Source organism: Microbacterium oxydans, assembly GCF_000956405.1.
Taxonomy (GTDB): Bacteria; Actinomycetota; Actinomycetes; order Actinomycetales; family Microbacteriaceae; genus Microbacterium; species Microbacterium oxydans_C.
In genome coordinates this window covers 342161-454746 of the sequence record NZ_JYIV01000030.1, presented here as the reverse complement: position 1 = coordinate 454746, position 112586 = coordinate 342161, and the positions used below count along the sequence as shown (strand labels likewise).

Here is a 112586-nt window from a genome sequence, read left to right as displayed (position 1 = left end):
TGCACGACGCACGCAGGCAGGAGAGGCGAGAGGTCGCCCTCGAACCGTTCGAGATCGGCGTGTTCCCGGTGACGGAGGAACAACTTGCCGAGGTGCTGGGCGTTCCTGCGCGGCACCCTCGCCGCCCCGCCGCGGATCTCAGCTGGTTGCGAGCGGTGCATTTCTGCAATGCCGCGTCGGAGTGGGAGGGGCTGGAGCGGAGCTACTCGTTCGACGGCGAGGTCGTCACGTGGGATACGACGGCGGACGGATACCGACTGCCCACGGAGGCGGAGTGGGAGTTCGCCTGTCGTGCCGGCTCGACAGGCCCTCACTACGCGCCGCTCGCCGACGCGGCGTGGACAGCGGCGGACGGAGTCTCCTCGTTCGACGGCGAGGTCGTCACGTGGGATACGACGGCGGACGGATACCGACTGCCCACGGAGGCGGAGTGGGAGTTCGCCTGTCGTGCCGGCTCGACAGGCCCTCACTACGCGCCGCTCGCCGACGCGGCGTGGACAGCGGCGGACGGAGTCTCCTCGCCACAGGACGTCGGCGGCAAGCTCCCGAACCTCAACGGCCTCTTCGATACGCTCGGCAATGTCTGGGAATGGTGCTGGGACCTGCTCGACCCCGCCCGCTACGACGACTACCGTGTGTTCCGCGGAGGCGGTTTCGCCGACGATGCCTGGAGCGTGCGGGCATCCGTGCGCCGTGGGGGAGCCCCGCGCATGCACCACCAGGACGTGGGGTTGAGGCTCGCTCGAGGTGCCTTCGACACCCCGGGACGCGCGCAGGGCTGGTCGGAGCGAGCGGATCGAGAGCGTGCTGTCCAGGACGGACCTCTGCCATCGGGATGGACCCCGCGCCGCGGCTGACTCAGACGAATTCTCCGTGCCGGCTCTCCGGGAGATCGGCGCATTTGTCCCTCTGGCCGTGCGGATGCCAGGCTGAAGGACATGTCATCCTCCTATTCGCTCATCGTCTCTCAGGGCCGGGTGGCCGACCGCACCGACGGCGCCTTGGTCGGCGCACGCCGAGTGGGCGAGGCCGTGTCGTCCCTGCTGTCGATCGAGGCACAGACCATCGGCACGCCGACCCCGAGTGTTGTCGACGACTGGACGAAGGCGTTGCCGGAGGCGGAGCAGACGCTTCAGGGGATCCGGGCTGCGTTGCAGGACGCCCTTGCCGCGGGGACGACACCCCTGCTGATCACCAACACCTGCGCCGTCAGCCTCGGGACTCTTCCCACGGTTGCCGAGCATCATCCGGGGGCGGTGCTGCTGTGGATCGACGCGCACGGCGACTTCAACACCCCAGACACCACGGAGTCCGGTTATCTCGGTGGCATGGTGCTCGCCGCGGCGTGCGGGCTCTGGGACAGCGGCCACGGTGCAGGCATCGACCCGAAGCAGGTGATCGTCGTCGGCGGGCGGGACATCGACCCCGCTGAGGGCGACCTGCTCGCGGAGGCGGGTGTCACCGTGCTCCCGCCGGCGGAGAGCACACCTGAGCGCATCGTGGACATCGTGGCTGGACGCCCGGTGTGGATTCACGTCGACTGGGACGTGCTCGAGCCCGGATACATCCCCGCGGCGTATCGCATCGGGGGAGGCCTTCTGCCGCATCAGATCGCCGGGATCTTTGCCGCACTGCCCCAAGGTTCTGTGCGTGGCGTCGAACTCGCGGAGTTCGAGGCAGGCGACGCCGATGTGCCCGAGCACCTCAGCGTGGAGCTCGTGCTCGAGACACTGCAGCACCTGCTGCGCTGAACCGCGGACGCTGCCCGGGGGACTGCCGTCAGCGGCGACGTTCCGGGTCGAGCCCCATGCGGATGCGTGTCCGCTTGCGCTCGACGAGGATGAAGATCGTGCCGATGATCCAGAGCGGAATCGGCATGAGGAATGCGATGCGGAACGCTTCCAGCGAGTAGGTCTCCGGCGTGCCGGCGCCCTGCAGATCGAGGGCGAGGCCGATGAGGAAGATTGCGATGAGCGCGGCGATGAACCCTCCGGCGTTCGTGACGCCCGTGGCAGTGCTGAGGCGGTGGGAGGGGTTGTGCGTTCTGGCGTGGTCGAATGCGATCATCGATGCGGGGCCTCCGGTGGCGAGAGCGATCGCCAGCACATAGAGGAGCCAGAGCGGTGCGGCCTCGGGGACGGCGATGACAGAGATCCACGCTGCCATCTGAACTCCGACGGCCGGGAGCACGAGTGCGAGGGACCGGTGGTTCGGCATCCGGCGGGAGAGGTCCCCGATGATGGGGCCAAAGAACATTCCTGCAACGACATATACGGAGATGATGCCGGCCGCGTGCGCGGTGTCTAACCCCTCGGCCGCTGTGAGGAAGGGCATGCCCCAGAGCAGCACGAATGCGGTTCCCGCGAACGGTGTGGTGAAGTGCGACCAGAAGGCGAGGCGAGTCCCTGGATGCGCCCAGGCCGCACGTATGCCGACACCGGTATCTATCGCGGAGGTGACCACACGGACGACACCTGTGTCGGTGTTCACTGTGACGTCGGCCCCGCGCTCGATCGGGTGATTCCGGATGACGAGTGCCACGAGGATCGTGAACAGCACGCCGAGTCCTGCGATGCTGCCGAAGGTGATCGTCCAGGTGGTGGCATGCAGGAGGGCGGCGACGGGGACCAGGGCGATGAGCTGCCCTGCCTGACCGATGATGCCCGTGAACTGCACCATCAGAGGTCCGCGTTGGGCTGGGAACCACGTGGCCACGAGGCGCAGCACGGCGGGGAAGATGGCGGCATCTCCTGCACCGAGCAGTACGCGTGCGAAGATCGCGATGCCGATGCTGGGGGAGAGGGCCATCGTCAGCTGGCCAGCGGCCATGAGCAGCATCCCGATCGTCATGATCGGCCGCGATCCGAAACGGTCGAGGAGGATTCCCACGGGGATCTGCATTCCGCCGTAGACCGCGAGCTGGACGACGGCGAACAGGGCCAGCGTCGAGGCGTCGGCGTGGAAACGATCGGCTGCCTGGACGCCGACGGCTCCGAGAGAGGTGCGGTTCGTGATGGCGAGCACATAGGCCGCGACGCCGACCGACCAGATGATCCAGGCCCGCCATCCCGGTGTCGAGACGGGGGAGTGGGAGACCTGCGGCACCCCTCAACGCTACTCCTCCGCGATGTCGGAGGTGGGAGCTATCCTGACGCCATGACCAGCACACCTCTGCATCACTCACTCGACTACGTCGAACTCGTCGTCACCGACCTCGACGCCTCGAAGCGCTTCTTCGCCGAGGCGTTCGGCTGGAGCTTCAACGACTATGGCCCCGGCTATGCGGGGATCGTGTCTCCTCGCAGTGACGGGAACGAAGCCGGGGGTCTGCTGCTCGCCGACGAGGCGCGTCCCGCTGGTGGCCCGCTGGTGCTGCTCTACTCCGACGAACTCGACGCCACGAAGGATGCCATCGTGGCGGCCGGGGGCACAATCCTCCAGGAGCCGTATGAGTTCCCCGGCGGGCGCCGGCTGCACTTCGCGGATCCGTCTGGCACTCAACTCGGGGTGTGGTCCGCGCACTAGCGCCCGGTTCGCGGCGACGGACCTTTCGAGCGTGCGACGATTGCCCGTATGACGGACATCATCGCGGGAACAGCCGAGGACATCGCGAGATGTGTCGACCTCTGGGTGCAGGCGCTTCGACACCGCGATGGAGAGCTCGACGCGGACGCAGTCGCCTCCCGCATGCGCACGCTGTTCGATGGGCCGCTCATCCGGTTCGCGCTGGCAGGGGAGCCCCTTGCAGGCTTCGCGCTGACGGCACCCAAGTCCGGTGATGAGACTGCGGCAGTGCTGGAGCGAATCGCGGTGATCCCTGCGTCTTCCGGCAAGGGGATCGGAAGAGCTCTGCTCAAGGACGCGATGTTGGCGTCGAAGGACGCCGGGTACTCCACGGTCGAGCTCGCTGTGCGGCGAGGAAACCCCGCCATCCGGCTCTATGAACAGCAGGGATTCCGGCCGATGTCCGGTCCGGTGCCTCATCCGCTCGGCGGCGAGCCCATGATCACGTTCAGCGTCGGCCTCTGAGGGGAGCGGCGGGTGATGGCGGAATCGACAGAGTTGACCGTCCCACGGATGTCTGCTCATGGCATCGTCCTTCGTCCGTTCGCGGCCGGTGATGCCGATGCGGTGCGGGAGGCGTCATCGGATCCGGCGATCACGGATGTCACGACCGTTCCCGCCGCGGCCGATCACGGACTCGCCGAGGACTGGCTGATGCGTCAGCACGAACGTGCCGCTACCGGCGTCGGGTACTCCTTCGCGATCGAGGTCGGCGGAGAATGCGTGGGGCAGATCGGGCTGTGGCTTCGAGAGCGGGACCAGGGTCGGGCGACCATCGGCTACTGGATCAGACGGTCGCGCCGCCGCCGCGGGCACGCGCTGAGCGCGCTGCAGACCATCACGGAGTGGGCATGGAGTGTGCCGGAGATACACCGGCTGCAGCTGCACATCGATCCGGTCAACGTTGGCTCGCTTCGGACGGCGGAACGGGCGGGATACACGGGGGAAGGGCTGCTTCGCTCCTGGCAGAGGATCGTCCACGAGCGCAGGGATATGTTCGTGTACAGCCGTCTTCGCAGCGAGCCTATGACGGCCCAGGGGAGGGGAGTGCCGGGCCCCTGAGATCCTCCACGATGATCGATACCAGCTCATCGGTACCGATCTCGGGGCCGATCCGTCGTTCATCGAACCAGGGGAGTGGCTGCCACCCATCGTGCCATTCGCGGAGCTTGTCCTCCCCGAATTCCTTGGCGAGTTGCCGGCCCGCGTGGCGGCGGATCGTCTCCTCGAGGCCGACATCGAACTGGTAGATGCGTGTGGACCCGAGGTGGTCGCGGTACAACCGTTCGAACGCTTCCGAGTAGTCGCGCAGATTGAACACGCCGTCGAGGATCACGTCATACCCGAGGTCGAGCGCCTGGCGGGCGGTGGTGATGATGAGGACGCTGGCGTCGCGGGAGAGCTTTCGCCGATCCGGCTCATGGAGGAGCTCGCGGCGGAAGTGATCCTGAGAGATCAGCGCGGTGCGCGCGCCCAGCGCTGTGCGCAACGATGTTGCCGTGGTCGTCTTCCCCGATGCCGCATCGCCGCGAAGGATGACGAGACGGGTGGAGCCGCTGCCTGTGAGAGCCATCGGGCCATTCTCGCAACGTTCCCAGGCCTGACGGACGTCAGGTGAGCTGGAACGGCAGGCCGAGGGTTGTCCTGGTCGTCCGTGGAACAATGAGGACATGCTCGCTCGGGTCGTCGCGGTTCATTCCAGTGCATCTCACACATTCAGCAAGGAGGCGCGGGAATCCATCTCTCTCCTCGAGGGTCTGGGCGTCGACGGCGATGCGCACTGTGGAGCGACTGTCAAGCACCGATCGCGGGTGGCTGCCGATCCGTCGCAACCGAATCTCCGGCAGGTGCACCTGATCCACAGCGAGCTCTTCGAGACACTGAAGGAGAGTGGCCATCTCGTGGCTCCAGGGGACCTCGGCGAGAACATCACGACGCGAGGCATCGATCTGCTCGCGCTGCCTGTCGGAGCACGACTGCGAATCGGAGAGGCTGTGGTCACGATCACCGGGCTTCGTAATCCGTGCCAGCAGATCAACGGATTCCAGTCCGGGCTGCTCAAGCAGGTGGTGCGGAACGCCGGTGACGGCAAGGTCGTCCGCCTCGCCGGCGTGATGGGCATCGTGTCGCGGGGTGGGCGCGTGGCTGCGGGAGATCCGATCGATGTCACGTTCCCGCCGTACCCGCATCTCCCGCTCACGCGAGTCTGAGGGGGACAGGGCTGTTTTCCGCTAGCTGACATAATGTGCATTATCGGATAATACTCTGAGCTCGAGAGTGGTGCGAGGTAGTGCGTCTCTGCGTCTGAGCGATCCTCATGCTCCGGGGGTTGCGGCACGGGCAGCGATGTCGCGAATCCATCCGTTCGCCGCTGACGGGTACAGCGGTGCAGACACATCGTCGTCGCGGAACGGTCGCCACAGGATCGGCACGATTGATCCGTCGGACTCCGTGAGCGTGCCGCCCTCCAGTGCAGGCTCTGGGTGCAGTCTGCCGGCGTACAGTGCCACGATCTCATGACCGAGCTCGCCGTCGTACCCAAAGATGCTCTCGACCACGCCCAGGAATGTCAGGTCGACCACGTCTGCCTGGAGCTCTTCTCGGACTTCGCGGAGTATTGCCTGCTCATGGGTTTCGCCGAGCTCGACACCGCCGCCGATCAGCCGGTGAAAGCCCAGCGGGTTCTCTACCGTCGCATCGTGCTGGCTCACAAGGTGCCGAGCGCCGTCGCTGTGGGTGGCCACAAGCATGGCTTTGACGCGAATGTGAGAGCGGTCGACTGGCATGTCCCTACGCTCCGACGTAAGCGGCGAGGTGCTCCCCCGTCAGCGTGGATTTTTGGGATACCAAATCTGCTGGTGTTCCCTCGAACACGATCTTGCCGCCGTCATGGCCGGCGCCGGGCCCGATGTCGATGATCCAGTCCGCATGGGCCATCACCGCCTGATGGTGTTCGATGACGATCACCGTCTTCCCGGCGTCGACGAGCCGATCGAGCAGCCCGAGGATCTTGTCGACATCGGCGAGGTGCAGGCCCGTCGTGGGCTCGTCGAGCACGTAGACGTCGCCCTTCTCCCCCATCTGGATCGCGAGCTTGATCCGCTGTCGCTCACCGCCCGACAGCGTCGACAGCGGCTGCCCGAGCGACAGGTAGCCGAGGCCCACGTCCTCCATTCGGCCGAGGATCGCGGAAGCTGCCGGAAGCTTCGCCTCACCCTCGCCGAAGAACACCCGCGCTTCCGACACAGGCAGATCGAGTACCTCGGTGATGTCCTTGCCGGCGAGCTTGTACTCGAGAACAGCTGCCTGGAACCGCTTGCCGCCGCAGTCCTCGCAGGGCGTCTCGATCGTGTCCATGAAGCCGAGCTCGGTGATGATCACCCCGGCGCCCTTGCACGACGGGCAGGCGCCTTCTGAGTTCGCGCTGAACAGAGCCGGTTTCACGCCGTTGGCCTTGGCGAACGCCTTGCGGATCGGCTCCAGGAGGCCTGTGTACGTCGCGGGGTTGCTTCGTCGCGAGCCCTTGATCGCGGCCTGATCGATCGCCACGACACCGTCGCGCTTCGAGACCGACCCGTGGATGAGGGAACTCTTGCCCGAGCCCGCGACGCCCGTGATAACGGTGAGCACGCCCGTCGGGATGTCGACCTCGACATCGTGCAGGTTGTTGACCGTCGCGCCTCTGACTTCGATCGCGCCGGTGCCGGTGCGTACCGATTCCTTCAACTGCGCCCGGTCCTCGAGGTGATCGCCGGTCTTGGTGCCACTGGCCTTGAGACCCTCGACCGTTCCCTCGTAGCAGATCTGTCCGCCGGCGCTGCCCGCACCGGGCCCCAGGTCGACGACATGGTCGCCGATCATGATGGTCTCGGGCTTGTGCTCGACCACGAGCACCGTGTTCCCCTTGTCGCGCAGCTGCAGCAGGAGCCCGTTCATGCGCTGAATATCGTGCGGATGCAACCCGATGGTCGGCTCGTCGAATACGTAGGTGATATCCGTGAGCGAGGACCCGAGGTGGCGAAGCATCTTGATGCGCTGGGCCTCTCCCCCGGACAGCGTCCCGGACGGCCGTTCGAGGCTGAGGTAGCCGAGCCCGAGAGTGACGAAGGCGTCGAGATTCGCACTGAGCGCCTGGAGCAGTGGGCCCGCGCCGGGAAGGTTGAGGCCCCTGACCCAGTCCGCGAGGTCGGTCACCTGCATGCGGCAGGCATCGGCGATGCTCACCCCCTCGATCTTCGACGACCGTGCGCCCTCGGTGAGTCGCGTGCCGTCGCACTCCGGGCACACCGCGAAAGTGGCGACGCGTTCGACGAAGGCACGGATGTGGGGCTGCAACGCATCGAGGTCCTTCGACAGCATCGACTTGGTGATCTTCGGGATCAGGCCCTCGTAGGTCATGTTGATCCCGGAGATCTTGACCTTCGTCACCTCTCCGTAGAGGAAGAGCTGACGCTGCTTGTCGGTGAACTGCGAGATCGGCTTGTCGGCAGGATAGAACCCCGACTGGGAGAAGCCCTTCACCATCCAGCCGTCCGCCGTGTAGCCGGGAACCATGATGGCCCCTTCGTCGAGCGAGCGCGACTCGTCGACGATCTGGGCGAGATCGAGGTCGGACACCGCTCCCCTGCCTTCGCAACGAGGGCACATGCCACCGAGATAGATCGCGTCCTTGACGATCTTCTTCTCGCCGCCAGGGCCCGTCATCACCCCGCTGGCTCTCTGCGTCGGGATGTTGAACGAGAAGGCGGTGGGTCCGCCGATGTACGGCTGTCCGAGCTTGCTGAACAGGATTCGCAGCATCGCGTTGGCGTCGGTCACCGTGCCGACGGTCGAACGCGGGTTCGCGCCGAGCCGCTCCTGGTCGACGATGATCGCGGTGGTCAGGCCCTCGAGGACATCGACATCGGGCCTCGGCACCGACGGCATGAAGCCCTGCACGAACGCGCTGTAGGTCTCATCGATCATGCGGCGCGACTCGGCGGCGATCGTATCGAAGACCAGAGAGCTCTTGCCCGACCCGGACACTCCCGTGAAGACGGTCAATCGACGCTTCGGGATGTCGACGCTGACCTCTTTGAGGTTGTTCTCGCGCGCGCCCTGGACGCGGATGAGGTCGTGGGTGTCGGCAGGGTGCGCTTCGGTGCTCATCGGCGTCCTTCGGGTCGGTGTGGAGAGATCAGATGCCGTGGTCTAGGCGGTCTGGTTGATACGGAGCAGGTTCCCCGCCGGATCGCGGAAAGCACAGTCGCGCACGCCGTAGGGCTGGTCCATCGGCTCCTGCACGACATCGGCGCCGTGCTCGACGAGGCTCTCGAAGAGCGCGTCGACGTCATCGCTCGCGAGGGTGAGTGCGGCGTAGCTGCCCTTGGCGATCAGCTCGAGGATCGTCTGCCGCTCCGAATCGGTGATGCCGGGATCTGTTGCTGGCGGGTGGAGCACGACCGACGTCTCCGGCTGTCCGACGGGGCCCACGGTGAGCCAGCGCAAGCCGTCGTAGCCGACGTCGTTGCGCACCTCGAATCCGAGAGCGTCGCGATAGAAAGCGAGAGCGGCCTCCGCATCGGTGTGCGGAAGGAATGCGTAGTGGATGCTGATTCTCATGGCTCTCACGTTAGGTGGGCGTCGGGGCGTGGCGCTTCTCGATTCCTGATCGGTCTCGTGACCTGCTTCGCCTGGAAGGACGGTATTCCTTCGACGGTGGCGGCGCGTTCACGGTACACGCTGGGTGAGACACCGACCAGTTCCGAGAACCTCGTGCTGAAGGTGCCGAGGGAAGAGCATCCGACTTCGAAGCACACCTCCGTCACCGTCAGGTCGCCGCGCCGCAGCAGCGCCATGGCCCGCTCGATCCGCCTCGTCATCAGGTAGGAGTACGGGGACTCGCCGTAGGCTTCGCGGAACTGCCGGCTCAGATGCCCGGCTGACATGTGCACTCCACGGGCGAGCGCCTCGACATCCAGAGGTCGGGCGTACTCCCGATCGATGCGATCGCGGACCCGTCGCATCACCGCGAGTTCGCGCAGCCGCGTGTGGTCGAGCTCCGTCACCAGATGATCTTGCCATGTCGGAGATCGTGTCGGGGAGTTTCCCGACGTGACGAAGAGAAACGCGGGCGGGCGCTTCTCCCCCGCTCCTGTCCTCATGGGCGCTACCCTGAGGGGCATCCTCACAGGATCTTCTCAGAAAGGGGTCCCCACCATGTCTGAACCACTCGCAGAGGCGAAGTCGCTGTTCAAGTCGATCCGCGTCACGCTGGCCGTCGCCGGTGTTCTCGCGCTGATCGCGGGTATCGTCCTCCTCGTCTGGCCGGTCAAGTCCGCGGTCATCGTCACGGCGATCTTCGCCTCGTACCTGATCATCGCCGGTCTCGTCTATGTCGGCCTCGGCATCTTCTCGAGCGCCAAGGGCGGGTGGGCGCGCGTCGGCCACATCGTCCTCGGGCTGCTCTACATCGCTGCCGGTGTGATCGCGTTCTTCAACCTGAACGTGGCCGCGGCCACACTCGCCTTCGTCGTCGTGATCTTCATCGGAGTCAGCTGGATCGTCGACGGCATCGTCGCTCTGTCCCTGCTGGGCAGCGACGGATCGCGCGTCTGGACCGTCCTGTACGCGATCCTGAGCATCGTCGCGGGAATCATCGTGCTGTTCTCGCCGCTGATCGCCGGTTTCGCGTTCTGGCTGCTGCTGGGCATCTCGCTGGTCGTGCTCGGAATCATCCAGATCGTGCGTGCCATCACGCTCGGCCGCGACGCCAAGGAGTATGTCTCCGGCGTCCAGGGCGGAGCGACGAGCTGACGCTCTCCGTCTGGAACGAGAGCGGCCCCGTCTTGCGATATGCAAGGCGGGGCCGCTTTTCTCGTGCCGCTACTCGGCTGCGAATGCGCTGACGTCGCCGACGAGGCGCGTGTTGTCCGCGGGCACCGGGTCGACGGCCGCCTTGGCGACCTCCGCCGCGAACTCGGAGACGTTGTAGAGCTTGCCGGCCGATTCGCGGCGCTCGGCGATGGCGCCCGGGTTCGCGCGCTCCAACAGCGTCGCGGTGATGGTGCCCTCGATCATGTCGCCGGAGACGACCGTGAAGCCGATGCCCTTCTCCGCGAGCCCCGGGATGCGCTCCCGGAGGGCGTCCTCCCCCGCCCGCTTGGAGAGGGCGACCGGCTCGTACTCCGGCATGGTCGGCGTGGTCCGGATGAAGTGCGCCTGGTGGCTGGTGACGAACACGACGCGCGCTCCATCGGCGAGCAGCGGCGTCGCGGCGTCGAGCACGTTGAGCTGTGCGTCGCGATTCAGAGTGAGCGCGTAGTCCGCTGCCATGCCCGACTCCATGCCCCCGGATGCGTTGAGCACGAGCACGTCCAGACGGCCGTACTCCGCCCGGATCGTCTCGAACATGGCCGCGACGGACTCCGGATCGGTGAGGTCGGCACCCACGACGAGTGCGCGGCGACCGAGCTCCCGAAGCTGCGCGGCGAGCTTCTCGGCGCGCGGAGCCTTGTTGCGGAAGTTGATGACGACGTCCGCGCCGGCTTCGGCCAGGTAGCGGACGGTGTCGGCGCCGATCCCCCGCGACGAACCGGTGACAAGGGCGACCTTGCCGTCGAGGGATCCTGCGGGAAGAACGTCGGTCACGGTGACTCCTCATGATGCGCGAAAAAAGCCGTGATAGCACGGCCTTCACACCCTACCAAGCACGCGCTGCAGCGCCCTGATCCGCCGCTCTGCGCGTGATACGTTGACCCCTAAGGAGGCCGCATGGACAACATCGTGACGTTCGTCACGTTCATCGAGCAGTGGGCGTGGATCGGTTGGCTGGTTCTCATCGCCGTCTTCCTCGTCATCGAGATGCTCTCGCTAGACTTCACCTTCCTGATGCTCAGCTTCGGCGGAGTCGTCGGTCTCGTCACGGATCTGGTCGGCGTCCCCGTCTGGCTGCAGGTGATCATCGCCGCCGCTGCCGCCGCGCTGTTCATCCTGTTCTTGCGCCCACCTCTCCTCAAACGTCTGCATCGTGGCGAGGACCCGACCAGGTCCAACGTTGATGCCCTGATCGACCTTCGCGGGATCGCGTTGAACGACATCACGCAGATCTCCGGTCAGGTGAAGCTCGCGAACGGCGACACCTGGACCGCACGCACCGTCACCCCCGTTCCCATCCCCCAGGGTGCCCCGGTCGCCGTGAGCGCGATCAACGGCGCCACGGCCATCGTCCGTCCCGTGAACGACTAGGAGAACCCCGTGAACGACGCATCGTTCATCCCCACCGCGATCCTGTGGATCCTCGTGATCGCGGTGATCATCTTCGTGGTGGTCACCGTCGCACGAGCTATCCGCATCATCCCGCAGGCCACAGCAGGGGTCGTCGAGCGTCTCGGGCGCTATCACAAGACGCTGACGCCGGGTCTCAACCTGCTCGTACCCTTCATCGACAGGCTTCGTCCTCTGATCGACATGCGCGAGCAGGTCGTCTCCTTCCCACCGCAGCCGGTGATCACCGAGGACAACCTCGTGGTCTCGATCGACACGGTCGTCTACTTCCAGGTGACCGATGCGCGCGCGGCGACGTACGAGATCGCGAACTACCTCGGCGCCGTCGAGCAGCTGACGACCACCACGCTTCGAAACGTGGTCGGTGGCCTCAACCTGGAGGAAGCGCTCACCAGTCGTGACAACATCAACGGTCAGCTGCGCGTGGTGCTCGACGAGGCGACCGGCAAGTGGGGCATCCGCGTCGGACGTGTCGAGCTGAAGGCGATCGACCCGCCCATCTCGATCCAGGACTCGATGGAGAAGCAGATGCGCGCCGAGCGCGACCGCCGTGCCGCGATCCTGACCGCAGAGGGAACCAAGCAGTCCGCGATCCTCGAAGCCGAGGGTGCGCGGCAGGCGGAGATCCTCCGCGCAGAAGGCGACAAGCAGGCCGCTGTGCTTCGTGCGCAGGGTGAGGCTGAGGCGATCCAGAACGTGTTCAGCGCCATCCACCAGGGTGAACCGGACGACAAGCTCCTCGCCTACCAGTACCTGCAGATGCTGCCGAAGATCAGCGAGGGGCAGTCGAACAAGCTCTGGATCATCCCGAGCGAGCTCACCGAAGCTCTCAAGGGCATCGGCAGCGCGTTCACCCCGAAGCCGGGCCAGGGCCCGACGAACACACTCCCCGGCGCGTGACGCACCCCTACTTCTCGAAGACGCGGAAGCCCCGAGTCCTCGCCCACCGCGGTCTGATCACCGCGGCGGGCGAGGGCTCGGGCGTCTGGGAGAACTCCGCAGCGGCTTTCGCCGCCGCGCATGCGGCCGGCGTCGAGTACATCGAGACCGATTGTCAGGTGACCGCCGACGGTGACGTCGTGCTCTTTCACGACACGAGCCTCACTCGACTCACCGGCGACCCGCGGCGGGTGCGCGAGGTGGGCACGCGTGAGCTGCGGTCGCTGTTCGAGGACCATGGCGGCCTGCTGACCGTGGCGGAGGCGCTCGATTCCTTCCCTGACGTGCGATTCAACATCGACGTGAAGACTTCGGCGGCAGTCGAACCGCTGGGCGTGATCCTGGCCGATCACACCCACCGCGTGCTCGTGACGAGCTTCTCCGACGCCAATCGGCGTGGGACCGTGGCGTCCGTGTTGCGGGCGGGGGCGGCCATTCGACCGGCCACCTCCGGTGGCAGCGCGACGATCGCCTCGCTGCGGGTGCTCTCGGCGCTGCACCTCTCCCCCGCCCGCACCCTGCGCGAGATCGATGCTCTGCAGATTCCGGAGCGACACGGCGCGCTCACGGTACTGACTCCCGCACTTCTGCGCGCGTCGCATCGGCATGGTGTGGAGGTGCACGTCTGGACCGTCAATGAGGCCGGCGACATGCGTCGTCTGATCGACCTCGGTGTCGACGGCATCGTGTCGGACCGTTCCGACGTGGCCCTCAAGACGCTCGGCCCGCGTTAGCCGCGACCGGCTCATAACCTCCGCCGCTGGGATTAACCTGTGAGTTCTGCCGAGAACTCGCCCGCGTGGATGAAGCCCACAGGCTGGAGCGTTATACCTGACAGCGACGAGAGGACCACACAATGGCAGATCGCAGCCTGCGCGGCATCCGACTCGGCGCCCAGAGCCTACAGAGCGAAGAGGGCGTCGTTTTCATGGAGCGCCGTGAGACCACCTACACCTGTGACACATGCGGCCACGTCACGAACCTGATGTTCGCGGCGGACGCTGAGCCGCCTCAGACCTGGGAGTGCCGCGCCTGCGGTGCGGAGGCTCGGCTGAACGTCGACGGCCAGGCCGTCACGCTCGAGGCGAGCGATGAGAAGGCCGCACGTACCCACTGGGACATGCTGCTGGAGCGCCGTACGCGCGCCGAGCTCGAGGAACTGCTGGAAGAGCGCCTCGCCTTCATCCGGGCCCGCCGCGGTGCCGGCGAAGACCCGACCCGCGAGAAGATCGGCGCCTAACGCCGCCTGGCGCGCCACCATCCGACGAGGAGCGCGCCGATCCCGCCCCACAGCAGCACCGCCTGGATCCAGGGGCCCAGCACCACACCAGCCGTGAGGCCGGAGCGCAGCTCGACATCCTCGAGCATCGCTCCGGCCTCATCTGCGTCCAAGCTCGTGACCGTGGAGCCGTCAGCGCGGATGACCTGGCTTGTGCCGACTGTCGAGACGTTCACCACGCTCCGGCCGGTCTCGATCGCCCTCATCCGCGCGAAGGCGAGCTGCTGCAGGTTCTCGTCGGTGCCGCGGAAGTCGGCGTTGTTCGTCTGGAACACCAGCACCTCTGCCCCCGCGTTCAGTCCCTGCCAGATCACATCGTCGTAGATCACGTCGAAACAGATGGCGAGACCGACGAGAGTGCCATCGACGTCGACGATCGGAGGATTGGAACCCGATGTGTACTCCCGCTGGATGAGACCGATGAGATTCGGCGCGAGCGCGTTGAAGAACGGGCGATCGGGCACATACTCGCCGAAAGGGACGGGGTGACGCTTGTCGTGCAGCTGCGTCGCGGTGCCGTCGAGATTCCACAGCATCGAGGTGTTGAAGAAGCGCTCGCCCCGACCGGTCGCGGCGTTGGCGAGGAGCGGCGCCTCGATGCGATTCGCGATGAGGGTCATCCGCCGCGCCAGCGCATCGTTCTGGAAGGGATCGCCGTCCAGTGAGCCCTCCGGCCAGACCAGCAGATCGACGTCCTCCCCGTAGAGGGGAGCCGTAGCTTCCGTCTGCGCCTGGATGACCGCGAACGGCTCACGATCGTCGAAGTACCCCGTCGGACCGTTCCCCTGCACGGCGGCGATCCTCATCGAGCCGCTCGGCGATGTCGGGAAGAGAGGGGTGAACAGCAGCACCACCACGAGAGCTGCCGGTGCGATCAGCCGGAGCGGACGGCGCCATGCGCCCAGCCGGACCGCTTCGATCAGCATCGCCACGACCAGGACCATGAGGAAGCTGAGCCCGCTCACGCCGACCCAGGACGAAACGGATGCGAGAGGACTGTCTGCCTGACTCATGCCGATACGCGCCCAGGGGAAGCCACCGTAGGGCCAGGAGCCCACGAACAGTTCGCGGCCGACCCAGAGAGCCGCGACGGTCGCGGGCAGCCCCAGAAGACGCCCTGCAGTCCCGGGGAACGCCCTTGGGAGCCACCGATAGGCGAGCGCTATCGGGATCAGGGCGAACGCCGTTAACACGCCTTCGACCACGCTGAGAGCGGCCCACGGGACCGGACCGAGGTATCGCGACGTCCAGGAGACCAGCAGCCCGAAGAAGAGGATGCCGTAGACGAGCCCGACGAGCAGCGCACCCCCGAACCGTCGTCCGATCAGCGCGAGCAGCAGAAGCGCGGTCGCGGGGAAAGCGAGGATCCAGATGGCGGCTTCCGGATACGCCAGATCCATCAGCACGGCGGCCGCTGCGGAGGCGAGCACAGCGGCCCAGAGCGGCAGGAGGGCGCGCTGTGGCGCTCGGGTCGAGGTCATTCCATCCATCTCACATCGATGAGTAGGCGACGATGCCACGGCGCACGCCGTCGAGCGCGGCACGCGCCGTTCGCGCGAGAGCGTCGTCTTCCGCGACGATCGAGAGCTGGTCGAGCAGGTCGATCGTCTGCTTCGCCCACCGCACGAAATCTCCCGCAGCCATGTCGGCATCGATCAGCACCCGGTCGAGCATGCCGCCGCGGGCCCAGGAGTGCATCGCCCCGGCCAGCCCCGCCGCCAGCGGTTCGCTCCCGGGCAGGTGGTGATCCTGCTCCAGATCGTCGAGCTCGGCCCACAGCGTCGTCGTCTTCTCGTACGCGGCGCGGAAAGCGCCTCGAGGCAGACCGCGCTCCCCCGAGTTGGCCTCGTCACGGCGAGGCTCGTACACGAGGCAGCACGCCATCGCGGCGAGCGAAGGCGCATCGAGGCCCGCCCACAGACCCTGTCGGAGCGACTCCGCGACGAGCAGATCACGCTCCCCGTATATGCGACGCATGGTGCGTCCCGCTTCGGTCAGCTCGGTCTGCCCATCGGCGTCGGTGAGGTATTCGAGCGTCTCCAGGACCTCGACGACACGATCGAAGACGCGTGCGACTGTGCCGGTGCGTGTCTCGATCTGCCGGCGAGTCCGATCGGTCTGCCGCTTGAGCTTCCAGTACCGCTCCGCCCAGCGCGCGTGAGCTTCGCGATCGGGACAGCGATGACAGGGGTGGCGCTGCATCTGCGTGCGCAACGACTGGATGCGCTTCATGCGCTTGTCGCGTGCGGCGCGAGGAGCGTTCGAGTCCTGTCGGTTCTTCTTCTCGAGGTCGCTCAGCTCTCGCCGGATGGCAGCGTATTCGGGGTAGTCCCCGTGCTCACAGGCCATCGCGCTCTGGTAGCCGGCCAACGACTCCTCGGCCTCGCGCACCTGGCGCGCCAATCCGACGACAGCGCGGTCCGCTTGGAACTGGGCGAACGACGACTCCAGGATCTGACGCGCCCTGGTCTTGCCGAACATGTCGATCAGGTTCACGGCCATGTTGTACGTGGGGCGGAAGCTGGAGTTCAACGGATACGTGCGCCGGGACGCGAGTGCCGCGACCGCCTGCGGGTCCATCCCCTCGGTCCACTGCACGACGGCATGGCCTTCGACATCGATTCCGCGTCGCCCTGCACGCCCGGTGAGCTGTGTGTACTCCCCTGAGGTGATGGCGACGCGCGCCTCGCCGTTGAACTTCTCCATCTTCTCGAGAACGACCGTGCGCGCCGGCATGTTGATCCCGAGGGCGAGCGTCTCGGTGGCGAAGACCACCTTCACGAGCTTGCGCTGATAGAGCTCCTCGACGACCTCCTTGAATGCGGGCAGCAACCCCGCGTGGTGGGAGGCGACTCCGCGCTCGAGGTTGTCGAGCCATTCCCAGTAGCCGAGCACGCTGAGGTCTTCATCCTGGAGTGTGCGTGTGCGCTCCTCGACGATGGCGCGGATCTCTGCACGCTCCTCGTTCGAGGTGAGCCTGATGCCGGAGCGCCGCACCTGTTGCACCGCGGCATCGCACCCCACGCGGCTGAAGATGAAGAAGATCGCAGGAAGCAGGTTCGCCCGCTCGAGCAGACGCACGACGTCGGGGCGGTCCATCCGTTCGATGCGGCGTGCATTGGCGGCACGCACCGGGCGTCGTCCCCCGCGCGGCGGGCGCTTGGCCTGGCGTCCGGCGTGGCGGTCGCTGCGGTACGACTGCGCCTGCCGGTTGTTCTCGTACGTCGTGCCTGTGGAGGAGCGGATCCGCATGAGCTCCTGGTTGACCTGTGCCGTGGCCAGACCCGCCCGATCGCCGAAAAGCGGCAGGAGGTCGTCACGGACGAGGACGTGCTGCTCGAGCGGCACGGGACGGATCTCCGAGACGATGACCTCGGTATCGCCGCGCACGGTGTCCAGCCAGTCTCCGAACTCCTCTGCGTTCGAGACCGTGGCGCTCAACGACACCAGCCGCACACGCGCGGGCAGGTGGATGATGACCTCTTCCCAGACTGCTCCACGGAATCGATCTGCGAGGTAGTGCACCTCGTCCATCACCACATAGCGCAGGTCACGCAGTGCCGAGGAATCGGCGTAGATCATGTTGCGCAGGACCTCGGTCGTCATCACGACGATCCGCGCATTGCCGTTGATGTTGGTGTCGCCGGTGAGCAGTCCGACCTGGTCGGCCCCGTAGACGTCGACCAACTCACGGAACTTCTGGTTCGACAGTGCCTTCATCGGCGTCGTGTAGAAGGCCTTGTCGCTCGATGTCTGCATCGCGAGATGGATCGCGAACTCGCCGACGATCGTCTTGCCTGCACCTGTCGGAGCAGCGACCAACACGCTTCGTCCGCCCTCGAGTGCATGACAGCCGGCGACCTGGAACGGGTCGAGCTCGAACTTCTGCAGCGCCGCGAACGCCGTCGACTGCGGATGCTCCCCCGCTTCCCGCGCGCGGGCGTACTTCTCGGAAGGTGAACTCATGCCGGATCCGGCAGAAGCCCTGATGCCTCGTCACGCTTGCGCTTGCGCCGATCGAAGATGAGCGAAAGACCGGCAGCGGCGAAGAACAGCACGATGAGGATGCCGGCCAGCATCAGCATGCTGACGACGTCTGCCGCGGGCGTCGCGAGGGCGGCGAAGACCGTGGCGATGATGATCGCGACGCGCCATCCTTTGAGGATCGCCCGTCCGGACATCACGCCCGCGAGGTTGAGCGCGACCAGGAATACCGGCAGCACGAAGGAGATGCCGATCACGATCATCAGCTTGAAGATGAAGTCGTAGTACTCCTGCGCCGAGTACAGGTTCGTCGCGCCTGCCGGGGTGAAGCTCCACATCAGCTCGATGATGTGCGGCATGATCATGACGCCGAGGTAGCAGCCGGCGAAGAACAGGGGAACGGCGGCGACCACGAAGCCGACGGTGTACCTGACCTCTTTGCGCGTGAGTCCGGGCATGATGAACGCCCAGATCTGCCACAGCCACACGGGCGCGGACAGGAAGATGCCGATCGAGAACGCGATGCGCATGCGCATGTCGAATGCGGCTGTCACGGTGCCGAAGTTGAGCGCACTGAAATCGTCTCCGCGCTTCTCGGCGATGATGCGGACCGGCTCGGTGATGAAGTTGATGATCGGATCGGCGATGAGGAAGGCGATCACCATTCCGACGAGCAGAGCGAGCGCAGCGAACATCAGGCGCTTGCGCAGTTCGACGAGATGTGCGCCGAGCGACATCCGCCGATCCCGATCCGCCTTCGGCATCACGGTCGGTTCGATGGCTGCCACGGCCGGTCAGGCGCGGGGCGGAGTCTCAGGTTCGATGCCCGAGTCCTTCACCGTAGGCGGCTCGGTGGCTGCGGAATCGGTGCGGGCGGCGTCGTCGTCCTTCATGGCCTTCATCTCGCCCTTGAACACGCGAGCCGACTGGCCCATGCTCTTCGCGAGAGCCGGCAGCTTGGCCGCACCGAACAGGAGGAGGATCACGGCCAGCACAATCAGCAGGTGCCAGCCTTGCATTCCAGCGAACATGTCAGGTTTCCCGTCGTCGGTGAGCGTTCGATCCAGTCTACAGATCAAACCTCTGCATCGGGTTGGTGGTAGAGGGCGAGTCCCGCGGCGGCCCACTCGCGGGTGGCTGAGCGGGCGATCCCCGGTTCCAGCACCTCCATCGCTCCCCCGAAGCGCGCAGCGAGCCGCTTGATGCCCCGCGGGTCCGCGAGGTGTAGCTGTGCGGTGACCGCACCGTCCACCGCGTCGGTGGTTCCGGTGGGCACGAATCCGCCGAGCAGCGGTGCCAGTCGCTCCGGCACCCGCACTGACACGGTCCGCTCTTCCTCGAGCCCTGCGAAAGCTTCGGGAACGTGATCGCCCTGATGCGTGATCGGGATTTCCGTGAGCGTGGGGGCGCTGACCCGGTCGAGGTGGAAGGTGCGCATGGCTTGCCGAAGATGGCACCAGCCCTGGAGGTACCACTGGCCGTTGGTGATGAGGATCTGCATCGGGTCGACGGTGCGCGTGGTCGGCGCGGAGTCGGGAGCCTGATACGTGAACGCGATCGCGACGCCCTCGTGCAGACCACGGGCCACCGCCTCGCGGACCTCGTCGACAGCGCTGGGGGCGACGACGACGTCGGCTGGCGCATCGGCTGCGCCTCGGGAGAGCTTCGAGATCAACCCGGCCACGAGTCCCGAGTCCGAGACGGCAGGGACAGCCGCGACCATCTGGAGCCCCGCCAGCAGAGCCGCAGCCTCACGGGCGGTGAAACGCGGGACGCGGCGCAGAGCCACATCGTTGGTGATCTCGATCACGTCTTCCAGATCGAGCAGATCCCAGTTGATGTCGAACATCTCCTGCGGCTGCTGCCAGTACCCCGCTTCTCCGGGGAGTCCGATCACGGTGAGCTTCTCCACCATCCCGCGCATCTCCTGCGGCGTGACGGCGAACTCTGCAGCCGCCTCGTCGAGAGAAACCTGTCCGTGTTCCAGGAGATACGGGACCAGGGTCAGATACAGACGCACGCGATCGGCCGCGAGCAGGGGCTTCGAGGGCGCGCTCACTTCGTCTCCTCCGCATCGGCGTGGGCGTCGACGACAGCACGCAGCCGAGAGATCACGGCCTCACGCAGTGGGGCCGGCTCGACCACACGCACCTCCGGTCCGTAGGACGCGAGCTCGTCGGCGAGGATGTGCAGGTCCACGAAAGGCACGTTGATGCCCTGCGTGGCGGGCGAGGCGCGTCGGCCCAGGCGCAGCGCCGCCTCCGTGCCTGGCGTGACCTCGAGCAGAGCGGAGTTCTCGGCGGCGACACGCTCCAGTCCCGCGAGTGCGCGATCCCCGGCGCCGTCGCGCAGCGCCGGGTCGAAGCTCTGCGGGGTCATGCGAACGTCTCCGACGATCCTGCTGAGCAGGAAGGTGCGGTCCTCTTCCACGTCGACGTCGACACCGAAGACATGCCACCGCGCCTCATAGTCGACCAGAGCCAGAGGGCGGATGCGGCGGCGACGCGGTGTGTCCTCACCGGGCTTCAAGTAGTCGAAGGTGACCACCCTGCACCGCTCGATCGCGTCCTGCAAGGGCGAGAACGCGGCATCGCGCGCCGTGATGCGAGGTGCGAATCCGATGATCGGCTCGTCGCCGTCGATGCCGAGTGCCCGGATCTTGCGAACACCGGACTGCGCATCTCCGGAAAGCGACTCGGAGCTCCAGACGCTCCCGGCGAGCTGCAGCACTGCGAGCTCGGCAGGCGAGAACTCGATGTCGCTGGGAAGGTCGTATTCGGCCTGAGGGATGCGATACCGCGCCTCACGGAGATCGTTGGGGTCAGCGGCGTCCCCGATGGTCTCGATGGGCACACCGAGCGAGCGCAGCTCGTCCTTGTCGCGCTCGAACATCTTCTCGAGCGCGTCCGATCGAGTGCCGGCTTCGGCGCGTTGCCGATAGCCGGAGACGTTGTCGAGGATCTGCTGCTTGGTCAACCCGATCTCCGTGGCCATCAGCGCCACGACGAGATTCGTCAGACGCTCCTCCGCGGGGATCCGGGCTGCCATCACGGCGTGGGCGCCGTCACTGCGCCCAGGATGTCGACCACGACCGCGGTGGCCGGGGAGTTCTCGGAGGCGGGGAAAACGACGAGGAGCTGGGACCCGACAGTGGCGCCGACGAGCTGTTCGGCGGCCACGCTGACGCTGGCGTCGGCGCCCCACGAGCTCGTGGTGACCTTCTTGTCGTCCCAGCCGACACCCATGATGTTGGTGACGACGATGTCGTCCTTCTTCACCTTGGGGCCATCGCCCTTGATCAGCGTCTGCGTGGTGATCTTCTTCGGTGCAGGAACATCCGGGATGATGACTCCCGGCGTGCCGTCGGGGGCGCGGACCACGGTCGGAAGGCCGCGCGCGTCGTTGAACTGGAGCGCACCGGACGCCTTGGCCGGCATCACATCGAGCACATCGATGACGGCCACGATGTTCTCGCCCTTGTCGAGTCCGAACGCCTGCACGTTCTGCTCACCGAAGTCCTCCGGGGTCAGCACGGCGAGGACGCGGCTGCCCTCGGTCGCGCATTCCAGCACGTCGGACAGGCCGGCGGAACGCTGTGCCCAGTAGTCGATGCTGTGCACGCGGCTCTGGTCGCCGTTGAACTCGGACTGGTAGAGCTTCTTGCCGCTGTCGCCGCCGTAGAACGCGATGTCGAGCACGACGGGCTGGAACTTCGAACCCAACGCGAGTCCGTCGCCGACGGTGACATCGGCGAAGGACGTCTTGTCGGACTTGACCGGACCGAAGACCTCGACGTCTGGGAGAGAACCGATGTCCCCGCTCACGTCGGCGACGTTCAGGATCTTGTCGTTGCCGCCGCGATCACAGGCGGCGACACCGTCGGATGCTGTCGCGGTGCAGCCCGTCAGGGCGAGGACGGCGAGGCTGAGGGAGGCCAGAACGGCGGACGTTTTACGCACGCGCTCCAGTCTATTCCGTCACGTGCCCGGAATCGCGCGATGCGGCGGCAAGGCGCGCCCCTTCCGCTGCCTTCTCCGCCTCCCGTGCACGCTTGCGCAGATTCTTGTCGCTGATCTCGCGGTCGCCGACGGCACCGGGAGTCCACGCCTCCACGTCTTCGTCGCCGTAGCTGCTCTTGGACGCGCGTCGCTTCACCGAGGGCGCGACGGCACCCGGCGCGAGCCTGCGCGCCGTGAGCAGGAAACCGGTATGAGCCACCATGCGGTGATCGGGCCGCACGGCGAGGCCCTCCACGTGCCAGCCGCGAACCATCGTCTCGGAGGCGTCGGGATCGGTGAAGAGACCGGTGGCGCGGATGTACTCCGCCACGCGGGAGAGCTGAGTCGCCGTCGCGACGTAGCAGAGCACGACGCCCCCGGGGGTCAGCGCGTCGGCGACGGCGTCCATGCACTCCCACGGTGCGAGCATGTCGAGGACCACGCGGTCGACGGAGGCGGGCGCCACCTCGTTCGGGAGGGATTCCACGAGATCGCCGACCACGACACGCCAGGTGTCCGGGCGTTCTCCGAAGAAGGTCTCCACGTTGCCCCGTGCCACGTCGGCGAAGTCCTCGCGGCGTTCGAAGGAGATCAGGGTTCCCGCCGGCCCCACGGCGCGCAGCAGCGAGAGCGAGAGGGCTCCGGAGCCGACGCCCGCCTCGACCACCACGGCACCGGGGAAGATGTCGGCCTGCATGACGATCTGGGCCGCGTCCTTCGGGTACACGATGGCCGCTCCACGCGGCATCGACATCGCGAAGTCGCGCAGCAGGGGCCGCAGCGCCAGGTAGTCGTGCCCGGAGCTGTTCGCCACGACCGAGCCGTCGGGCAGCCCGATGAGGTCGCGGTGACGCAGCACCCCCTGATGCGTGTGCAGCTCGCCGTCCTCGCGGAGCGTCACGGTGTGCAGGCGGCCCTTGGGGCCGGTGAGCTGCACGCGGTCGCCCGCGCGGAAGGGGCCGCTCGGCCGGTTCGGGCGGGGTTCGGTCATCGGACGGCTCCTGTTGCGGTGGTGCGGCTGTCGAAGAGATCGGCGAGGTCGATGGCGCCACGGCCGTCCAGGGTGGCCCACAGTTCGTGAGCCCCGAGGTGATCGAGAGGCACGATGTGCGGGACGGCGAGGGTGAAGGCACCCGAGGCGAGGCCAGCCCGCACGCCGGTCGGCGAGTCCTCGATGACGATCACCTCGGCGATGTCGACGTCGAGAAGAGCAGCCGCCTGAAGGTACGGCTCGGGATGGGGCTTGGGGTTGTCGACGTCGTCTCCCGCGACGACGATGTCGAAGGCTTCGAACTCGATCAGGTCGACCACGTTGAGGGCCATGCGACGCAACGACATCGTCACGAGTCCGGTGGGGATCCCCGCGTCGCGGAGGTCGCGGAGCAGCTCGCGCGCGCCGGGACGGAACGGAACGCCCTGGGTGCGCAGCGACTGCTGCACGACATCGGTCAGATGCGAGACGATCGCCTCTGCGTCCATGGCGACGCCTGCGTTCTGCAGGATCACGGCGCTGTCGATCAGGCCGCTCCCCACGAGCTGCAGTGCATCCTCGTGGGTCCAGGAGCCGCCGAACGACTGGACGAGCGCCGTCTCGGCCGCCATCCAATACGGTTCGGTGTCGACGAGTGTTCCGTCCATGTCCCACAGGACCGCGCTGGGCTTTCTGCTCACTGAACCCATGCTAGCCGTGGTGCCGCCCGCATCCCGCCTCCGCGGACTAGCCTGGAAGGATCACGACCGCCATCTCGAAGGGAGCCTCGATGGATGTTCTCGGTCCGCGCATCGTCATCGCCGCCTTCGACGGCTGGAACGATGCGGGTGAAGCAGCGAGCGGCGCCATCGAGGCACTGCGGAAGTCCTCGGAGTACGACCTCGTGCACTCCGTCGACCCCGAGCTCTACTTCGACTACCAGTACACGCGCCCGTCGACGCGGATGGACGCGGAGGGGCGACGCCAGTTGACCTGGCCGGAGGCAGGTCTGTGGCGTCCGCGCGATCCCGGCCCAGGACCCGAGTTCTGGCTGCTCACCGGCGCCGAGCCTGCGCGTACCTGGCAGGCGTTCGCGTCCGAGTTCATCGACGTCGCGCTGCGCGACGACATCACGGGGTTGGTGACTCTCGGCGCGATGCTCTCCGACGTGCCGCACACCCGACCGATCTCGATCTTCGCCTCCAGCCAGAACGAGCAAGTACGAGAGGCGCACGCCCTGGAACGCTCGATGTACGAGGGGCCGGTCGGAATCCTCACGGTCTTCGAGCACTTCGCCGAGAACGCGGGAATCCCCACCGCGAGCCTCTGGGCGAGTGTGCCGCACTACGTCGCTTCGGCGACGCCCTCGCCGAAGGTGACCCTCGCGCTGCTGGATCGCCTTGAGGAGCTCACCGGCGTGGACGTCGACCGTCAGGCGCTGCGGACGGAGGCTGCCGCCTGGGAGGCGTCCATCGATGCCGCCGCGTCCGAAGACGAGGACATGGCGGAGTACATCCGACAGCTGGAGCGCACGCGCGACACGTGGGACTCCCCCGAGGCGTCCGGAGATGCGATCGCCCAGGCCTTCGAGCGCTACCTCCGGCGTCGCGACGACGGCCCCGGCGACCGCAAGCGCTGACGCTGAGTTCCGGTCAGGCCGCGATCACACCGGTGCCGAGCAGTACGAGCAGAACCGTGCCCAGCAAGATCCGGTAGATCACGAACGGCAGGAAGCTGCGCTTCGAGATCCAGTTCATGAAGAATGCGATCACGCCGAGCGCGACCACGAAGGCGATGCCGGTCGCGGCGAGGGTGTCGCCGAACGAGAAGAACGAGGGCTCGCCCCAGCTCTTGAACACCTGGTAGAAACCACTGCCGAAGACGGCGGGGATCGCCAGGAGGAACGCGTAGCGCGCGGCGGCGGCACGCTCGTAGCCCAGGAACAGTCCCATGGTGATGGTTCCGCCCGAACGGGAGACTCCGGGAATCAGGGCCAGTGCCTGCGCGAACCCGAAGGCGATGCCGTGCGGGTAGGTGAGGTCGTCGAGCTTGCGCCGCTTCGCGCCTACGTAGTCGGCCACACCGAGCAGGATTCCGAAGACGATCAGCATGACCGCGACGATCCACATCGAGCGGAACACGGTCTCGATCTGGTCCTGGAAGAGCAGTCCGAGCACCACGATCGGGATGCTGCCGATGATGATCAGCCACCCCATCCTCGCGTCCGGATCGTTGCGAGGGGCCTTCCCCACGAGGGAGCGGAACCACTGCGTCACGATCCGTACGATGTCGCGCCAGAAGAAGACCACCACGGCGGCCTCTGTGCCGATCTGGGTGATCGCGGTGAACGCTGCGCCCGGGTCCTCCCCCGAGGGGAGGAACGTTCCGAGAATGCGCAGATGGGCGCTGGAGGAGATCGGGAGGAACTCGGTGAGTCCCTGGACGATGCCGAGGATCAGTGCTTCGAGCAGGTGCATGGAGGGCTTTCAGTTCAATGGAGGCACGGAGCGCGCGGCGCTCAGTAGGTGCGCAGCAGATCGGTCAGCACCTGCTGGCCGAAGACAAGCGATTCTACGGGCACTCGCTCATCGACTCCGTGGAACATGCCTGTGAAGTCGAGGTCTGCCGGGAGCTTCAACGGTGCGAAGCCGTAACCGGTGATGCCGAGCGAGGCGAGCGCCTTGTTGTCGGTGCCGGCACCGAGCAGGTACGGGATGACCGGGACGCCGGGGTCGTGACGTCCGATGCTGGCGACCATGGCCTCCACGAGTTCGCCTTCGAACGGGGTCTCCATCCCGATGTCCCGCACGACCGTCTCGATCACGATCTCCTCGCCGACGATCTCCTGGAGCTCAGCCAGGACCTCGTCCTCGGTGCCGGGGATGACGCGCACGTCGATGAGTGCCTCCGCGCGCTCGGGGATCACGTTGTGCTTGTATCCCGCGGTCAGCGCCGTCGGGTTCGTGGTGGTGCGGAACGAGGAGCGCAGGAACGCCTCGGCGGGTCCTGCGGCCGCGGCGAGGGCATCCGGGTCTTGGGCGCTGCGACCCGACAACGTGCTCAGCCCCTCCAGGAGCGCTCTCGTCGTCGAAGTCAGTCGGATCGGCCACCGGGTGCGCCCGATCGCCGCGACGGCCTCAGCGAGCTTCGTGACCGCGTTGTCGTCGTGCAGACGGCTGCCGTGCCCTGCTCGCCCCTTCGCCACCAGGCGGATCCAGATCAGGGCCTTCTCCCCCACCTGCAGCAGATAGGCGCGGCGGTCGTCGACCGTGATCGAGTAGCCACCGACCTCGCTGATGGCGGCAGTGGCGCCCTCGAACCAGTCAGGGCGATTCTGCACGACGAGCGCCGATCCCTCGACTCCGCCGTTCTCCTCGTCGGCGAAGAACGCGAGCACCAGGTCGCGCTCGGGCCGGTCGCCCGCCCGCAGGATCTCGGCCACCGAGGCGAGGATCATCGCGTTCATGTTCTTCATGTCCACGGCGCCACGGCCCCAGAGCATCCCGTCCTGAACGAGACCGGCAAACGGGTCGACGCTCCAGTCCTCTGCCATGGCGGGGACCACGTCGAGGTGCCCGTGGACGACGAGCGCGGGCTTCTCCCTGTCGCGTCCCGCCACACGCGCCATGACGTTCGTGCGGCGCGGGATCGGCTCGTAGTACTCGACCTCGAGTCCGAGCTCCTCCAGGTACGCCCCGACGTACTCCGCGGCTTCGCGCTCGCCCTTCGCGTTGCCGCCGCCGAAATTGGAGGTATCGAATCGGATCAGGTCGCTCGCGATGCGGACGACCTCCGGGAGGGACTGCTCAGTCATGGGTCCAGGCTATCGAAACCGCGCGCCACGCCCGGGCGTGCGCCTCGGTTCGAGAGGCCGCAGAGGACGTGGTAATGTCATTCTTCGGTCGGCAACGATCATCCAAAACCTGCGCGGGTGGCGGAATGGTAGACGCGCTACGTTGAGGTCGTAGTGCCCGTAAGGGCGTGGGGGTTCAAGTCCCCCTCCGCGCACAGGAAGAAGAAGGCCCCGGATCCCTGGATCCGGGGCCTTCTTCTTTTGCCGCGATCCGGTTCGTGTTCCGAGTGTCCCTCGATCTTCCGCGATCCGGCCGGGCGCCCATGCACCCGGCCGGATCGCGATCGCTCAGACCGCCCCGACCCCGAACAGCAGGCCGAGCGCGTAGGTGATCGCCGCGGCTCCGAACCCGATCGCGAGCTGGCGCAGCGCTCGGCGAAGGGGCGGCCCCCCGGACAGCACGCCCACCATCGCGCCGGTACTCAGCAGGGCGATGCCGACGAGCACGAGGGCGACGATGATCGCCGTGGTGCCCTGGAGCCCGAAGATCCACGGCAGCACGGGGATGATCGCGCCAGAAGCGAACAGCAGGAAGCTGGAGATCGCCGCCGTCCAGTCGCTGCCGACGATCTCGTGGTCGTCGCCGCGCTGGATGTCCACGGGACCGGTCGCAGCCTGACGCACGCCGGCCTGGGCGGCCTTCACGATGCGGCGAGCCCGCGCGAGGGATTCCTCCTGCTCCATGCCGCGGGCACGGTAGACCAGGGCGAGCTCGTTCTCGTCGATGTCGAGATCCCCCGCCGAAGCGTGGGCATCCTCGTTCGCCTCCGTCGCCGCGAGCAGCTCGCGTTGAGAGCGCACCGAGACGAACTCTCCCGCCCCCATCGACAACGCCCCGGCCAGGAGACCGGCGATCCCGCTGAAGAGCACGAAGCCGGAGCTCACACCCGTGGCGCCGATCCCGAGCACCAGCGCGAGGTTGCTCACCAGACCGTCGTTGGCACCGAAGACCGCCGCGCGGAACGAACCGGACAGACGTCTGCGACCGCGCGCGGCAAGCCCCCGGACCACCTCGTAGTGCACCTTCTCGTCGGCCCTCATAGCCGGCGTGGCGTACTGCTCAGAGTCGTAGGGCGACCGTGCCTCAGCGCTCTGTGCGAGGGCCAGTACGAAGATCGATCCGAAACGACCGGCCATCCATCCGAGGAGGCGCGAGCGGACGCCGGCTCGAGGCAGACGCCTGGGTTCCTCACCGAGGAGATCGAGCCAGTGCTGCTCGTGGCGACGTTCCGCGTCGGCGAGGCTCAGCAGGATGTCGCGCTCCTCGCCTTCTCTGCGTGCGGCGAGCTTCTGATAGACGGCGCCCTCGGCGCGCTCCTCGACCAGATAGCGCGCCCAGCGCCGACGATCGGCGGGGGTCGGGGTGGCGGCAGCAGGGGCTGTCATGGATCCTCCAGAGATGACGGTGCCCCGGGGCGTGGGCAACCGTTCAACGCTATCCGCGCGTGCTCGTCGTCACCTCGCTCAGACCCGGATTGACAGCATTTCGGGGTTCCGAAGCAGAGCCTGTCACGACGATGGGGCGCAGGTCACGTCAGGAGCGCACACGCTTCCGGAGAACCTCGATGCGAGACTGCAGCTGCGTCACGGTGGCCTGCGCGACCGCGGGCCCCCCGCAGATGCGGCGGAGCTCAGCATGCACAGCGCCGTGCGGCTCGCCCTTCTGGCGCGCGTAGAGGCCGACGAGGCTGTTCAGCAGCTGCCGCTGCTCCTTGAGCGTGCGGTGCAGGGGCGGGGGCAGCGTCGTCGACTCGTCGGGCGGTGTGGAGGCCTCTCGCGCCTCGCGCAGGCGCGACTGGCGGGACTGGCGCTGCATGAGGAGCTCGTGCACGTGCTCGGGTTCGAGGAGGCCGGGGAAGCCGATGAACTCCTCTTCCTCGGGAGTGCCCGGCTCAGCCAGCTGTCCGAACTCCTGGCCCTCGAACACCACCCGGTCGAAGTGGGCCACGGACGAGAGCGCCTGATAGGTGAACTCCTGCGTCAGCGCGTCGGAGGTCTCCTCCTCGCGGTTGGCGCTCTCGAGCAGGGAATCCTCGAGACCGTCGTCTTCCTTCGACTGACGATCGAGCGCATGGTCGCGCTGCTTGTCCATCTCGTTCGCGAGTCCCATGAGCACAGGGACCTGCGGAAGGAACACGCTCGCGGCCTCGCCACGTCGTCTCGCGCGCACGAACCGGCCGATGGCCTGCGCGAAGAACAGCGGAGTCGATGACGACGTCGCATAGACCCCGACCGCGAGGCGAGGCACGTCGACACCCTCCGACACCATGCGCACGGCCACCATCCAGCGCGAGTCGTTGGCGCTGAACTTCTCGATCCGCTCGGAGGCGGTCGCATCATCAGAGAGCACCACCGTGGCCTGCTGGCCCGTGATGCTGTGCAGGATCTTCGCGTAGGCGCGCGCCACCGTCTGGTCGGTCGCCAGCACGAGACCACCGGCGTCGGGGACGTGATGGCGGATCTCCGTGAGCCGTCGGTCTGCGGCCGACAGGACGGCGGGCATCCACTCGCCCTCGGGGTCGAGCGCCGTGCGCCAGGCCTGCGAGGTCACGTCCTTGGTGTTGTCCTGGCCGAGATGGGTCTCGAGCTCGTCGCCGGTGGTGGTGCGCCAGCGCATCTTGCCCGCGTACATGTGGAAGAGCACCGGTCGGACGACACCGTCGGCCAGCGCACGGCCGTAGCCGTAGTTGTAGTCGGTGCGAGAGATGCGGGCGCCGGACTCGTCGGGGTGGTACTCGACGAACGGGATGGGTGCCGTGTCGCTGCGGAACGGCGTGCCGGACAGCAGCAGGCGCCTCTTCGCGGGCCCGTACGCGTCTCGGATGGCGTCGCCCCAGCTCAGCGCATCGCCGCCGTGATGGACCTCGTCGAGGATCACGAGGGTCTTGGCGTCTTCCGTGAGGTGCCGGTGCACCGATGACTTCGCGGCGACCTGCGCGTAGGTCACGACGGCACCGTGATAGTGCCGTGCCGGCGCCCAGTCGCTATTGCGGAAACGCGGGTCGAGGCGGATGTGCACGCGTGCCGCGGCATCGGCCCACTGGGTCTTGAGATGCTCGGTCGGCGCGACCACGATGATGCGGTTGACCTCGCCCATGCGCATGAGCTCGACGGCGAGGGTGAGCGCGAACGTGGTCTTGCCTGCGCCCGGGGTGGCGGCGACGAGGAAGTCGCGCTGATCCGCCGCGAAGTACTGTTCGAGGGCCTCCTGCTGCCAGGCGCGCAGCTTGTTCGCGGTTCCCCATGGGGCACGCTGAGGAAAGGACGGAGAGAGCATCGATTCCACGATAATCGCTGCCGGGGACACCGGATCACTCGCCGCGATTCCCGCGCGTGCCCTCCCCCGTGCCGGGGCCTGCGGGTAGGCTCGGTCACTGCGTCGCGGTCATCACCGTGTCGCCGATCGTTCGCGAAGGAGAGCTGGATGACCGACCAGGATTCGACTCGGACCCCGTACATCCCGAACGAGACCGCACACCCGTGGCGGCGATTCGTCGCGATCGGTGACTCGTTCACCGAGGGCATCGGCGACCCGGATCCGGCGAATCCGGGGAGCCACCGCGGGTGGGCGGACCGCGTCGCCGAGGTGCTCGCCGCGCAGGTCGATGACTTCGCCTACGCGAACCTCGCCGTCCGCGGAAAGCTGATCTCCCAGATCGTCGCCGACCAGATCGAGCCGGCTGTCGCGCTGCGCCCTGACCTGGTCTCCATCTGTGCAGGCGGCAACGACGTGATCCGCCCGGGAACCGATCCCGATGCGATCGCGAGCCAGCTCGATGACGCCGTCGCCCGACTGTCCTCCACCGGCGCCGCCGTGCTGCTGTTCACCGGCATCGACACCGCCTTCACGCCGGTGTTCCGGGCGTTCCGCGGCAAGGTCGCGATCTACAACGAGAACGTGCGCACCATCGCCGAGCGGTACGACTGCATCGTGGCCGACCAGTGGGCGCTCAAGGTCGTGCAGGACATGCGCTTCTTCGACGACGACAGACTGCACTACAACGCGCTCGGCCATCACGAGGTCGCCCGCATGGCGCTGCGCGCGCTGAACGTGCCGAACGATCTCGAGGCCATGCAGCCCGAGCCGTTCCCGCTGCGCACCTGGCGAGAGGCCCGCTCCGAAGACCTGGGCTGGGCCAGGGAGCATCTCGTCCCCTGGGTGCTCAGACGACTCCGGCACCAGTCGTCCGGCGACAACCTTGCGGCGAAGCGGCCGGAGCCCTCCCCCGTGTTCCTCCCGGAGAAGGACTGAGCGCGTCAGGCCTTCATCGCCCAGAGCGCGACCGCTGCCGCTGATGCCACATTGAGGGAGTCGACCCCACCGGACATCGGGATCGTGACCACGGTGTCTGCCCCCTCCATAGCCTCGCGGGAGAGTCCGTCGCCCTCCGACCCCATCACGAGCGCGACGCGTGCGGGACGATCGGCTGCGTAGGAGTCGAGGGTCACCGCGTCGTCGCGCAGTGCGAGCGCGGCGATGTCGAAGCCGTCGCCGTGGAGATCCGCGATCGCGGACTCCCAGTCCGTGATGCGGGTCCACGGCACCTGGAAGACGGTGCCCATGCTGACTCGGACGCTCCGCCGGTACAGCGGATCGGCTCCGCCCGGAGACACCAGCACGGCGTCCGCACCGAGACCGGCTGCGGCGCGGAAGGCGGCTCCGACGTTCGTGTGATCGCCGATGTTCTCCAGGACCAGCACGAGCGAGGCGCCGTCGATCACCTCGCGCACGGAGGGCAGCTCTGGTCGGTGCATCGACGCGATGGTGCCGCGATGCACGGCGAAACCCGTCACCGCCTCCGCCACCTCGTCGGGGACGACGTACACCGGTACGTCGAGGTCGCCGACGATGGCGCGGATGTCGTCCACCCGGCGTTCCTGGACCAGCAGCGAACGAGGCCGGTGACCGGACGCGACGGCGCGCGCGATCACCTTCGTCGACTCGGCGATGTACAGCCCGCCGGACGGCTCCGACAGCGCTCGCAAAGCGGTATCGGTGAGTCCGCGGTAGTCGTCGAGACGTCGGTCGGTGACATCGGTCACAGGCAGCAGTTCCACGGTGTCCACTCTGCCACCGTCCGGACGTGGCGATTCACCGGATGCCAGGGCGTCGACGGCCCTTGTGGAGGCCTCGGTCGGGCTCGGCACCGTAGACTCGCTCGAGGAGGTCTTGTGAGCGTGTCCAGTCCCGCCGAGCTGTCGGCCACCATCGCCCACGCCGCCGAGCTGCTGCGCGAGAAGCGCATCGCACTCCTCACCGGCGCCGGGATATCCACCGACTCCGGCATCCCCGCCTACCGTGGCGAAGGAGCCAGGACGCGCAGCGATCCCATGACCATCCAGACCTATCTCGGAGACGAGGCCGCGCGCAGGCGCTACTGGGTGGGCGGGCATCTGGGGTGGCGTGCCTTCGCCAGAGCCGAACCGAACGCGGGTCATATCGCCCTGGCCCAGCTCGAAGCCGCAGGCACGGTGTCGGGTGTCATCACCCAGAACGTCGACGGACTGCATCTGCGGGCCGGCAGCTCACACGTCATCGAGGTCCACGGGACCATGCGTCGCGTGCTGTGTCTGCAGTGCGGCCAGGTGTTCGACCGCCGCGACATCGCCGTGCAGATCGAGGAGCTCAACCCGTGGATCACGGTGCCAGAGAACGTCGCGCTCGCCCCTGACGGCGACGTCCTCCCCGAGAGCACGGAGGGCTTCGTCATCCCCGTGTGCACCGTCTGCGCAGGCATGCTCAAGCCCGATGTGGTGTTCTTCGGCGAGTACGTGCCACAGGATCGTTTCCGTGCAGCGGAGTCGCTGTTGCGCTCCAGCTCCGCACTCATCGTCGCCGGCTCCTCGCTCGTGGTGAACTCCGGTGTCCGTCTCGTCGAGCGCGCCCGTCGCCGCAACATCCCCCTGATCATCGTCAACCGTGAGCCGACGCGCGCGGATGCCTGGGCGCATGTGACCATCGCCGCAGGCACCAGCGACGTGCTCCCCGCCCTCCAGGAACTCCTCTCGTGACCCACCTCACCCTCGTCCGCCACGGTCAGACCGACTGGAACCTCGCGCGCCGCATCCAGGGCTCCACCGACATCCCCCTGAACGAGAAGGGACGCGAAGACGCCCGATGGGCTGCGGAGAAGCTCGCGGCTGGAACCCACCACGCCGTCTACACGAGCCCGTTGCTGCGCGCCAAGGAGACCGCTGAGATCATCGCGGAGCGTCTGGGGCTGGAGGTCGTCGGCGTGGTCCCCGACATCCGCGAGCGCGAGTTCGGCGACGGCGAGGGGATGCTCGTCCCCGACTACATCGCCACCTACGGGGACTGGCACGCGGAGGTTCCGGGCGCGGAGACCCTCCACGAGGTCGGGGAACGCGCCATCGCGGCCCTGCACCAGATCGCGCGTGAAGCGCGGCGTCGCTCCTCCCCACGCGCGGAGTCGGTGATCGTCGTCGCTCATGGTGGCGTGATCCGCGCCGTGATCGACCACGTCTCCGGCGGCACTCTCCCGCGCGACGGCCAGGTGCTGCAGAACGGCTCGGCACACCGGTTCGTCGCCGCACCGGGCTATCTCCGTCTGCTGGAGGAGTCGCCCGTCCTCTGATCAGACGGCGCGGGAGACGACCGAACGCGCATGACGGAGCACCGGCTCGTCGATCATCCGCCCGTCGAACCGGAAAACGCCGCGCTGCGTCTCGGACGCGGTGAGCACGGCGCGCGCCCAGGTGAGGAGCGCGTCGTCCGGACGGTACGCCGCACGGATCGTCGCCACCTGGTTGGGATGGATGCACGCCGTCGCGCGGAACCCCGAAGCGGCGGCGTCGATCGCCTCCTCCTCGAGTCCAGCGAGGTCGTCGAGGTCGATGTGCACGGCATCGATGGCTGCCTTGCCGTGCGCACCGGCTTCGAGGAGGACGCGCGCTCTGGCATAGCGGGCAATGTCGCGATACGTCCCGTGCGCGTTCCGCGACGACGTGCCTCCGAGGGACGCGACGAGATCCTCGGCACCCCACATCAACGCGGACACCTGAGGGTGCGCGGCGATGCTGTCGGCTGCCTGCACGCCTCGGGCGGTCTCGCACAGCGCGATGAGCGAGTACCTCTCGTCGAACACCGACAGGCTGTCCGCACGTTCGGTCTTCGCGACCATCACGGTCCGGAAATCGGTCTGCTCCAATGCCGCGAGGTCTGCAGCGAACGCCTCGGTGTCGGGGGCGTTCACGCGGACGATGACGCGGGCCGGGTCGACATCGGCGGCGATCACGTTGCGGCGGGCGTCGTCCTTCGCCTCCGGCAGGACGGCATCTTCGAGGTCGAGGATGATCGCATCAGCCCGCTCTGCAGCTTTTCGGAAGCGCTCCGGCCGATCGGCAGGGCAGAACAACAGCGCCGGACCGAGGTTGAACGTCATGCGGGGGATCCTTCCGGAAGGCAGTGGACGAGGACCGAGCGGACGGCCGTGGCGACGATCGTCCCGTCCTGGTTGCGGCCGGTGTGGGCGATCTTCACGATGCCCTGCCCCGGCCGGGAGGAGGAGAGCCGCTTCTCCACGACCGTGCTCTCGGTGTAGAGGGTGTCCCCCGCGAACAGAGGATGCGGGAATGTGACATCACCGAAGCCGAGCTGTGCGACGAGAGTCCCCTGCGTCAGCTGCGCGACGGATGAACCCACCATCGTGGACAGCGTCCACATCGAGTTCATCAGTCGCGCGCGGAACGGCTCCTGACGTTCGGCGAAAGCGGTATCGAGGTGCAGCGCCTGCGTGTTCATGGTGAGAGTGGTGAACAGCACGTTGTCGGCTTCGGTCGCGGTGCGTCCTGGACGATGCAGGTAGCGGGCGTCGGCCTCGAACTCCTCGTAGTACAGACCCCGCTGGAGGACGTCGTGCGTGCTCATGCTGCCACGCTACCCGGCGAGGCCGAGGCCACGGGCGATGACGAGCAGCTGCACTTCCGTCGTGCCCTCGCCGATCTCGAGGATCTTGGAGTCGCGGTAGTGCCGTGCCACGGGGAACTCGTTCATGAAGCCGTTCCCGCCGAAGATCTGCGTCGCGTCCCGCGCATTGTCCATCGCCGCCTCGCCTGCCACCAGCTTGGCGATGGCCGCGGCTTCGGCGAACGGCTTCCCCGCGTCTCGGAGTCGTGCCGCGTGATGCCAGGCGAGCCGTGCCGTGTGCACCCGTGCGCGCATACGAGCAAGCGTGAACTGCGCATTCTGCCGCGTGCTCAGGGCGGCCCCGAAGATCGTACGGCTCTTGGCGTATTCGACAGCTGCCTCCAGGCATCCCTCTGCGGCGCCCGTCGAGAGGGCCGCGATCGCGATGCGGCCTTCGTCGAGGATGCTGAGGAAGCTCCGGAAGCCGCTCCCCCGCGTGCCCAACAGGTTGGAGGCGGGAACCCGTGCGCCATCGAACGTGAGGGGATGCGTGTCCGACGCGTTCCACCCGACCTTGTCGTACGGCGCTTCCACCGTGAACCCCGGTGTCCCGTTCGGCACGATGATGGTGGAGATCTCCTTGCGCCCATCCTCGTTCCCGGTCACCGCCGTGACCGTGACGAACCGAGTGATGGGAGTCCCGGAGTTCGTGATGAACTGCTTCGACCCGTCGATCACCCACTCATCGCCGTCGAGACGCGCCGTGGTCCTGGTCGCACCGGCGTCACTGCCGGCCTCCGGCTCCGTGAGGCCGAAGCCCGCCAGGGCTCGCCCGGCGAGCAGGTCCGGCAGCAGCTCCTGGCGCTGCTCCTCCGAGCCGAAGCGGAAGATCGGCATCGCGCCGAGGCTGACCCCTGCTTCGAGCGTGATCGCGATGGACTGGTCGACGCGCGCGAGCGCCTCGATCGCGATGCCGAGCGCCATGTAGTCGCCGCCCTGTCCGCCGTACTCCTCGGGGAACGGCAGGCCGAACAGTCCGAGGTCGCCCATCTGGCCCACGACGTCCATCGACAGCGTGTGCGTGCGATCCGCCTCGTAGGCCTGCGGCGCGACGACCGTATCGGCGAACTCGCGCACCATGGAGCCGAGCTCGCGCTCCTCGTCGGTCAGGTCTTCCATGTTCAGCTCTCCTCCGTCGTCACGCGGGCGACCGGCTGGTCACGCCGCACCTGGTCGCCCACCGCGACCAGAAGGTGCACCACACCGTCATGCGGTGCGAGCACCGGGTGCTCCATCTTCATCGCCTCGATCGAGACGAGCGCCTGCCCTGCGGAGACCGTGTCCCCGTCGGCCACGTGCACCGCCACGACACTCCCCGGCATGGGGGCGCGTCCCTCCGGCTCAGTCGCTGCCGATCCCGCGTCTCGCGCGGACAGCCGACGCTGCATTCGCTGTCGCCTGTCGAGCGGGCGCAGGCGTACCGTGCGACCGTCCTCCGCGACCCAGACCGCCCCGTCGGTGTCGACAGCGGCGAGCACACCCGCTCTGGAGGGGGAAGAAGACGCTTCATCGAGCTCGAGCTCGTCACCGTCGTCCGTGAGCGCGACGAACGGGGCGCGCGGCGAGTCCTGGGCGCCCAGTCGCCACCCGGGAAGCTCACGCCACAGCGGACTGCTACGCACCGGCGTGGTGTGATCCGCAACGGCGTCCCGCGCCGCAGCCAACTGGGCGGCTGAGGGCTTCACGGTCTCGAGGGGCAGCAGGGTCTCGATGAGACCGGTATCGAGATCGCCTTCGACGACCCGGGCGTCCTGGCACAGCATGCGCAGGAACGCGATGTTGGTCTCGACGCCCAGCACGACGGTGCGCGCGAGTGCCTGGTCGAGCCGCGCCAGCGCCGTGGGGCGGTCGTCCGCGAAAGCGATCACCTTCGCGATCATCGGGTCGTAGAAGCCGGTGACCTCGCTCCCGCTCTCGATGGCCGCGTCGACTCGAACTCCCGAGGGTGGGTCGAAGAGGAGCACCCGCCCCGTGGAAGGAAGGAAACCGCGCTCGGGGGCCTCCGCGTACACTCGCGCCTCCACGGCGTGACCGCGCAGTCTCGGCGTGATCTCCAGGGGAAGCCCGGCGGCCGCTCGGAGCTGAAGGGCGACCAGATCGAGTCCGGTGACCTCCTCGGTCACCGGGTGCTCCACCTGGAGGCGCGTGTTCATCTCGATGAAGAAGACATCGTCCGGCGCATCGGCATCCACGAGGAACTCGACCGTGCCGGCGCCCACGTAGTTGACGCTCTCGGCGGCGAGCACCGCTGCCGAGAGCAGCCGTTCGCGAGTGTGCGCCGGGATGCCCGCCGACGGGGCCTCCTCGATGACCTTCTGATGCCGTCGTTGCAGGGTGCACTCGCGTTCCCCGAGGGCGAGGACGGTGCCGTGCGCGTCGCCGAACACCTGCACCTCGATGTGTCGCGGCCGTCTGATCAACCGTTCGAGGATGAGCGCGTCGTCGCCGAAGGCGGCGGAGGCGACCCGACGGGCGGAGGCGAGAGCCACGGGCAGGTCCGCCGCATCGGCGACGACCTCCATGCCCTTTCCGCCTCCCCCTGCGCTGGGCTTGACCAGCAGCGGATACCCGACGGCCTCGGCTTCTTCGGCGATCTCGGCGTGGGACAGACCGTTGGCGTCGAAGCCGGGGACGACGGGAACGCCGTACCGCTGCACGTGATCGCGGGCGCGAGCCTTGTCTCCCATGATCTGCAGGGCCTCGACCGAGGGGCCGATGAAGACGATCCCGCTCTCCTCACAGGACTCGGCGAGTCCGACGCTCTCCGAGAGGAATCCGTATCCGGGGTGGATGGCCTGCGCACCGGTGCTGCGCGCTGCGGCGATGACGGCGTCGATGTCGAGGTAAGACTCTGCAGCGGGCGCCGGACCGATCCGCACGGCGAGGTCCGCCTCGCGCACGTGGGGACTCGTCGCATCGGCGTCGCTGTAGACCGCGACGCTGCGGATGCCGAGCGTGCGCAGCGTGCGGATCACCCTGCGGGCGATCTCACCGCGGTTGGCGACGAGGACGGTGTGGAACGGGACGCCGGACGGCGTCGATGTCTGGTTCATGGACAAGGCACTCACATCCGGAAGACGCCAAAGCGCGGTTCGGGCAGCGGGCTGCGGGAGACGACATCGAGGGCGAGGCCCAGGAGGTCGCGGGTCTGGGCGGGGTCGACGATGCCGTCGTCCCACAGTCGCGCGGTCGCGTAGTACGGCTCGCCCTGGTGCTCGTACTGTTCCCGGACCGGGGCCTCGAACGCCGCCCGCTCCTCCGACGTCCAGGGCTCGCCGCGTGCGGAGAGCTGGTCCTCCTTGACGGTCGCGAGCACCGACGCGGCCTGGGCACCCCCCATCACGGAGATGCGGCTGGCCGGCCAGGTCCACAGGAATCTCGGCGAGTACGCGCGCCCGCACATCGAGTAGTTCCCGGCGCCGAAGGACCCCCCGATGATGACGGTGAGCTTCGGCACACGGGTGCTCGCGACGGCCGTGACCATCTTCGCGCCGTCCTTGGCGATACCGCCGGCCTCTGCGTCGGAACCGACCATGAAACCCGTGATGTTCTGGAGGAAGAGCAGGGGGATCCCCCGCTGATCGCAGAGCTCGATGAAGTGGGCGCCTTTGAGCGCGGACTCGCTGAAGAGGACGCCGTTATTGGCCACGATACCGACGGGGTGGCCGTGCAGGCGGGCGAAACCCGTGACCAGGGTCGTGCCGTACTCGGGCTTGAACTCGAGGAACGAGTCGCCGTCGACCAACCGCGAGATGACCTCGTGCACGTCGTACGCGGCGTTGACATCGACAGGGACGGCGTCGTAGAGGCTGGACGGCTCGGACGGAGCGCGGCTGCCGATCACCTCCCAGGCGGGGGCAGCAGGCGGAGGCAGCGTGGCCACGATGTCCCGGAGGATCTCGAGCGCATGTTCATCGTCCTCGGCGAGATGGTCGACCACTCCGCTGCGTCGCGCATGCAGCTCTCCGCCGCCGAGTTCCTCCGCGGTCACGATCTCGCCGATGGCCGCCTTCACGAGCGGGGGTCCGCCGAGGAAGATCGTCCCCTGGCCACGCACGATGACGGTTTCGTCGCTCATCGCCGGGACGTAAGCGCCACCGGCAGTGCACGAGCCGAGCACAGCCGCGAGTTGAGGTATGCCCTCCGCGGACATGCGCGCCTGGTTGAAGAAGATCCGCCCGAAGTGCTCGCGGTCGGGGAAGACCTCGTCCTGTTTGGGGAGGAACGCACCGCCGGAGTCGACCAGGTAGAGACAGGGAAGGCGATTCTCGAGGGCGATCTCCTGCGCGCGCAGATGCTTCTTGACCGTGAGAGGGAAGTACGTGCCGCCCTTGACCGTCGCATCGTTGCAGACCACCATGACGTGCCGCCCGTGCACGAGGCCGATACCGGCGATCACACCTGCACCGGGTGCCTCTCCCCCGTACAGGCCGTCCGCTGCGAGGGGTGCGACCTCGAGGAAGGGACTGCCCTCGTCGAGCACGCGGGTGACGCGATCGCGAGGAAGCAGTTTCCCGCGCGCCAGGTGGCGGGCTCGAGAAGCCTCCGGTCCGCCCTGGGCGGCGGTGGCGAGTCGCTCTCGCAACTCGTGCGCGAGCGACTCCTGGGTTGTCTGCATCGTGATGTCCTCCTCGACCCACGTCTGCGCGAGGTCGAGCCCTGGCGCAGTGCATGCACTTTCGGTTAGTGTTCACTAACCCGTTGATTCAAGTTAGCGAGGATTAACTGAGATGACAACCCCGGTCACCGCCCGAGACCGCGCCAAGGCCGAAAGATCCGATGCGATCTTGCACGCCGCAGCGCGACTCTTCGCTGCGCGTGGATACAGCGGTGTGAGCCTGGAGGACATCGGGGCCGCGGTCGGCGTATCCGGGCCGGCCGTCTATCGCCACTTCGCGGGCAAGCAGGCTCTGCTGGGGGCCGTACTCGTCAAGGTCAGTGAGGACCTCATCCACGGCGGACGCCGCGTCGCCGACGAGGCCCCGACTGCCGACGAGCGGATGCGTGCGCTGATCGCCTTCCACGTGGAGTTCGCCCTGGGCAACGCGGAGGTCATCCAGGTGCAGGACCGCGACGTCGCGTTCCTGTCAGAGGCCGACCGTGCCGAGGTGCGGCGCCTCCAACGCGCCTACATCGAACTCTGGATGGCAGCTCTGGCACCGGTGCACCCCCGAGGCGCAGAGGGTGCCGACCAGGACGAGCTGCGTCTGCGCGTGCAGGCCTGCTTCGGACTCATCAACTCGACGCCGCACAGCACGCGTGCTGCGGCCAGACGCCACTCCGCCACTGCGACCGTGCTGATCGCGATGGCGGATGCCGCTGTGCGCGCGTCTACCTGAGCAGCATCGCGCGCCCGGGCTCCTCGAGCACGTCGGCCACGTCCTTCAGGAAGCGCGCACCCTCCGCGCCATCGACGATGCGGTGGTCGAACGAGAGGCTGAGGGTCATCAGCTCCCGCAACGCGATCTCGCCACGATGCTCCCACGGCTGTCGACGTACCGCGCCGACGGCCAGGATCCCGGACTGACCGGGGGGAAGGATCGGCGTGCCCGCATCGACGCCGAAGACGCCGATGTTGGAGATGGAGAAGGTGCCGCCTGCGAGCTCCGCCGGTGAGGTCTTCCCCGAGCGGGCGACCTCGGCGAGGGACCTCACGGCGTCTGCGAGTTCGATCAGCGTCAGCCGCTCCGCGTCCCTGATGATCGGGACGATGAGTCCTCGCTCCGTCGCTGCCGCGATCCCGAGATCGACGTAGTTGTGCTGGACGATCTCGCCGGCAGCCTCGTCCCAGCGGGAGTTGAGGCCGGGGGCCCGTCCGAGAGCGAGGCACACGGCCTTCGCCACCACCGCGAGGGGCCCGATCCGGTGCGCGCTCAGCGACCGATCGTCACGGAGGCTCGACACAAGCTCCATCGCCGCGGTCACGTCGACGGTGTGGAAGACGGTGACATGCGGGGCCGTGAAGGCGCTCTGGACCATCGCGGCAGCCGTGTGCCTGCGCACTCCGCGGATGGGGATACGGGTCTCACGCGCGTCGTCCCCAGGAGCCGCAAGGCTGGCCGGGGGCGCCGCGTACGACGGGGACGCGCCTCCGTCGCCGGTGCGACCGTGAGCGCCGACGCGCTCCGCATAGGCGTCGACATCGTTGCGGGTGATGACGCGGTCGCCCACCTCGGCAGCGACCAGCACCAGATCGATCCCGAGTCTCTTCGCGTGGGCGCGCACCGGGGGCGTCGAGCGCGGTCTTTCGATCACGGCGTCGACGGCTGCTGACGGAGCAGCGTCATGCGGTGCCGCTTCGAGAACGGCGGTGTCGATGGCGGCCGGAGTGGATGCGCCGATCCTCCGTGCCCGCCGCGCCGGGCGGCCTGAGCTCGTCGGCGCGGCGCCGTACCCCACCAGGTTCGGCTCGGCCTTCTCGCCCGGTTCAGACGACGGCGATGGCGCCGTCTGTTCCTCCCCGGCGACGTCGAAGGCGATCAGGGGTGCACCGACGGCGATGGTCTGCCCGGCCTCGGCGTGCAGTGTCGACACGATGCCCTCGTAGGGCGACGGCAGCTCGACGATCGCCTTCGCGGTCTCGACCTCGGCGAGCGTCTGGTTGAGGGCGACGCTGTCACCGGGCGCCACGAGCCAGGACACGACCTCGGCTTCCGTCAGCCCCTCTCCGAGGTCGGGAAGTCGGAACTCCGCGATCATGCTTCTGCTCCCGTCAAGCTGTTCGGCCGGTCCAGCACCCGGTCGACGGCGTCGAGCAGGCGATCCAAGTCCGGGAGGTGGTACTTCTCGAGCTTCGCGGGCGGATAGGGGATGTCGTGACCGGTGACGCGCAGCGGTGCGGACTCGAGGTACTCGAAGCAGCGCTCCGTGATGCTCGCGATCACCTCCGCGGCCACCCCTGCTTCCCGAGAGGCTTCGTGAGCGACCACGACGCGACCGGTCTTGCGCACCGAAGCGGCGACCGAGTCGTAGTCGACGGGTGAGAGCGAGCGGAGGTCGATGACCTCCAGCGACGTTCCTTCGTCCGCCGCGGCGTCCGCAGCCTGCAGCGCGGTCGACACCATCGCGCCGTACGTGATCAGGGTGGCATCCGTGCCGGTTCGCACGACGCGGGCGAGACCCATCGGCGGCGCGTCGGCCAGAGGCGCTTCGAGGTCGACCTCGCCCTTGTGGTGGTACAGCCTCTTCGGTTCGAAGAAGATCACGGGGTCATCGGAGGCGATGGCCTGTCGGAGACTGCGGTACGCGTCCTCCGGGTTCGAGACCGCGATCACCCGCAGGCCCGCCGTGTGCACGAAGTAGGCCTCGGGAGACTCCGAGTGGTGCTCGGCCGCTCCGATACCGCCCGCCCAGGGGATCCGGATGGTGATGGGCATCTTCACGCGGCCCTGTGTGCGGTAATGCAGCTTCGCGACCTGAGCCACGATCTGGTCGAAGGCGGGGTACACGAATCCGTCGAACTGGATCTCGACGACGGGCCGATACCCGCGGAATGCGAGCCCGACCGCGGTGCCGACGATTCCGGACTCGGCCAGCGGGGTGTCGATCACGCGTGCCGCGCCGAACTCGTCGAGGAGTCCGTCGGTGATGCGGAAGACGCCACCCAGCTTGCCGATGTCCTCTCCCAGCAGCACGACCTTGTCGTCGTCGCGCATCGCCTGGCGGAGGCCCGCTCCGAGGGCTTTCCCGAGTGTCAGCTCGGTCATGGTCAGACCTCGCTCTCGAAGGTTGCGACGTAGGCGCCGTACTCGTCACGCTGCCGCGCGAGTCCGGTGTGCGGCTCCGCATAGACTCCGTCGAACACGGCGAGGGGCGGCCGTGTCACCATGCCGAGGCACGCCGCACGCATCTCCTTCGCGACCAGATCGGCAGCGGCCTGGGTCTCGGCGGCGTGCTCTTCGGTGAGTTCCCCGCCGGCGCGCAGGTGCGCCTCCAGCCGTGCGATCGGATCGCGGCGGCGCCAGGACTCGAGCTCTTCCTGGTCGCGGTACCGGGTCGGGTCATCCGCTGTGGTGTGCGGTCCCATGCGATACGTGACCGCTTCGATGTACGCGGGGCCCTCGCCCGACCGTGCGTGGTCGAGAGCCCAGCGCATGGTCGCCATGCACGCGAGCACGTCGTTGCCGTCGACGCGGACGCTGGGGATGCCGAATCCGGGTGCCCGACCGGCGATGGGGTACTGGGACTGCACCGCAACGGGCTCGGAGATCGCCCAGTGGTTGTTCTGGCACACGAAGACGACCGGCGCCTGGTAAGACGCGGCGAAGATCATTGCCTCGTTCACGTCGCCCTGGCTGGTCGCTCCGTCGCCGAAGTAGGTCACTGCGACCTCGTCGGCTCCGTCGTGCTGGATGCCGAGCGCGTAGCCGACCGCGTGCAGCGTCTGAGCGCCGATGATGATCTGCAGCGGCGCGACACCGAGGTCGGCCGGGTCGTAGGCTGCACCCTCTTCACCGCGCCACATGCGCACGTAGTCGCCGGGCTGGGCACCCCGCGCGTAGATCACACCGGTCTCGCGGTAGCTCGGGAACACGTAGTCCTCGGGGGTGAGGGCTCGGGCGGTGCCGATCTGCGTCGCTTCCTGTCCCTGGCAGGGCGCCCAGAGCCCGAGCTGTCCCTGTCGTTGGAGTGCGACGCCTTCGGCATCGATGCGGCGCAGGATGACCATGTCGCGGAGCAGGGAACGCAACTGATCGGCATCGACGTCGGCGACGAACGGGTCGAGTCGGGGGTTTGGGATGCGGCTTCCGTCCGGATTCAGGATGCGCTCCGAGAGCTCCAGATCCTGTGCCGTGTCTGCGATGGGCGTGGCCTGCGGTGACATCGTCGTCCTCCTCGTCCTCGGCGGCCCTCGTGAGGCTCCGCGCACTGATGCCGGCGTCATCACCGGCATGGTCTGAGAGTACGTCCGGTCAACACCTCGCTCAAGCATTCGAAGAGCGCTTGAGCATGTTGCTCAATTTCGCGCAGGAGCGTGCTGCTAGGGTTTGGCACTATGCCAGGACTGGACCGCATCGATCTCGAGCTTCTCGCCGCACTCGCCGACGACCCGAGGACGACGATCGTCGCTCTCGCGGAGAACCTGGGGCTCTCGCGCAACACGATCCAGGCGCGGATGGCACGGTTGGAGCAGAGCGGGATCTTCCTGTCCTACGAGCGATCCTTCTCGCCCGACGTGCTCGGATTCCCCCTGCAGGCGTTCGTCAGCATCGGGGTCCGTCAGACGGAGCTCCCGCGCATCATCAACGAGCTGTCCCGCATCCCCGAGGTCGTGCAGGCGCACGGCCTGAGCGGATCGATCGACCTGCTCGCGCGGGTGGCCTGTCGCGATGCGCGGCACCTGTTCGACACCGACGCGCGCATCCTGTCCATCGAGGGCGTCGAACGCACTGAGACGTCGTTGGCGATGGGCGAGGTCATCCCGTTCCGGGTCGCCGGGCTCATCGGCCTCGCGCGACGGGAATCCTGAGGAAGCGGCGAACCGCCCCCGCGGCTTCGGCGGGGGTCTCGTAGTGGATCAGGTGCCCGACGTGCGCGATCTCCACCAGACGGGCATCGGGGAAGAGCGTCGCCAGTCTCCGCTCCGCCTCGATGGGCGTGATGTCGTCGCTCTCAGCGGCGACGAGCAGTGTCGGGACGTCGATCTGGGGCGCGAATTCGCGGACGTCGTGCGAGACGCTCGTGACGAACGCGTCTCGGAGCACATCGCGATCCGAGAATCGAGAGAAATAGGTGTCGTGCTGGTCGTGGATGAATCGGCGGAGCTCCGGGTCCTTCGTCTTCGCCATCGTGATGCTCATCACCCTGACGATGATCCGGTTGCGCAACAAGGCCGTTCCGACCTTCTCGGGGAGTCGGGCGCCGAGGGCGTAGTAGAAGACCGCGAGGCGGGTCATCACGCCCTTGGGGCCCTCGAGCGCGGGCGCGCCGATGGGGTTCAACAGGATCAGACGCGGGGTCGACAGTCCGCGGGCGACGGCAGCGGAGGCCACGATCGAACCGAAGGAGTGGCCCAGGATCACGGCGCCGGGAGCGACCTCAGTGACGAAGTCGGTGAGCCAGCCTGCGTACTCGTCGAGGTCGTGGGTGCGCCCCGGCAAGGGGCCGGTCTCGCCGAAACCCGGGAGGTCCGGCGCGATCACGCGCACCTCGGGCAGGAACGCGAGCACCGGTTCCAGGCCATGGTGCTCGCCGCGGAACCCGTGCACGGCGACGACAGTGGTGTCGGCATCCTCGGGGCCGTACACCCAGTACGCCGTGGTGCCGCCGTGCACCTCGACCTCGCGACGTTGCACGGGGAGGCGACCGAGACGGTCGGCATACGGGGAAGGCACGCTCATGCTCTCGAGTCTACGAGTGGAGTCGACGGTTCTGCTGGATCCGAGAGGCTCGTGCGGCGGAGGTTCAGGTGTTGTGGGATACGCTCCCCACTGTGCGCGTTCGAGTGGGATCGACGCGCGTAGCACGAGGAGTAGCCCATGCAGTTCACGTCCACCGATCTGGCCCAGGTGGAGTCCACATGGCAGCAGTACGTTCCTTCGTCGTCGCTGCAGGATGCGGATCCGCGCAGCTTCCGTTTCGACTGGCGATCCGAGGAACTCGACACCGCGTCCCTGATCGATTACCGACTCACCGCCAAGGTGCACTCCCGGGCAGAACCTCAGGAGCAGCTGCTCGTCTGTCGGGTCGACGCTCCCGATGCGCGTGTCTGGTCGGGGCGCGAGTCCCTGGATGCGGGCTCGGCCTGGATGTCCGACGGTACCGAGGTCGAGGCCAGATGGGACAGGTCGGCGCGCGTGCGGGCGTTCGTGTTCGATCATCGTGCCGCCCAGGCGCGTGCCAGGCAGATCACGGGTGATGACCGACGGGAGTTGCGCACGACGGGGTTCGCGCCGCACTCCCCTGCGGATGCTCAGCGCTGGGAGCGGATGTTCCAGTACGTGGATCGGTCCTTGAGCGCGGGGCCGACCGATCATCTGCTCCTCGCCGAACTCGAGCGGCATGCCCTGGCGATGACGCTGTCGGCGTTCCCGACCACATTCACCGACTCCCTCCGGCGTCCGGCACAGCGAGCTGGAGCGCCCGCCTCAGTCCGTCGTGCGCTCGCCTACATCGACGCCAATGCGCATCTGGCCATCACGATCGACGACATCGCCGCCGCGTCGTACATCTCCACCAGAGGGCTGCAGTACGCATTCCGGCGCGCGCTCGACATGACCCCCGCGGACGCGCTGCGGAGGGCACGCCTCGACGGCGCGCACCGCGATCTCCGCAGCGGCGCCGGGCGATCTATCGCCGAGATCGCACGCCGCTGGGGCTTCAGCAACTCGTCTCGTTTCGCAGCGGCCTACCGCGAGGCGTACGGGGCGGCACCGGTTCTGGCTCCGTCTCTTTGACACTGCGCGAACAGTTTGTTTCGCAAAGGACGCCACAGGGCCTCGTCGGGGAGGTCAGTGGCCGTTTTGTTGGTTAGAGTTCGAATTCCCGGACCGCTTCTCGGTCCTTCGAGCACGCCATCGAGGAGAACCATGGCCCGCCCCCTGACCTTCGTGTCGCCCCGCTGCTGCTGATGGGTAGCTTGTACTACGGCGACACCTCGACGCCCATCCACATCGATGATCGTGCATTGGCACACCTGAAGGTCGTCATCGCCACCAAGCTCCGCCGAAACGAGAGCTTCACACTGTCGTGGCGGCACCCTGAGGGCGAGGCGCCCGGGCGTTCGACTCTCTGGCTGCACCCGTCGATCCCTCTGAGGTTCGTCTTCCAGGAACCGGAGTCGCCCGAACTGAGTCGGAGGTGGATCGAGGAACTCGCTCACTCCGCCAGCTCGAGCGGCGGAATCACCCTCGTCGAGGAGCACCTCGAGACCATCGCGCCGGATTGACCATCACGTCGCACTGACGGCGTCGGACACCATGCTGCCCGACGCCGTCAGTGCGTTTACTCGGAGGCGCTGTCGCTCACAGGGCGTCGTCGCCGCTGGAGCTCACCGAACGCCGCGTGGTCGGCTCCCCTGTCGCCGGGTCGACGTACGTGCGCGAGACCGTCTCGGTGCGCCGACGACGTGCGAGGAGCACGATGCCGATCAGGAAGATGACGACTCCGGCTCCCATCAGGATGTAGCCGACCATGTCGAGGTCGACCCAGGGAACGTCGACGTTGACCGCGAAGACGAGGATCGCCCCGATCACGAAAAGCACGATTCCGCTGCCGATGCTCATTGTTCCTCCCGTTTCTGCGGCTCGATGCCGCACTCCGGAAGCATGGCGTGGGGTTGCGACGCCGAGGAGGGGCTTGACATCCGCCGAAACCCTCCTTCTCCTCCTCCTCGGCGCTCCGAGCGTCAGGCAGCGGCCGGCTGGTGTCGCCAGAGGTCGGGACCGAAGACTTCGTATGCGATCCGCTCCGCCGGGATGCCGCGTTCGATCAGGGTCGCCCTCGCCGAACGCATGAACTCGAGTGGCCCGCACATGAAGACGACCGCATCGTCGGGCAGCTCGACGTCGGAGAGGTCCATCCTGCCGGGGAGTGCGGGGTGGATGGTCGGGGCGACCTCGGCATCGGTCGCGTACCAGTTCTGGGCCTTGGCATCCTTCATCGCGAGCACCTGGCGACGCAGCGATGGATACAGCACGTGCGCGTCATGGGCACGGTCGGCATGGAACAGACGCACGGTGCGATCGGGGGACCGTCGAGACAGATCCTCGACGATCGCCGCTATCGGCGTGATGCCGATGCCCGCAGACACGAGCACGAGCGGATGATCGGTGTCGTCGAGCACGACGTCGCCCGCGGGTTGGGAGACGTCGAGCACAGTGCCGGGGTGGGCGTGCTCGTGCAACCACGTCGATACCTGACCGTCCGGGGTGCCCACACCGCCACGGACGCGCTTGACGGTGACGCGCAGCGCATCGCCTCGCGGACCCGAGGAGATCGTGTACTGGCGAGGCTGTCTGGACCCATCGGGCAAGTCGACCGCGATGGCCACGTACTGCCCTGTCCGATGGGACGCGACGACGCCGTCGACGGGGGCGAGGAGGAGCGAGATGACGTCATCGGACTCGACGATGCGCTCTACCACACGGTGCTTTCGCCACGGCCGGTCGGGGTCGGTCCCGCCCTGCGCGTACAGCTTCGCCTCTTCGGCGATGAGGGAGCATCCGAAGAGCCAGTAGACCTCGTCCCAGGCTGCCCTGACCTCGGTCGTCACGGCATCGCCGAGCACCGTCCGCACAGCATCGAGCAGGTAGCGGCCGACGATCGTGTACTGGCGTGCCTGGACGCCCAATGAGACATGTTTGTGGGCGATCCGGCTTATGATCGGTGTGAAGTCGGGGGCGTCCGGATCGATGAGATGGACGGCGAACGCGACGACCGATGCGGCCAGGGCTTTGGGCTGCTCGCCGATCGCCTGGTTCGCCCGATTGAAGACCCGGAGCAGTTCCGGGTGCGCGGCGAACATCTCGCGGTAGAACAGCGTCGTGATCTCGTCCGCGTGCGCGGCGACGACTCCTGCGGTCGCACGCACGACCGCCTCGGACTCCGATGAGAGCTTCATGACTTCCCTTCTCTTCAGCGTCATGGTCCTCCCACCCTCGCCGGAGCACATCGAGTGCGCGCGTCCTTTCACCGGGTTATTTCCGGCAGAAACGCGTCCTCTCTCCCGCCGGCGTGCTTATCCTCGCCCCATGCCCCGTCGTGCCCATGACTTTCGAGGTCTGACCCAGCCGCAGCGTCTTCGCCTGCTCCGCGCTATCCAGCAGACGCCCGGCCGGGACGCCGGCGCGCTCGCGCAGGAAAGCGGGATGCCGCTGAACACCGCACGCGACCACCTGCGGGTGCTCGAGGACGAGGGGTTGATCCGCAGCGAGCCCGTCAACACCGGTCGTCGTGGTCGTCCGCCTCTCGTCTTCCACCCTGTGCGTGAGACGTCGTCGAGTCCGCGGGCACGAGCGCGAGTCGAAGGCGCCGACGTGCGAGGCCGCATGCTCCGAGCTGTCACCTCTGAGAGTCCGCGCCTCGGGGACGAGGCGCTGCGCCAGGTGGACGTCCTGTACGAGCACCTCGACGATGCCGGCCTTAACCCCGTCGTCGACGAAGAAGCGCTCCGGTTCGATCTCGCTCCCTGCCGCTACCGCGGCGTGCTCGCAGTGGATCAGGCACTCGTGTGCGCCGTGCACGAGCAACTCGTGCGTGATGTTCTCCGACTCGCTGACGGTCCCCTCGAGATGCGGCGACTCGACCCGTTCGTGACACCGCATCGCTGTCAGCTGCTGCTGTCGCCGAACGAGAGCGGGAGCAGCGACGCTCATGAGGAGAGCTGACCGTAGCTGAACCGACGATCGCCGGGTGTCTGGGCGGTCCTCGGAGGCGGACGCCGTAAAGTTCACTGGTGATCCTGTTGCTCACCAGTCCCCGTTCGTCACCGCGTCTGGCACCGCCGGCGCGGGACATCGGTTACGCTGTCGCCCTGCTGATCGCGAGTGTGGTGTTCGTGTGGCTCGGCGGCACATCGACGATGCTTCTGCGCACATGGCCGTGGGGCGTGGTGGCCATCATCCAGTGCGTCGCCGTCGCCTTCCGTGTGCACAGGCCCGCGTGGGCCCTGGCCATCGTGTGGTGCGGCGTGGCATTGCAGCTGAGCCTGACCCAGGAGATCGGCCCGCAGAACGCGTCCGTCCTGATCGTGCTGTACGCAGCAGGGCGTTACGGCAACGTCGCCACCCGGTGGGCCGGCCTCGCGTCGGCCGCTGTCGGAGGCGGGCTGGCAGGCTGGTACCTGGCCGTCGTCCTCCCCGACGGGATGGGGCACGACAGAGGTTCCGTGCTGTTCCTCACGGTCGCCGCCACGGCGATGCTCACTCTCGCCTGGATCACCGGGTTCCTGCTCGCCGTGCTCCGCCGCGCAGAGAAGGATCGCATCGCCGCAGCGCTCGCCGCCGAGCGCGCGACTCACCTCGTGGCTGTGGAGGAAGAGCGCAGCCGCGTAGCGCGCGACATGCACGATGTGGTGGCTCACTCGCTCACGGTGATGATCGCCCAGGCCGAGGGGGCGCGTCTGATCGCCGAGACCAACGGCGGTGCCTCTCCCCCTGCCCTCATGGCTATCGCCGAGGCGGGTCGGACCGCGCTGACGGACGTCCGAGGCGTCCTCGCTGATCTCAGGGCGGGCTCCCGGGAGAATGCCCACCCCTCGCTCTCACGGCTCGATCGGCTCATCGCAGAGATGCGCACGGCTGGACTGTCGATCGCGCTCCGCGTCGAGGGAACGCCGCGGACGCTGCCGGCCGCTGTCGACATGACCGCCTTTCGCGTCATCCAGGAGGCGCTCACCAACGCGCTCCGCCACGGAGATGCTTCGGCCAGCGCCGACGCGCTTCTGCGTTGGAACGACCAAGAACTGCAGATCACGGTGACCAATCAGACTCGACTCCACGCCGCCGACGCAGGCCGCGGACACGGACTCATCGGTATGTCCGAGCGTGTCCAGCTGACGGGGGGAACCATGACGGCGGAGCGCACCGATGACCGCCTCTTCCGTGTGCACGCGAGCCTCCCTTACGACGGCGGTCGTGGACGATGACGCTCCGCATCGCGATCGTGGACGACCAAGAGTTGTTCCGCGCCGGTCTCGGCATGATCATCGGCACGCAGGACGACATGGTCCTCGCCGCACAGGCGGCTGACGGCCGGAGCGCGTTGGACATCGCCCGTTCCGGCGAGGTCGACGTCATGTTGATGGATCTGAACATGCCGTCCATGGACGGCATCGAAGCGACATCCATCATCACATCGTCGCCGAATTCTCCGTCTGTGATCGTGCTGACGACGTTCGACGAGGATGAGAACGTCGTCCGCGCGATAGAGGCGGGGGCAGGTGGATACCTTCTGAAGGACGCCAGGCCGGAGTTGCTGCTGTCAGCCATCCGTGCAGTCGGCGAAGGAACGTCACTGGTCGCCACAGCGACGACGCTGCGACTTGTCCGAGAACGCGTCGTCGGAAGCGCACCTGTCCCTTCGTCGTTCACGGCCCTGACCCAGCGGGAGCAGGATGTCTTCCGAGGGGCGGCGCGCGGGCTGAACAACGCCGAGATCGCCGAGCACATGGGGCTGAGCGAGACGACGGTGAAGTCGTACCTGTCGCGCACCCTCACCAAATTGGGCCTGCGGGATCGAGTGCAGCTCGTGCTCTTCGCGTTTCGGCACGGACTCGCTCCGTGACCTGATCGGAAGTTGCAGACGGCGTGCAACTTCCGATGACGAGAACCCTCCTCAGACGGACGATGCGGGGTCATCTGCTCTCCTAGCCTGGCTGCTCACCGACTGAAAGAGCAGCCATGTTCACTTCCCTGTCCCCTGCCGTCAAGGCTTGGATCTTCGTCCTCGGCGTCCTCGCGACGTCCTGGGCGACCGCGAGCATCGCCGGTGGCCTTGTACTCGCGATCTCGCCACTGCTCATGACGCTGCTGATGATGTTCGTCATCACCCGCGACGGATACTCGCGACGCGGATGGCAGCAGATGGGATTCCTGCGGCTCGGTTTCCGCTGGTGGCCGGTCACTCTGCTCGTGACCGCCGGGGTCAGCGCCCTCAGTTACGCCGTCGCGGTCGCCGTGGGAGCAGCCTCACTCGACGGCCTCGCCCCCACTGCCGGTCCAGACCTCCTGAGCTTGAGCATCTCCGGACCCATCCTCGCCTTCGCGGAAGAGATCGGCTGGCGTGGATACCTTCAATCGCACCTGCGAGAGAAGACAGGACAGTTCTGGTCATGGATCATCGTCGGCGCTATCTGGGTCACCTGGCACCTCTCGTACATCCTGCTGACGCCCTTCTACCACGCTGATGGCGACCGGACCCTGGTGCTCTCGCTGTTCACTGCGAACGTCCTCGCTTTCTCTGTGCTCTTCGGGGTCCTCCGCGACGTGTCCGGCAGCATGTGGGTCGCCGTACTCGCCCACTTCGCCCACAACGCCGCATTCGCATGGATCGGCGCGAACGTCATCACCGCCGAGGACCCGATCGTCGTGAACGAATATGTCGCCGGAGACACCGGAGCCATGGTGCTCTTGGGAACCACCGTGAGCGCGGTGGCCCTGATTCTGTACTCGCGTCTCCGGAGACGTGCCACACTCACCACGGCTCCGCGCAGCGGGAAGTGATACGCCGATGAAGTGGCATGGGTACTCGGGTGGAGCGACGGCCGAGCGCTTCTCGTGGACCTTGCGTCGTATTGGTAGGGCGGGTCGGACTTGAACCGACGATCGTTGGGTTATGAGCCCACTGCCTTAACCAGCTTGGCCACCGCCCCGTACGGGTCCCAGCCTAGCGGCCGGGCGCTCAGACCCGCGTCGCCGCGGAGTGCGTCTGTGAGTGTCCGAGATAGATGTCGGCGTTGCCCAGGAGGCCCGCCCGCTCCTCATCGCTGAGAGCTCGACGTACTTTGGCCGGAACGCCGGCGACGAGCGAGCCCGCGGGGATCTCCGTCCCGCCGAGGACGACAGCTCCTCCCGCGATGAGGCATCCTTCGCCGATGACGGCGCCGCTGAGGATCACCGACCCCATGCCCACGAGGCTTCCGTCGCCGATCGTGCAGCCGTGCACGACCGCGTTGTGTCCGACCGAGACCTTCGCGCCGATCACGACGGGGTGCCCTGCATCGACGTGGACGGAGACGTTGTCCTGGAGGTTGGAGCCAGGGCCGATGACGATCCGCGCCGAGTCTGCGCGGAGGACGGCGTTGTACCAGACGCTGGCACCCGCAGCGAGGGTGACATCGCCGACGATGCGAGCACCGTCTGCGACGAACGCGGTCGCGTCGATAGACGGCGTGCCGTTCGGCAGGGCGAGGACGGAGGCTCCAGGCGCGATGCTCATGAGGCGAGACTACCCTCACTTCCCCGGAATAACGCGGAAGTGAGCCGAGCCTCAGCTTGCTTGCGGAATGTCTGACGCTGAGTAGCGTTGTCTTCATCAGATACGAGAACCCGTTCCGGAGGAGCACAAGATGAGCAAGGCGCAGACAGTTTCCACCACCGCCATCGACCCGACCGTGGCTGCAGGGGCGGCCCAGTTCCTCTCCCCTGTCGTCCTCGGTCTCCAGGCACTGACCGTCAACGGCAAGCAGGCCCACTGGCACGTCCGCGGCGCGAACTTCGTCGGCGTGCACGAGCTGCTCGACACGATCGTCGCCCACGCCGGCGACTTCGCCGACACCGCTGCGGAGCGCATCGTCGCCCTCGGCCTGCCGATCGACGCGCGCGTGAGCGCCGTCGCGGAGAAGGCGGGTTCCACCTCCGTCGCCGCCGGCTTCGCACAGTCCGACGAGCTGATCCGCGCCGTCATCTCCGACATCGACGCGATCCTCGTCGACGTCAAAGCAGCTGTGGAGGGCCTCGACGAAGTCGACCTGACCAGCCAGGACGTCGCGATCGAGATCCAGCGTGGCCTCGAGAACGACCGTTGGTTCCTGGTATCGCACATCGCGGCCTGATCGCCGACACCATCTGAACGTAGAGAAGGGCGGCCCTCGGTTCTCCGAGGGCCGCCCTTCTCTACGTACGTGAGCGGTCAGACCGCGTGCGTGACGTATCCACCCAGAAGCGTGGAGAGCACCCTCATGGAACGCAGAGCCTCCCCCGCCGACGCACGTGGATCAGCCGCACACAGGACGATATCGGCAGGTTCGCCCGGCCTCAGCGACGTGCGCACGCTCGCTTCCAGCGCCTGGTCGAGCGTGATCCGCTCCTCCGGATGCCAGGCCCCTCGCTCGTCGGCCGTCCGTGACACTGCAGCTGAGATGGCCTGCCACGGATCGAGCGGCGCCACCGGAGCGTCAGATCCGAAGCGCAGCTGTGCCCCTGCTGCACGCAGAGACTCGAGGGGATAGCCGATCGAGGTCTGCTCCGACCAGTGCCGGTCCACCAGATCGCGATCATCGACCGCATGCTGCGGCTGAACGCTCGCGATCACGCCCAGGCGGGCGAACCGCGCCAGGTCGGTGTGTCGCACGAGCTGAACGTGCTCTATCGATCCGGCCGCGCCCGTGGTGGTGAAGGCGTCCAGCGCGGAGGTGATGGCCCTGTCACCGATCGCGTGCACGGCGACCCCCAACCCCGCACCGGTCGCACGCGTGAGGAGGTCCACCAACTCGTCGGCAGGGACCGTGAGCACGCCGAAGTTCTCCGGGTCACCGGGATACGCGTGAGAACAGGCGGCCGTCCGCGTGCCCAGCGAGCCGTCGGTGATGATCTTCAACGGCCCGACGTGCACGAGCCCGCGCCCAGCGGCCGGGACCCCGCTCTCTTCACGGAGTTCGCCCGTGCGGAGCCCGGCCCCGATGGCGCGTTCGAGATCGAACGGGTACACCGCGAACTCGACGCGATGAGAGGCGAAGCCGGCCTGAACCCGTCGTGGCCACGCCTCGGCGCTCCAGGCCATATCGAAGTCGACGAGGCCGGTGACCCCTCGTGCAGCGGCCTGCTCGCCCGCGCGCATCATCGCACGATCGCCATGGGCAGCGTCGACGGCGTTGAGGCGCCGAGAGATCTCGAATGCATCGGTCTCGCGGAGCACACCGTCCTCGCTGCGGAACGCTTCGCGAGCAAGCGCTGCACTGTTCAACCACACACTATGGACGTCGGCGTTGATGAGGTATGTGGGGACACCACCGGTAGCAGCGTCGAGGAGGTCCAGCGAAGGACGATCCGGCCACAGTGCGTCTCGGAACCCGGTCCCGACCCGTCGACCATCCGTCAACGGGGCGACACCGCTCATCGCGCCGGCAGCGGCAGCGGCAGAGTCTGCGTGTCCGAGCGGCGCGCGCTCCGATGTCAGCGCCCACTGGACGGTGTGGACGTGGTTGTCCCAGAGGCCCGGAATCGCCCACGCGCCTTCGGCGGCGAGGACCCGGCCACGCGCAGCCAGAGCACCGGCCGGCGCGATGTCGACGATGTGCCCGTCCTCGATGAAGATGTCCACCGGCTCGTCGTCCATCAGGAACTCGCGTCCTGGACCCGCGATCCGCACGGCCGTGATGGTGTCGATGGCGGCGCCGCGTTCGGTCACTGCTGAACTCCTCCTCGGCGTGCATCCTGCGCACGCCGCATCTCCGCGGCGAGAGCCGGGTTCGCGTACGGTCCGTCGGTGGAGAGCGCCGCGATCACCGTCTCGATCGTCTCCGACGGCTTGTTCTGACTGAGTTTCCTCTTGGCGACCACGCGCGTCGGCGTCAACCGGAAGCCGACGGTTCCTGCAGCGAGTCGCTCGACGTAAGCCGGGTCGTTCGGACGCTCCCACATGCGTCGCGGCTCCGGCATCCTGGTCTCGAAGTGCGCCACGAGTCGGTCGAGCACGAGGAGGTTCTCCTCGGGTGTCAGGATCTCCGGGACGCCCGCCAGATGAACGGCGGTGTAGTTCCAGGTGGGCACCGCCGGTACGTCCCCGTACCACCCCGGCGAGATGTAGCCGTGCGGCCCCTGGAAGACGATGAGCAGTTCACGGTCCTCGGCGATCCCGAGGATCAGATCGTCGGGACGACCCACGTGACCCACCACGGTGAGGTCGTCGTGCGAGTCGTCGAGCAGCACCGCGTAGTGCGAGGCCACGAGCCCGTCGCCGCCCGAGCTCATGATCGTCGCCCAGGGGTTCGCCTCGATCACGCGGCGGATCTCGGTCACATCGGCCAGCGTGAAGCTGGGATTCTGTCGCATCCGATCAGCCTAGATCCGCGGGTCGCGGTCTGGACGGGTCATGCCTGGCAACGCGGGCACCAGTAGAGCTTCCGAGCGCCGATCTCCTCCAGCGCGATCTCGGTCCCGCAGATACGGCAGGGCAGACCAGCCCGGTGATAGACCCAGTGACGATCGTCCCGGTTGGCCATGGCAGCGCGGTAGTCCGCTCCGGTGAGACCGTCCATCGTCATCATCTGGCCCGTCTCCACGCCGATGGCGAGAAGCCGCACCCAGTCATGCCAGAGTGCACGGACGATGTCTTCGGGAACATCCCGACCCGGCGTGTGCGGGTTCAGCCTCTGCCGGAACAGCATCTCTGCGCGGTACACGTTCCCGATGCCGCTCACGACCGACTGATCCATGAGCAGGAGCGCGATGACCGTCGGCTTCTTCCTGACAGCGCGGACGAAACGCTCCTCGTTCTCGACCGGATCGCCGACCAGGGGGTCGGGGCCCAGCTTGCCGACGGTCGCGAGCATCTCCTCCGGAGTCTGCAGGACGCAGGCCGTCGGTCCTCGGAGATCGGCGGCGGTGATGTCGGTCATCAGACGCAGTCGGACCTGACCGACCGCGGGCGGGGGCCACTCCATGTCCTCGTCGGCGAGCCCCTTCGTCTGCTCGGACATGCGCACGTGCACTCGAGTGCGTCGGGGCGCGCCGATCGAGGACAACGAGTTCTCTCCCGCGTCATCGAGGATCGGGTCGTCGAGGACGGTCCCGCGCTGATTGGTCTGGCCCATGCGGCCGTTGGCGGAGGCGATGGTGGGGTCGACGACGATCTCACCGGCGAAGTCCCACGCTCCGTACAGACCGAGGTGCACCCGGAGCCACAGGTCGCCTTCCGTCTCCAGGAACATCTGCTTGCCGACCGCCTGCACGCTCACCGCGGCACGGCCGTCGAGCATGGACGCGCCCTCGGCGAATCGGCCCTGGGGGCTGGACGCACTCAGTCTCTTGCCGACGAAGTTGCGGTCGAACTGCCGAGCGATCCGGTGGACGGAATGACCCTCGGGCATGTCAGGCCCGGGGGTCCGGGAGCAGGGAGCCGTCGCGTTCGAAGTCCGCGATCTGCCCGATGCGCCGCACGTGGCGCTCGTCCCCGGAGAACGGTGTCGCGATGAAACGGTCGATGAACGACGTGACCTCGTCGTACGTGTGCTGGCGTGCTCCGATGGAGATCACGTTCGCGTCGTTGTGCTCACGGGCAAGCTCCGCGGTAGAGAGGTTCCAGACGAGTGCCGCACGCACGCCCTCGACCTTGTTGGCGGCGATCTGCTCGCCGTTGCCCGACCCGCCGAAGACGACGCCGAGCGCCTCGATGCCCGCGCGCTGGTCGGCGATGACTGCCTGGGCCGCGCGGATGCAGAACGCCGGGTAGTCGTCGACCGCGTCGTATTCGACCGGGCCGTGGTCTACCACGTCGTGTCCCGCGGCGCGCAGATGATCCTGCAGCTGCGTGGAGAAGTCGAGGCCCGCGTGGTCGGTGGCGATGTGGATGCGCATGTGTCCCATCCTAGAAGCGCGCGCGGGTCACCGAGAGGTCACGGGGCAACACCCGCGGCGGCCGGCTTGAAGCCCGCACGGATGTTCTCGCAGCAGCCGGGGCGGCACACGTCAAACCCGCCGGGGAGGGAGGTCACGTGAGCGCGCTCCTTGTTCGGGCGACCCTGGAGGCGCTCCTCGATCAGATCCACGATGCCCGCGACGAACGTCGGCGACACACCCGGTGTGGGGGTGCGTGTGAACGAGAGTCCCGCTTCCTCCGCGGCTTCGGCCGCCTCAGTGTCGAGGTCCCACAGCACCTCCATGTGGTCGCTCATGAATCCCACCGGAACGACCGCGACGGCCTTGCGTCCACGCTCGGGCAGTTCGCCGATCACGTCGCAGACATCGGGCTCGAGCCACGGCTGCGAGGCGGGACCGGAGCGGGACTGGTAGACGAGCTCCCATGAGACGTCAGCAGCCGCCGGAATGGTCTGGCGGACGCGGTCCATGACCCACGCGGCGACAGCCAGATGCTGTGCGGCATAGGCACCGCCCTCACCCCACTCGATGTCGCGGGCGCCTGAGCGCTCTGCATCGGCCGTGGGGATGCTGTGCGTCGAGAAGAGGATCTGGATGTCCGCAGCGGCGACGCCCTCCGCGAGGAAGCCCTCGATGGCCTCACGGACACCCGTCTCGAACGCCTCCACGAAGCCGGGGTGATCGTAGAAGGGGCGGATCTTGTCGATCGTGACGGTCTCACCCAGCCCGGTCTCCTCCAGGATGCGGGCGAAGTCCTCGCGATACTGGCGGCAGCTGGAGAACGAACTGTAGGCACTCGTGGCGAAAGCCAGGAGCGTGTTGTGCCCGTTGGCCGACGCCTCGGTCACGACCTCTTCCAGGTAGGGCGCCCAGTTGCGGTTGCCCCAGTAGACGGGGAGCGTGATCCCACGCTCGGCGAGAGCGTGCTCCAGCGCCTCTTTGAGAACGCGGTTCTGGCCGTTGATCGGGCTCACCCCGCCGAAGTGGCGGTAGTGGTGCGCGACCTCCTCGAGCCGCTCGTCGGGGATGCCACGTCCGCGAGTCACATTCCTGAGGAACGGGATCACATCCTCCTGACCCTCCGGCCCGCCGAAGCCGGCGAGCAGGATCGCGTCATAGGCGACCGGTGTGGTCACGAAGGGGGCACCGCCCGAGGCAGCAGGCGAAGCAAAGGGAACGACATTCGGCTCGATCGCAGTCACCCGTCCATCCTCCCACCTCCGCAGACCACCGGAGTTCGCCTGTGCGCCGTTTCTATGCTCATTCACTGCACCGCGATTGCGAAGGGGCATTCCTCGCACTGGCGTAGGCTGTCATGGTTGCCGTCGGCGCCAACTGCGCCCAGCCCCGGTGACATCCCCTCACCCCTGGGAGTACAGCTGTGCCTGGAGAGAACCTCACCCGTATCGAAGCGCAGGAGCGCCGCGACGTCATCGACACGCAGTCCTACGAAGTCGCCCTCGATCTGACCAAGGGCGCCGAGGTCTTCGGCTCTCGAAGCGTGGTGCGCTTCACCGCAACGCCCGGGAGCTTCACCTTCATCGACCTGATCGCTCGCGAAGTGCGAGAGATCTCCCTCAACGGCGAGCAGCTCGACCCGGACAGGGTCTTCGCAGACTCGCGAATCACGCTCGAGGGGCTGCAGGCGGAGAACGTCCTCGTCGTCGACGCCGACTGCGAGTACACGAACACCGGGGAGGGACTGCACCGTTTCGTCGACCCCGTGGACGGCGAGGTCTACCTGTACTCGCAGTTCGAGGTGCCCGACTCGCGCCGGGTGTTCGCCGTCTTCGAGCAGCCCGACCTCAAGGCGACGTTCCAGTTCACCGTGACGGCGCCGGCTGCGTGGAAGGTCGTCTCCAACTCCCCCACGCCCGAGCCGATCGTGCACGACGACGACGCCATCGCCACGTGGGGCTTCGAGCCGACGCCGCGAATCTCCTCCTACATCACGGCCCTCGTCGCAGGCCCGTACGAGTCGACCTTCTCGGAGTTGACGAGCGCTTCCGGTCGTGTCATCCCGCTCGGGGTATACGGCCGCAAGAGCCTGTGGCAGCATCTCGACGCGGACTACATCTTCGACAAGACCCGTGAGGGCTTCGCCTACTTCGAATCGAAGTTCGGCGTTCCGTACCCCTTCGCGAAGTACGACCAGCTCTTCGTACCGGAGTTCAACGCCGGCGCCATGGAGAACGCGGGAGCGGTCACCTTCACCGAGACCTACGTCTTCCGCAGCAAGGTCACCGACGCCGTCAAGGAGCGTCGCGTCGTCACGATCCTGCACGAGCTGGCCCACATGTGGTTCGGCGACCTCGTCACCATGAAGTGGTGGAACGACCTCTGGCTGAACGAGTCGTTCGCCGAGTGGGCTTCGACCATCGCCACGGCGGAAGCCACCGAGTGGACCGAGGCGTGGACCACCTTCAACGCCATGGAGAAGACCTGGGCCTACCGCCAGGACCAGCTCCCCTCGACGCACCCGATCGTCGCTGAGATCAACGACCTCGAAGACGTGCAGGTGAACTTCGATGGGATCACCTACGCCAAGGGTGGCTCCGTCCTGAAGCAGCTGGCCGCGTGGGTCGGCATCGAGGCGTTCTTCTCGGGTGTCTCGCAGTACTTCCAGAAGCACTCCTGGGGAAACACCGAGCTCAGCGACCTGCTGTCCGAGCTCGAGGCCACCAGCGGCCGCGACCTGAGCACGTGGTCCAAGAAGTGGTTGGAGACGGCCGGCGTGAACACGCTCGAGCCCGTCATCGCCGAGGGCCACGACGGCACGATCTCGCGCTTCGCGATCACGCAGACCGCTCCCGCGGACTACCCGACCATCCGTCCACACCGCCTCGGCATCGGCTTCTACACGCTGACGGACGGCTCGCTCACCCGCACGCACTACCTCGAGGTCGACGTCGACGGCGACCGGACCGAGATCCCGGAGCTGCAGGGCCTCGCCCGCCCCGACCTGGTGCTCCTCAACGACAACGACCTCGCGTACGCGAAGATCCGCCTCGACGAGAAGTCCTTGGCCACCGCGATCGCGCATCTCGCCGACATCCACGACCCCCTCGCCCGCTCGCTCGTCTGGGGCGCGGCGTGGGACCAGACCCGCGACGCCGAGACCGGCGCCTCCGAGTACCTCGACCTCGTGCTCGGCAACATCGGGCGCGAGACCGAGTCGACCACGGTCCGCACCACGCTCGCGCAGTTGCGCACCGCGGCGAACCTCTACGTGGCGCCCGCCGACCGCGAGGCTGCGCGCCTCAAGGTGGCGGACGGACTGTGGAACCTCGCCGAGTCGGCCGAACCCGGCAGCGACAGCCAGTTGCAGTTCGTCACGGCCTTCGCCAACGCGCTGGTCACTCCGGAGCACGCGGGCATCGTCGGACGCCTGCGTTCCGGTGAGGACACGCTCCCGGGCCTGGAGATCGACGCCGACCTGAACTGGCAGCTGCTCGTGGGTCTCGCCACGATCGGCGCGACGGACGCCGCGACCATCGACGCTGCTCTCGCCGCAGACAACACCGCCAAGGGCGGGGAGTTCGCCGCCCAGGCACGTGCGTCCCTGCCTGACGCCGCCTCCAAGAAGGCCGCGTGGGCGTCGCTGATCGAGCGCGATGACGCCCCGAACACGATCGTGCGTTCCGCTGCGCTCGGGTTCACCCACCCGGCAGGGGCTGCGGTGCTCGAGCAGTTCGTCCCGGCGTACTTCGACATGCTCATGCCGATCTGGGAGTCGCGGACCTACCAGATCGCGCAGTACCTCATCGTGGGGCTGTTCCCGACGGCACTGGCTGACACCGCTCTGCGCGATGCGACGCGTGGGTGGCTCTCGGCGCACCAGGACGTCGCCCCGGCTCTGCGACGCCTCGTGCTCGAGAACCTCGCCGATGTCGAGCGTGCCCTGGCCGCGCAGGCTCGCGACGCCGAGGACTGACCCCGCGCATCTGCGATAACGGAGACCATCCGCTCCGATCCCCGCGTGTCCACCCATGACACGCCGCGATCGGGCCGGATGGTCTCCGTTTTGACGCGGCAGCCCACCCAGCCCGCACAGAGGCCCGCTCGCTAGGATCGTGGGTGATGATTCTTCCCTCCACTGTCACGGAACCTCCCGCGGAGACGCCCCTCCCTGAAGGAGTGCAGGCGCTCCTCGCCTGGCTCGGCGAGGTCGGTATGAAGGCACTCGCTGTCGCCATCATCATCGTCAGCTGCATCGCGATAGGGCTCGTCCTGCGGCTCGTCATCCGACGCGTGGTGCACCGGATCGTCGACAGCGCGAAGAACAAGGCATCGGTCGATGACACCCAGGCACTCGAGCGCTCCCCGCTGGCCGACATGCGCCTGGTGCAACGCACGCGCACGCTCGGCACGATCCTGCAGAACATCGTGAACGTGATGCTGGTCGTGATCGCGATCGTGCTGATCGTGAACGCGATCGACAACAGTCTGCTCGGTTCCCTGACGCTGCTGACCGCGGCAGTCGGTGCGGGCCTCGGTTTCGGCGCGCAGAACATCGTCAAGGACGTCCTCAACGGCATGTTCCTCGTCGCCGAGGATCAGATCGGCATCGGCGACGTGGTCGATCTCGGTCTCGCGAGTGGTGTGGTCGAGTACGTGAGCGTGCGCATCACCCAGGTTCGTGACGTCAACGGCACCCTCTGGTACGTGCGAAACGGCGAGGTCACGCGCATCGGCAACATGTCGCAGGGGTGGGCGCGCTCCATCATCGACATCGGCGTGCCGGCAGACTCCGACCTCGAACAGGTCGAGCACATCATGCTCGAGACCGCGCAGGGGCTGTCGAAGGACCCGAAGTGGCGCACCCGCATCATCGAGAAGCCCGAGCTGTGGGGGCTGGAGTCGATCGACGGAGACGCGCTCGTGGTGCGCATCGTCATCAAGGCCCGCGCCAATGCCAAGGACGACGTCGCGCAGGAGCTGCGTCGCCGCCTGCGTGCTGCCCTCCTCGAGAAGGAGATCGGAGTGCCCCGTATGGTCGATGTGGTGCCGACGGGACTCGACGGTGCGCGGCGGGTCCGCGGCGCGAATCCACCCAAGACCCGGCCGAACGCCGTGACCGGCGTGCCCATCGTCCCTGATCGGGGCATCTGGCGCCGGAAGAAGCCGAACGACGACGGGAGCACCCAGAAGTGACCTTCTACGACGAGATCGGCGGTCACGAGACCTTCCAGAAGATCGTGTCCGTGTTCTACCGCGAGGTCGCGCTCGACCCGGTGATGAAGCCGATGTACCCGGAAGAGGATCTCGGTCCCGCCGAGGACCGGCTCCGGATGTTCCTCGAGCAGTACTGGGGCGGTCCGACGACGTACGGCGAGACCCGCGGGCACCCGCGGCTGCGCGTGCGGCACATGCCGTTCCACATCGACGCGGACGCGCGGGACCGTTGGCTTCGTCACATGCGCACCGCGCTCGACGAGGCGCAGTTGTCTCCCCTGCACGAAACGACGCTGTGGGACTACCTGGAGCGCGCGGCCTATGCCATGGTGAACACACGCGAACCTTCCGGGATCGGCGCCGGACCCGGCGGCCGACCCACGCTCGAGACCCGCTCACGTCAGGAATCAACGGAGACCCCATGACGAAAAAGCCCCTGTCTGCAGACGTCCTGGTGATCGGATGGGGGTTGGCCGGCCTGGTCGCCGCTGCCGAGGCGCTCGATGCCGGGCGGCGCGTCATCCTGGTAGATCAGGAACCGCGCACGAACCTCGGTGGGCAGGCCTGGTGGTCGTTCGGAGGGCTGTTCTTCATCGACTCCCCCGAGCAGCGGCGCCTCGGCATCAAGGACTCGTTGGAACTGGCGACCCAGGACTGGTTGGGCAACGCCGGCTTCGATCGACCGGAAGATGAGTGGCCCCGGCGATGGGCCGAGGCATACCTGCAGTTCGCCGCCGGGGAGAAGCGCGCGTGGCTCCGTGAACGTGGGGTCGGTTTCTTCCCTGTCGTGGGTTGGGCGGAGCGCGGCGGATACGGCGCTATCGGACCTGGCAACTCCGTGCCCCGCTTCCATATCACGTGGGGCACCGGCCCGGGAATCGTCGCGCCATTCGCCGCAGCGGTGGAGCAAGGCGAGCGTGAGGGGCGTCTGACCGTTCTCCCCCGCCACCGGGTGTCCGAGCTGCTGGTGACCGACGGAACCGTCACCGGGGCACGCGGGCAGATCCTCGCGACGAGCGGGTCGAAGCGTGGTGAGCCTTCATCGCGCGAGGTCATCGACGATTTCGAGATCGCAGCGGCCGCGACCATCGTTTCCTCGGGCGGCATCGGTGGAAACCACGACCTTGTACGCGCCGCTTGGCCCGCGCGCCTCGGCACTGCACCGGAGCACATGCTCACCGGCGTCCCTGCGTACGTCGACGGCTCGATGCACGGTGTGAGCGAAGCCGCCGGTGCCAGACTGATCAACGGCGACCGGATGTGGCACTACGTCGAAGGCATCGCCAACTGGGATCCGGTGTGGCCGTCGCACGGGATCCGCATCCTCCCGGGGCCGTCCTCGCTCTGGTTCGACGCTACCGGCGCCCGCCTTCCCGTACCGCTCTTCCCCGGATTCGACACTCTCGGAACTCTCGCTCATCTGCGCACGACCGGGCACGACCACTCCTGGTTCGTCACGTCGCGCCAGATCGTCGAGAAGGAGTTCGCCCTCTCCGGAAGCGAGCAGAACCCCGACCTCACCGGGAAGGACGTGAGCCTCCTGCTGAAGTCCCGCCTGGCGAAGGGCCCCACCGGGCCGGTGCAGGCATTCCTCGACGAGGGTGAGGACTTCATCGTGGAGAACGACCTCGATTCGCTGCTGGAGCAGATGCAGAAGCACCCCGGCGGCGAGGTGCTGGACATCGACAACGTGCGGCGCGAGGTGATCGCCCGCGACCGCGAGATGGAGAACGACTTCACGAAGGACGCGCAGATCGGCATGCTTCGTTCTATGCGCAGCTACCGCGGTGACAAGCTCATCCGGACCGCGGCTCCGCACCGTCTGCAGGATCCTGCGGCGGGGCCGCTCGTCGCCGTGAAGCTGCACGTTCTCACACGCAAGTCGCTCGGAGGGATCAACACCGACCTCCAAGGGCGCGCGCTGAGCGCGGTCGGAGAGCCGATTCCCGGACTCTACGCTGCCGGCGAAGCGAGTGGGTTCGGTGGTGGCGGTGTGCACGGCTACCGAGCACTCGAGGGCACCTTCCTCGGTGGGTGTCTGTTCTCGGGTCGCACCGCCGGGCGGGCTGCAGCACTCGGGGGGTGATATCAGCCCCGGGCTTTCCGGGTGATCCTCCTCGGGGCAGCCATCCTGCTTGTTCGGGGTAACCCGAAGCGGCGTCGGCTGGCCTCGAATCGTCGCGTGCTGCTCCCTACTGTGGGCTCGTGCGCATCCTCTGCATCCTCAGTCTCTTCACCGCATCGATCCTCGGCGGTACGCTCTCCGCCTCCGCTTCCCATGAGTCAACAGGGTCCGAACGCGCGGTCGAGACCTATGCCGACGCGTTCGCGACGCCCGGAGTCGCAGCGGCAGTCATCTCGGACGGTGACGTCGACGTGATCGTGCACGGCCGTGACGGAGCGGGCGACCCGATCACTCCGCAGACGCCGTTCCGCATCGCGTCGATGAGCAAGTCGATCACGGCGACGGCGATCATGATCCTGGTACAGGATGGGGCGCTGGCGCTCGATGACCGCGTCGTGGAGCGGCTCCCCGAGTTCACGATGATCGATCCGAGGCATCGAGACATCACGATCAGGCAGCTCTTGTCTCATACGTCGGGATTGTCCCTGCAGACGAACGACGAGTTCTCGCTGCCTGCGCCGCGGAGCACGCGCGCGGTGGTGTCAGAACTCACAGGACGACGACTGGCCGCGGAACCGGGAGCTCGGTTCGAGTACCACAACACGAACTTCTCGCTGGCGGCGCGCATCGTCGAGGTCGTGTCCGGGCAGAGCCTGGACGCGTTCCTCCGTCAGAGGCTCTTCGTCCCCCTGGGAATGCTCGATTCCCGAAGCGTCGACGCCTGTGATCAGCGTGTCGACGGGCTCGCACCCGGGTTCTCCGTGGTGCTCGGGGTCGCCTACGTCATGCCGGAGATGCCGGGCCGGTGCGGTGGGAACGGCGGTGTGGTCTCGACTCTTTCCGACATGGTGCGGTGGCTGCGCTTCAACCAAGGCGACGTCGGCGCGGTGATCCTGGATCCGGCTCTGCGGAAGGAGCTGCATTCCGTGCAACCGGGCGCCGTGTCGTATGCCCTGGGCTGGCAGAACCGCGGACCAGATGGAGAACCCGCGGCTGACATCCTGTCGCACGGGGGCACTCTGGCGACGTTCGGCGGGTCGATGGCCTTCGACACCTCCACGGGGATCGCAGCCGTGGTGCTGACGAACGGGGTCGGCTCCCCCGGCGAGCTGGTGCAGTACTTGATCGAAGGCGGCGCGATCGCGGCGACGTTCGAGAATCCGCTCGATGTCGTCAATGGGATTCTCCTGGCGGCGACGGCATTCGCGGCGATCGTTCTGCTCGTCACGACGCTGAGGGCGCCGCGGTGGGCGAAGCGAAGGCAGGGAGCTGGTCGGTCACGGGTCGGCGCCAGGCTCATTCCGTTCGTACTCGTCATCGTCGCCGGGTTGTTCGTCCCGCTGTTGCCGGCGCTGCTCGGGGGGTCCGTCGACTGGCAGTACTGGGTGATCGACCTCTGGCTGTTCCCCCTGCTGGACGCTCTCGGGCTCGTGCTCATCCTGGGTGGCACAAGCGCCCTGGTGAGCAAGATCGTGGCGCTCCGGTTGGCCTCGCCGGTCCCCCGGATATCTCAGCCTGCCGAGCCGGTGTCGCGGACGCTCGTGAGTCCCGAGGCGACGGGTCCTCGAGAGAGCACATGACCGCGCCGGAAGGCAAGGCGTGTCCAACGCCCCGACTTCGATACCCGCACCTGCTCCTCGCCGGAGATGAATCCCATCGCATCGGCAGCGAACGCGATCCCCCGGGGCAGGCCTTCGAGGTCGGCGTCGGGCTCGCCCCAGATCGCCGCACGCAGCGCACGGACGGCCTCTTCACCGGAGCCGGGGGCTGCGCCGCGGGCGACGGCGGAGATGCCCCATTGCGCGCGCTGCGCGATCGTGGAGGCGTCGAGCACAGCCAAGGGCTCCCAGGCGCCTCGGGGCGGTGCGACGCCCGCCCAGGCAGGCGAGAGCCCTGTCTCCGGAAGGCCGAGCTGTCGCGGCTCGTCGGTCTGGGTGAGCTGGACGACCACGACATCGCACTCGAGCTCGGGGTCGGCATGAACGATCCGCATCGCGAGAATCGTCGGTGTCTGATCGAACAGTCCGTGGGGAGCCAGCGCTGCCGTCGTGAGGGCGAGCACCCCGTCAGCCGCCTGGAGCCGCACGCCCTCGTCCGTGATCCGTGTCGCGCGTCCCACGAACGTCAGAACGTCCTTCGCTGTGTCCGGGTCGGCGAGGAGGAGGTGATGCGGCACGCGTTCTAAACTACCAACGGAGCGGCGCCTCGGGGCGCGGAGAGGAACAGATGAGCACGGACGAGCACGCCATCCGGACCGTCGAGAGTCTGCTCGAGGTGCTCGATCTCGATTCGACGCAGGCCCGGACTACGGAGGACATCTTCACCGGGTCGTCGCACCCGATGCCGAGCGGACGGATCTACGGCGGACAGGTTCTCGCTCAGGCGCTCCTCGCCGCTGAACGCACGCTCCCGGAGGACCGGGCCGCGCACTCGATGCACGGCTACTTCCTGCGGCCCGGTGATGCGAGCCAGGGCCTCACGATCTCGGTCGACCGCATCCATGACGGACGCTCCTTCTCGACGCGCCGTGCCCAGGCGTACCAGAACGGTGTGCCGATCTTCTCGATGATCGCCTCATTCCAGGACGCGGACCCCGGTGTCGAACATGCGGCATCGATGCCGGAAGGCGTTCCCGCCCCTGAGGAGCTGGCGCCCGACGAGGACCGCGTTCAGGGCCTCCCCGGGGGAACGGTGCGGATGCTGAGCGAGCGAGCTGCGGACGTCCGTCATGTCGACTCTCCGCTATATCTGCCGAGCGACGACGAGCGTGCACCGCAGCAGGCCGTGTGGATGCGCCTGCGAGCTCCGCTCCCTGACGACCAGCGCCTGCATCGCGCCGCTCTCGCCTACCTCAGCGACATGACGATCCAGGAGTCGATCCTTCGGGCTCACGGGGTCTACTGGGCGCTTCCTGGGCTCAAGGTCGCGAGCCTCGATCACGCGATGTGGTGGCATCGGCCGGCGCGGGTGGACGAGTGGCTGCTGTACGTGCAGGAGTCGCCGAACGCACGCGGCGGACGGGGACTCGCCACGGGCCGGATCTTCACCCGCGATGGCGAGTTCGTGGCGAGCGTCGCCCAGGAGATCATGATCCGCGTCCCCGACGATCAGGGCTGACACCAGGGCCGACGCGTCTGTCGGGCTCGACTGGCCCAGCTGGCTTGACGAGCGGGCGGCTCTTCGGTCGAGGCGCGCTGCGACAGGGGTCGCGGCCGGAATCAGCGGTGGGTGTACTCGATCGATTCGCCGACGTACGGCTCCCAGACGTCGCGCATCTCCTGCGTGAGCCGGGTCGGGCGGCCGGTCTGCGCGTCGACGAGGACGATGATCGCCGTCGACCGCGCATAGATCTGCCGAGGTTCCGCCGTCGGGTCGTTGTGCACTTCGTAGCAGACTTCGACGCTGGAGCCACCGAGTTTGCCGAACCACATCTGCACTTCGAGCGGTCGCCGCTGGTAGGGCACGGGCGCGAGGTACTCGATCTCCTGGCGAGCGATCAGCGTGAGGATCCCCTCGTCGATGCCCGAGTCGAGCACCGCCGTCGACGGAGCCTCTTCGCCGGGGCCCGCACGCCAGAACGCTCGCACGCGAGCCTCCTCGAGCAGTTTCAGCATCGAGGTGTTGTTGACGTGGTTGAAGGCATCCAGATCGCCCCAACGGAGCTGGATCGGGATGTGCAGGCGGGGCCCCGGCGTCGTGGTCATGCGGTCGTCAGTCGCGAGTCAGCTTGCGGTGGGTCGAACGATGCGGCTTGGCGGCATCGGCCCCGAGACGCTCGATCTTGTTCTCCTCGTAGGCCTCGAAGTTGCCCTCGAACCAATACCACTGGTCCGGCTTCTCGTCGGTTCCCTCGTAGGCGAGGATGTGCGTGGCGATGCGGTCGAGGAACCACCGGTCGTGGGTGATCACCACGGCGCAGCCGGGGAACTCGAGCAGCGCGTTCTCGAGGGAGCTCAGCGTCTCGACGTCGAGGTCGTTCGTGGGCTCGTCGAGAAGAAGCAGGTTGCCACCCTCCTTGAGGGTCAGCGCGAGGTTGAGGCGGTTGCGCTCACCACCGGAGAGCACGCCGGCCTTCTTCTGCTGGTCCGGGCCCTTGAAACCGAATTTCGACACGTAGGCACGGGAGGGGATCTCCGTCTTGCCGACGGTGATGTAGTCGAGGCCGTCCGAGACGACCTCCCACAGCGTCTTGTTCGGGTCGATGTTGGAGCGGGACTGGTCCACGTAGCTGATCTTGACCGTCTCACCGATCTTCAGATCTCCGCCGTCGAGCGGCTCGAGGCCGACGATGGTCTTGAACAGCGTCGTCTTTCCCACGCCGTTCGGGCCGATGACACCGACGATGCCGTTCGGCGGCAGGCTGAAGCTGAGTCCGTCGATGAGCGAGCGACCGTCGAAGCCCTTCTTCAGGTTCTTGGCCTCGATGACCACGCTTCCGAGACGCGGGCCCGCAGGAATCTGGATCTCTTCGAAGTCGAGCTTCTTGGTCCGCTCCGCCTCGGACGCCATCTCCTCGTACCGGGCGAGACGCGCCTTCGACTTGGTCTGACGGCCCTTCGCGCTCGACCGGACCCACTCGAGCTCCTCCTTGAGGCGCTTGGCGAGCTTGGCATCCTTCTTGCCCTGGATCTCGAGGCGTTCGCCCTTCTTCTCCAGGTACGTCGAGTAGTTGCCCTCGTAGCCGATCAGGCGGCCGCGGTCGACCTCGGCGATCCACTCGGCCACGTGGTCGAGGAAGTACCGGTCGTGGGTGATCGCGATGACGGCACCCTTGTACGCCTGGAGGTGCTGCTCGAGCCAGAGCACGCTCTCGGCGTCGAGGTGGTTGGTCGGCTCGTCCAGAAGCAGTAGATCGGGCTTCTGGAGGAGCAGCTTCGCCAGCGCCACGCGTCGCTTCTCTCCTCCAGAGAGGGGTGCGATCGCCGCGTCGCCGGGAGGAGTGCGGAGAGCGTCCATGGCCTGCTCGAGCTGCGAGTCGAGGTCCCAGCCGTCGGCGGCGTCGATCTCCTCCTGAAGAGAGCCCATCTCCGCGAGGAGTGCGTCGAAGTCCGCATCGGGATCGGCCATCAGCGCGGAGATCTCGTTGAACCGGTCGAGCTTCGCCTTGATCGCGATGCCGTCCTGGATGTTCTCCAGCACGGTCTTGGACTCGTCGAGTTCGGGCTCCTGCATCAGGATGCCGACGGTGAAGCCCGGAGAGAGCTTCGCCTCGCCATTCGACGGAGTGTCGAGACCCGCCATGATCTTGAGGATGGTCGACTTACCCGCGCCGTTCGGACCGACCATGCCGATCTTGGCCCCGGGGAGGAACGCCATGGTCACGTCGTCGAGGATGAGCTTCTCGCCCACCGCCTTGCGCGCACGAACCATCGAGTAGATGTACTCAGCCACCGAAAACCGCTCCTTCTGTTGGCGTCGAAGATCGACACTCCAGCCTACCGGCCCCCTGGGATCTCACCAGTCGATCGGTCGTGTGGTGCCGACGAGACAGCGACCCTCGGCGAGTTGCGGGAGGACGGCCGTCACGACCTGGCCGGTGGAAGGGCCGACCTGGCCCACGAGGCATTCGTCGCTCCCCCAGCGCACCGAGAACTGCAGACTTTCCACCGGATTGCCCACCGTGGTCTGGTCCTGGGTCACCTGCATCGAATCGCGATCGAATCCTGCGCCGATCAGCGCATCGATGTATGCCCGCCCTTCGCCGCGCTGATCGGTCGCCCAGACGCCGTCGGCGATAGCGGTGAAGAGTGGAAGGTTGTCGTCGGCGCTGCCGTCGGGCACGAGGACAGGACCAGCGGGTGCCGTCGGTTCCGCGTCCGGCGAAGCGGAGACGGAGTTCGAAGGAGACGGGGTCGCGGTCGGCGTGCAGCCTGAGAGCACTACGGCGATGGCAGCGGCGGCAGCGAGCGTGCCGGCTGCGCGCGGCGGAGGGAAGACCGATCGACGAAGCACGTGCCGAGTCTACGTCGCCTTGTGATCGCGCCCGCGTCATCGCGTCCACCCCCGCGCGCCGCCGTGCCACCCCAGGGCAGCGCGGCGTCACGCGCTCCCGGCCACCTCCACGTCCGGTGCCGACCAGGAGAGTGCGAATGCGGATGAGTAGGTCTCCGGGCCCCGCGCGTCGACGTCGTCCTCGACGGCACGCGCATCCGATGATCCGGTCGACGCGTCGGGTGCGCTGGTCTGCGGACGCGACTGCGGGCGATACGCCGTGGTCCCCCACCGAAGGTCGTGTCCGATGGCATCGGCCTCGATGTCGACGCTGGTGCCGTGCTTCCCGTTGCTCTCCCAGTTGCGGATCCTGAGACGTCCCGTGACGATGACGCTGTCGCCGGTGCGCAGCGATGCCTTGGCGTTCTCGCCGAGGTGGCGGAAAGCCGCCACGGAGTACCAGTTCGTCCCTGAGTCGGACCACGTCTGCGTCGCGGCATCGAAGCGACGGTGCGTGCTGGCGAGCCGGAAGTTGGTGACCGGGACGCCTCCCCCGGTCTGCGCCTGCGTCGGGTCGGTGGCGACCCTCCCCACGATGGTCAAGGTGTCGATCATGTTCGTGTCCTCTCGATCGCCGGATCTCTTCCGGTCTCGTCAAGCCTGCGCGGGAGCGTCGGGACGCGGGCGCCGAAAATGCGCGATCGGTGGATGGATTGCGGAACGCGAAGTGTGTGGAGAGAAAACCCCGGTGGCAGCGGAGGAACGTGCGGGCGCGAATGTCGGTGGTCGGTCATATCTTCGAACCATGAAAGGAGCACCGATGTCCGACCACCTGACCACCTCCCTGCCCGACCTCCCGTTCGCGACTCCTCGACTCTCCTCCGCGCGGGAGCACCTGGTCCGCGCTGCCGACCACCTCTGGAGGGTGCAGGATCAGCGCGATCACATCCTCGGGCATCTCCGGATCGTCGCCGATCCCCTGGGGCTGCGATACCGCGCCGAGCGGCTGCACCTCGCGACGGGCGTTTTCCGCGTCATCGGCGAGTTCTGGCGAGTCGACGACGCGATCGCTGCTCTGCGCTCGTCCTGACGAAGGCGCGATAGGCGCCACCCAAGGCCACGGGCCCTCGACAGAGTCTGATGTTGTGAAGTGCCCCCGGCAGGATTCGAACCTGCGACCAAGAGATTAGAAGGCTCCTGCTCTATCCCCTGAGCTACGGAGGCGCACGCATCTACAATATCGCGCTCCTGCCCGCCGTTCACGAAGCGCACTCCGGCCGGGAATGTCGGGACCGTCGATAGGATGGCGACATGGTATCTGCGTCCGAGAACGACCGTCTCGTATGGATCGACTGCGAGATGACGGGCCTCGATCTCGCAGTCGACGAACTCGTGGAGATCGCGGTCGTCATCACCGACTTCGAACTCAACCCTGTCGATCCAGGGTTCCAGGTGGTGATCCGTGCAAGCGAAGCCGCCCTCAAGCACATGAACGACTTCGTCACGAACATGCACGAGACGTCGGGGCTCATCGACGAGATCGCAGGCGGGCTTTCGCTCGAAGAGGCGGAAGCACAGACCCTCGCCTACATCAAACGGTTCGTTCCCCTCGAGCGCAAGGCTCCTCTTGCGGGCAACACGATCGGCACCGACCGGATGTTCCTGGCGAAGTACATGCCGCAGGTCGACCAGTGGCTGCACTACCGCAACGTCGACGTGTCGAGCATCAAGGAGCTGTCGCGCCGTTGGTACCCGCGGGTGTTCTTCCAGGCGCCCTCGAAGGACGGCGGTCATCGTGCTCTCGCTGACATCCTGGAGTCGATCAGGGAGCTCCGGTACTACCGCGGGGCCGTCTTCGTCGATGAGCCTGGTCCGTCCAGCGACGAGGCGCGGGAGATCGCTTCGCGTACGGTGTCAGAGTTCACTCCGAACATGTAATAGACTCGTATGGTTGCCCGCTCCGGTGGGCACATGGTGGGTATAGCTCAGCTGGTAGAGCGCTGGCTTGTGGTGCCGGATGTCGCGGGTTCGAGTCCCGTTACTCACCCTCCAGAAGAAGGCCCGAATCGCAAGGTTCGGGCCTTCTTCGCGTCTGCGGCTCGAACAAGAGCGACCCTGCGAAGCCCTAGACTGACGACGTGTCGCTCGCGGTCTGGTTCTCGTTGCTGACTGCTTCCGTCGTCATCAGCTTCACGCCGGGAGCCGGCGCGATCAACACGATGTCGAATGCGATGAATCAGGGGTGGCGTCGTTCCATCTGGGGAATCGTCGGCCAACAGATCGCCCTGATCGTCCATGTGGCGGTCGTCGCCGCGGGGGTCGGGCTCCTCGTCTCCCGCTCGGAGATCCTCTTCAACGGCATCCGCTATGCCGGCGCGGCCTACTTGGTGTTCCTCGGCCTCCGTCTGATCCTCACGAAGCCGACCGTGGCGATCGAGGACGCACCTGTTCCGGTCGACTCCCGGGAGAATCCGTGGTCGATGATCCGTCGCGGATTCTGGGTCAACCTGCTCAATCCCAAGGCGATCGTGTTCTTCCTGGCCTTCATCCCCCAGTTCGTCAGACTCGATCAGCCCCCGCTCCCCCAGTACCTCACGCTCATCGCGACCGTGATCGTGGTCGACGTGATCGTGATGTGGGGATTCTTCGCGGCCGCCGCACGCCCGTTCCGTCGTCTCACACGGACCGTCCGCGGACAGAGAGTGCTCAACACCGTCTTCGGCGGCCTCTTCATCGTGGTCGCCGCGATTCTCGTTCTGCTCCACTGAGCGCTGCCGCCCCTAGGCTGGAGGGGATGGACATGGATGCAGCCGCCTTCGAAGAGCTCGTGATCGACGAGCTCGATCTGCTCCCCGACGACATGGTCGAAGGGCTCGACAACGTGGTGTTCGTCGTGGAGGACCGCCCCGAGGACGGCAGCCTCGATCTGCTCGGTCTCTATGACGGACTGGCGCTGACGGAGCGGACTCAGTACGGGATGGGCGAGCTTCCCGATCGAATCGTCGTCTACCGCGAACCGCATCTTGCCCAGTGCGAGACGGAGCAAGAACTCCGCGACGAGATCCACACGACCCTGGTGCATGAGATCGCGCACTTCTACGGCATCGATGATGCGCAGCTGCACGAGATGGGCTGGGCATGACGATACCTGCGACGGTGCCTGACCTCGAGGAGGTGACAGGCCTCAGCGCGGCGCCACTCGAACCATGGGAGGTCGTCGTCTGGAACGACCCCGTCAACCTCATGAGCTACGTCGTCCGCGTCTTCCGGACGTACTTCGGCTACTCCCTCGATCGCGCGACGACGCTCATGCTCGCCGTGCATCACGACGGGCACGCGATCGTCGCCACGGGGCCTCGAGAGACCATGGAGGTCCACGCCCAGGCGATGCACGACTACGGCCTCTGGGCGACAGTGCGGAAGTCGTCCTCGTGACCGCCGACCACATCATCGTCACGATCAGTGTCATCGAGGAGCTCCACCTGGCACAGCTCGTGGACGACTTCCTCGAACTCATCGAAGAGTCACGGAACGTCGGGGATCCGGCCGTCGACCGCCTGACGCCCAACCCGTACCCCGGTGACCCGCACGCCGCTGCCGACTTCGCAGGGAGCACTCGCGACGATCTGCTCGATCGGCGACTCGCCGACGCGCGTCGGATGCGAGCGTCGCTTCAGAAGGTGTCGGACCCCGCTGCAGAGCTCATGGATGCAGGTGCCGTCCGCACTCGCGACATCGTGATCACCGCGGGCGAACTCGACGCGTGGCTCCGCACAGTGGCAGCCCTCCGTCTCGTGATCGCTGATCGTCTGGGCATCACGTCGGACGAGCACACCACATCAGACGGCCGTCACGATGTGTACGACTGGCTGGGCTATCGCCTGGAACTTCTCATCCAGGCGGCAGACGAAGCCGAAGCGGGTGAATAGTCAGGGCACTTCGACGATGCGCGTGGCCAGGGAGCGAGGATCGTCCCTCTCGACGTGACGGCGTTCCTGTGCTGCCCAGCGGTCCCAGTGGGGACGATAGGTGTCGCCGTCGCGAGCGAGAGCGCGCGCCTTCCGCGAGCTCTCCGCCGACTCCACCCAGACTCGGACGTCCGCGAGACCCGCCGTCGAGGGGCGAAGGATGCCGCTGCCCTCGACGATCACTCCGAGGGAGGGGTCGACGGCGTGACTCTCCGCCTCCGCCTGTGCCTGCCAATCCCAGCGACGCCAGGTGCCGATGTAGCCGCGTCCGTGCGGCCCGAGGATCCACTCGCGGGCGCGCTCCACGCCTCCGTCGAGGCCATCCCAGCCCGGATAGAGGGAATCCAGGGCGATGAGCTGCACGTGCCCGACGACGGGCCACCGTCTCACCAGCAAAGAGGCAAGCGTGGACTTGCCGGCCCCGCTGCCACCGTCGATGAGAACCACAGGGTTCGCAGCTGCGACGGCGCGGACGTCCTGCTCGATCAGCGCCGCGGCGTGCTCGAGCGCGACCGCGACCGGATCGTCACTTCTTGAGGGCACGGATGATGCGAGTGAGTGCGCGTCCGGTGACCCAGACGAACGGGACGGCGACCACGAGCAGCGTGACGATGTTCGGCTCGAAGCGCAGTCCCTCCTCGCGACGCACGTACACGCCGACCGGGACGGAGACACCTCCACCGCCGCCACCCTCGCCGCCGTCTCCGCTGCCCCCACCGAAGCCCGAGTATGTGAACGCCACCGGAGTGATGCTCACGCCACCGACGTCCTGCGGTTCTCCGTACGCGCTCTTCACCCCGAAGGACGCAGCGTTCTTTCCGAGTTCCAGTGCAATGTTCGGCATACCCCCACGCTAGTCCAGGAACTGCGCGGGCGTGGGATCAATCCACCCCGTGGGCTTTCGGGTGCTGAGCGGCTCCTCGGCCGTCACCACGACCGATATGCCGAGCGCGACTGATCGTCGCCGTACCGAACCGGGCCACGGCTTCGTCGACGGCGCCCTCGACTCTGCGCCAGTCCTCATCGTCATCCCAGAGCGCCAGGCCACCGCCGCCGGCAGGACGCAGGTTCTCGGCGCGAACACCCACCAGCCTGACGGGGTCGCGCCGGTCGATCTGCTCGAACAGCGACTGCGCGGCCTCGCCGATGCGTTGACCCACCGCGGTGGGCTCGCTCAAGGTCTGGGAGCGATTCACCGTGCGGAAGTCGTCGAAGCGGATCTTGATGGCGACCGTCGACGTCTCCCACTCCGCACGTCGGAGCCGCGCAGCGACCCGATCGGCGAGCCGCAGCAGCTCGGCCCGCAGGAATGGTCGGTCGAGGATGTCGTGCTCGAAAGTCTCCTCGTGGCCGACACTCTTCTCCACTCGCTCCGTGTGCACCGCCCGTGGATCCCCACCCCTGGCGAGCTCGCCGAGACGGGCGCTGAGGGCGGGGCCCACGGCACGTTCGACCATCCCGCGCGGCGCATCACGGACGTCCTGCACCGTGCGGATGCCGCGTGCCTCCAGAGCCTCCGCTGCTTTCGGGCCGACGCCCCACATGGCGCGGACCGGGCGCGGTGCAAGGAAGTCGAGAGTGTCCTTCGCTGCGACGACGAGCATCCCATCGGGCTTGGAGATCGTCGAGGCCATCTTGGCGACGTGCTTGGTCGCCGCCACCCCCACGCTGCACGTGATCCCCACCTCGTCGAGAACACGTTCCCGGATGAGTTCGGCGATGCGCGCAGGGCTGCCCCAGAGCCGACGCACTCCCTGCACATCGAGGAACGCCTCATCCACCGACAGCGGCTCGACCAACGGCGTGAACGACTCGAAGATCGCCATCACCTGTCGCGAGACCGCCTGATAGCGATGGAAGTGCGGCGGGACGATGCGCGCGGTCGGGCACAGACGCATGGCCTGAGACACCGGCATGGCTGCCCGCACTCCGTAGCGTCTCGCCTCGTAGGACGCGCTCGACACCACAGATCGACCGTCCGGCGCTCCGATGATCAGAGGCAGCCCACGGAGCGAGGGGTCGTCCAGCACCTCGACGGCGGCATAGAACGCATCCATGTCGACATGGAGGATCCGCGTACCGGAATCGTCGGCGTCGGCGGCGGACACGATCCGCCCACTGCCATCACCGTGTCCCATGCGACCATTCTCCCCTGGGCCTCGGACATGAGGCCCAGGGTGGCGTGCTACTGCGCAGCGCGCTCGAGGATGAGCTCACGGACACGGGCGGCGTCCGCCTGGCCCTTCATCGCCTTCATCACGGCTCCGATCACGGCGCCGGCAGCCTGCACCTTGCCGTCCTTGATCTTCGCCATCACGTCCGGCTGTGCGGCGAGGGCCTCGTCGATGGCGGCGATCAACGCTCCGTCGTCGGACACGACCGCGAGCCCGCGGGAGTCGACCACTTCCTGCGGCGAACCCTCCCCCGCGATGACGCCCTCGAGGACCTGACGCGCCAGCTTGTCGGTCAGCGTTCCCGCATCGACGAGCTGCTGCAGCGCGGCCACGTTCTCCGGGCTGATCAGCTCGGTCGCGTCCTTCTCCTGGCTGTTCGCGATGCGGGTGATCTCACCGGTCCACCACTTGCGCGCGGTCGCCGGAGTCGCTCCGGCGGCGATCGTCGCCTCGACGACCTCGAGCAGGCCGCCGTTGCGGACGTCCTGGAACTCCAGGTCGGTGAATCCCCACTCGGTCATGAGGCGGCGACGCCGTGCGACCGGCTGCTCCGGAAGCGCATCGCGAAGCTCCGCGATCAGCTCGGCCGCGGGCTCGACGGGCAGCAGATCCGGCTCCGGGAAGTACCGGTAGTCGTCGGCGTCCGACTTGGGGCGACCCGGCGACGTCGTGCCCGTGTCCTCGTGCCAGTGCCGGGTCTCCTGCATGATGGTGCCGCCGTCTGCGAGGATCTGCGCCTGACGCTGGATCTCGTATCGCACGGCACGCTCGACCGAGCGCATCGAGTTGACGTTCTTCGTCTCGGTGCGGGTGCCGAGCTTCTCCTGTCCCCGCGGACGCAGGGAGACGTTGGCGTCGCAGCGCAGGTTGCCGCGCTCCAGACGCGCTTCCGAGATGCCGAGGCCTCGCACGATGTCGCGGATCGCCTGCACGTAGGCCTTCGCGACCTCCGGTGCCCGGTGGTCGGTGCCGAAGATCGTCTTCGTCACGATCTCGACCAGCGGCACGCCCGCACGGTTGTAATCGACGAGCGAGTACTCGGCGCCCTGGATGCGTCCGGTCGCCCCGCCCATGTGGGTCAGCTTGCCAGCGTCCTCCTCCATGTGGGCCCGCTCGATAGGGATCGTGATGAGCGTCCCGTCCTCGAGCTCGACCTCCACCGAGCCCTCGTACGCGATGGGCTCGTCGTACTGCGAGATCTGATAGTTCTTGCCCAGGTCGGGGTAGAAGTAGTTCTTCCGGGCGAACCGACTCGACTCGGCGATCGAGCAGCCGAGAGCCAGGCCGAGGCTGATCGACGAACGGATGGCAGTCTCGTTCACGACCGGCAGCGAACCGGGGAGCCCCAGGTCGACCGGAGCGATCAGCGTGTTCGGCTCGGCGGCGTGGAAGGCCTCGTTGGCCGGGTTCGGCGCATCGGAGAACATCTTCGTGTGGGTGTTCAGCTCGACGTGCACTTCGAATCCGAGGACCGGCTCGAACAGCTCGAGCGCCTTGTCGAAGTCCATGAGCTTGGCGGCGGCCATCAGCGCTTCCCTCCTGCGAGCTGCGGTGCACGGGTGAGCAACGGCGCACCCCACGAATCGACGAGGAGCGTCTCGAGCGCTGCGCCGACCTTGTAGAGACGAGCATCCTCGCGCGCCGGAGCGATGAACTGGATGCCGACAGGGAGACCGTCCTCGTCCGACAGACCACTGGGGATGGAGATCCCGGGGACACCGGCCAGGTTCACCGGGATGGTGGTGATGTCGTTGAGGTACATCTGCAGCGGGTCGTCGATCTTCTCGCCGAGCTTGAACGCCGTGGTCGGCGCGGAGGGCGTCGCGATCACGTCGACCTCGGCGAACGCGTTCGCGAAGTCCTGCTGGATGAGCGTGCGGACCTTCTGCGCGCTGCCGTAGTAGGCGTCGTAGTAACCCGCCGAGAGCGCGTACGTGCCGAGGATGATGCGGCGCTTGACCTCGTCGCCGAATCCGGCGTCACGCGTCGCGGACATGACGTCCTCGACGGTCGGGTTGCCGTCCGGGGTCACCCGCAGGCCGAAGCGGACCGAGTCGAACTTCGCGAGGTTGCTCGACGCCTCCGCCGGGAGGATCAGGTAGTAGGCGGCGACGCCGTACTCGAAGTGCGGCGCGCCGATCTCGACGATCTCGGCGCCCTGGGCCTCCATGAGCGCGAGAGCGCTGCGGAAGGACGCCGCGACGCCGGGCTGGAAGCCGCTGTCGGGAAGCTCGCGGATCACGCCGACCTTGAGTCCCTTGAGCACATCTCCGCGTGCACCCTCTCGAGCGGCCTCGGCGAAAGAGGGCCACGCATCGCGCAACGAGGTCGAATCCTTGGGGTCGTGGCCGCCGATCGCGTCGTGCAGCAACCCGGAGTCGAGAACGGTCCGGGAGACCGGGCCGACCTGGTCGAGGCTGGAGGCGAGGGCGATGGCGCCGTAGCGGCTCACGCCGCCGTAGGTGGGCTTGACGCCGACCGTGCCCGTCACGTGCGCGGGCTGACGGATCGAGCCGCCCGTGTCGGAACCGAGCGCGAGGGGCGCTTCGAACGCGGCGACGGCTGCAGCCGAACCACCGCCGGAACCACCCGGGATGCGGTCGAGGTCCCAGGGGTTGTGCGTCGGACCGTACGCCGAGTGCTCGGTGGAGGACCCCATGGCGAACTCGTCCATGTTGGTCTTGCCGAGCGGGATCAGGCCTGCAGCGCGCGAGCGTGCGACGACCGTCGCGTCGTACGGCGAACGGTAGCCCTCGAGGATGCGCGAGCCGCTCGTGGTGGGCTGATCCGTCGTGACCAGGACGTCCTTGATGGCGAGCGGCACACCGGCCAGCGGACCGAGCTCCTCACCCGCCGCACGACGGGCGTCGATCGCTGCAGCCGCCTCGATCGCCCCCTCGTTGACGTGCAGGAACGCGTGGACGTCGCCATCGACCGCGGCGATGCGGTCGAGATGGGCCTGGGTGGCCTCGACGCTCGACACCTCGCCGGAAGCGAGCTTGGCGGCGAGATCCGCCGCGTCCAGACGGATGATGTCGCTCACTGCTCTTCTCCCAGGATCGCGGTCACACGGAAGCGGCCGTCGGCGGCGTCCGGGGCATTCTGAAGCACCTGCTCGTGCGTGAGCGTCTGCCCGACCACGTCGGGGCGGAAGACGTTGCTCAGCGGGATGGGGTGACTCGTCGCCGCCACGTCGGCGGTCGCGACCTCCGACACCTTCGCGATGTTGTCGACGATCGCGTCGAGCTGGCCCGTGAGCCGCGACACCTCGTCGTCGTTCAGCTGGATGCGTGCGAGCACACCGAGATGGCGCACGAGTTCAGGGGTGATTTCAGACACTCCCTCAGTCTAGTTGGAGCACCCGCCACTCCTCTCGCCGCTGCGCCCGCCGACATATGCTGGGCGGGTGAGCACGTTCCAGCCCCCGCGCCCGTGGACCGCCAGCTACGCCGCAGGCGTCCCGGAAGACCTGCCTCCCGTCGACGGATCGCTCGTCGACATCGTCGCCGCTTCGGCGCGCGACTATCCGGATGCCCCCGCCCTCCAGTTCTTCGGTCGCGAGACGACGTATGCGCAGCTCCAGGCCGCCATCGACCGTGCGGCGAGAGGTCTGCGTGACCTGGGGGTCCGTGCCGGCGACCCGGTGGCCATCGTGCTCCCCAACTGTCCGCAGCACATCATCGCGTTCTACGCCGTGCTGCGGCTCGGCGCGGTCGTGGTCGAGCACAACCCGCTGTACACGCCGCGAGAGCTCCGCAAGCAGTTCGAGGACCATGGCGCGAAGCACGCGATCGTGTGGAACAAGGTCGTCTCCACGGTGCAGGAGTTCCCCGCCGACCTTGCGGTGTCGAACCTCGTCTCGGTCGACGTGACCCGCGCGATGCCCCTCCTCACCCGCTTCGCTCTGCGCCTCCCCGTCGCCAAGGCCCGGGAATCCCGTGCGGCGCTCACCGAGAAGGTGCGAGGCACAGTCGCCTGGGACTCGCTGATCACGGCGGACCCTCTGCCCGCGTCGCACCCGAAGCCTGCAGCGGACGATCTCGCGATCATCCAATACACCTCTGGCACCACCGGGACGCCGAAGGGCGCTGCGCTCTCCCACCGCAACCTGCTCGCCAACGCCGCGCAGTCCCAAGCCTGGGTGCCGTCGATCCAGCGGGGCAACGGATGCGTCGTCTACGCCGTGCTGCCGATGTTCCATGCATACGGCCTCACGCTCTGCTTGACGTTCGCGATGTCGATGGGCGCCCGACTCGTGCTGTTCCCGAAGTTCGATCCCGACCTGGTCCTCGACGTCGTGAAGAAGCACCCCGCCACGTTCCTGCCGCTCGTGCCGCCGATCGCAGACCGCCTGTTGAGCGCCGCCAAGGCCAAGGGTGTCTCCCTCGACGGCATCGAGGTCGCGATCTCCGGGGCCATGGCGCTGCCCCACGAGCTGGTCGTGCCCTTCGAGGAGGCGACCAACGGCTATCTCGTCGAGGGCTACGGGCTGAGCGAGTGCTCCCCTGTGCTCATGGCGAATCCTGTCGCCGACAACCGCGTGCCCGGCACCGTCGGGCTTCCGCTGCCCGGCACCGAATGCCGGGTGGTCGACCCGGAGAATCCCACCGAGGATGTACCCGCGGGCGCAGCGGGAGAGCTCGTGGTGCGCGGGCCGCAGGTCTTCTCGGGGTACTACGGCAAGCCGGAGGAGACCGAGGCCGTGTTCGTCGACGGGTGGTATCGGACGGGCGACATCGTGACGATCGACGAGGCCGGCTTCGTGCGGATCGTCGATCGGATCAAGGAGCTCATCATCACCGGCGGCTTCAACGTCGCCCCCACCGAGGTCGAGAATGCGCTGCGCCAGCACCCTGAGGTGGTGGATGCTGCGGTCATCGGTCTTCCGAGCGAGCACTCGGGTGAGGAAGTCGTCGCGGCGATCGTCGTCGACCCCGGGGCCGAGGTCGACGTCGAAGCGATCCGCGAATTCGCTCGCAGCATCCTGACGCCGTACAAGGTCCCCCGGCGGATCTTCGTCGTGGATGAGCTCCCGAAGTCGTTGATCGGCAAGGTGCTTCGTCGGCAGGTGAAGGAGAAGCTGGTGGCCCTCAACACCGGTGCCTGAGGTCGCCCTCACAGGCGGCGAGACGCTCATCGCGCTACCCTTGGGAAGTGACCCCTGAAGATGCAGTGCTGACCGACGCCCCCGAGGACTCCCCCGCGACCCCCGGATTCGAGGAGCTCGGCATCACCGGGCCCGTCCTCAAAGCCATCAAGGACCTCGGCTACGAGACCCCGTCGCCCATCCAGGCGGCCACCATTCCGACCCTGCTCGCCGGACGTGATGTCGTCGGCATGGCGCAGACCGGCACCGGCAAGACCGCGGCTTTCGCACTGCCAGTGCTCGAACGTCTCGACGTCTCGCAGAAGACGCCGCAGGCGCTCGTGCTCGCTCCGACCCGTGAGCTCGCCCTCCAGGTGTGTGAAGCATTCGAGTCGTATGCCTCCAAGATGAAGGGCGTGCACGTCCTCCCCGTCTACGGCGGCCAGGGCTATGGTGTGCAGCTCTCCGCGCTGCGTCGTGGAGTCCACGTGATCGTGGGCACGCCGGGCCGCATCATGGACCACCTCGCCAAGGGCACTCTCGACCTCTCGCAGCTGCAGTACCTCGTGCTCGATGAAGCCGACGAGATGCTGAAGATGGGCTTCGCGGAGGACGTGGAGCAGATCCTCGCGCAGACGCCCGAAGAGAAGCAGGTCGCCCTGTTCTCCGCGACGATGCCGCCGCAGATCCGCCGCCTCGCGCAGAAGTACCTGCGGGAACCGGAAGAGATCAGCATCAAGTCGAAGACCGCGACGGGCACGAACATCACGCAGCGGTACCTCGTCGTCTCGTACGCGCAGAAGGTCGACGCGCTGACCCGCATCCTCGAGGTCGAGAACTTCGACGGCATGATCGTCTTCGTCCGCACGAAGAACGAGACCGAGACGCTGGCCGAGAAGCTGCGCGCACGCGGCTACTCCGCTGCCGCCATCAACGGAGACGTGCCCCAGGTGCAGCGCGAGCGGAGCGTGAACCAGCTCAAGGACGGCAAGCTCGACATCCTCGTCGCAACCGACGTCGCCGCCCGCGGACTCGACGTCGAGCGCATCAGCCACGTGGTCAACTTCGACATCCCCACCGACACCGAGTCCTACGTGCACCGTATCGGGCGCACCGGGCGCGCGGGACGAACAGGCGACGCGATCAGCTTCATCACCCCGCGCGAGCGCTACCTGCTGAAGCACATCGAGAAGGCGACGCGCCAGCAGCCCACGCAGATGCAGCTGCCGAGCACGGAGGACGTCAACACCACGCGTCTGAACCGCTTCGACGACGCGATCACCGCCGTGTTGTCGGAGACCGGTCGCATCGACGCATTCCGCGACATCGTGGCCCACTACGTGCGGCACCACGACGTGCCGGAGAGCGATGTCGCCGCTGCTCTCGCCGTCGTGGCGCAGGGAGACAAGCCTCTTCTCCTCGATCCCGCGAACGATGCTCTGACCAGAGCCGTCGAAGCAGACAACCGGCCTCAGCGCGAGCGCCCCGCACGCGAGCCGCGTGGCGAACGCCGTGGTCGCGGAGACTACACCGCCTACCGCATCGAGGTCGGTCGCCGCCACCGCGTCGAGCCGCGCCAGATCGTCGGCGCTCTCGCCAACGAAGGCGGTCTCGGACGTGACGACTTCGGGGCGATCAACATCCGCCCGGACTTCTCGACCGTGGAGCTTCCGTCGAACATGGATCCGTCGGTGCTGGACAAGCTCCGTGACACCCGCATCTCGGGCCGTCTCATCGAGATCAAGCCCGATCGTGGTCCGGGTGCGCGACGCAGCAGTGGGCCGCGTGATGACCGCGCAGCCGGTGGTCGGGGAGACCGTTTCGATCGTCGAGACCGTGATGAGCGCCCTGCCCGCGACAGCCGGGACGAGAAGCCCTTCCGTAAGCCGCGCCACAAGAGCTGATGCGGATCGCGCGCGGAGGCGACTGGTCGCTTCCGCGCGCGATCCGAGCACCGAGGATCAGCGAGACGTCCTTCACGCCCCTTCGTCTGCGGGCGGGAGCGCGTCGGGGCCCTGCGTCACCAGGATGTGGAACTGCGCGGCGTCGAGGATCCGGAGACCGAGGTCCTCCGCCTTCGCGAGTTTGGAACCTGCACCGGGACCGGCGGCCACGAAGTCGGTCTTCTTCGACACGCTCGACGCCGCTTTGCCTCCTGCCTTGATGATGGCCTCCTGCGCTCCTTCGCGCGTGTAGCCCTCGAGTGAGCCGGTGGCGACGACGGTCAGTCCGTCGAGCACTCCCCCCGCCGCGACGGCGGCGCCCGGTCCCGGATGGCCGGGTGTCGTCCACTGCACCCCCGCGTCCGCCCATTGCTGCACGATCTCCTGGTGCCAGTCGACCTCGAACCATGCCAGGAGCGAGTCGGCGATGATGCCTCCCACGCCCTCCACAGCTGCCAGTTCCTCGCGCGTCGCCGCGCGAATGGCGACGAGCGAGCCGAACCACTGCGCGAGCGCCCTGGCGGCGACGGGTCCGACATGGCGGATGTTCAGCGACACGAGCAGACGCCAGAGGTCCTTCGTCTTGGCCTTCTCGAGCTCGGCGAGAAGCGTGAGCGCCTGGGATGAGGGCTGCGGACCCTCGAGGCCGGACTTCTTCTCGGCCGCAGTCGGGTTCCTTCGGAACGGCGCACGCGTCTTGACGATCCCGTCCTCGTCTTCCTTGGGGAGTCCGGTCTCCGCGTCACGGACCACCAGCTCGATGGGGACGAGCTGGTCGAGTGTGAGGGCGAACAGGCCGGCCTCGGTCTCGAGCGGAGGCACTGCGGGGGATGTCGGCTGTGTCAGGGCTGCGGCGGTGACCTCGCCGAGTGCCTCGACATCGAGGGCACCACGAGAACCGATGTGCTCGACTCGCCCGCGCACCTGCGCGGGGCACGACCGGGCGTTCGGGCAGCGGAGATCGATGTCGCCCTCTTTCATCGCGCGAAGCGGTGTGCCGCACTCCGGGCACGCCACGGGCATCACGAACTCGCGCTCCGTGCCATCGCGCTTCTCGACGACAGGACCGAGGACCTCGGGGATCACGTCGCCTGCCTTGCGCAGCACGACGGTGTCTCCGATCAACACACCCTTCGCTTTGACGACGTCCTTGTTGTGCAGGGTGGCCTGACGGACCACGGAACCGGCGACGTGGGCAGGCGCCATCACCGCGAAGGGTGTCGCGCGCCCGGTGCGACCGACCGACACCACGATGTCGAGAAGTTTCGTCTGCACCTCCTCCGGCGGGTACTTGTAGGCGATCGCCCACCGCGGAGCGCGGCTCGTCGCACCGAGTTCGTCATGGAGCTCGAGCTCGTCGACCTTGACGACGATGCCGTCGAGCTCGTGCTCGATGTCATGACGGTGTTCGCCGAAGTACTCGACGAACGTCACGACCTCGTCGATCGTGTGGCACACCTGGGTGTGCGGACTCGTGGGCAGGCCCCACTCGGCGAGCAGGTCGTACACCTCGCTCTGCACTGCCACAGGAGGGTTCGACCATGCGCCGACGCCGTGCACGTAGAGGGCGAGGGACTCGATGCGCAGCATCCCGGCTTCGAGTTCGAGCCCGTTCTTCTTGTCGATCTGCTGACGCAGGCCGCCGCTCGCCGCGTTGCGCGGATTGGCGAATGCGGGGAATCGACGGGCGGCAGCGGTGCGGGCCTTCTCCTCGTCGAAGGGCTTCTTCACCCCTCCCCGTGACTCCCAGCGATCGAGTGCGTCGGCGTACGCGCGGTCGCGGAAGGCCGCCTGCGCCGCGTTGAGGCGCTCGAATGCCGCGACGGGGATGAAGACCTCTCCGCGGACCTCGACGATGGCGGGGTGCCCCTCGCCGCTCAGGCGATACGGGATCTCGGGGAGACGGAGCGCGTTCTCGGTGACGATCTCCCCCACGCGGCCATCGCCCCTGGTCGCCGCGGACGTGAGAACGCCGTTCTCGTATCGAAGGTTGATGGCGAGCCCGTCGATCTTCAGCTCCGTGAGCCAGGCGACCTCGCGACCCGCGGCGGCCTTCGTCTTCGCGGCCCATTCCCGCAGTTCGTCGATGGAGAAGACGTTGTCGAGGCTGAGCATGCGCTCGGCGTGCTCGATCGTGGCCAGGCCGGTCGCCTCAGCCGCTCCCACCATCTGCGTCGGCGAGTCCTGACCCTGAAGCTCCGGATGCAGACGTTCGAGCTCTTCGAGCCTGTGCATCCAGCCGTCGTAGGTGGCGTCGTCGACGATCGAAGTGTCGCGACCGTAGTAGGCCTCTTTCGCATCGAGGATGCGAGTGGTCAGCTCCTCGGCTTCGGTTCGGGCGTCTTCCAGCGAGATGTTCTCCGGCACTCCGTCAGTCTACGAGCGGGCACCGACACCGGAGGAAGCTACGCGCCGACGGGAACCGCGGACACCGTGGTGTCGATGGTGAACTGCCCGAGCACGCGCGTTCCGATGTAGAGCACGGCGGTCTGTCCTGGTGCGACGCCGTCCAACGGCACCTCGGGCGTCACACGGACGCCGTCGTCGGAGACCTCGGCTCTCGCAGGGACCGGTTCGGCGTGTGCGCGGATCTGCACGTGGCACTCGAACGAAGACTGTGTCGGCGCAGCGCCGGCCCAGCTGAATCGCCCTCCCGCGATCTCCGCGATCGCGAGAGCCTCCTTGGGGCCGACGACGACCGTGTTCGAGACCGGGCGCACCTCGAGGACGAAGCGCGGCTTTCCGTCTGCTGCAGGGACGCCGAGCTTGAGTCCGCGCCGCTGCCCGACGGTGAAGGCGTGCGCGCCCTCGTGCGATCCGACCACGTCACCTGCACGATCGACGATCTCGCCCGTGGCCGTGCCGACCTTCTCGGCGAGCCAGCCGCGCGTGTCGCCGTCGGGGATGAAGCAGATGTCGTGGCTGTCCGGCTTCTGCGCGACGCTCAGGCCGCGTGCTTCGGCCTCCGCTCGGACGATCGCCTTCGAGGGCGTGGTGCCGAGCGGGAAGTAGGTGTGCGCGAGCTGCTCCGCCGTCAGCACGCCCAGCACGTAGGACTGGTCCTTCGCGTTGTCCGACGCCCGGTGGAGCTCGAGGCCGCCCTCGCCGTCGATCAGCGTGGCGTAATGCCCCGTGCACACCGCGTCGAACCCCAGTTCGATGGCGCGCTCGAGAAGCGCAGCGAACTTGATCTTCTCGTTGCAGCGCATGCACGGATTCGGCGTGCGTCCTGCCTGGTACTCCGAGATGAAGTCCTCGATCACATCGTCGCGGAACCGCTCGGAGAAGTCCCAGACGTAGAAGGGGATGCCGAGCATGTCGGCGGCGCGGCGAGCATCCAGGGCATCCTCGATCGTGCAGCAGCCGCGACTGCCCGTCCGCAGCGTTCCGCCGGCACGGGAGAGCGCAAGATGCACGCCGACCACGTCGTGCCCCGCCTCCACGGCTCTGGCTGCCGCGACGGCGGAGTCCACTCCACCGCTCATCGCCGCAAGGATCCGCATACGACCAGTCTACGAGCGCGCGGCTGTGCCGGCGCCGGATGCGCGCGCATACGCCTCGGCGATCGCACCGAGCACGGCGTCGACGTCGCTCTCGGTCGAGGTCCGTCCGAGGGAGAAGCGCAGCACGCTGCGGGCGTCCTTCTCCGTGCGCCCCATCGCCATCACGACGTGCGAGGGCTCAGCCACACCCGCCTGGCAGGCCGAACCGGTCGACGCCGCCACTCCTGCGACGTCGAGCAGGAACAGCAGGCTCTCCCCCACCGCACCGGGGAACAGGATGTGCGCGTTGCCCGGCAGCCGCTCCGTCGGATCGCCCAGCAGCTCGGCGCTCGGTACCGCGGCACCGATCCCGGCCACCAGACGGTCGCGCAGCACCCTGAGTCGAGCAGCTTCGCTCTCCCGTTCGTGCTCCGCGAGTTCGAGAGCCACCGCGAGGGCAGCCGCTCCGGCGACATCCTGAGTTCCGGCGCGCAGGCCGCGTTGCTGTGCTCCCCCGCGCAGCAGAGCCGTGAGCCGGGCCGAACGAGCGGTCACGAGAACTCCGACCCCCACCGGCGCGCCGATCTTGTGTCCGGCGAGGCTCATCGCGACGAGCCCCACCCCGCTCTCCGCCTCTCCCCGTAGACCGCGGAAGGACGCAGGCACATGGCCGAGCGCGGCGACAGCATCGAGGTGCAGCGGAACTCCGGACTCGGCCGACGCCGCGGCGAGCGACCGCGCATCGTTGATCGTCCCCGCTTCGTTGTTCGCCATCAGAGCAGTGGCTAGGGCGGCTCCGGGAAGAGCATCGGCGAACCGCTCCGGGACGATCCGCGCCGCGGGCGAGACCGGGACGCGTCGTACGTCCGCCCCCTCGTCGACGAGGGCGGCGACGGTGTCCATCGTCGCGTGGTGCTCGGCGTCCGGCATCACGATCGCCGATGTCCCCGCGGGCCGGGCGCGCCATAGGCCCTGCAGCGCCAGGTTGATCGACTCGGTGCCGCCCGAGGTGAAGACGATCTCGATCGGGTCTGCTCCCAGCACCGCCGCCACACGCTCGCGGGATTCCTCGAGCAGCCGGCGGGCGTCCTGGCCGGCACCGTGGGTCGACGACGCGTTGCCGACCGTCTCTGACGCGGTCAGCCATGCCTCACGCGCTTCGGGGCGCAGGGGCGTGGTCGCCGCGTGGTCGAGATAATGCCGCATCCTCCGATTCTCTCGCGAAACGGACGGGAGGGGGCCCTCCCGTCCGGGACGGTGCCCGCCTGACATGAGACGGCAACACATCACGCCTAATGTGTACTCATGCCCGCGTCCCGAGACCTCACCGCCCCCGGCGGCCCCGTCCTCGACAACCTCGGCGTCCGTCTGCACGACGGTGTCGGAACACTGCGCGTCTGGTCGCAGAACGCCTCGTCCATCGAACTGGTCGTCTTCGATGCGACCGATCTGGACTGGGCCACGGATCAGGTGCCACTCGAGCGGCTGCCCGGAGGGATCTGGGAGGTCACGACCGAGATGCTCCAGCCCGGCGTCCGCTACGCCATCCGTGTCGGCGGCCCGCACGGCCCGGGGAACACCTTCAACCCGGAGACGCTCCTGCTGGACCCCTACGCGCGCGGCCTGGCGCAAGGAGACGGCTACGAGGAGTGGCGATCGGTGGTCATCGTGGACGGGTTCGACTGGGGAGGCTCGCAGAAGCCGCGGGTGCCGTTGGACCGCACCGTGATCTACGAAGGCCACCTCAAGGGGCTCACCAAACGTCATCCCGACGTGCCGCCCGCGCTGCACGGCACCTACGCCGGTCTCGCGCACCCCGCGATGATCGAGTACTTCCACGAGCTGGGCATCACCTCGATCGAGCTGCTGCCCGTGCACGCGTTCGTGCCCGAACCGCGTCTCCTCGAGCGCGGACTGACCAACTACTGGGGCTACAACACCCTGAACTTCTTCACCCCGCACACCGCCTATGCCACAGAGGAGGCACGCAAAGAAGGGCCTGAAGCCGTCCTGGCCGAGTTCAAAGGCACGGTGCGGCTGCTTCACGAGGCGGGGCTCGAAGTGATCCTCGACGTCGTCTACAACCACACCTCGGAAGAGGGCATCGGCGGACCGCGGTCGAGCCTGCGCGGCATCGACAACTCGAGCTACTACCGCCAGGACGAGTCCGGGATCTACATCGACACCACGGGTTGCGGCAACACCCTCAACACGTCGACGGCCGCCGGGGCGAGGCTCGTGCTGGACTCCCTGCGCTACTGGGCGCAGGAGATGCAGATCGACGGGTTCCGCTTCGACCTCGCCACAGCCATCGCGCGAGACGAGGCCCACACGTATTCGCCCGAGCATCCCCTCCTCACCGCCATCGCGAACGACCCCGTCCTCGCCGACACCAAGCTCATCGCCGAGCCGTGGGATGTCGGTCTCGGCGGCTGGCAGACCGGGAACTTCCCCGCCGGCTGGCACGAATGGAACGACCGCTATCGCGACAGAGTGCGCAACTTCTGGTTGAGCGACATCGACTATGCGCGTCGCGCGTCTGCCCCGGTCGGCATCGGCGGGTTCGCGACCCGCCTGGCCGGATCCTCCAACACCTTCAGTGAGGACCGCGGTCCGCTCGCCAGCGTGAACTTCGTGACCGCGCACGACGGATTCACCCTGCATGACCTTGTCTCCTACGACGTGAAGCACAACGAGGCGAACGGCGAGCACAACCGCGACGGCGCTGACATGAACCGTGCCTTCAACCACGGAGTCGAGGGACCGACGGACGACCCGACGATCCTCGCCGCGCGGCACAAGGCGATGCGGAACCTCCTGGGCACCCTCCTGCTGTCCGCCGGGATTCCGATGCTCACTGCCGGCGATGAGGTGGGGCGCACCCAGCGGGGGAACAACAACGCCTACGCGCAGGACTCCGCGCTCACCTGGCTCAGCTGGGAGTTCGAGCCATGGCAAGAGGACCTGCGCGCACACGTCTCCCGCCTGATCCGCCTGCGACAGGAGAACCCCGCGCTGCGACCCAGCCGCTATGCCCGTCTCGGGGAGCACATCCCCAACGCCTCGGTGATGGACTGGTACGACCAGAACGGCGAGACGATGGAACAGGAGCAGTGGGCCGACCCGGGCAACAGGACGCTGCAGTACGTCGCCGCCTCCACGCCCGACACCGAGGCGTACAACCGCATCCTCCTCATCGTCCACGGCACCGAATCCCCCGTCGACGTCCGTCTCCCCGAGGAGATCGACGGGGCGACGCGTTTCGTCTCCCTGTGGTCGAGCGCCCAGGAACGCCCCTCCGACGACGCCGAGGTCTTCGCGCCCGGAGACGTCCTTCCGGTATCCGGCACTTCGATGAGGCTTTTCCGCGTGGAATGAACCCGGCTTCCGACCCACCACCCGGCGCGCTATCCGCCACCACTTCCGCGCGGTACATTCGGGAGGTGGCTGCTCGTGCTGGTACTCGGTCCTCGGCTCTTCGGAGCCCCGCTCAGATCCCGGCGCGCGCCCCGGGCGAAGCGGACACTCCCGGCTCGTTGCGCACGACGCGCATCCCGCTGCTCGAACCCGCGCCCTCCGTCCCCGGCGGGTTCACCCCGAAGGCCTTCGTCGGGGAGGTCGTCCCCTTCCGCGTGGTCGCGTTCCGCGAGGGGCACGACATCATCGGCGTGCACGTCCGCCTCACGTCGCCTTCCGGTGAGGAGAGCCTGCACCGCCTCAGCCCGCGCGATGACGGCACCGATACCTGGGCGGCGGAGATCGAACTCGACGAGCAGGGCCCCTGGATCTTCCGATTCGAGGCCTTCTCGGACGACTTCGCCACCTGGGCCCACGCGGCCGCGCTGAAGGTGGCGGCCGGCGTCGACGTCCCCGTCATGGCCGCCCTCGGCGCCGACCTCCTCACCCGCGCCGCCGCGGAGAAGGACCGTCCTGCGGCGCAGCGGAAACGACTGGCCGCAGATGCGCTCTCGCTCCGCGACGGAGATGCCGCGACGACCATCGCCCTGTCGACGGATGCGGAGCTCGCACAGGTCTTCCGGGAGCGGCCCGTCGCGTCGCTGCGTTCCGTCACGCTCTCGCACACCCTGAACGTGGATCGTCGCGCCGCAGGAGTCGGCTCCTGGTACGAGTTCTTCCCGCGTTCAGAGGGAGCCAGACGCCTGAAGGACGGAACGGTCAAGAGTGGCACACTCCGCACGGCGACTCGACGGCTACCGGAAGTCGCGGCCATGGGGTTCGACGTCGTCTACCTGGTCCCGATCCATCCGATCGGGACCACCAACCGCAAGGGCCGCAACAACACCCTCACGGCCGAACCGGGAGACCCCGGCTCGCCTTACGCGATCGGCGCAGCGGAAGGCGGCCATGACGCCATCCATCCGGAGCTCGGCTCGGCGCAGGACTTCCGAGCTTTCGTGCGTGCGGCGAGGAAGGAGGGCCTCGAGGTGGCGCTCGATCTCGCGCTGCAGGCTTCTCCCGATCACCCCTGGGTGAGAGAGCATCCGGAGTGGTTCACCACGCTCCCCGACGGCACGATCGCCTACGCCGAGAATCCGCCGAAGAAGTACCAGGACATCTATCCGCTCAACTTCGACAACGACCCCACCGGCATCTACGCCGAGATGCTGCGCGTCGTCCGACACTGGGTCGCCCAGGGCGTGAAGATGTTCCGCGTCGACAACCCGCACACCAAACCGCTCCAGTTCTGGGAGTGGCTCATCGCCGAGGTGAACGCCAGCGACCCCGACGTCATCTTCCTCGCCGAGGCGTTCACACGCCCGGCGGTCATGCGCGCGCTCGCCGCCGTGGGCTTCCAGCAGAGCTACAGCTACTTCACGTGGCGGAACACCAAGGCGGAGCTCGAGGAGTTCCTGACGTCGGTCTCCCAGGAGACCTCCGATTACATGCGCCCGAACCTGTTCGTGAACACGCACGACATCCTCACCGAGTACCTGCAGTTCGGCGGCAGGGCGGCCTACCGCATCCGCGCCTGCATCGCCGCGACGGCCGGGCCCGTCTATGGCGTGTATGCCGGGTACGAGCTGTTCGAGAACGTCGCGAGGCCCGGTTCGGAAGAGAACATCGACAACGAGAAGTACGAGTTCAAGTTCCGCGACTGGGCGGGAGCCGAGGCCAGTGGGGATTCGCTCGCTCCGCTGCTGCGCCGACTCAACGCGATCCGCGAGGAGCACCCCGCCCTGCAGCAGCTGCGCAACCTCCGGGTGCACTGGAGCGACGACGATGCCGTCCTCGTCTACAGCAAGCACCTCGCAGCCGCGTTCACCGGCACCGGACGCCAGGACACCATCATCGTGGTCGCCAACGTCGACCCGCACTCCGTCCGCGAGACGACCGTGCATCTCGACACGACACAGTGGGGAATCCCGCTGGGCGAGGCCTTCGAGGTGGAGGACCTTCTCACCGGCGCGGTCTGGACCTGGACCGACCACAACTACGTTCGACTCGACGCCTTCGCCGAGCCCGTGCACATCCTGAAGGTGAGGGAGCGATCATGAGCTACACCGACGACGTCGCAGCGTCCACCGAGTGGGAGGCGATCTCGGCCGCCACGCACCACGATCCGCACACGGTCCTCGGAGCGCACGCCCGCAAGGATGCCGCTGATCGCACCGTCACGGTCATCCGGGCCAGGCGCCCCCTCGCCGGCTCGGTCGCCGCCGTGTTCGCCGACGGGACCAGGCTCGAACTCTCCCATGTCGCGCACGGCATCTGGGAAGCTCAGCACGACGGTCCCCCGCTCCCGTACCGGATCGCCACACGATACGGGGAGCACGAGGAGACGATCGTCGGCGACCCCTACCGTCATCCCCCGACTCTGGGTGACCTGGACCTCCATCTCATCGCAGAAGGTCGCCACGAACGCCTGTGGGAGGCTCTCGGGGCGCACCTGCGAACCTTCGACGGTGAGATCGGCGTCTCGTTCGCAGTGTGGGCACCGAACGCCACAGCCGTGCGCGTGGTCGGCGATCACAACGACTGGAGCGGCGAGTCCCACGCGATGCGCTCTATGGGAGTCAGCGGCGTCTGGGAGCTCTTCATCCCCGGAATCCCGATCGGCACCAGGTACAAGTATCAGATCCGTACTCGCGACGGCGCGTGGATCCTCAAAGCCGATCCGATGGCGCTCGCGGCCGAGGTGCCCCCGGACACCGCCTCCGTGGTGACGACCTCTTCGCACTCGTGGTCGGACGGGGCCTGGATGACCAGGCGAGCAGCCACCCATGCCGTCGCACAGCCGCTTTCGGTCTACGAGGTCCACGTCGGATCGTGGCGAGGGGGCCTGGGCTATCGCGAGATCGCGGACCCGCTGATCCAGCACGTGACCGAAGCGGGATTCACCCATGTCGAGTTCATGCCGCTCGCGGAGCACCCGTTCGGCGGATCCTGGGGATACCAGGTGAGCGGGTACTACGCACCGACCAGTCGATTCGGCAGCCCCGACGACCTCCGCTACCTGATCGATCGACTGCACCAGGCCGGCATCGGCGTCATCATGGACTGGGTACCTGGCCACTTCCCCAAGGACGCGTTCGCTCTCGCCCGCTTCGACGGACAGCCGCTGTACGAGCACCCCGATCCGCGGCGGGGCGAGCATCAGGACTGGGGGACGCTGATCTTCGACTACGGACGACCGGAGGTGCGAGGATTCCTCGTCGCCAACGCGCTGTACTGGCTCGAGGAGTTCCACGTCGATGGGCTCCGTGTCGATGCAGTCGCCTCCATGCTCTATCTCGACTATTCACGTGAACCCGGCCAATGGGAGCCGAACATCCACGGCGGACGGGAGAACCTCGAGGCGATCCGCTTCCTGCAGGAGGTCAACGCCACCTCGTATCGGTTGCACCCGGGAATCCTGATGATCGCGGAGGAGTCGACCAGCTTCCCCGGCGTCACCGCTCCGACCGACCACGCGGGTCTGGGTTTCGGCTTCAAATGGAACATGGGGTGGATGAACGACTCGCTCCAGTACATCGCTCGCGACCCGATGTATCGCGGTCACCACGAAGGCGAGATGACCTTCTCCTTCGTGTATGCCTTCGGGGAGAACTATCTGCTCCCCATCAGCCACGACGAGGTCGTGCACGGCAAGGGCAGTCTGCTCGCGAAGATGCCGGGCGACCATTGGCACAAGCTCGCGAACGTCCGCGCGTACCTCGCGTACATGTGGGGGCACCCCGGGAAGAAGCTGCTCTTCATGGGGCAGGAATTCGGTCAGCTCGCGGAGTGGTCGGAGAGCCGGGAATTGGACTGGTGGCTCCTCGAGCAACCTTCACACGCGCAGCTGCAGGACTTCGTGGGCGTGATGAACCGCACGTACCGGGCCCAGGCGCCGCTGTGGGAGCGAGACAACGACGGTTCGTCCTTCAGTCGACTCGGTGCTCCGAGCTGGGATCCCACGGTGATCGCCTTCGAGAGGCGCGACGCCCACGGCGGTCGTCTCGTCGTCGTCAGCAACTTCGCCGGAGTGGAACGCACGGGCTACCAGCTCAGCCTGCCCCGCGAGGGCGTATGGCAGGAGGTGCTCAACACGGACGCGGCCGACTACGGCGGCCGTGGATCCGGAAATCTCGGGCTGGTCTATGCGAAGCCGTCCGAAGGCGGCGCTGCACCGCTCGCGACCATGACACTGCCCGCGCTGTCCACGCTCTGGTTGCGCTATCAGTCCGACCCGCACGTGCCGACGGTCAACAACGGCTGAGGCCCCTGGCGCGTGTCCACGCGCCAGGGGCGGCCACGTCTCTAGAAGAGAAGCGACGAGAGCCGGTTCCGCGCAGACACAACCCGCGGATCATCCGCGCCGATGAGCCCGAACAGCTCGACGAGACGCTCCCTGACGGGAGTGCGCTGGTCGGTCGGGAGCTGCGCGAACAGGTCGAGCAGCCGACCGAACGCGTCATCCACATGACCGCCGGCGAGGTCGAGGTCGGCCACGTCGAACTGCGCCTGCACATCGAGAGGCGCGTCAGCTGCCGCGGCACGCGCCGTCTGCAGATCGAGGCCCTGCACGCGATCGAGGAGGCGCACCTGACCGAGACCCGCGAGCGCGTCCGCGTCGCGCGGGTTCTCCGCGAGTGCCTTCTCGTACGCCGTGATCGCCGCTGTGTAGTCCCCGCGCTCGATCGCCGCGAATGCCTCGGCATGCAGCGGGGGAAGCTCCGGCTCGACCGGCGGTGTCGGTTCTGCGCCCTCTTCTGCGACCGAGAGCGACCCTGTGACACCGTTCTGCGCAGCGACCTGCAGCAGCTGGGCGAACACGTCGCGCACCTGCTGCTCCGGCACAGCGCCAGTGAACATGGGGACGGGCTGCCCGGCGATCAGCGCCACCACCATCGGGATCGACTGCGCCCGGAAGCTCTGGGCGAGCTGCGGATTCGCGTCGACGTCGACCTTGGCGAGCAGCACCCGCCCACCGAGTTCACGCGTCACCTTCTCGATGATCGGGCTCAGCTGCTTGCACGGCCCACACCACTCGGCCCAGAGGTCGACGACGACCGGCACGGTCCGGGAGATCTCGAGGATCTGTCCGAACGTCTCATCTGTCGCATCGACGACGACATCGGCCACCGCCGACGGGGACGCCGCCTCGGTCGGGGCTGCAGGCCGGTTGCGGAGGCTGGACAGGTCGACGGCGCCGCGCAGAGCGGCAGGAGAGATCTCACTCATTTGATCACCTTCACGGACAGGAGGTCCTGGTGGGCTGCCAGGAGCCGGATCTGCTCCGTCGATCCCTTGGCGGGAACCGAGAAGAACAGCTGGAACTCGTAGGTCGTCTCGACGCCCTTCGCGGACTCGGTCGCGTCGGTGAGCGCCTTCGCCTGCGCGTTGTCGCCGAATCGGATCGAGACGTCCTCGCCCGTCGGGGTCACGGTCTCGGTGTCGGTGAGGGTGACGGCGACGATGGCCCCACTGTCGAGAGTGGTCATCGAGACGGGTGCATCCTGCGTCGCGGTCATGTCGAACGCTGCCTTCGAGGTATCGGCAGCGCCCTTGTCCGCGAGTGCCTGGACGACCGCTTGGCGACTGTCGGTGATCGACTTCGCGTAGGCGAGTGCAAGGTCGTCGAACTTGCCGTAGGAGGCGCTCTGCTCCCCCTGATCGACCACGTCGGCGAACGTCGCGGCCAGATCGGCGGGCGGGATCGTCAGGAAGGCCGAGTCGGACGGGACGAGCGACGTGCCGAGCCAGGAGGCTGCCACTTCAGGGAAGGCCGCGTCGGCGGACATCTCAGCCATGTGGGAGACCTTGTAGTTCGACCAGGGGTCGGCCTGCGTCATGGTGAGCACCACGGGCGGCACGGTGTCGTCACCGGTCTTCGACAGCATGAGGACGGTGCGCGGCCACTGGTCCGTGGCTTCGGGGAGCACGACCTCCACGTCATCGGTGGGGATGGCGGCGGGCGGCACCGTGTCCGGAAGCTTCGTGCGCAGCGCATACTCCGTGGTCCGGGTCGCGAGCGCCGGTCCCTCGAAGCGCGTCGCGAGCAGGTCGAGATCGAGGGCGGCGTCCGCCTCGCTCACGGTGCCTGCGAGAGCCTTCAGGATGCGCTTGGCCTGCGCCTCCGTGACTGCCGGCGGCTTCTGATTCTCCGGGGCGACCACCGTGGGGCTCGGCGAGGGCGTCGGTGATGCGTCGCCCAGCTGCGGCCAGGAGTCGGATGAACATCCGGCGGCGAGGACGGCGGTGAGCCCGAGCGCAGGGATCACGAGCAGACGGCGACGACGTCGAGGGCTCGCAGCGCGCATCGACGTCTTGGAATCCGGGTCCTTGCTCTCGTCCACGATCTCCGCGTCCTCCACGTCGTCCTTCGGCCGCGGCTCCGACTCCGCAGGAGGTGTCGCCGCGGCGGCGTCGGGGTCCTCGATCGCCGCACGCTCCGCGGGAGGCAGGGCGGCGACGTCGATCGGCTCGGTGACAGGAAGAGGACCTGGACCTTTGCGGCGCGGACCGCGCCCACGACGCTGGTGGCGGATGGCCAGGATGTAGAGGATGAGACCGAGGAGCAGTGCGATGCCACCCGCGACCATGAGCGGCCCCGCCCACGGGGTCGAGTTGTCGAGCGGCCACGACACCACGATGTCATCAGGCGCGTCGGTGGTGCCGTCGTAAGCGACGAGCAGGCTCGTCCCTTCCGGAAGCTGCATGTTCTCGACGGTGAGTCGGTCGTCCTTCACGAAGGAATCGAGCCACAGGTCGGAGCCACGCGGATCACGGCCCGTCGGAGCCTCCGCGGAAGCATCGGCTCCGCCGTCGGTCGGGGCATCGGTGGAGGCGTCGGATTCGGCGTCGGCGGAGGCGATGTGCTTGACGGCCAAGTCGCCGTCCTTCTTCATCGTGACCTGGTTGTAGTCGGAGTCCGCCAGCCAGGCCTCCATGTCGGCCGTCCGGCCGTAGCTTCCGAAGATCTCGCCCTGCCCGCGGACGATCAAAGTCTGAGCCCCCGGGTTCGCCCGCAGAACGTCGCCGTCGATGAGGACGAACGGTGCCGGTTCACTGATCTCGACCTGGGTCTTCTGCGTGGCAGGCCCCATGAAGATGGTTCGCTGCGCGATCCCCGCACCGATCAGCGCGGCAGCCAGCACGAAGGCCACGACGGCCCATACGAAACGCACGAAAAGTCTCCTCACGCATCACAGGCCTCTGCCCGCGACGCAACACTCGACATTTCAGACTAGCGAAATCAGCTGTGTGTTGCCCACGAGCAGGTGCAGTGGCCGCTGGACCGGCACGTCCTCCGGTCGGATGCGGCGCGTCTGGATAATCTTGCTGGAGCCGTCTCGAGGAGTCTCCGATGAAGATCCACAATCCCTTCCGCACCGCCCTGGTGGCGACGCTCGGCGTGGGGTTGGGGATCCTGCTGATCAACAGCGTGCAGAACCTCTCCACCGTGCTTCTCTACCTCGGCACAGCACTGTTCCTGAGCTTGGGCCTCGATCCCCTCGTCTCCTTCCTCGAACGCCGACGCCTCCCCCGCTGGGCTGCTGTGCTCGTGACGATCCTGGCGGTGCTCGGCGTCTTCGTGGCCATCGTGCTCATCGTGCTCCCGGTCTTGGTGGATCAGATCTCCCAGCTGGTCGCCCAGATCACGGCGATCGTGCAGCGCGGGACCGCGATCGACGACCTGAAGCAGTGGATGACCGAAGCATTCCCGAATCTCCGCGTCGATGATGTCTTCAGCTACGTCGAGGACTGGCTCACGACCAACCTCACGGAAATCGGCGGCTCGATCGGCCAGGGTGTTCTCATCGCCAGCGGTGCCGTGCTCAGCGGCTTGTTCGGAGCCTTCATCGTCCTGATCCTGACGATCTATCTGACGGCATCCACGCCGTCGCTCAAGCGCGCGGTCTACCAGCTCGCCCCGGCGTCGAAGCGCGACCGGTTCATCGACCTGTCAGAGCAGATCACGGATTCGGTGGGCTACTACGTCATGGGCCAGGTGACCCAGGGCGTGATCAACGGTGTGCTCAGTGCGATCTACCTGTCGATCATCCAAGCGCCGTTCCCCGCAGTCCTCGCCGTGATCGCCTTCTTCTTCTCGCTGATTCCGCTCGTCGGCACGCTCACCGGCTCGACGATCATCGTGCTGGTCTGCCTCATCCCCGGACTCGGCTCCCCGGCGACCGCGATCGCCGCGGCGATCTACTACCTGATCTACATGCAGATCGAGGCGTACATCATCTCGCCTCGCATCATGAGCCGCGCTGTATCGGTGCCGGGTGCCGTCGTCGTGGTGGCGGCCCTCGCGGGTGGAAGTCTGCTCGGTCTCCTCGGCGCGCTGATCGCGATCCCGGTGGCCGCGAGCATCCTGATCATCTACCGCCAGGTGCTCATCCCACGGATGAACGACCTCTGACCTCGGGGCGGTCGGCGCTCAGTCGTCGGCCGGCCAGTGGGTGGCGAGGGGCAGCGCAGAGGGATTGACCGCCGCGACGATCTCCGTGAGCACACGCCGCGTCTGCGTCTCTCCCACCCAGAGGTGCTTTCCGCCTTCCACCGCGATGAGCGTCGCGTGCGGGATCGAGGCGAAACGCTCCCTGGCCTCGGCAGGTCGCAGGTAGTCGTCCAGTTCCGGCACCAGGATCACGACGGGGCAGTCGGCCGACGCCCAGGCCGCGACCTCTTCCGGCGTCGCGCGGTGCAACGGCGGCGAGAGGAGGATGATCCCCTCCACGTCGTGCTCCCTGCCGTACTTCAGGGCGAGCTCGGTGCCGAAAGACCACCCGAGAAGCCAGGGACGCGGCAGGGCCCGGTCGCGGACGAAGTCCATCGCCGCGGCGACGTCGAACTGTTCAGCAGCTCCCCCGTCGAAGCTGCCGTCGCTCGTGCCTCGCGGGGAAGTGGTTCCTCGCGTATTGAACCGCAGGACGGCGAGATCCGCCAGGGCGGGGAGCCGTGCGGCCGCCTTGCGGATGATGTGAGAGTCCATGAATCCACCGGCGGTCGGCAGCGGGTGCAACGTCACGAGCGTCGCGACGGGCGGTGTGTCCTCGGGCTGAGCGAGCTCACCGACCAGAGTGAGACCGTCGGCGGTGGTCAGCTCGATGTCCTCGCGTCGTGCCGGCAGCTCCAGCGGTCCACGGATCTCGATGGTCATGCAAGCCTCCAACAGTGAGTGTGCCAGTGCCGGCGAGCCGCCAGATCCGCCGCGTCTCCGAGGACCCCGTCTGCGCGCCACGCCACGAGATGGGCGGTGCCGGCCACGATGCCACGGCTGCAGCCCGGGCACACGTACTCCTTCTGCGCCTGTGCTGCAGACACCGGCTGGACTGTCCACTCACTGCCACGACGCGTCTCGGTCCGCTTCCAGCCTGCGAGAAGACGGTCGAACGAGTCGTCCGGATCAGGGCGCGCCGAAGGGCGTCTGCGGGAGCGGGGCATCGTGCCTGCTCACCACCAGTGGTTGTTGACCCAGAAGTTGTAGGCCCCCGCCCAGCTGCCGTAGCGGCCGGTGGCGTAGCCCGTGGCCCAGCGCAGGTTGTCGACCGGATCGTAGCCGTTGCCCGGGACCTTGCTGCAGGGCAACGCCTGCACCAGACCGCACGCGCCGGAAGACTTGTTCGTGGCGTTCGGGTTCCAGCCGCTCTCTCGAGAGACGACGTAGTCGACGTACTGCCAGTCGCTCTGCGCGATACCGGCGGCTGCCATCCACTCCGCGGGAGCGCCACCGCCCGTGTACGGAGCGAGCGCCGCACGGGACGACCCGCCCGTCGAACCGGTCTTGGGAGCTGCCGCCACCGTGGGGACGGGAGCGGGCTTCGGCTTCACGTAGACGTCGAAGCTCCCGCGTACCACCGGGGCGATCTCGGCGCCCTCGATGGTGACGGTGAGGTTCTGCGTATCAGCGAGAGCCAGCGAATACGCAGAGTCCGGCGACGCCTCCGGCGCCGGGGCGGCCAGCGCCACCCCGGTCGGAGCGACCAGTGCGCCGGCGAAACCGACGACCGCGAGTGCGCTGACGACACCGACCACGCCGCGGCTCCGAGACCAGCGTCGGGTGCCGGTACGCGCCGAAGCGGCCTTCGCTGCGGGCACAGGCGAACGGTCGTTTCTGTCGAGATTCATGTCGTTTCGGGAGTTCACGATGAAGGACAGTCTACGCAAGGTCTCCTGAAACGACCATCAGGAACCTCAGCGAACCGCGAGAATGACGTCGATCGTCGCGTCGAGGAGCGCATCCACCTGCTCTTCGCGGTATCCGCCGCGCTGCATCCGGAAGGCCGCAGACCGCAGCTGTTCGGCGGTCAGGGCATCCCCATCGCGCAGGTATCGCACGATGCGGGTCGACACGTGGTCGACCTCGTCGAGGCGGTAACCGAACGTGAGTACGCCGGTGCGAGCGAAACGGTGCCGACGCGGGCGTGCCAGATGATCCAGGATGACCTGCGCGTCCTCTCTCGCCCGCTCGACCCAGGCGCCCGCTCCCTGCGCACGCACCACGCGCTCGCGCTCGCGCGCGGCGAAGGCGTCCTCGACGCGGCCGAGCGCAGCATCGACGTCGGCCACCACGTAGCCGTTCTTGACGAGAGGGAACGAGGCCGTCCGCACGTCGTCCGCGCTGAGAGTGTCGCCGCCCTGCTCGAAGGCGCGACGAGCCGAGGCGAGGAAAGTGTCGACCGCCGCGCGATGATAACCGCGCACACGACCGGACGTGACTGCGAACGCCGGAGGAGACTGCGTCGGCTGTTCGTCGAGCTGGTCTTCGTTCATCACAGAACCACCCAAGGGGAGAAGAGGAAGTAGAGGCACAGTGCGGGGATGGTGGAGGGGAGGATGCTGTCGAGGCGATCCAGCAGACCGCCGTGACCAGGCAGCCATGAACTCATGTCCTTGATGCCGAGGTCGCGCTTCAGCATGGACTCGCCCAGGTCCCCGAGCGTGGCAGAGAGCAGTATCGATGCGCCGAACACCAGACCGCACCACCACGGCAGCTCCAGAAGGAAGATCGCGAGCAGTATGCCGGCGGCGATCGACGCGGCGACGGCACCGCCGAAGCCCTCCCAGGTCTTCTTCGGACTGATCTTCGGCGCCATCGGGTGTCGCCCGAACGCCAGGCCGGCGGCATAGGCGCCCGTGTCAGCGGCCACGGCTATCGCGATGAAGCTGAGCACCCACCACTCTCCGCCCTCCTGCTTGAGCAGGATGAGCGCGATGCCCGCGAGAAAAGGAACGTACACCTGAACGAAACCGCTGATCACCGCATCGGCGAGGACGTCGCCATACGTTCGACCGTCCTTCTCGACCATCTGGGCGATGAGCCGCCAGACGATGACGAAGGCAACCGACACGAACAGCATCACCCAGCAGAGCCACGGCTCCGCGAAGTACGCCGACAGCACCAGGAAGGTCGCCGCGATCAACTGCGGCACCACGTCGACACGCCGACCGGAGCCGCGTAGGGCCCTCGAGAGCTCGTAGACGCCCAGCAAGGCGGCCGCGAGAGCGAACGGCACGAAGAGCACCTTGAGGAACAGCAGCGACCCGAGCAGCGCGGCACCGAATGCGAGACCGATCACGGTGGCGAGGATGAGGTCCCTGCCCGTGCGCTCCTTGATGCGCTCGTTCGCCTGATCGAGCTGGTCGCGCGCGTGCGAGACGTGGCTGCCCAGCTCATCCCTCGCCGCCCGCCATTGCTCGCGGATGGCGTTGTGGTCAGCCGTGTCCAGCGGACCCGCTCCCCCGGTGGCCGTGGGCTCCGAAAGCGCCGGCGACGGGGGCGTGGGCAGCGGGGGCCGCGGTGGTACGGCCGCGCTGTCGAAGGACGGGAATGCCGCGTCGACGAGCGGGACGCCTCCGGACGGCGTGCCGTGGTGCGCGTCGCGGCGCGCGAACGGCTTGTCGTCGTCGGCATCTCGCGTTTCGTCAGACATCCCGACTACACCTCGAGGAGTTCTGCCTCTTTGCGCTTCAGCGCGTCGTCGATGAGATCGACATGCTGGCGCGTCAGGACATCGAGCTCCTTCTCACCGCGTGCGATCTCGTCCTCGCCCAGCTCGCTCTTGAGCGCGTCGAGCTCGTCCTTCGCCTTGCGGCGGATACCACGGACGTGGACCTTCGCGTCCTCCGCCTTGGTCTTGACGAGCTTGACGTACTCCTTGCGACGCTCAGCGGTGAGCTCCGGCATCGTCACACGCACGAGGTTGCCGTCGTTCGTGGGGTTCGCGCCGAGGTTCGGCATGTCGCGGATCGCCTGCTCGATCGCCTTGAGAGCGGACTTGTCGTACGGCGTGATGATGAGCGTACGAGCTTCCTGGTTGGCCAGAGATGCGAGCTGCGCGATCGGCGTGGGGGTGCCGTAGTAGTCCACGAGGACCTTCTGGAACATCTGCGGGTTCGCACGACCGGTGCGCACCGTGGAGAAGTCCTCCTTGGCAGCTTCGACCGCCCGGTTCATGCGGGTGGTGGTTTCAGCGAGGACGTCCGCGATCACGGTGACTCCTATCGTCGGGGTGTTCAGCAAATTCTATCGGGCGAAGTCGTCTCCGCCCGTCGCACACTCAGGTGGTGACCAGTGTGCCGATCGGGTCCCCGAGCAGAGCGCGGGTGACATTGCCCGCCGGCTCCATGCCGAAGACCCGCATGTTCATGTTGTTGTCCATGCAGAGGCTGAACGCGGTCGAGTCGACGACCTTCAGCCCCCGCTGCAGCGCGTCGCTGTAGGTGACCCGCTCGATGCGCTCGGCGTCGGCGTGCTTGTTCGGGTCCGCCGTGTAGATGGCGTCGACACCGTTCTTGGCGACGAGGACCTCCTCTGCACCGATCTCCAGTGCCCGCTGCGCCGCAACCGTGTCGGTCGAGAAGTACGGAAGACCGGCACCGGCTCCGAAGATCACGACGCGCCCCTTCTCGAGGTGCCGCTCGGCCCGCCGCGGGATGTAGGGCTCCGCGACCTGCGTCATCGAGATCGCCGACTGCACACGCGTCGCGGCGCCGGCCTGCTCGAGGAAGTCCTGCAGCGCGAGCGCGTTCATCACCGTGCCGAGCATGCCCATGTAGTCGGCACGTCCGCGGTCCATGCCGCGCTGGCTCAGTTCGGCACCGCGGAAGAAGTTCCCTCCGCCGACGACGATCGCCACCTCGACACGGTCGACCGCGGCGGCGATGTCGCGTGCGATCTGGCCGACGACGTCGGGGTTGACACCCAACTGACCGGCGCCGAATGCCTCTCCGGAGAGCTTGAGAAGGACGCGGCGGCGTCCGGTGCGTTCAGTCATGGGTGGGTGTCCTCTCGTCCCGATTCAAGATAGTGCCTCGTGGGCATGAAGAAGGGGTTCGGATCACGATGATCCGAACCCCTTCGACGCTGCTACGCGCCGACCTTGAAGCGCGCGAAGTCCGTCACGGTGATACCGGCGTCCTTCGCCACCTGGGCGACAGAGAGCTTGTTGTCCTTGGCGTAGTCCTGCTCCAGCAGGGCGACCTGCTTGATGAACGCGGAGACGCGGCCTTCGACGATCTTCGGCAGAGCCGCTTCCGGCTTGCCCTCGTTGCGGGAGATCTCGGTGACGATCTCGCGCTCCTTCTCGACCGCATCCGCAGGCACGTCCTCGCGGGACAGGTACGACGGGTTGGCGAACGAGATGTGCTGAGCGATGCTGCGCGCGGTCTCGGCGTCGTCACCCGTGTAGGCGACGACGACACCGATCTGCGGCGGCAGGTCCTTGCTCGTGCGGTGCAGGTAGACCTCGACCTTGTCGCCGGAGATCGTGCGCACGCGACGCAGCTCGACCTTCTCGCCGATGATCGCGGCCTCTTCCGAGATGACCTGCTCGACGCTCTTGTCACCGGCGGATGCGGCGAGGGCGGCGTCGACCGAGTCGGCCTTCACTGCTGCAGCGGCGTCGGCGACCTTGTCGGCCAGCGCGATGAAGCGCTCGTTCTTCGCGACGAAGTCCGTCTCGCACGCGAGCTCGATGAGCGTCACAGCGCCATCCTGCTCGCGAGCGACGATGAGTCCCTCGCTGGTCGAACGGTCAGCGCGCTTGGCGTTGCCCTTCGCACCCTTGAGACGCAGGATCTCGGTGGCCTTCGCGACGTCTCCGTCAGCCTCCTCGAGCGCCTTCTTGGTGTCGACCATTCCGGTGCCGAGCTGCTCGCGCAGCGCCTTCAGGTCAGCGATGGTGAAGTTGGCCATGTGTGGTGGCTCCTTGCTTCGTTAGGTGTGTGTACGAGGGATTACTTGGCGTCAGCGGCCTCGGCGGCGGCGACCTCAGCGGTCTCCTCGCCGGAAGCGGCGGCGATCGCCTCGTCGTGTGCCTCAGCACCGGCCGCGTCCGCAGCGGTCTCGTCAGCAGCAGGGGTCTCGACGACGGCGGCAGCGTCATCCGCGGAGGTGACCTCGGCGGCGTCAGCGGACTCCTGGACGGGAGCCTCGAGGAGCTCCTTCTCCCAGTCGGCGAGCGGCTCGGCGTCGCCCGTCTCCGGGTTGTGCTTCTGCTGCAGGCCCTCGGCCGCGGCGTCTGCGATGATGCGGGTGAGCAGCGAGACCGAACGGATCGCGTCGTCGTTGCCGGGGATCGGGTACTGGAAGTCGTCCGGGTCGGCGTTGGTGTCGAGGATGCCGATCACCGGGATGCCGAGCTTCTTGGCCTCGTCGATGGCGAGGTGCTCGCGCTTGGCGTCGACGACCCAGATGGCCGAAGGCGTCTTCGTGAGGTTGCGGATACCACCGAGCGACTTGTGCAGCTTGTCGAGCTCGCGCTTCTTGAGAAGCAGCTCCTTCTTCGTGAAGCCGCTGTTCGCCGGGGTCTCGTAGTCGAGCTCCTCGAGCTCCTTCATGCGGGCCAGACGCTTCGAGATCGTCTGGAAGTTGGTGAGGAGGCCGCCGAGCCAGCGCTGGTTCACGAAGGGCTGGCCGACACGCGTGGCCTGCTCGGCGAGGATCTCCTGCGCCTGCTTCTTGGTACCGACGAAGAGGATGGTGCCGCCGTGGGCGACCGTCTCCTTGACGAAGTCGTAGGCCTTGTCGATGTAGCCGAGCGACTGCTGGAGGTCGATGATGTGGATGCCGCTGCGCTCGGTGAGGATGAAGCGCTTGACCTTCGGGTTCCACCGACGGGTCTGGTGTCCGAAGTGCACGCCGCTGTCGAGCAGCTGGCGGATGGTGACCACAGCCATGGTCGTCTCCTTGTTCTGGCGCGATCCTGCGCCGTTGAGGTTGCAAGCCGATCGGATGATCGGACTTCCTGGTGCCCGGCTCACACCCGCCTGTCGAAGAACAGGACCTGTGGGAGTGGATGCCGCGAAACGAGTCGCTCTGGGCACGCGTAGTCACCTCGATATCGAGGTGCCTCCCCAGCATACAGGATCAGAGGGCCGGCTCCCCTGCACGGTATCTTCCTCTGCACCGATGCGTGCTGTCACGTCTTACTCCCGGGGTGCGCACCCAGCACTGCGCGTAGCGCACCACGGCAGCGTCGAGCCATCAGGATGCCTTCATGCGCCCGAGACCCAGAACACAGTCCCTGCTCGCCGCGATCCTTCTCGCCGTCTTGATGGGCGTCTTCGCGGTGATGCTCTCCCCGGGCACGGCAGCGAGCTCCGACGAGCCTGACGTACCCGCCTGGAGCTGGCCGGTCACCGGACCGCGCTCGGTCGTCGCGCCCTACCGCGCTCCCGCACATCGATACGGCGCCGGACATCGTGGCGTCGATCTCAGCGCCGCGATGGGGACGACAGTGACGGCACCTGCTGACGGAGTCGTCGCTTTCCGTGGGACCGTCGTGGACCGGCAGCTCATCACCATCGAGCACGACGGCGGGCTGGTGTCGACGTTCGAACCGTTGCGATCTGAACTCGTGGTCGGCGACCTCGTCGCAGAGGGCCAGGCGATAGGAGTGGTCGACTCAGGGGGACACACACCGCCCGGCGCGATCCACCTCGGCGTGCGTCTGGACGGCGACTACATCAACCCGCTGCTGCTCTTCGGTGAGGTTCCGCGAGCGGTGCTCCTCCCCTGCTGCGTGGCCTCATGATCGGCTGTCGAAGCCGCCGGGATCACGCCCGGGGGTGGGCGAGCCGGTAGGTGGCCGTCAGGCGCTCGGTCGAGACGTGCGTGTATATCTGCGTGGTGCCGAGGCTGGCATGCCCGAGGATCTCCTGCACCGCCCGCAGGTCCGCTCCGCCGTCGAGGAGGTGGGTGGCGGCAGTGTGACGCAGTGCGTGGGGACCGATCGTCTCCGCACCCACGATCGGTCCGAGGACACGAGCGACGAGCTCGTAAACTGTTCGCGGTCCGATGCGTCCTCCGCGGCTTCCGAGGATCACTGCCGGGGTGAAGGTGCGCGCCCGGGCGACGAGGACAGGCCTCGCGCGTCTGAGATAAGCGGACATCGCGTCGCGCGCGGGTGACCCGTATGGGACGACCCGCTCCTTGTCTCCCTTTCCGAGCACCCGCGCCGTCCCGCGTTCGAGGTCGAGGTCGTCGATGTCCAGACCGCAGAGTTCGGACACCCGGATACCCGAGCCGTACAGGAGCTCCAGGATCGCATGGTCGCGGAGCGCGAGAGGGTCGCCGTCCTCCGCTGCGGTGCGATGCGCATCGAGGAGCTCGGACATCGCGTCTCGCGAGGCGACCGTCGGCAGTGTCCTTCCCCTCTTCGGCGCGACGAGTCGCAGGCTCGGGTCGAGTTGGACGATCCCCTGTTCCTGGGCCCAGCTGAAGAAGGATCGAGCTGTCGCGGCACGTCGCGCGAGCGTCGACCGCGCATCTCCGCGCTGCGTGGCGTGCCAGAGCCAGTCCCGGAGGACCTCCAGATCCACATCCTCGATCGCCATTCCCCCTGCGGACGCAGCGAGGTCGCGGAGGTCGGAACGATAGGCCCGCACCGTCGCGGCCGACAGCCGACGCACCCTCTCCAGGTGGTCGGCAAACGCGTCTGCGGCCGCGGGGATGTCCATGTCTCCAGCTTGCCGTGATCCAGCACGCTCCTCGGCAGCCTCGCCGTCGTCATGCGGTCGAATCAGCTGCGCCGGTGCGCGTGCGAGCGGTGCCACCCTGCACTGTCGAACGCGACATCTCCCTCCAGGTGCAGAAGGCCCAGTACCGACCTCACGCACTCCGGAGACAGGCCCGAGCGACGGGCTACCTCGTCGATCGACAGCCGTCTCCGATCGCTCATGACCTCGAGGACGCGACGGTGATGAGGCTCCTGCTCCTGCTCGTTCTGACTCATATCGGGTTCGCGATCGATCCCGCCGAGCAGCTCTCGCACCTCCTGGGCTGAAGTGACGCACTGCGCGTCGTACTCGCGCAGCAACCGGTGGCATCCGGCCGATGAAGCGGAAGTCACAGCTCCGGGAACGGCACCGAGCGGGCGTCCGAGGGTTGCAGCATGACCGGCAGTGTTCAGCGATCCACTCCGCCACCCCGCCTCGACGACCACCGTCGCGTGTCCGAGCGCGGCGATCAGACGGTTTCTGGCGAGGAACCTCCACTTCGTCGGCGCCATACCGCAGGGCGGCTCGCTCACCAGCGCGCCCTCTTCGGCGATCTGTCTCAGGAGGGTCTGATGACCGGCTGGATACTCGCGGTCGACTCCCCCGGCGAGGAAGGCGACGGTTGCGCCGCCCACCCCCAACGCAGCTCGGTGGGCGGCACCGTCGATTCCGTACGCGCCACCCGACACGACCACCGCACCCGTGGAGGCCAGATCACCCGCGATCTCTGAGGCGACGTGCTCGCCGTACCCGGTGGATGCGCGCGCGCCGACGATGGACACCCGGGGGTGACGGTGGAGGAGATCGACACGGCCTCGTACCCACAGCGCAATGGGAGCGTGGGGACCCAGGTCATCGAGTGCGCGGGGCCACCCGGTGTCGCCGGGGATCAGGAGCCGGGCACCTGCGATGGCCGCTCCGTGGAAGGCTGTCCGCACAGCCGGAGGTTCCGCGCGTGGGAGCCAACGCGCCCGTCCCTCGGCGAGCATGCGGGACGCCGCTGCGTTGGTCGCGCCCGGGGGCAGCAGTGATGACGAGCGCCCCAGCGCCGCAGAGAGTCCTGCCACAGCGCCGAGTTCACGGATCAGAGTGCCGGCCACCGCATCGCCCGGCTCCGCGATCACCGTCCACGCGGCGCGCGCGATGCACTCGTCCACGTTCCCACCGGGATGGACCTGCGCCGCGAGGGTTACGAGCTCGGGGTCGTTGAGGAGAACGTCGATCATCGTGGCAGCCCCCTTCGAAGATGCAGTGCGCGCCCGATCTCATCGGTCCCTGGCATGTCGAGCGCCGCCAGGTCAGCCATGGTCCAGGCGACGCGGAGCACGCGGTCGTACCCGCGGAGCGTGAGCGCGCCACGCTCCAGGGCACGATCCAGCGGAGACCGGGTCGACGCAGGAAGCCGGAGCGCTCCCTGCCGCAGCCAGGTGCCCGGCACATCGGCGTTACGACGCCATCGTGTGCTGCTCCATCGGGACACTGCTCTGGCCCGCGCTTCCGCGACGAGGCCACGCGCCTTGTCCGTGGTCATCACTGCCCTCTCGACACCCATCGCCCGGGATGCTGCGACACGAGTCACCTGGAGATCGATGTCGATGCGATCGCGAAGCGGGCCGGATAGACGAGTCGAGTAGCGTCTGATCGCCATCGGAGGACACACGCACTCGGCGCCGCGCACGCCGTGGTTTCCGCAGGGGCATGGGTTCATCGCAAGGACCAGTTGGAACTTCGCAGGGAAGGTCGCGATGAATCCAGCACGGTGCACGGCAATCACACCCGACTCGAGCGGCTGCCGCAGGGCGTCCAGAGCAACGCGCGAGAACTCGGCAGCCTCGTCGAGGAACAGCACACCACGGTGCGCGCGAGCGACAGCTCCCGGTCTTGCCAACCGGGATCCGCCACCGACCAGCGCCGCGACAGACGCGCTGTGGTGCGGAGCCTCCAGCGGAGGGAGGGAGTCCAGCGCGGACACCGGTTCTCCACTGAGCGAGCGAACAGATGCGACCTCGAGCGCCTCCTGTTCATCGAGCGCGGGCATGATCCCGGGTAGCCTCCGCGCGAGCATCGTCTTCCCGGCGCCGGGCGGGCCGCTGAGGAGCAGGTGGTGCCCTCCCGCCGCGGCGACGATGAGAGCCTCCACAGCTTCCTCCTGCCCGATCACGTCGGCGAGGTCGAGAGCGTCGCGTGCATGGAGTTCATCCGATGCCACCTTCACGGACTCGACCTCGGGCACTTCCACATCGGCGCCGTGCCAGACCGCGACCTCCGCGAGTGACCCTGCAGCCCGCACGTCGACTCCGGGCACCAGCTTCGCTTCCGCTTCGTTCCCGTGCGGCACGATAACCGTCTCGAACCCCGCTCGAGCCGCGGCGAAGACCGAGGGGAGGACGCCTGGCACCGGGCGGATCCTGCCGTCGAGCCCGAGTTCGCCGATGTGGACCGTGCGGGCGATGGAACGCGCTTCAACGGCTCCTCCCGCTGCGAGGCAGGCCAAGGCGACTCCCAGGTCGAATCCGGCGCCGTGCTTCGGGAGGCTCGCGGGCGACAGGTTCACGGTGAGCCGTCGACGCGGCAGGTCGAGACCCGCGTTCTTGCACGCATTGTGCACGCGCTGCACGGCTTCACCCAGCGACTTGTCGGGAAGACCGATGATCCGGAACTCGGGGGTCTGGTTGGACATGTCGGCCTCGACCTCGACGAGGTGCCCGTCCACTCCGGTCAGCGCGACAGCCCAGGTGCGTGCCGTGCTCACGCGATGTCCACGAGATGCTCGAGCGCGCCGGAGCTCGGATCCGGCCCGATGATCCCGATCGCTTCGAGCCGCACGGTTCGGCCATGCGCGGCCTCCGGATTCTCCGCCGCCCAGGCGTGCCCGAGTTGCCAGAGCCGGCGGCGCTTGCGCCCATCGATCGCCTCGAACGGGTGCCCGAAGGCGTCCGTTCGCCGGGTCTTCACCTCGACCACCGCGAGATGCCTACCGCGTACGGCGACGATGTCGATCTCGCCCTGTGCGCATCGCCAGTTCCGCGCGAGCACGGTGTACCCGCTGCCCCTCAGATGCTGCGCCGCGCGGTCTTCTCCCGCTTTTCCGAGTTCATCCTTCGCTGCCATGTGCCCAGCATCACGTGGGCACGGACCCAGGATCGGGCCGACCGAGGTGAACTCACAGCGGCTGGGGAGAATTCACCTCTTCAGTGAGATGTGCAGGGACTCCGAGACCCTCGCCTCGACGAGGCGACCCGTCACTCACCGTCGAGCGAGAGCTCCTGCGGGAGTTCGAACTCCCTGCGCTGCAGCTCCTCGACGTTGACGTCCTTGAACGTGAGCACGCGCACGGCCTTCACGAAGCGGTCAGCGCGGTAGATGTCCCATACCCACACGTCCGTCATGGAGATCTCGAAGTAGAAGTCGTGCTCGGTGTCCCGACGGACGACGTTCACGTCATTGGCCAGGTAGAACCGGCGCTCGGTCTCCACGACGTACTGGAACTGCGACACCACATCCCGGTACTCCCGGAACAGTGCAAGCTCGAGTTCGCGGTCGTAGTCGTCGAAGGCTTCCTCATCCATGATGTGTCCATCCTAGAGTCGCGAGCACCGGCGCGCGTCATCGGCGGCCGGGGCGCCCGTGCGACGTCTCGGTCAGAACAGCGTGGGCGCGTCCGCTATGGTCCATGACGCTCTGTGGTGCGGGGACAGTCCGACCGTCCGGATGGCATCGCGATGCTCGAGGCTGGCGTAGCCCTTGTTGCGATTCCATTGATACGCCGGATGCGCCTCATGAAGCTCTGCCATGTAGCCGTCACGCGCCACCTTGGCGATCACGGAGGCCGCAGAGACAGAGGCACAATCGCGGTCCGCTTTGACCACGGGGCGCACGTTCAGCGGAGTCGGGTGCACCTTCGACACGTAGTCGTGGTTTCCGTCGAGCAGGATCAGAGCGCCGTCGAGCACAGCGCCCTGCGCGGCGACGGCCAGGACCGCGCGAGACGCCGCGAGTCCGAGCGCCCGCATGATGCCGACCTCGTCGACCTCCGCCGCACTCGCCCAGCCGACCGCCGACGCCTGCACCCAGGCGGCTGCGCGAGCCGCCACGTCCGGCCTGCGTTTCTCCGTCACGAGTTTCGAGTCGCGCAGCCCCTCCGGCACACGACGGCGCGCTCCGGCGGCATCCATCACGGCCGCACCCACTGCCACCGGCCCCGCGAGCGCGCCACGACCGACCTCATCCAGGGAGATGATCAGCTCGCACTCGCCGAGGAGTCGGCGTTCGAGGGTGAGCTTCGGCGCGACGACGGTCATTCCGGATCCGGAACGCCGTTGAAGATCTCGTGGTGTCCGTCGATCGGTCCCAGTCGATTCAGCGGCCAGGTCGTGAGGAACGCCTTGCCCACGATGTTCTCCATCGGGACGAAGCCGCCGCTGGGCAGATCCTGGTGCGCACGGGCGTCGCGCGAGCGGTCCCGGTTGTCGCCCAGCAGCCACACGGAATCCTCCGGAACGACGACGTCGAACGGCTCGTTCGATGCGGCGGTGTCGCCCTGGGGGAGATTCAGGTAGCTGAGCTCGTCGATGGGTGCGCCGTTGATCGTGATCTGTCCGAGCGCGTTGCAGCAGACCACGTGGTCGCCGGGAAGACCGATCACGCGTTTGACGAGGTGATCCTGCGAATCGGTCGCGGAGATGCCCACGAAGTTCAGCACCCAGTCGACGGCCTCGACCAGAGGTGGCTGCGCGGGCGTCTGCGGCTGTCCGTCCAGCCACCCGCCCGGATCCTTGAAGACGACGACGTCTCCGCGTTCGTAGTCGGTCCAGCGCGGAGTGAGCTCATCGACGAGGATCCGGTCGTTGACCAGCAACGTGCGCTCCATCGACGCGGAGGGGATGTAGAAGGAACGGACGACGAAGGTCTTCACGACGAAGGACACCAGCGCGGCGATCACGACGATCACCAGCACGTCTCGGAGGAAGACCAGGAACCCGCGGCGTCGTCTGGACGTGGGCGCGGACGGGGATGCAGTCATCTGGTTCCTTCACGATCATGCGCCGGCGTGCAGCGACGCTATATAGGTTCGCACATCGAGGGGAGAACAAAGCACCCCGGGACATCGTGTCCCGGGGTGCTTCGGAGTGGCGACGACTCAGCGGTCGCGCTTCTCCTTGATCTTCGCCTTCTTGCCACGCAGCTGGCGGAGGTAGTAGAGCTTCGCGCGA

General features: G+C 67.4%; 114 protein-coding genes and 4 tRNA genes (2 of these 118 running past the window's edge). 45 read left to right on the top strand and 73 right to left on the bottom strand.

Translation table 11 applies throughout. The features are described from left to right. Both RN51_RS17585 and RN51_RS17580 read left to right on the top strand, forming a co-directional pair. Positions 1–857: the 3' portion of a formylglycine-generating enzyme family protein gene (locus tag RN51_RS17585; protein WP_045265304.1), read on the top strand. The gene continues 46 nt to the left of window position 1, outside the view; the window shows 857 of its 903 coding nt (coding positions 47–903); the start codon falls outside the window, past its left edge; its stop codon occupies positions 855–857. An 81-nt stretch (positions 858–938) separates the two neighbouring features. Beyond that, positions 939–1751: an arginase family protein gene (locus RN51_RS17580; RefSeq protein WP_045265303.1), complete on the top strand. Its 813-nt coding sequence runs from the start codon at positions 939–941 to the stop codon at positions 1749–1751. 28 nt (positions 1752–1779) lie between these two features. Here the strand turns inward: RN51_RS17580 and RN51_RS17575 are convergent, their stop codons facing one another. Then, on the bottom strand, positions 1780–3105 hold the full coding sequence (locus RN51_RS17575; RefSeq protein WP_045265302.1) for an MFS transporter: 1326 nt from the start codon (positions 3103–3105) through the stop codon (positions 1780–1782). A gap of 51 nt (positions 3106–3156) precedes the next feature. On the opposite strand from RN51_RS17575, the gene RN51_RS17570 reads away from it, so the two are divergent. Genes RN51_RS17570 through RN51_RS17560 form a run of 3 tightly spaced genes read left to right on the top strand, consistent with a single transcriptional unit; the run spans position 3157 to position 4626 of the window. After that, entirely contained in the window at positions 3157–3525 is a 369-nt protein-coding gene (locus RN51_RS17570; RefSeq protein ID WP_045265301.1) for a VOC family protein, read from the top strand. A 48-nt stretch (positions 3526–3573) separates the two neighbouring features. After that, entirely contained in the window at positions 3574–4029 is a 456-nt protein-coding gene (locus RN51_RS18090; RefSeq protein WP_052674770.1) for a GNAT family N-acetyltransferase, read from the top strand. Between the two features lie 48 nt (positions 4030–4077). Then, complete coding sequence (locus RN51_RS17560; RefSeq protein WP_197073283.1) at positions 4078–4626, top strand: GNAT family N-acetyltransferase; 549 nt, start codon at positions 4078–4080, stop codon at positions 4624–4626. Here the strand turns inward: RN51_RS17560 and RN51_RS17555 are convergent. Further along, positions 4589–5137 (bottom strand): AAA family ATPase, encoded by a 549-nt coding sequence (locus RN51_RS17555; protein ID WP_045265299.1) that lies wholly within the window; start codon positions 5135–5137, stop codon positions 4589–4591. The genes RN51_RS17560 and RN51_RS17555 overlap by 38 nt on opposite strands. Before the next feature lie 97 nt (positions 5138–5234). Between RN51_RS17555 and RN51_RS18880 the strand changes: the two genes are divergently transcribed. After that, positions 5235–5774 carry an MOSC domain-containing protein gene (locus tag RN51_RS18880; RefSeq protein ID WP_045265298.1) on the top strand — a complete coding sequence of 180 codons (540 nt, stop codon included), beginning with the start codon at positions 5235–5237 and terminating at the stop codon, positions 5772–5774. A gap of 105 nt (positions 5775–5879) precedes the next feature. Here the strand turns inward: RN51_RS18880 and RN51_RS18085 are convergent, their stop codons facing one another. Genes RN51_RS18085 through RN51_RS17530 form a run of 4 tightly spaced genes read right to left on the bottom strand, consistent with a single transcriptional unit; the run spans position 5880 to position 9569 of the window. Next, a complete protein-coding gene (locus RN51_RS18085) occupies positions 5880–6314 on the bottom strand; it encodes an NUDIX domain-containing protein (protein ID WP_052674769.1) in 435 nt (144 codons plus the stop codon). A 40-nt stretch (positions 6315–6354) separates the two neighbouring features. After that, the gene (locus RN51_RS17540) at positions 6355–8712 is read right to left on the bottom strand and encodes an ATP-binding cassette domain-containing protein (protein WP_045265297.1); all 2358 of its coding nucleotides are present in this window, start codon (positions 8710–8712) and stop codon (positions 6355–6357) included. A 42-nt stretch (positions 8713–8754) separates the two neighbouring features. Further along, positions 8755–9165 carry a VOC family protein gene (locus tag RN51_RS17535; RefSeq protein WP_045265296.1) on the bottom strand — a complete coding sequence of 137 codons (411 nt, stop codon included), beginning with the start codon at positions 9163–9165 and terminating at the stop codon, positions 8755–8757. Between the two features lie 5 nt (positions 9166–9170). After that, positions 9171–9569, bottom strand: a complete 399-nt coding sequence (locus RN51_RS17530) for a helix-turn-helix transcriptional regulator (protein WP_045265397.1) — start codon at positions 9567–9569, stop codon at positions 9171–9173. 193 nt (positions 9570–9762) lie between these two features. Between RN51_RS17530 and RN51_RS17525 the strand changes: the two genes are divergently transcribed. Next, positions 9763–10359: an HdeD family acid-resistance protein gene (locus RN51_RS17525; RefSeq protein ID WP_045265295.1), complete on the top strand. Its 597-nt coding sequence runs from the start codon at positions 9763–9765 to the stop codon at positions 10357–10359. 69 nt (positions 10360–10428) lie between these two features. Here RN51_RS17525 and RN51_RS17520 read toward each other — a convergent pair whose 3' ends face one another. Further along, entirely contained in the window at positions 10429–11193 is a 765-nt protein-coding gene (locus RN51_RS17520) for an SDR family oxidoreductase (protein ID WP_045265294.1), read from the bottom strand. A gap of 123 nt (positions 11194–11316) precedes the next feature. On the opposite strand from RN51_RS17520, the gene RN51_RS17515 reads away from it, so the two are divergent. From RN51_RS17515 to RN51_RS17500, 4 genes are all read left to right on the top strand, one after another. Beyond that, a complete protein-coding gene (locus tag RN51_RS17515) occupies positions 11317–11790 on the top strand; it encodes an NfeD family protein (RefSeq protein WP_045265293.1) in 474 nt (157 codons plus the stop codon). 9 nt (positions 11791–11799) lie between these two features. Then, positions 11800–12729, top strand: coding sequence for an SPFH domain-containing protein (locus tag RN51_RS17510; protein WP_045265292.1), 930 nt, complete (start codon positions 11800–11802; stop codon positions 12727–12729). Further along, positions 12726–13502 (top strand): glycerophosphodiester phosphodiesterase family protein, encoded by a 777-nt coding sequence (locus RN51_RS17505; protein ID WP_045265291.1) that lies wholly within the window; start codon positions 12726–12728, stop codon positions 13500–13502. The genes RN51_RS17510 and RN51_RS17505 overlap by 4 nt, the downstream gene beginning before the upstream one ends. Positions 13503–13624: 122 nt before the next feature. Then, complete coding sequence (locus tag RN51_RS17500; protein WP_021200565.1) at positions 13625–14008, top strand: RNA polymerase-binding protein RbpA; 384 nt, start codon at positions 13625–13627, stop codon at positions 14006–14008. Here the strand turns inward: RN51_RS17500 and lnt are convergent. Genes lnt through RN51_RS17455 form a run of 9 tightly spaced genes read right to left on the bottom strand, consistent with a single transcriptional unit; the run spans position 14005 to position 23709 of the window. Beyond that, positions 14005–15528 (bottom strand): apolipoprotein N-acyltransferase, encoded by a 1524-nt coding sequence (lnt, locus tag RN51_RS17495; protein WP_045265396.1) that lies wholly within the window; start codon positions 15526–15528, stop codon positions 14005–14007. The genes RN51_RS17500 and lnt overlap by 4 nt on opposite strands. Before the next feature lie 10 nt (positions 15529–15538). Beyond that, positions 15539–18013: a DEAD/DEAH box helicase gene (locus RN51_RS17490; protein WP_045265290.1), complete on the bottom strand. Its 2475-nt coding sequence runs from the start codon at positions 18011–18013 to the stop codon at positions 15539–15541. Next, positions 18010–18768, bottom strand: coding sequence for a twin-arginine translocase subunit TatC (gene tatC, locus RN51_RS17485; RefSeq protein WP_045265395.1), 759 nt, complete (start codon positions 18766–18768; stop codon positions 18010–18012). Before tatC ends, RN51_RS17490 begins: the two co-directional genes overlap by 4 nt. Positions 18769–18825: 57 nt before the next feature. Then, positions 18826–19062 carry a Sec-independent protein translocase subunit TatA gene (gene tatA / locus RN51_RS17480; RefSeq protein WP_045265289.1) on the bottom strand — a complete coding sequence of 79 codons (237 nt, stop codon included), beginning with the start codon at positions 19060–19062 and terminating at the stop codon, positions 18826–18828. Positions 19063–19106: 44 nt separating this feature from the next. After that, positions 19107–20090: a helix-turn-helix transcriptional regulator gene (locus RN51_RS17475; protein WP_045265288.1), complete on the bottom strand. Its 984-nt coding sequence runs from the start codon at positions 20088–20090 to the stop codon at positions 19107–19109. Beyond that, positions 20087–21079 (bottom strand): helix-turn-helix transcriptional regulator, encoded by a 993-nt coding sequence (locus tag RN51_RS17470; RefSeq protein ID WP_045265287.1) that lies wholly within the window; start codon positions 21077–21079, stop codon positions 20087–20089. The genes RN51_RS17475 and RN51_RS17470 overlap by 4 nt, the downstream gene beginning before the upstream one ends. Continuing rightward, entirely contained in the window at positions 21079–21990 is a 912-nt protein-coding gene (locus RN51_RS17465) for a hypothetical protein (protein ID WP_045265286.1), read from the bottom strand. Before RN51_RS17465 ends, RN51_RS17470 begins: the two co-directional genes overlap by 1 nt. A 10-nt stretch (positions 21991–22000) precedes the next feature. Continuing rightward, on the bottom strand, positions 22001–23020 hold the full coding sequence (locus RN51_RS17460; protein ID WP_045265285.1) for a tRNA (adenine-N1)-methyltransferase: 1020 nt from the start codon (positions 23018–23020) through the stop codon (positions 22001–22003). Continuing rightward, positions 23017–23709, bottom strand: coding sequence for an HAD family hydrolase (locus RN51_RS17455; protein WP_419865803.1), 693 nt, complete (start codon positions 23707–23709; stop codon positions 23017–23019). The genes RN51_RS17460 and RN51_RS17455 overlap by 4 nt, the downstream gene beginning before the upstream one ends. An 80-nt stretch (positions 23710–23789) precedes the next feature. Between RN51_RS17455 and RN51_RS17450 the strand changes: the two genes are divergently transcribed. Next, a complete protein-coding gene (locus tag RN51_RS17450) occupies positions 23790–24638 on the top strand; it encodes a PAC2 family protein (protein WP_045265283.1) in 849 nt (282 codons plus the stop codon). Between the two features lie 13 nt (positions 24639–24651). On the opposite strand, the gene RN51_RS17445 is transcribed toward RN51_RS17450, so the two are convergent. Continuing rightward, positions 24652–25476 carry an undecaprenyl-diphosphate phosphatase gene (locus RN51_RS17445; RefSeq protein ID WP_045265282.1) on the bottom strand — a complete coding sequence of 275 codons (825 nt, stop codon included), beginning with the start codon at positions 25474–25476 and terminating at the stop codon, positions 24652–24654. A gap of 41 nt (positions 25477–25517) precedes the next feature. Further along, positions 25518–26813 (bottom strand): M20/M25/M40 family metallo-hydrolase, encoded by a 1296-nt coding sequence (locus tag RN51_RS17440; protein WP_045265281.1) that lies wholly within the window; start codon positions 26811–26813, stop codon positions 25518–25520. Between the two features lie 111 nt (positions 26814–26924). Between RN51_RS17440 and RN51_RS17435 the strand changes: the two genes are divergently transcribed. Further along, positions 26925–27007: transfer RNA gene (locus RN51_RS17435), tRNA-Leu, on the top strand. Positions 27008–27140: 133 nt separating this feature from the next. On the opposite strand, the gene RN51_RS17430 is transcribed toward RN51_RS17435, so the two are convergent. Both RN51_RS17430 and RN51_RS17425 read right to left on the bottom strand, forming a co-directional pair. Next, positions 27141–28238, bottom strand: a complete 1098-nt coding sequence (locus RN51_RS17430) for a VIT1/CCC1 transporter family protein (protein WP_045265280.1) — start codon at positions 28236–28238, stop codon at positions 27141–27143. A gap of 148 nt (positions 28239–28386) precedes the next feature. Then, a complete protein-coding gene (locus RN51_RS17425) occupies positions 28387–30129 on the bottom strand; it encodes a DEAD/DEAH box helicase (RefSeq protein ID WP_045265279.1) in 1743 nt (580 codons plus the stop codon). Between the two features lie 147 nt (positions 30130–30276). On the opposite strand from RN51_RS17425, the gene RN51_RS17420 reads away from it, so the two are divergent. Then, entirely contained in the window at positions 30277–31104 is an 828-nt protein-coding gene (locus RN51_RS17420; protein ID WP_045265278.1) for an SGNH/GDSL hydrolase family protein, read from the top strand. Positions 31105–31109: 5 nt separating this feature from the next. On the opposite strand, the gene RN51_RS17415 is transcribed toward RN51_RS17420, so the two are convergent. Beyond that, positions 31110–31910, bottom strand: coding sequence for a TrmH family RNA methyltransferase (locus RN51_RS17415; protein WP_045265394.1), 801 nt, complete (start codon positions 31908–31910; stop codon positions 31110–31112). Between the two features lie 114 nt (positions 31911–32024). Here RN51_RS17415 and RN51_RS17410 point away from each other — a divergent pair, with 114 nt between their 5' ends. Both RN51_RS17410 and RN51_RS17405 read left to right on the top strand, forming a co-directional pair. Beyond that, positions 32025–32864, top strand: a complete 840-nt coding sequence (locus RN51_RS17410; RefSeq protein WP_045265277.1) for a Sir2 family NAD-dependent protein deacetylase — start codon at positions 32025–32027, stop codon at positions 32862–32864. Then, the gene (locus RN51_RS17405; protein ID WP_045265276.1) at positions 32861–33448 is read left to right on the top strand and encodes a histidine phosphatase family protein; all 588 of its coding nucleotides are present in this window, start codon (positions 32861–32863) and stop codon (positions 33446–33448) included. The genes RN51_RS17410 and RN51_RS17405 overlap by 4 nt, the downstream gene beginning before the upstream one ends. Here RN51_RS17405 and RN51_RS17400 read toward each other — a convergent pair whose 3' ends face one another. The 5 genes from RN51_RS17400 to RN51_RS17380 are packed head-to-tail and all read right to left on the bottom strand — an operon-like array spanning position 33449 to position 39397. Next, on the bottom strand, positions 33449–34255 hold the full coding sequence (locus RN51_RS17400) for an HpcH/HpaI aldolase/citrate lyase family protein (RefSeq protein ID WP_045265275.1): 807 nt from the start codon (positions 34253–34255) through the stop codon (positions 33449–33451). After that, positions 34252–34740 (bottom strand): MaoC family dehydratase, encoded by a 489-nt coding sequence (locus RN51_RS17395; RefSeq protein WP_045265274.1) that lies wholly within the window; start codon positions 34738–34740, stop codon positions 34252–34254. Before RN51_RS17395 ends, RN51_RS17400 begins: the two co-directional genes overlap by 4 nt. Positions 34741–34749: 9 nt before the next feature. Then, the gene (locus RN51_RS17390) at positions 34750–35898 is read right to left on the bottom strand and encodes an acyl-CoA dehydrogenase family protein (RefSeq protein WP_045265273.1); all 1149 of its coding nucleotides are present in this window, start codon (positions 35896–35898) and stop codon (positions 34750–34752) included. A 2-nt stretch (positions 35899–35900) separates the two neighbouring features. Beyond that, on the bottom strand, positions 35901–37832 hold the full coding sequence (locus RN51_RS17385; protein WP_045265272.1) for an acetyl/propionyl/methylcrotonyl-CoA carboxylase subunit alpha: 1932 nt from the start codon (positions 37830–37832) through the stop codon (positions 35901–35903). A gap of 11 nt (positions 37833–37843) precedes the next feature. After that, entirely contained in the window at positions 37844–39397 is a 1554-nt protein-coding gene (locus tag RN51_RS17380; RefSeq protein ID WP_045265271.1) for a carboxyl transferase domain-containing protein, read from the bottom strand. 112 nt (positions 39398–39509) lie between these two features. Here RN51_RS17380 and RN51_RS17375 point away from each other — a divergent pair, with 112 nt between their 5' ends. Next, the gene (locus tag RN51_RS17375; protein WP_045265270.1) at positions 39510–40118 is read left to right on the top strand and encodes a TetR/AcrR family transcriptional regulator; all 609 of its coding nucleotides are present in this window, start codon (positions 39510–39512) and stop codon (positions 40116–40118) included. Here the strand turns inward: RN51_RS17375 and RN51_RS17370 are convergent. The 3 genes from RN51_RS17370 to pdhA are packed head-to-tail and all read right to left on the bottom strand — an operon-like array spanning position 40111 to position 43603. Further along, on the bottom strand, positions 40111–41478 hold the full coding sequence (locus RN51_RS17370; RefSeq protein ID WP_045265269.1) for a dihydrolipoamide acetyltransferase family protein: 1368 nt from the start codon (positions 41476–41478) through the stop codon (positions 40111–40113). The two genes, RN51_RS17375 and RN51_RS17370, sit on opposite strands and share 8 nt — an antisense overlap. Then, positions 41475–42485, bottom strand: coding sequence for an alpha-ketoacid dehydrogenase subunit beta (locus RN51_RS17365; protein ID WP_045265268.1), 1011 nt, complete (start codon positions 42483–42485; stop codon positions 41475–41477). Before RN51_RS17365 ends, RN51_RS17370 begins: the two co-directional genes overlap by 4 nt. A gap of 2 nt (positions 42486–42487) precedes the next feature. Beyond that, positions 42488–43603 (bottom strand): pyruvate dehydrogenase (acetyl-transferring) E1 component subunit alpha, encoded by a 1116-nt coding sequence (gene pdhA / locus RN51_RS17360; protein ID WP_045265267.1) that lies wholly within the window; start codon positions 43601–43603, stop codon positions 42488–42490. Positions 43604–43774: 171 nt separating this feature from the next. Between pdhA and RN51_RS17355 the strand changes: the two genes are divergently transcribed. Continuing rightward, positions 43775–44248, top strand: coding sequence for an Lrp/AsnC family transcriptional regulator (locus tag RN51_RS17355; protein ID WP_045265266.1), 474 nt, complete (start codon positions 43775–43777; stop codon positions 44246–44248). On the opposite strand, the gene RN51_RS17350 is transcribed toward RN51_RS17355, so the two are convergent. Beyond that, complete coding sequence (locus RN51_RS17350) at positions 44220–45119, bottom strand: alpha/beta fold hydrolase (protein WP_045265265.1); 900 nt, start codon at positions 45117–45119, stop codon at positions 44220–44222. The genes RN51_RS17355 and RN51_RS17350 overlap by 29 nt on opposite strands. A gap of 138 nt (positions 45120–45257) precedes the next feature. Between RN51_RS17350 and RN51_RS17345 the strand changes: the two genes are divergently transcribed. Beyond that, positions 45258–46175: a helix-turn-helix transcriptional regulator gene (locus RN51_RS17345; RefSeq protein ID WP_045265264.1), complete on the top strand. Its 918-nt coding sequence runs from the start codon at positions 45258–45260 to the stop codon at positions 46173–46175. Positions 46176–46348: 173 nt separating this feature from the next. Continuing rightward, positions 46349–46666 carry a hypothetical protein gene (locus RN51_RS17340; protein ID WP_045265263.1) on the top strand — a complete coding sequence of 106 codons (318 nt, stop codon included), beginning with the start codon at positions 46349–46351 and terminating at the stop codon, positions 46664–46666. Between the two features lie 76 nt (positions 46667–46742). Here the strand turns inward: RN51_RS17340 and RN51_RS17335 are convergent, their stop codons facing one another. Both RN51_RS17335 and RN51_RS17330 read right to left on the bottom strand, forming a co-directional pair. Continuing rightward, positions 46743–47003 carry a DUF6458 family protein gene (locus RN51_RS17335; protein WP_045265262.1) on the bottom strand — a complete coding sequence of 87 codons (261 nt, stop codon included), beginning with the start codon at positions 47001–47003 and terminating at the stop codon, positions 46743–46745. Between the two features lie 122 nt (positions 47004–47125). Next, on the bottom strand, positions 47126–48364 hold the full coding sequence (locus RN51_RS17330; RefSeq protein ID WP_269430499.1) for a globin domain-containing protein: 1239 nt from the start codon (positions 48362–48364) through the stop codon (positions 47126–47128). Between the two features lie 106 nt (positions 48365–48470). On the opposite strand from RN51_RS17330, the gene RN51_RS17320 reads away from it, so the two are divergent. The 4 genes from RN51_RS17320 to RN51_RS18080 all read left to right on the top strand — a co-directional run bounded on the left by RN51_RS17320 (position 48471) and on the right by RN51_RS18080 (position 51941). After that, positions 48471–49106 carry a helix-turn-helix domain-containing protein gene (locus RN51_RS17320; RefSeq protein WP_197073282.1) on the top strand — a complete coding sequence of 212 codons (636 nt, stop codon included), beginning with the start codon at positions 48471–48473 and terminating at the stop codon, positions 49104–49106. Positions 49107–49174: 68 nt separating this feature from the next. Next, a complete protein-coding gene (locus tag RN51_RS17315; protein ID WP_052674766.1) occupies positions 49175–50365 on the top strand; it encodes a sensor histidine kinase in 1191 nt (396 codons plus the stop codon). Further along, positions 50362–51003 carry a response regulator gene (locus tag RN51_RS17310; RefSeq protein WP_045265258.1) on the top strand — a complete coding sequence of 214 codons (642 nt, stop codon included), beginning with the start codon at positions 50362–50364 and terminating at the stop codon, positions 51001–51003. The genes RN51_RS17315 and RN51_RS17310 overlap by 4 nt, the downstream gene beginning before the upstream one ends. Before the next feature lie 116 nt (positions 51004–51119). Continuing rightward, positions 51120–51941, top strand: a complete 822-nt coding sequence (locus RN51_RS18080; RefSeq protein ID WP_052674765.1) for a CPBP family intramembrane glutamic endopeptidase — start codon at positions 51120–51122, stop codon at positions 51939–51941. A gap of 72 nt (positions 51942–52013) precedes the next feature. Here RN51_RS18080 and RN51_RS17300 read toward each other — a convergent pair. Then, positions 52014–52090, bottom strand: a tRNA-Ile gene (locus RN51_RS17300). A 29-nt stretch (positions 52091–52119) separates the two neighbouring features. After that, positions 52120–52656 carry a gamma carbonic anhydrase family protein gene (locus tag RN51_RS17295; protein ID WP_045265257.1) on the bottom strand — a complete coding sequence of 179 codons (537 nt, stop codon included), beginning with the start codon at positions 52654–52656 and terminating at the stop codon, positions 52120–52122. A 130-nt stretch (positions 52657–52786) separates the two neighbouring features. Between RN51_RS17295 and RN51_RS17290 the strand changes: the two genes are divergently transcribed. Then, positions 52787–53272, top strand: a complete 486-nt coding sequence (locus tag RN51_RS17290) for a Dps family protein (RefSeq protein WP_045265256.1) — start codon at positions 52787–52789, stop codon at positions 53270–53272. A 77-nt stretch (positions 53273–53349) separates the two neighbouring features. Here the strand turns inward: RN51_RS17290 and RN51_RS17285 are convergent, their stop codons facing one another. Genes RN51_RS17285 through RN51_RS17265 form a run of 5 tightly spaced genes read right to left on the bottom strand, consistent with a single transcriptional unit; the run spans position 53350 to position 58237 of the window. Further along, positions 53350–54846, bottom strand: coding sequence for an amidohydrolase (locus RN51_RS17285; protein ID WP_045265255.1), 1497 nt, complete (start codon positions 54844–54846; stop codon positions 53350–53352). After that, the gene (locus RN51_RS17280) at positions 54843–55490 is read right to left on the bottom strand and encodes an FMN-binding negative transcriptional regulator (protein ID WP_045265254.1); all 648 of its coding nucleotides are present in this window, start codon (positions 55488–55490) and stop codon (positions 54843–54845) included. The genes RN51_RS17285 and RN51_RS17280 overlap by 4 nt, the downstream gene beginning before the upstream one ends. A 38-nt stretch (positions 55491–55528) precedes the next feature. Further along, positions 55529–56527 (bottom strand): Fpg/Nei family DNA glycosylase, encoded by a 999-nt coding sequence (locus RN51_RS17275; RefSeq protein ID WP_045265253.1) that lies wholly within the window; start codon positions 56525–56527, stop codon positions 55529–55531. Between the two features lies 1 nt (position 56528). Beyond that, positions 56529–57014, bottom strand: a complete 486-nt coding sequence (locus RN51_RS17270) for a ribose-5-phosphate isomerase (RefSeq protein WP_045265252.1) — start codon at positions 57012–57014, stop codon at positions 56529–56531. A 38-nt stretch (positions 57015–57052) separates the two neighbouring features. Next, positions 57053–58237, bottom strand: a complete 1185-nt coding sequence (locus tag RN51_RS17265) for a ferrochelatase (protein ID WP_052674764.1) — start codon at positions 58235–58237, stop codon at positions 57053–57055. A 179-nt stretch (positions 58238–58416) separates the two neighbouring features. Here RN51_RS17265 and pepN point away from each other — a divergent pair, with 179 nt between their 5' ends. From pepN to RN51_RS17240, 5 genes are all read left to right on the top strand, one after another. Then, positions 58417–60969, top strand: coding sequence for an aminopeptidase N (gene pepN / locus RN51_RS17260; RefSeq protein ID WP_045265251.1), 2553 nt, complete (start codon positions 58417–58419; stop codon positions 60967–60969). Between the two features lie 146 nt (positions 60970–61115). Beyond that, positions 61116–62189, top strand: a complete 1074-nt coding sequence (locus RN51_RS17255) for a mechanosensitive ion channel family protein (protein WP_045265250.1) — start codon at positions 61116–61118, stop codon at positions 62187–62189. After that, the gene (locus RN51_RS17250; protein ID WP_045265249.1) at positions 62186–62635 is read left to right on the top strand and encodes a globin; all 450 of its coding nucleotides are present in this window, start codon (positions 62186–62188) and stop codon (positions 62633–62635) included. Before RN51_RS17255 ends, RN51_RS17250 begins: the two co-directional genes overlap by 4 nt. Further along, the gene (locus tag RN51_RS17245; RefSeq protein WP_045265248.1) at positions 62632–64296 is read left to right on the top strand and encodes an FAD-binding dehydrogenase; all 1665 of its coding nucleotides are present in this window, start codon (positions 62632–62634) and stop codon (positions 64294–64296) included. The genes RN51_RS17250 and RN51_RS17245 overlap by 4 nt, the downstream gene beginning before the upstream one ends. Positions 64297–64415: 119 nt before the next feature. Beyond that, entirely contained in the window at positions 64416–65915 is a 1500-nt protein-coding gene (locus tag RN51_RS17240) for a serine hydrolase domain-containing protein (RefSeq protein ID WP_082066640.1), read from the top strand. Here the strand turns inward: RN51_RS17240 and RN51_RS17235 are convergent. After that, positions 65846–66511, bottom strand: coding sequence for a hypothetical protein (locus RN51_RS17235; protein ID WP_045265247.1), 666 nt, complete (start codon positions 66509–66511; stop codon positions 65846–65848). The two genes, RN51_RS17240 and RN51_RS17235, sit on opposite strands and share 70 nt — an antisense overlap. Positions 66512–66561: 50 nt before the next feature. Here RN51_RS17235 and RN51_RS17230 point away from each other — a divergent pair, with 50 nt between their 5' ends. Next, positions 66562–67452: an acyl-CoA thioesterase gene (locus RN51_RS17230; protein WP_045265246.1), complete on the top strand. Its 891-nt coding sequence runs from the start codon at positions 66562–66564 to the stop codon at positions 67450–67452. A gap of 101 nt (positions 67453–67553) precedes the next feature. On the opposite strand, the gene RN51_RS17225 is transcribed toward RN51_RS17230, so the two are convergent. The 4 genes from RN51_RS17225 to RN51_RS17210 form a co-directional block, all read right to left on the bottom strand. Further along, on the bottom strand, positions 67554–68039 hold the full coding sequence (locus tag RN51_RS17225; RefSeq protein ID WP_045265245.1) for an acyl-CoA thioesterase: 486 nt from the start codon (positions 68037–68039) through the stop codon (positions 67554–67556). A gap of 7 nt (positions 68040–68046) precedes the next feature. After that, entirely contained in the window at positions 68047–69726 is a 1680-nt protein-coding gene (ettA, locus tag RN51_RS17220) for an energy-dependent translational throttle protein EttA (RefSeq protein WP_045265244.1), read from the bottom strand. 63 nt (positions 69727–69789) lie between these two features. Continuing rightward, entirely contained in the window at positions 69790–70287 is a 498-nt protein-coding gene (locus RN51_RS17215) for a DUF6993 domain-containing protein (RefSeq protein ID WP_045265243.1), read from the bottom strand. Between the two features lie 87 nt (positions 70288–70374). After that, positions 70375–70881: a single-stranded DNA-binding protein gene (locus RN51_RS17210; RefSeq protein ID WP_052674763.1), complete on the bottom strand. Its 507-nt coding sequence runs from the start codon at positions 70879–70881 to the stop codon at positions 70375–70377. 205 nt (positions 70882–71086) lie between these two features. On the opposite strand from RN51_RS17210, the gene RN51_RS17205 reads away from it, so the two are divergent. Next, complete coding sequence (locus tag RN51_RS17205; protein ID WP_052674762.1) at positions 71087–71356, top strand: hypothetical protein; 270 nt, start codon at positions 71087–71089, stop codon at positions 71354–71356. A gap of 61 nt (positions 71357–71417) precedes the next feature. On the opposite strand, the gene RN51_RS17200 is transcribed toward RN51_RS17205, so the two are convergent. After that, positions 71418–71490 (bottom strand) — tRNA-Arg (locus tag RN51_RS17200). An 87-nt stretch (positions 71491–71577) separates the two neighbouring features. On the opposite strand from RN51_RS17200, the gene orn reads away from it, so the two are divergent. The 6 genes from orn to RN51_RS17170 all read left to right on the top strand — a co-directional run bounded on the left by orn (position 71578) and on the right by RN51_RS17170 (position 74195). Then, the gene (orn, locus tag RN51_RS17195; protein ID WP_045265242.1) at positions 71578–72204 is read left to right on the top strand and encodes an oligoribonuclease; all 627 of its coding nucleotides are present in this window, start codon (positions 71578–71580) and stop codon (positions 72202–72204) included. A 35-nt stretch (positions 72205–72239) separates the two neighbouring features. Continuing rightward, positions 72240–72314: transfer RNA gene (locus tag RN51_RS17190), tRNA-His, on the top strand. A gap of 90 nt (positions 72315–72404) precedes the next feature. Next, positions 72405–73034: a LysE family transporter gene (locus RN51_RS17185; RefSeq protein WP_045265241.1), complete on the top strand. Its 630-nt coding sequence runs from the start codon at positions 72405–72407 to the stop codon at positions 73032–73034. 26 nt (positions 73035–73060) lie between these two features. Further along, on the top strand, positions 73061–73408 hold the full coding sequence (locus tag RN51_RS17180) for a metallopeptidase family protein (protein WP_045265240.1): 348 nt from the start codon (positions 73061–73063) through the stop codon (positions 73406–73408). Then, positions 73405–73701 carry an ATP-dependent Clp protease adapter ClpS gene (gene clpS, locus RN51_RS17175; RefSeq protein WP_045265239.1) on the top strand — a complete coding sequence of 99 codons (297 nt, stop codon included), beginning with the start codon at positions 73405–73407 and terminating at the stop codon, positions 73699–73701. Before RN51_RS17180 ends, clpS begins: the two co-directional genes overlap by 4 nt. Then, positions 73698–74195, top strand: coding sequence for a DUF2017 family protein (locus RN51_RS17170; RefSeq protein WP_045265238.1), 498 nt, complete (start codon positions 73698–73700; stop codon positions 74193–74195). The genes clpS and RN51_RS17170 overlap by 4 nt, the downstream gene beginning before the upstream one ends. Here the strand turns inward: RN51_RS17170 and RN51_RS17165 are convergent, their stop codons facing one another. From RN51_RS17165 to gatC, 6 genes are read right to left on the bottom strand one after another with little or no spacing between them, the layout of a single operon-like run. Continuing rightward, positions 74196–74777: a hypothetical protein gene (locus RN51_RS17165; protein ID WP_082066639.1), complete on the bottom strand. Its 582-nt coding sequence runs from the start codon at positions 74775–74777 to the stop codon at positions 74196–74198. It abuts the gene before it with no gap. Beyond that, positions 74761–75078, bottom strand: a complete 318-nt coding sequence (locus RN51_RS17160; protein ID WP_045265237.1) for a hypothetical protein — start codon at positions 75076–75078, stop codon at positions 74761–74763. The genes RN51_RS17165 and RN51_RS17160 overlap by 17 nt, the downstream gene beginning before the upstream one ends. A gap of 37 nt (positions 75079–75115) precedes the next feature. Next, a complete protein-coding gene (gene dinB / locus RN51_RS17155; protein ID WP_045265236.1) occupies positions 75116–76372 on the bottom strand; it encodes a DNA polymerase IV in 1257 nt (418 codons plus the stop codon). Between the two features lie 47 nt (positions 76373–76419). Then, positions 76420–77934 (bottom strand): Asp-tRNA(Asn)/Glu-tRNA(Gln) amidotransferase subunit GatB, encoded by a 1515-nt coding sequence (gene gatB / locus RN51_RS17150; protein ID WP_045265235.1) that lies wholly within the window; start codon positions 77932–77934, stop codon positions 76420–76422. After that, the gene (gatA, locus tag RN51_RS17145) at positions 77934–79451 is read right to left on the bottom strand and encodes an Asp-tRNA(Asn)/Glu-tRNA(Gln) amidotransferase subunit GatA (protein ID WP_045265234.1); all 1518 of its coding nucleotides are present in this window, start codon (positions 79449–79451) and stop codon (positions 77934–77936) included. Before gatA ends, gatB begins: the two co-directional genes overlap by 1 nt. Continuing rightward, complete coding sequence (gene gatC, locus RN51_RS17140) at positions 79448–79747, bottom strand: Asp-tRNA(Asn)/Glu-tRNA(Gln) amidotransferase subunit GatC (protein ID WP_026049703.1); 300 nt, start codon at positions 79745–79747, stop codon at positions 79448–79450. The genes gatA and gatC overlap by 4 nt, the downstream gene beginning before the upstream one ends. 67 nt (positions 79748–79814) lie before the next feature. Between gatC and RN51_RS17135 the strand changes: the two genes are divergently transcribed. Further along, positions 79815–81515: a long-chain-fatty-acid--CoA ligase gene (locus RN51_RS17135; protein ID WP_045265233.1), complete on the top strand. Its 1701-nt coding sequence runs from the start codon at positions 79815–79817 to the stop codon at positions 81513–81515. 65 nt (positions 81516–81580) lie between these two features. Then, positions 81581–83398, top strand: a complete 1818-nt coding sequence (locus tag RN51_RS17130; RefSeq protein ID WP_045265232.1) for a DEAD/DEAH box helicase — start codon at positions 81581–81583, stop codon at positions 83396–83398. 72 nt (positions 83399–83470) lie between these two features. Here the strand turns inward: RN51_RS17130 and ligA are convergent, their stop codons facing one another. Genes ligA through RN51_RS17115 form a run of 3 tightly spaced genes read right to left on the bottom strand, consistent with a single transcriptional unit; the run spans position 83471 to position 88125 of the window. Further along, a complete protein-coding gene (gene ligA / locus RN51_RS17125; RefSeq protein WP_045265231.1) occupies positions 83471–85804 on the bottom strand; it encodes an NAD-dependent DNA ligase LigA in 2334 nt (777 codons plus the stop codon). A 38-nt stretch (positions 85805–85842) separates the two neighbouring features. Further along, positions 85843–86940 carry a tRNA 2-thiouridine(34) synthase MnmA gene (mnmA, locus tag RN51_RS17120; protein ID WP_082066638.1) on the bottom strand — a complete coding sequence of 366 codons (1098 nt, stop codon included), beginning with the start codon at positions 86938–86940 and terminating at the stop codon, positions 85843–85845. A 9-nt stretch (positions 86941–86949) separates the two neighbouring features. Beyond that, complete coding sequence (locus tag RN51_RS17115; protein ID WP_045265229.1) at positions 86950–88125, bottom strand: cysteine desulfurase family protein; 1176 nt, start codon at positions 88123–88125, stop codon at positions 86950–86952. Between the two features lie 99 nt (positions 88126–88224). Here RN51_RS17115 and glgX point away from each other — a divergent pair, with 99 nt between their 5' ends. The 3 genes from glgX to glgB all read left to right on the top strand — a co-directional run bounded on the left by glgX (position 88225) and on the right by glgB (position 94639). Beyond that, positions 88225–90297: a glycogen debranching protein GlgX gene (gene glgX / locus RN51_RS17110; protein ID WP_045265228.1), complete on the top strand. Its 2073-nt coding sequence runs from the start codon at positions 88225–88227 to the stop codon at positions 90295–90297. 65 nt (positions 90298–90362) lie between these two features. Then, positions 90363–92435, top strand: coding sequence for a maltotransferase domain-containing protein (locus RN51_RS17105; protein ID WP_419865802.1), 2073 nt, complete (start codon positions 90363–90365; stop codon positions 92433–92435). Then, entirely contained in the window at positions 92432–94639 is a 2208-nt protein-coding gene (gene glgB / locus RN51_RS17100) for a 1,4-alpha-glucan branching protein GlgB (protein WP_045265227.1), read from the top strand. The genes RN51_RS17105 and glgB overlap by 4 nt, the downstream gene beginning before the upstream one ends. Before the next feature lie 41 nt (positions 94640–94680). Here the strand turns inward: glgB and RN51_RS17095 are convergent, their stop codons facing one another. Both RN51_RS17095 and RN51_RS17090 read right to left on the bottom strand, forming a co-directional pair. Next, positions 94681–95604: a tetratricopeptide repeat protein gene (locus RN51_RS17095; RefSeq protein ID WP_045265226.1), complete on the bottom strand. Its 924-nt coding sequence runs from the start codon at positions 95602–95604 to the stop codon at positions 94681–94683. Continuing rightward, complete coding sequence (locus RN51_RS17090; RefSeq protein WP_052674761.1) at positions 95601–97550, bottom strand: hypothetical protein; 1950 nt, start codon at positions 97548–97550, stop codon at positions 95601–95603. The genes RN51_RS17095 and RN51_RS17090 overlap by 4 nt, the downstream gene beginning before the upstream one ends. A gap of 179 nt (positions 97551–97729) precedes the next feature. Here RN51_RS17090 and RN51_RS17085 point away from each other — a divergent pair, with 179 nt between their 5' ends. Then, positions 97730–98791, top strand: coding sequence for an AI-2E family transporter (locus RN51_RS17085; protein WP_045265224.1), 1062 nt, complete (start codon positions 97730–97732; stop codon positions 98789–98791). 18 nt (positions 98792–98809) lie between these two features. On the opposite strand, the gene RN51_RS17080 is transcribed toward RN51_RS17085, so the two are convergent. From RN51_RS17080 to rpsB, 9 genes are all read right to left on the bottom strand, one after another. Beyond that, positions 98810–99532, bottom strand: coding sequence for an alpha/beta hydrolase (locus tag RN51_RS17080; RefSeq protein ID WP_045265223.1), 723 nt, complete (start codon positions 99530–99532; stop codon positions 98810–98812). Then, positions 99529–99816 carry a hypothetical protein gene (locus RN51_RS18755; protein ID WP_082066637.1) on the bottom strand — a complete coding sequence of 96 codons (288 nt, stop codon included), beginning with the start codon at positions 99814–99816 and terminating at the stop codon, positions 99529–99531. The genes RN51_RS17080 and RN51_RS18755 overlap by 4 nt, the downstream gene beginning before the upstream one ends. 9 nt (positions 99817–99825) lie before the next feature. Beyond that, entirely contained in the window at positions 99826–100500 is a 675-nt protein-coding gene (locus RN51_RS17075; RefSeq protein ID WP_197073281.1) for a transglycosylase SLT domain-containing protein, read from the bottom strand. A gap of 66 nt (positions 100501–100566) precedes the next feature. After that, positions 100567–101145, bottom strand: a complete 579-nt coding sequence (locus tag RN51_RS17070; protein WP_045265222.1) for a DivIVA domain-containing protein — start codon at positions 101143–101145, stop codon at positions 100567–100569. After that, positions 101145–102305, bottom strand: a complete 1161-nt coding sequence (locus RN51_RS17065; RefSeq protein WP_045265221.1) for a phosphatidate cytidylyltransferase — start codon at positions 102303–102305, stop codon at positions 101145–101147. Before RN51_RS17065 ends, RN51_RS17070 begins: the two co-directional genes overlap by 1 nt. A 5-nt stretch (positions 102306–102310) precedes the next feature. Next, positions 102311–102865 (bottom strand): ribosome recycling factor, encoded by a 555-nt coding sequence (gene frr, locus RN51_RS17060; RefSeq protein WP_017830710.1) that lies wholly within the window; start codon positions 102863–102865, stop codon positions 102311–102313. Between the two features lie 67 nt (positions 102866–102932). Further along, positions 102933–103649, bottom strand: coding sequence for a UMP kinase (gene pyrH, locus RN51_RS17055; RefSeq protein WP_045265220.1), 717 nt, complete (start codon positions 103647–103649; stop codon positions 102933–102935). Positions 103650–103741: 92 nt separating this feature from the next. After that, positions 103742–104569, bottom strand: coding sequence for a translation elongation factor Ts (tsf, locus tag RN51_RS17050; RefSeq protein ID WP_045265219.1), 828 nt, complete (start codon positions 104567–104569; stop codon positions 103742–103744). A gap of 41 nt (positions 104570–104610) precedes the next feature. Beyond that, on the bottom strand, positions 104611–105552 hold the full coding sequence (gene rpsB / locus RN51_RS17045; protein WP_045265218.1) for a 30S ribosomal protein S2: 942 nt from the start codon (positions 105550–105552) through the stop codon (positions 104611–104613). Positions 105553–105872: 320 nt separating this feature from the next. Here rpsB and RN51_RS17040 point away from each other — a divergent pair, with 320 nt between their 5' ends. After that, positions 105873–106409 (top strand): murein hydrolase activator EnvC family protein, encoded by a 537-nt coding sequence (locus RN51_RS17040; RefSeq protein WP_045265217.1) that lies wholly within the window; start codon positions 105873–105875, stop codon positions 106407–106409. A 22-nt stretch (positions 106410–106431) separates the two neighbouring features. Here RN51_RS17040 and RN51_RS17035 read toward each other — a convergent pair whose 3' ends face one another. From RN51_RS17035 to rplS, 8 genes are all read right to left on the bottom strand, one after another. Further along, positions 106432–107334 carry a tyrosine recombinase XerC gene (locus RN51_RS17035; RefSeq protein WP_045265384.1) on the bottom strand — a complete coding sequence of 301 codons (903 nt, stop codon included), beginning with the start codon at positions 107332–107334 and terminating at the stop codon, positions 106432–106434. 62 nt (positions 107335–107396) lie between these two features. Continuing rightward, positions 107397–108599 (bottom strand): DNA-processing protein DprA, encoded by a 1203-nt coding sequence (gene dprA / locus RN51_RS17030; RefSeq protein ID WP_045265216.1) that lies wholly within the window; start codon positions 108597–108599, stop codon positions 107397–107399. Further along, the gene (locus RN51_RS17025; RefSeq protein WP_045265215.1) at positions 108596–110125 is read right to left on the bottom strand and encodes a YifB family Mg chelatase-like AAA ATPase; all 1530 of its coding nucleotides are present in this window, start codon (positions 110123–110125) and stop codon (positions 108596–108598) included. Before RN51_RS17025 ends, dprA begins: the two co-directional genes overlap by 4 nt. Further along, positions 110122–110484, bottom strand: a complete 363-nt coding sequence (locus RN51_RS17020) for a YraN family protein (protein ID WP_045265214.1) — start codon at positions 110482–110484, stop codon at positions 110122–110124. The genes RN51_RS17025 and RN51_RS17020 overlap by 4 nt, the downstream gene beginning before the upstream one ends. Positions 110485–110615: 131 nt before the next feature. Continuing rightward, positions 110616–110942, bottom strand: a complete 327-nt coding sequence (locus RN51_RS17015; protein ID WP_045265213.1) for a DUF2469 family protein — start codon at positions 110940–110942, stop codon at positions 110616–110618. Positions 110943–111014: 72 nt separating this feature from the next. Next, positions 111015–111674: a ribonuclease HII gene (locus RN51_RS17010; protein WP_045265212.1), complete on the bottom strand. Its 660-nt coding sequence runs from the start codon at positions 111672–111674 to the stop codon at positions 111015–111017. Beyond that, positions 111671–112396 (bottom strand): signal peptidase I, encoded by a 726-nt coding sequence (lepB, locus tag RN51_RS17005; RefSeq protein ID WP_045265211.1) that lies wholly within the window; start codon positions 112394–112396, stop codon positions 111671–111673. Before lepB ends, RN51_RS17010 begins: the two co-directional genes overlap by 4 nt. A gap of 117 nt (positions 112397–112513) precedes the next feature. Then, a protein-coding gene (gene rplS, locus RN51_RS17000; RefSeq protein WP_045265383.1) for a 50S ribosomal protein L19 crosses the window boundary here: on the bottom strand, positions 112514–112586 show its end. It continues 275 nt past the right edge of the window; 73 of the gene's 348 nt are visible here — the last part of the coding sequence; its start codon lies off the right edge, out of view; its stop codon occupies positions 112514–112516.

Bases quoted from the DNA above. Each gene is read 5' to 3' on its own strand.
- RN51_RS17540 (WP_045265297.1), bottom strand. From the start codon at position 8,712: ATGAGCACCGAAGCGCACCCTGCCGACACCCACGACCTCATCCGCGTC.
- RN51_RS17460 (WP_045265285.1), bottom strand. From the start codon at position 23,020: ATGACCGAACCCCGCCCGAACCGGCCGAGCGGCCCCTTCCGCGCGGGC.
- dinB (WP_045265236.1), bottom strand. From the start codon at position 76,372: ATGGGACACGGTGATGGCAGTGGGCGGATCGTGTCCGCCGCCGACGCC.
- lepB (WP_045265211.1), bottom strand. From the start codon at position 112,396: ATGACTGCATCCCCGTCCGCGCCCACGTCCAGACGACGCCGCGGGTTC.
- RN51_RS17430 (WP_045265280.1), bottom strand. From the start codon at position 28,238: ATGACAGCCCCTGCTGCCGCCACCCCGACCCCCGCCGATCGTCGGCGC.
- mnmA (WP_082066638.1), bottom strand. From the start codon at position 86,940: ATGCGGATCCTTGCGGCGATGAGCGGTGGAGTGGACTCCGCCGTCGCG.
- RN51_RS17525 (WP_045265295.1), top strand. From the start codon at position 9,763: ATGTCTGAACCACTCGCAGAGGCGAAGTCGCTGTTCAAGTCGATCCGC.
- RN51_RS17345 (WP_045265264.1), top strand. From the start codon at position 45,258: ATGCAGTTCACGTCCACCGATCTGGCCCAGGTGGAGTCCACATGGCAG.
- RN51_RS17470 (WP_045265287.1), bottom strand. From the start codon at position 21,079: ATGGCAGCCCGGATCCCCGCGGAGGAGCGTCTGACGAATCTCGTCGTG.
- RN51_RS17160 (WP_045265237.1), bottom strand. From the start codon at position 75,078: ATGCCGAACATTGCACTGGAACTCGGAAAGAACGCTGCGTCCTTCGGG.
- RN51_RS17225 (WP_045265245.1), bottom strand. From the start codon at position 68,039: ATGACCACGACGCCGGGGCCCCGCCTGCACATCCCGATCCAGCTCCGT.
- RN51_RS17205 (WP_052674762.1), top strand. From the start codon at position 71,087: ATGTCCGACCACCTGACCACCTCCCTGCCCGACCTCCCGTTCGCGACT.
- RN51_RS17095 (WP_045265226.1), bottom strand. From the start codon at position 95,604: ATGAGTGAGATCTCTCCTGCCGCTCTGCGCGGCGCCGTCGACCTGTCC.
- RN51_RS17320 (WP_197073282.1), top strand. From the start codon at position 48,471: ATGCCCCGTCGTGCCCATGACTTTCGAGGTCTGACCCAGCCGCAGCGT.
- RN51_RS17580 (WP_045265303.1), top strand. From the start codon at position 939: ATGTCATCCTCCTATTCGCTCATCGTCTCTCAGGGCCGGGTGGCCGAC.
- RN51_RS17330 (WP_269430499.1), bottom strand. From the start codon at position 48,364: ATGACGCTGAAGAGAAGGGAAGTCATGAAGCTCTCATCGGAGTCCGAG.
- RN51_RS17020 (WP_045265214.1), bottom strand. From the start codon at position 110,484: ATGGCAGCGAAGGATGAACTCGGAAAAGCGGGAGAAGACCGCGCGGCG.
- RN51_RS17440 (WP_045265281.1), bottom strand. From the start codon at position 26,813: ATGACTGAGCAGTCCCTCCCGGAGGTCGTCCGCATCGCGAGCGACCTG.
- RN51_RS17450 (WP_045265283.1), top strand. From the start codon at position 23,790: ATGGATGTTCTCGGTCCGCGCATCGTCATCGCCGCCTTCGACGGCTGG.
- RN51_RS18085 (WP_052674769.1), bottom strand. From the start codon at position 6,314: ATGCTTGTGGCCACCCACAGCGACGGCGCTCGGCACCTTGTGAGCCAG.
- RN51_RS17455 (WP_419865803.1), bottom strand. From the start codon at position 23,709: ATGGGTTCAGTGAGCAGAAAGCCCAGCGCGGTCCTGTGGGACATGGAC.
- tatA (WP_045265289.1), bottom strand. From the start codon at position 19,062: ATGTTCGCTGGAATGCAAGGCTGGCACCTGCTGATTGTGCTGGCCGTG.
- RN51_RS17040 (WP_045265217.1), top strand. From the start codon at position 105,873: ATGCGCCCGAGACCCAGAACACAGTCCCTGCTCGCCGCGATCCTTCTC.
- RN51_RS17390 (WP_045265273.1), bottom strand. From the start codon at position 35,898: ATGGAAGACCTGACCGACGAGGAGCGCGAGCTCGGCTCCATGGTGCGC.
- RN51_RS17035 (WP_045265384.1), bottom strand. From the start codon at position 107,334: ATGGACATCCCCGCGGCCGCAGACGCGTTTGCCGACCACCTGGAGAGG.
- RN51_RS17210 (WP_052674763.1), bottom strand. From the start codon at position 70,881: ATGATCGACACCTTGACCATCGTGGGGAGGGTCGCCACCGACCCGACG.
- RN51_RS17425 (WP_045265279.1), bottom strand. From the start codon at position 30,129: ATGCTCTCTCCGTCCTTTCCTCAGCGTGCCCCATGGGGAACCGCGAAC.
- RN51_RS17290 (WP_045265256.1), top strand. From the start codon at position 52,787: ATGAGCAAGGCGCAGACAGTTTCCACCACCGCCATCGACCCGACCGTG.
- RN51_RS17365 (WP_045265268.1), bottom strand. From the start codon at position 42,485: ATGACCGAGCTGACACTCGGGAAAGCCCTCGGAGCGGGCCTCCGCCAG.
- RN51_RS17420 (WP_045265278.1), top strand. From the start codon at position 30,277: ATGACCGACCAGGATTCGACTCGGACCCCGTACATCCCGAACGAGACC.
- rpsB (WP_045265218.1), bottom strand. From the start codon at position 105,552: ATGGCTGTGGTCACCATCCGCCAGCTGCTCGACAGCGGCGTGCACTTC.
- RN51_RS17335 (WP_045265262.1), bottom strand. From the start codon at position 47,003: ATGAGCATCGGCAGCGGAATCGTGCTTTTCGTGATCGGGGCGATCCTC.
- RN51_RS17380 (WP_045265271.1), bottom strand. From the start codon at position 39,397: ATGCAGACAACCCAGGAGTCGCTCGCGCACGAGTTGCGAGAGCGACTC.
- RN51_RS17230 (WP_045265246.1), top strand. From the start codon at position 66,562: ATGAGCACGGACGAGCACGCCATCCGGACCGTCGAGAGTCTGCTCGAG.
- tsf (WP_045265219.1), bottom strand. From the start codon at position 104,569: ATGGCCAACTTCACCATCGCTGACCTGAAGGCGCTGCGCGAGCAGCTC.
- RN51_RS17395 (WP_045265274.1), bottom strand. From the start codon at position 34,740: ATGAGCACGCACGACGTCCTCCAGCGGGGTCTGTACTACGAGGAGTTC.
- RN51_RS17350 (WP_045265265.1), bottom strand. From the start codon at position 45,119: ATGAGCGTGCCTTCCCCGTATGCCGACCGTCTCGGTCGCCTCCCCGTG.
- RN51_RS18755 (WP_082066637.1), bottom strand. From the start codon at position 99,816: ATGCCCCGCTCCCGCAGACGCCCTTCGGCGCGCCCTGATCCGGACGAC.
- RN51_RS17115 (WP_045265229.1), bottom strand. From the start codon at position 88,125: ATGCGGCATTATCTCGACCACGCGGCGACCACGCCCCTGCGCCCCGAA.
- RN51_RS17080 (WP_045265223.1), bottom strand. From the start codon at position 99,532: ATGACCATCGAGATCCGTGGACCGCTGGAGCTGCCGGCACGACGCGAG.
- RN51_RS17070 (WP_045265222.1), bottom strand. From the start codon at position 101,145: ATGAACGAAGACCAGCTCGACGAACAGCCGACGCAGTCTCCTCCGGCG.
- orn (WP_045265242.1), top strand. From the start codon at position 71,578: ATGGTATCTGCGTCCGAGAACGACCGTCTCGTATGGATCGACTGCGAG.
- dprA (WP_045265216.1), bottom strand. From the start codon at position 108,599: ATGATCGACGTTCTCCTCAACGACCCCGAGCTCGTAACCCTCGCGGCG.
- RN51_RS17445 (WP_045265282.1), bottom strand. From the start codon at position 25,476: ATGCACCTGCTCGAAGCACTGATCCTCGGCATCGTCCAGGGACTCACC.
- RN51_RS17515 (WP_045265293.1), top strand. From the start codon at position 11,317: ATGGACAACATCGTGACGTTCGTCACGTTCATCGAGCAGTGGGCGTGG.
- RN51_RS17535 (WP_045265296.1), bottom strand. From the start codon at position 9,165: ATGAGAATCAGCATCCACTACGCATTCCTTCCGCACACCGATGCGGAG.
- RN51_RS17255 (WP_045265250.1), top strand. From the start codon at position 61,116: ATGATTCTTCCCTCCACTGTCACGGAACCTCCCGCGGAGACGCCCCTC.
- glgX (WP_045265228.1), top strand. From the start codon at position 88,225: ATGCCCGCGTCCCGAGACCTCACCGCCCCCGGCGGCCCCGTCCTCGAC.
- RN51_RS17385 (WP_045265272.1), bottom strand. From the start codon at position 37,832: ATGAACCAGACATCGACGCCGTCCGGCGTCCCGTTCCACACCGTCCTC.
- lnt (WP_045265396.1), bottom strand. From the start codon at position 15,528: ATGACCTCGACCCGAGCGCCACAGCGCGCCCTCCTGCCGCTCTGGGCC.
- RN51_RS17355 (WP_045265266.1), top strand. From the start codon at position 43,775: ATGCCAGGACTGGACCGCATCGATCTCGAGCTTCTCGCCGCACTCGCC.
- RN51_RS17370 (WP_045265269.1), bottom strand. From the start codon at position 41,478: ATGATCGCGGAGTTCCGACTTCCCGACCTCGGAGAGGGGCTGACGGAA.
- glgB (WP_045265227.1), top strand. From the start codon at position 92,432: ATGAGCTACACCGACGACGTCGCAGCGTCCACCGAGTGGGAGGCGATC.
- RN51_RS17180 (WP_045265240.1), top strand. From the start codon at position 73,061: ATGGACATGGATGCAGCCGCCTTCGAAGAGCTCGTGATCGACGAGCTC.
- RN51_RS17530 (WP_045265397.1), bottom strand. From the start codon at position 9,569: ATGCGACGGGTCCGCGATCGCATCGATCGGGAGTACGCCCGACCTCTG.
- RN51_RS17555 (WP_045265299.1), bottom strand. From the start codon at position 5,137: ATGGCTCTCACAGGCAGCGGCTCCACCCGTCTCGTCATCCTTCGCGGC.
- RN51_RS17570 (WP_045265301.1), top strand. From the start codon at position 3,157: ATGACCAGCACACCTCTGCATCACTCACTCGACTACGTCGAACTCGTC.
- RN51_RS17560 (WP_197073283.1), top strand. From the start codon at position 4,078: ATGTCTGCTCATGGCATCGTCCTTCGTCCGTTCGCGGCCGGTGATGCC.
- RN51_RS17375 (WP_045265270.1), top strand. From the start codon at position 39,510: ATGACAACCCCGGTCACCGCCCGAGACCGCGCCAAGGCCGAAAGATCC.
- RN51_RS17310 (WP_045265258.1), top strand. From the start codon at position 50,362: ATGACGCTCCGCATCGCGATCGTGGACGACCAAGAGTTGTTCCGCGCC.
- RN51_RS17280 (WP_045265254.1), bottom strand. From the start codon at position 55,490: ATGCGACAGAATCCCAGCTTCACGCTGGCCGATGTGACCGAGATCCGC.
- RN51_RS18080 (WP_052674765.1), top strand. From the start codon at position 51,120: ATGTTCACTTCCCTGTCCCCTGCCGTCAAGGCTTGGATCTTCGTCCTC.
- gatB (WP_045265235.1), bottom strand. From the start codon at position 77,934: ATGGCCGCCGCCAAGCTCATGGACTTCGACAAGGCGCTCGAGCTGTTC.
- RN51_RS17085 (WP_045265224.1), top strand. From the start codon at position 97,730: ATGAAGATCCACAATCCCTTCCGCACCGCCCTGGTGGCGACGCTCGGC.
- RN51_RS17340 (WP_045265263.1), top strand. From the start codon at position 46,349: ATGGGTAGCTTGTACTACGGCGACACCTCGACGCCCATCCACATCGAT.
- RN51_RS17065 (WP_045265221.1), bottom strand. From the start codon at position 102,305: ATGTCTGACGAAACGCGAGATGCCGACGACGACAAGCCGTTCGCGCGC.
- RN51_RS17295 (WP_045265257.1), bottom strand. From the start codon at position 52,656: ATGAGCATCGCGCCTGGAGCCTCCGTCCTCGCCCTGCCGAACGGCACG.
- RN51_RS17270 (WP_045265252.1), bottom strand. From the start codon at position 57,014: ATGCGCATCCACATCGCCACCGACCACGCGGGCCTCGACTTCTCCACG.
- clpS (WP_045265239.1), top strand. From the start codon at position 73,405: ATGACGATACCTGCGACGGTGCCTGACCTCGAGGAGGTGACAGGCCTC.
- RN51_RS17010 (WP_045265212.1), bottom strand. From the start codon at position 111,674: ATGACCGTCGTCGCGCCGAAGCTCACCCTCGAACGCCGACTCCTCGGC.
- RN51_RS17245 (WP_045265248.1), top strand. From the start codon at position 62,632: ATGACGAAAAAGCCCCTGTCTGCAGACGTCCTGGTGATCGGATGGGGG.
- RN51_RS18880 (WP_045265298.1), top strand. From the start codon at position 5,235: ATGCTCGCTCGGGTCGTCGCGGTTCATTCCAGTGCATCTCACACATTC.
- RN51_RS17500 (WP_021200565.1), top strand. From the start codon at position 13,625: ATGGCAGATCGCAGCCTGCGCGGCATCCGACTCGGCGCCCAGAGCCTA.
- pyrH (WP_045265220.1), bottom strand. From the start codon at position 103,649: ATGACTGAACGCACCGGACGCCGCCGCGTCCTTCTCAAGCTCTCCGGA.
- RN51_RS17400 (WP_045265275.1), bottom strand. From the start codon at position 34,255: ATGACGTTCAACCTCGGTCCGGCGCTGTTGTTCTGCCCTGCCGATCGG.
- RN51_RS17015 (WP_045265213.1), bottom strand. From the start codon at position 110,942: ATGGATGAGGAAGCCTTCGACGACTACGACCGCGAACTCGAGCTTGCA.
- pdhA (WP_045265267.1), bottom strand. From the start codon at position 43,603: ATGTCACCGCAGGCCACGCCCATCGCAGACACGGCACAGGATCTGGAG.
- RN51_RS17490 (WP_045265290.1), bottom strand. From the start codon at position 18,013: ATGAGTTCACCTTCCGAGAAGTACGCCCGCGCGCGGGAAGCGGGGGAG.
- RN51_RS18090 (WP_052674770.1), top strand. From the start codon at position 3,574: ATGACGGACATCATCGCGGGAACAGCCGAGGACATCGCGAGATGTGTC.
- RN51_RS17275 (WP_045265253.1), bottom strand. From the start codon at position 56,527: ATGCCCGAGGGTCATTCCGTCCACCGGATCGCTCGGCAGTTCGACCGC.
- RN51_RS17075 (WP_197073281.1), bottom strand. From the start codon at position 100,500: ATGAATCTCGACAGAAACGACCGTTCGCCTGTGCCCGCAGCGAAGGCC.
- tatC (WP_045265395.1), bottom strand. From the start codon at position 18,768: ATGTCGCTCGGCGCACATCTCGTCGAACTGCGCAAGCGCCTGATGTTC.